The 113184-nt window shown below is 73.2% G+C and carries 105 protein-coding genes, 1 tRNA gene and 1 riboswitch (2 of these 107 running past the window's edge); of the genes, 67 read left to right on the forward strand and 39 right to left on the reverse strand.

Annotation, left to right across the window (positions count from 1 at the left end):
- Together EES41_RS29255 and EES41_RS29260 are read right to left on the reverse strand one after the other, a co-directional pair.
- Positions 1 to 556 carry the 5' portion of a 1,4-alpha-glucan branching protein gene (locus EES41_RS29255; RefSeq protein WP_123081007.1) on the reverse strand. 38 nt of this gene lie to the left of the window's left edge, so 556 of the gene's 594 nt are visible here — the first part of the coding sequence; the start codon lies at positions 554 to 556; its stop codon lies off the left edge, out of view.
- A 58-nt stretch (positions 557 to 614) separates the two neighbouring features.
- Positions 615 to 1340, reverse strand: a complete 726-nt coding sequence (locus EES41_RS29260) for a MerR family transcriptional regulator (RefSeq protein ID WP_123081008.1) — start codon at positions 1338 to 1340, stop codon at positions 615 to 617.
- Between the two features lie 134 nt (positions 1341 to 1474).
- Between EES41_RS29260 and EES41_RS29265 the strand changes: the two genes are divergently transcribed.
- Both EES41_RS29265 and EES41_RS29270 read left to right on the forward strand, forming a co-directional pair.
- The gene (locus tag EES41_RS29265) at positions 1475 to 3307 is read left to right on the forward strand and encodes a long-chain fatty acid--CoA ligase (RefSeq protein ID WP_123081009.1); all 1833 of its coding nucleotides are present in this window, start codon (positions 1475 to 1477) and stop codon (positions 3305 to 3307) included.
- Positions 3308 to 3312: 5 nt separating this feature from the next.
- A complete protein-coding gene (locus tag EES41_RS29270; protein ID WP_123081010.1) occupies positions 3313 to 4953 on the forward strand; it encodes a bifunctional aspartate transaminase/aspartate 4-decarboxylase in 1641 nt (546 codons plus the stop codon).
- Between the two features lie 8 nt (positions 4954 to 4961).
- On the opposite strand, the gene sph is transcribed toward EES41_RS29270, so the two are convergent.
- On the reverse strand, positions 4962 to 5954 hold the full coding sequence (gene sph, locus EES41_RS29275) for a sphingomyelin phosphodiesterase (protein ID WP_123081011.1): 993 nt from the start codon (positions 5952 to 5954) through the stop codon (positions 4962 to 4964).
- A 211-nt stretch (positions 5955 to 6165) separates the two neighbouring features.
- Between sph and EES41_RS29280 the strand changes: the two genes are divergently transcribed.
- Complete coding sequence (locus EES41_RS29280) at positions 6166 to 7059, forward strand: oxygenase MpaB family protein (protein WP_123081012.1); 894 nt, start codon at positions 6166 to 6168, stop codon at positions 7057 to 7059.
- 48 nt (positions 7060 to 7107) lie between these two features.
- On the opposite strand, the gene EES41_RS29285 is transcribed toward EES41_RS29280, so the two are convergent.
- Positions 7108 to 8616 (reverse strand): M1 family metallopeptidase, encoded by a 1509-nt coding sequence (locus tag EES41_RS29285; protein WP_073797026.1) that lies wholly within the window; start codon positions 8614 to 8616, stop codon positions 7108 to 7110.
- A 228-nt stretch (positions 8617 to 8844) separates the two neighbouring features.
- On the reverse strand, positions 8845 to 9933 hold the full coding sequence (locus EES41_RS29290; protein WP_123081013.1) for a hypothetical protein: 1089 nt from the start codon (positions 9931 to 9933) through the stop codon (positions 8845 to 8847).
- A gap of 228 nt (positions 9934 to 10161) precedes the next feature.
- Here EES41_RS29290 and EES41_RS29295 point away from each other — a divergent pair, with 228 nt between their 5' ends.
- Positions 10162 to 10557 carry a MarR family winged helix-turn-helix transcriptional regulator gene (locus tag EES41_RS29295; RefSeq protein ID WP_047961143.1) on the forward strand — a complete coding sequence of 132 codons (396 nt, stop codon included), beginning with the start codon at positions 10162 to 10164 and terminating at the stop codon, positions 10555 to 10557.
- Positions 10558 to 10763: 206 nt separating this feature from the next.
- Positions 10764 to 12083 carry an aldehyde dehydrogenase family protein gene (locus tag EES41_RS29300; protein ID WP_123081015.1) on the forward strand — a complete coding sequence of 440 codons (1320 nt, stop codon included), beginning with the start codon at positions 10764 to 10766 and terminating at the stop codon, positions 12081 to 12083.
- A 41-nt stretch (positions 12084 to 12124) separates the two neighbouring features.
- On the opposite strand, the gene EES41_RS29305 is transcribed toward EES41_RS29300, so the two are convergent.
- Positions 12125 to 13303 (reverse strand): hypothetical protein, encoded by a 1179-nt coding sequence (locus EES41_RS29305; protein ID WP_123081016.1) that lies wholly within the window; start codon positions 13301 to 13303, stop codon positions 12125 to 12127.
- 196 nt (positions 13304 to 13499) lie between these two features.
- Between EES41_RS29305 and EES41_RS29310 the strand changes: the two genes are divergently transcribed.
- The 4 genes from EES41_RS29310 (at position 13500) to EES41_RS29325 (ending at position 18859) form a co-directional block, all read left to right on the forward strand.
- The gene (locus tag EES41_RS29310) at positions 13500 to 16004 is read left to right on the forward strand and encodes a Tex family protein (protein ID WP_123081017.1); all 2505 of its coding nucleotides are present in this window, start codon (positions 13500 to 13502) and stop codon (positions 16002 to 16004) included.
- Between the two features lie 379 nt (positions 16005 to 16383).
- A complete protein-coding gene (locus tag EES41_RS29315; protein WP_199848577.1) occupies positions 16384 to 16827 on the forward strand; it encodes an ImmA/IrrE family metallo-endopeptidase in 444 nt (147 codons plus the stop codon).
- Positions 16817 to 17998 (forward strand): MAB_1171c family putative transporter, encoded by a 1182-nt coding sequence (locus EES41_RS29320; protein WP_123081018.1) that lies wholly within the window; start codon positions 16817 to 16819, stop codon positions 17996 to 17998. Before EES41_RS29315 ends, EES41_RS29320 begins: the two co-directional genes overlap by 11 nt.
- A 75-nt stretch (positions 17999 to 18073) precedes the next feature.
- Positions 18074 to 18859 (forward strand): SDR family oxidoreductase, encoded by a 786-nt coding sequence (locus EES41_RS29325; RefSeq protein WP_123081019.1) that lies wholly within the window; start codon positions 18074 to 18076, stop codon positions 18857 to 18859.
- On the opposite strand, the gene EES41_RS29330 is transcribed toward EES41_RS29325, so the two are convergent.
- Positions 18846 to 20483, reverse strand: a complete 1638-nt coding sequence (locus tag EES41_RS29330; RefSeq protein ID WP_123081020.1) for an ABC-F family ATP-binding cassette domain-containing protein — start codon at positions 20481 to 20483, stop codon at positions 18846 to 18848. The two genes, EES41_RS29325 and EES41_RS29330, sit on opposite strands and share 14 nt — an antisense overlap.
- A gap of 101 nt (positions 20484 to 20584) precedes the next feature.
- On the opposite strand from EES41_RS29330, the gene EES41_RS29335 reads away from it, so the two are divergent.
- Positions 20585 to 21538 (forward strand): GlxA family transcriptional regulator, encoded by a 954-nt coding sequence (locus EES41_RS29335; protein WP_123081021.1) that lies wholly within the window; start codon positions 20585 to 20587, stop codon positions 21536 to 21538.
- Positions 21539 to 21795: 257 nt separating this feature from the next.
- Positions 21796 to 22422 (forward strand): DJ-1/PfpI family protein, encoded by a 627-nt coding sequence (locus tag EES41_RS29340; RefSeq protein ID WP_123081022.1) that lies wholly within the window; start codon positions 21796 to 21798, stop codon positions 22420 to 22422.
- On the opposite strand, the gene EES41_RS29345 is transcribed toward EES41_RS29340, so the two are convergent.
- Positions 22409 to 23179 (reverse strand): enoyl-CoA hydratase/isomerase family protein, encoded by a 771-nt coding sequence (locus tag EES41_RS29345; protein WP_123081023.1) that lies wholly within the window; start codon positions 23177 to 23179, stop codon positions 22409 to 22411. The genes EES41_RS29340 and EES41_RS29345 overlap by 14 nt on opposite strands.
- A 202-nt stretch (positions 23180 to 23381) precedes the next feature.
- On the opposite strand from EES41_RS29345, the gene EES41_RS29350 reads away from it, so the two are divergent.
- Positions 23382 to 23924 (forward strand): ATP-binding protein, encoded by a 543-nt coding sequence (locus EES41_RS29350; protein WP_123081024.1) that lies wholly within the window; start codon positions 23382 to 23384, stop codon positions 23922 to 23924.
- Between the two features lie 37 nt (positions 23925 to 23961).
- On the opposite strand, the gene idi is transcribed toward EES41_RS29350, so the two are convergent.
- The 3 genes from idi to EES41_RS43200 form a co-directional block, all read right to left on the reverse strand.
- On the reverse strand, positions 23962 to 24561 hold the full coding sequence (gene idi / locus EES41_RS29355; protein WP_037798562.1) for an isopentenyl-diphosphate Delta-isomerase: 600 nt from the start codon (positions 24559 to 24561) through the stop codon (positions 23962 to 23964).
- Between the two features lie 252 nt (positions 24562 to 24813).
- Complete coding sequence (locus EES41_RS29360) at positions 24814 to 25614, reverse strand: cyclopropane-fatty-acyl-phospholipid synthase family protein (RefSeq protein ID WP_123081025.1); 801 nt, start codon at positions 25612 to 25614, stop codon at positions 24814 to 24816.
- 410 nt (positions 25615 to 26024) lie between these two features.
- Positions 26025 to 26195: a hypothetical protein gene (locus tag EES41_RS43200; protein WP_254211600.1), complete on the reverse strand. Its 171-nt coding sequence runs from the start codon at positions 26193 to 26195 to the stop codon at positions 26025 to 26027.
- Here EES41_RS43200 and EES41_RS29365 point away from each other — a divergent pair.
- The 15 genes from EES41_RS29365 (at position 26190) to EES41_RS29435 (ending at position 43419) form a co-directional block, all read left to right on the forward strand.
- Positions 26190 to 27788, forward strand: a complete 1599-nt coding sequence (locus EES41_RS29365; protein WP_254211601.1) for a CDP-alcohol phosphatidyltransferase family protein — start codon at positions 26190 to 26192, stop codon at positions 27786 to 27788. The genes EES41_RS43200 and EES41_RS29365 overlap by 6 nt on opposite strands.
- Positions 27785 to 28537: a sugar phosphate nucleotidyltransferase gene (locus tag EES41_RS29370; RefSeq protein WP_123081027.1), complete on the forward strand. Its 753-nt coding sequence runs from the start codon at positions 27785 to 27787 to the stop codon at positions 28535 to 28537. Before EES41_RS29365 ends, EES41_RS29370 begins: the two co-directional genes overlap by 4 nt.
- Entirely contained in the window at positions 28525 to 29586 is a 1062-nt protein-coding gene (locus tag EES41_RS29375; protein WP_123081028.1) for an iron-containing alcohol dehydrogenase family protein, read from the forward strand. The genes EES41_RS29370 and EES41_RS29375 overlap by 13 nt, the downstream gene beginning before the upstream one ends.
- Complete coding sequence (locus tag EES41_RS29380) at positions 29564 to 30343, forward strand: CDP-alcohol phosphatidyltransferase family protein (protein ID WP_174261761.1); 780 nt, start codon at positions 29564 to 29566, stop codon at positions 30341 to 30343. The genes EES41_RS29375 and EES41_RS29380 overlap by 23 nt, the downstream gene beginning before the upstream one ends.
- Before the next feature lie 8 nt (positions 30344 to 30351).
- On the forward strand, positions 30352 to 31224 hold the full coding sequence (locus tag EES41_RS29385; RefSeq protein ID WP_123081030.1) for a glycosyltransferase family 2 protein: 873 nt from the start codon (positions 30352 to 30354) through the stop codon (positions 31222 to 31224).
- A gap of 96 nt (positions 31225 to 31320) precedes the next feature.
- A complete protein-coding gene (locus tag EES41_RS29390; RefSeq protein WP_123081031.1) occupies positions 31321 to 32250 on the forward strand; it encodes an ABC transporter permease in 930 nt (309 codons plus the stop codon).
- Positions 32243 to 33025: an ABC transporter ATP-binding protein gene (locus EES41_RS29395; RefSeq protein WP_008742783.1), complete on the forward strand. Its 783-nt coding sequence runs from the start codon at positions 32243 to 32245 to the stop codon at positions 33023 to 33025. Before EES41_RS29390 ends, EES41_RS29395 begins: the two co-directional genes overlap by 8 nt.
- A 365-nt stretch (positions 33026 to 33390) precedes the next feature.
- Positions 33391 to 34320 carry a squalene synthase HpnC gene (hpnC, locus tag EES41_RS29400; protein ID WP_174261762.1) on the forward strand — a complete coding sequence of 310 codons (930 nt, stop codon included), beginning with the start codon at positions 33391 to 33393 and terminating at the stop codon, positions 34318 to 34320.
- A 50-nt stretch (positions 34321 to 34370) separates the two neighbouring features.
- The gene (gene hpnD, locus EES41_RS29405) at positions 34371 to 35306 is read left to right on the forward strand and encodes a presqualene diphosphate synthase HpnD (RefSeq protein ID WP_123082765.1); all 936 of its coding nucleotides are present in this window, start codon (positions 34371 to 34373) and stop codon (positions 35304 to 35306) included.
- Positions 35307 to 35472: 166 nt separating this feature from the next.
- Entirely contained in the window at positions 35473 to 36852 is a 1380-nt protein-coding gene (hpnE, locus tag EES41_RS29410; RefSeq protein ID WP_123081032.1) for a hydroxysqualene dehydroxylase HpnE, read from the forward strand.
- Positions 36849 to 38015, forward strand: coding sequence for a polyprenyl synthetase family protein (locus EES41_RS29415; protein WP_254211602.1), 1167 nt, complete (start codon positions 36849 to 36851; stop codon positions 38013 to 38015). The genes hpnE and EES41_RS29415 overlap by 4 nt, the downstream gene beginning before the upstream one ends.
- 295 nt (positions 38016 to 38310) lie before the next feature.
- Positions 38311 to 40296 (forward strand): squalene--hopene cyclase, encoded by a 1986-nt coding sequence (shc, locus tag EES41_RS29420; protein ID WP_254211801.1) that lies wholly within the window; start codon positions 38311 to 38313, stop codon positions 40294 to 40296.
- On the forward strand, positions 40296 to 40976 hold the full coding sequence (locus EES41_RS29425) for a 1-hydroxy-2-methyl-2-butenyl 4-diphosphate reductase (RefSeq protein ID WP_123081033.1): 681 nt from the start codon (positions 40296 to 40298) through the stop codon (positions 40974 to 40976). The genes shc and EES41_RS29425 overlap by 1 nt, the downstream gene beginning before the upstream one ends.
- A gap of 5 nt (positions 40977 to 40981) precedes the next feature.
- Positions 40982 to 42013 (forward strand): adenosyl-hopene transferase HpnH, encoded by a 1032-nt coding sequence (hpnH, locus tag EES41_RS29430; RefSeq protein ID WP_123081034.1) that lies wholly within the window; start codon positions 40982 to 40984, stop codon positions 42011 to 42013.
- A complete protein-coding gene (locus EES41_RS29435; RefSeq protein ID WP_123081035.1) occupies positions 42010 to 43419 on the forward strand; it encodes an aspartate aminotransferase family protein in 1410 nt (469 codons plus the stop codon). The genes hpnH and EES41_RS29435 overlap by 4 nt, the downstream gene beginning before the upstream one ends.
- Before the next feature lie 81 nt (positions 43420 to 43500).
- Here the strand turns inward: EES41_RS29435 and EES41_RS29440 are convergent, their stop codons facing one another.
- Positions 43501 to 44307, reverse strand: coding sequence for a tyrosine-protein phosphatase (locus EES41_RS29440; RefSeq protein WP_123081036.1), 807 nt, complete (start codon positions 44305 to 44307; stop codon positions 43501 to 43503).
- A gap of 278 nt (positions 44308 to 44585) precedes the next feature.
- Positions 44586 to 44792: riboswitch (cyclic di-AMP (ydaO/yuaA leader) on the forward strand.
- Positions 44793 to 44796: 4 nt separating this feature from the next.
- On the opposite strand from EES41_RS29440, the gene EES41_RS29445 reads away from it, so the two are divergent.
- The 3 genes from EES41_RS29445 to EES41_RS29455 all read left to right on the forward strand — a co-directional run bounded on the left by EES41_RS29445 (position 44797) and on the right by EES41_RS29455 (position 48148).
- Positions 44797 to 45786, forward strand: a complete 990-nt coding sequence (locus EES41_RS29445) for a M23 family metallopeptidase (RefSeq protein WP_123081037.1) — start codon at positions 44797 to 44799, stop codon at positions 45784 to 45786.
- Between the two features lie 166 nt (positions 45787 to 45952).
- The gene (locus EES41_RS29450; RefSeq protein ID WP_008742770.1) at positions 45953 to 46738 is read left to right on the forward strand and encodes an SGNH/GDSL hydrolase family protein; all 786 of its coding nucleotides are present in this window, start codon (positions 45953 to 45955) and stop codon (positions 46736 to 46738) included.
- A 207-nt stretch (positions 46739 to 46945) separates the two neighbouring features.
- The gene (locus EES41_RS29455; protein WP_123081038.1) at positions 46946 to 48148 is read left to right on the forward strand and encodes an MBL fold metallo-hydrolase; all 1203 of its coding nucleotides are present in this window, start codon (positions 46946 to 46948) and stop codon (positions 48146 to 48148) included.
- A gap of 109 nt (positions 48149 to 48257) precedes the next feature.
- On the opposite strand, the gene EES41_RS29460 is transcribed toward EES41_RS29455, so the two are convergent.
- The gene (locus EES41_RS29460) at positions 48258 to 48713 is read right to left on the reverse strand and encodes a GNAT family N-acetyltransferase (RefSeq protein ID WP_123081039.1); all 456 of its coding nucleotides are present in this window, start codon (positions 48711 to 48713) and stop codon (positions 48258 to 48260) included.
- A 354-nt stretch (positions 48714 to 49067) separates the two neighbouring features.
- Between EES41_RS29460 and EES41_RS29465 the strand changes: the two genes are divergently transcribed.
- From EES41_RS29465 to EES41_RS29490, 6 genes are all read left to right on the forward strand, one after another.
- Positions 49068 to 50837: a sensor histidine kinase KdpD gene (locus tag EES41_RS29465; protein WP_123081040.1), complete on the forward strand. Its 1770-nt coding sequence runs from the start codon at positions 49068 to 49070 to the stop codon at positions 50835 to 50837.
- Positions 50838 to 50884: 47 nt separating this feature from the next.
- Positions 50885 to 51328, forward strand: coding sequence for a roadblock/LC7 domain-containing protein (locus EES41_RS29470; RefSeq protein ID WP_123081041.1), 444 nt, complete (start codon positions 50885 to 50887; stop codon positions 51326 to 51328).
- Between the two features lie 83 nt (positions 51329 to 51411).
- Entirely contained in the window at positions 51412 to 51756 is a 345-nt protein-coding gene (locus EES41_RS29475) for a DUF742 domain-containing protein (RefSeq protein WP_250570188.1), read from the forward strand.
- Positions 51734 to 52354 carry an ATP/GTP-binding protein gene (locus EES41_RS29480; RefSeq protein WP_123081043.1) on the forward strand — a complete coding sequence of 207 codons (621 nt, stop codon included), beginning with the start codon at positions 51734 to 51736 and terminating at the stop codon, positions 52352 to 52354. Before EES41_RS29475 ends, EES41_RS29480 begins: the two co-directional genes overlap by 23 nt.
- Positions 52351 to 52896, forward strand: coding sequence for a GAF domain-containing protein (locus EES41_RS29485; protein WP_123081044.1), 546 nt, complete (start codon positions 52351 to 52353; stop codon positions 52894 to 52896). Before EES41_RS29480 ends, EES41_RS29485 begins: the two co-directional genes overlap by 4 nt.
- Positions 52897 to 52977: 81 nt before the next feature.
- Positions 52978 to 53337: an MmcQ/YjbR family DNA-binding protein gene (locus tag EES41_RS29490; RefSeq protein ID WP_123081045.1), complete on the forward strand. Its 360-nt coding sequence runs from the start codon at positions 52978 to 52980 to the stop codon at positions 53335 to 53337.
- A 46-nt stretch (positions 53338 to 53383) separates the two neighbouring features.
- On the opposite strand, the gene EES41_RS29495 is transcribed toward EES41_RS29490, so the two are convergent.
- Entirely contained in the window at positions 53384 to 54328 is a 945-nt protein-coding gene (locus tag EES41_RS29495; protein WP_123081046.1) for a transketolase family protein, read from the reverse strand.
- A 14-nt stretch (positions 54329 to 54342) separates the two neighbouring features.
- Complete coding sequence (locus tag EES41_RS29500) at positions 54343 to 55044, reverse strand: transketolase (protein WP_123081047.1); 702 nt, start codon at positions 55042 to 55044, stop codon at positions 54343 to 54345.
- A 147-nt stretch (positions 55045 to 55191) separates the two neighbouring features.
- Here EES41_RS29500 and EES41_RS29505 point away from each other — a divergent pair.
- A tRNA-Pro gene (locus tag EES41_RS29505) sits at positions 55192 to 55265 on the forward strand.
- A gap of 163 nt (positions 55266 to 55428) precedes the next feature.
- Positions 55429 to 56790: a phosphatase PAP2 family protein gene (locus tag EES41_RS29510; RefSeq protein WP_174261763.1), complete on the forward strand. Its 1362-nt coding sequence runs from the start codon at positions 55429 to 55431 to the stop codon at positions 56788 to 56790.
- 30 nt (positions 56791 to 56820) lie between these two features.
- Here EES41_RS29510 and EES41_RS29515 read toward each other — a convergent pair whose 3' ends face one another.
- The gene (locus EES41_RS29515) at positions 56821 to 57444 is read right to left on the reverse strand and encodes a LysE/ArgO family amino acid transporter (protein WP_123081049.1); all 624 of its coding nucleotides are present in this window, start codon (positions 57442 to 57444) and stop codon (positions 56821 to 56823) included.
- 69 nt (positions 57445 to 57513) lie between these two features.
- Between EES41_RS29515 and EES41_RS29520 the strand changes: the two genes are divergently transcribed.
- Complete coding sequence (locus tag EES41_RS29520; RefSeq protein ID WP_123082768.1) at positions 57514 to 58422, forward strand: LysR family transcriptional regulator ArgP; 909 nt, start codon at positions 57514 to 57516, stop codon at positions 58420 to 58422.
- A 23-nt stretch (positions 58423 to 58445) separates the two neighbouring features.
- Here the strand turns inward: EES41_RS29520 and EES41_RS29525 are convergent, their stop codons facing one another.
- Positions 58446 to 58871 carry a pyridoxamine 5'-phosphate oxidase family protein gene (locus EES41_RS29525; protein WP_123081050.1) on the reverse strand — a complete coding sequence of 142 codons (426 nt, stop codon included), beginning with the start codon at positions 58869 to 58871 and terminating at the stop codon, positions 58446 to 58448.
- Between the two features lie 144 nt (positions 58872 to 59015).
- Here EES41_RS29525 and EES41_RS29530 point away from each other — a divergent pair, with 144 nt between their 5' ends.
- From EES41_RS29530 to EES41_RS29565, 8 genes are all read left to right on the forward strand, one after another.
- On the forward strand, positions 59016 to 59630 hold the full coding sequence (locus EES41_RS29530; RefSeq protein WP_123081051.1) for a cysteine hydrolase: 615 nt from the start codon (positions 59016 to 59018) through the stop codon (positions 59628 to 59630).
- Positions 59631 to 59775: 145 nt separating this feature from the next.
- The gene (locus EES41_RS29535; protein WP_174261854.1) at positions 59776 to 60615 is read left to right on the forward strand and encodes a HipA family kinase; all 840 of its coding nucleotides are present in this window, start codon (positions 59776 to 59778) and stop codon (positions 60613 to 60615) included.
- Complete coding sequence (locus tag EES41_RS29540; protein WP_008742755.1) at positions 60612 to 60995, forward strand: DUF3037 domain-containing protein; 384 nt, start codon at positions 60612 to 60614, stop codon at positions 60993 to 60995. The genes EES41_RS29535 and EES41_RS29540 overlap by 4 nt, the downstream gene beginning before the upstream one ends.
- 144 nt (positions 60996 to 61139) lie before the next feature.
- Positions 61140 to 61901 carry a 3-oxoacyl-ACP reductase FabG gene (gene fabG / locus EES41_RS29545; protein WP_008742754.1) on the forward strand — a complete coding sequence of 254 codons (762 nt, stop codon included), beginning with the start codon at positions 61140 to 61142 and terminating at the stop codon, positions 61899 to 61901.
- Between the two features lie 21 nt (positions 61902 to 61922).
- Complete coding sequence (locus EES41_RS29550) at positions 61923 to 62711, forward strand: SDR family oxidoreductase (RefSeq protein ID WP_123081052.1); 789 nt, start codon at positions 61923 to 61925, stop codon at positions 62709 to 62711.
- 146 nt (positions 62712 to 62857) lie between these two features.
- Positions 62858 to 64447 carry an ABC transporter substrate-binding protein gene (locus EES41_RS29555; RefSeq protein ID WP_174261764.1) on the forward strand — a complete coding sequence of 530 codons (1590 nt, stop codon included), beginning with the start codon at positions 62858 to 62860 and terminating at the stop codon, positions 64445 to 64447.
- A gap of 192 nt (positions 64448 to 64639) precedes the next feature.
- Entirely contained in the window at positions 64640 to 65308 is a 669-nt protein-coding gene (locus EES41_RS29560; protein WP_123082770.1) for a uracil-DNA glycosylase, read from the forward strand.
- Between the two features lie 95 nt (positions 65309 to 65403).
- Positions 65404 to 66012 carry a hypothetical protein gene (locus EES41_RS29565; protein ID WP_123081054.1) on the forward strand — a complete coding sequence of 203 codons (609 nt, stop codon included), beginning with the start codon at positions 65404 to 65406 and terminating at the stop codon, positions 66010 to 66012.
- A 43-nt stretch (positions 66013 to 66055) separates the two neighbouring features.
- Here EES41_RS29565 and EES41_RS29570 read toward each other — a convergent pair whose 3' ends face one another.
- Entirely contained in the window at positions 66056 to 66658 is a 603-nt protein-coding gene (locus EES41_RS29570) for a hypothetical protein (RefSeq protein WP_254211603.1), read from the reverse strand.
- Between the two features lie 110 nt (positions 66659 to 66768).
- Positions 66769 to 67293 carry a DinB family protein gene (locus EES41_RS29575; RefSeq protein WP_123081056.1) on the reverse strand — a complete coding sequence of 175 codons (525 nt, stop codon included), beginning with the start codon at positions 67291 to 67293 and terminating at the stop codon, positions 66769 to 66771.
- Between the two features lie 84 nt (positions 67294 to 67377).
- On the opposite strand from EES41_RS29575, the gene EES41_RS29580 reads away from it, so the two are divergent.
- Positions 67378 to 68289, forward strand: coding sequence for a Gfo/Idh/MocA family protein (locus EES41_RS29580; RefSeq protein WP_123081057.1), 912 nt, complete (start codon positions 67378 to 67380; stop codon positions 68287 to 68289).
- On the opposite strand, the gene lnt is transcribed toward EES41_RS29580, so the two are convergent.
- From lnt to EES41_RS29605, 4 genes are all read right to left on the reverse strand, one after another.
- A complete protein-coding gene (lnt, locus tag EES41_RS29585) occupies positions 68228 to 69844 on the reverse strand; it encodes an apolipoprotein N-acyltransferase (protein ID WP_123081058.1) in 1617 nt (538 codons plus the stop codon). The genes EES41_RS29580 and lnt overlap by 62 nt on opposite strands.
- A gap of 39 nt (positions 69845 to 69883) precedes the next feature.
- Entirely contained in the window at positions 69884 to 70375 is a 492-nt protein-coding gene (locus EES41_RS29590; RefSeq protein WP_123081059.1) for a nuclear transport factor 2 family protein, read from the reverse strand.
- A gap of 361 nt (positions 70376 to 70736) precedes the next feature.
- Positions 70737 to 71615: an undecaprenyl-diphosphate phosphatase gene (locus EES41_RS29600; protein WP_073772591.1), complete on the reverse strand. Its 879-nt coding sequence runs from the start codon at positions 71613 to 71615 to the stop codon at positions 70737 to 70739.
- 48 nt (positions 71616 to 71663) lie between these two features.
- A complete protein-coding gene (locus EES41_RS29605; protein WP_123081060.1) occupies positions 71664 to 72380 on the reverse strand; it encodes a TVP38/TMEM64 family protein in 717 nt (238 codons plus the stop codon).
- 49 nt (positions 72381 to 72429) lie between these two features.
- Between EES41_RS29605 and EES41_RS29610 the strand changes: the two genes are divergently transcribed.
- The 4 genes from EES41_RS29610 (at position 72430) to EES41_RS29625 (ending at position 76397) form a co-directional block, all read left to right on the forward strand.
- On the forward strand, positions 72430 to 73146 hold the full coding sequence (locus tag EES41_RS29610; protein ID WP_123081061.1) for a DNA alkylation repair protein: 717 nt from the start codon (positions 72430 to 72432) through the stop codon (positions 73144 to 73146).
- A 255-nt stretch (positions 73147 to 73401) separates the two neighbouring features.
- Entirely contained in the window at positions 73402 to 74583 is a 1182-nt protein-coding gene (tuf, locus tag EES41_RS29615; RefSeq protein ID WP_037798572.1) for an elongation factor Tu, read from the forward strand.
- 91 nt (positions 74584 to 74674) lie between these two features.
- Positions 74675 to 75538: a patatin-like phospholipase family protein gene (locus EES41_RS29620; RefSeq protein WP_123081062.1), complete on the forward strand. Its 864-nt coding sequence runs from the start codon at positions 74675 to 74677 to the stop codon at positions 75536 to 75538.
- A gap of 67 nt (positions 75539 to 75605) precedes the next feature.
- Positions 75606 to 76397, forward strand: coding sequence for a spermidine synthase (locus tag EES41_RS29625; RefSeq protein ID WP_123082771.1), 792 nt, complete (start codon positions 75606 to 75608; stop codon positions 76395 to 76397).
- Between the two features lie 68 nt (positions 76398 to 76465).
- Here EES41_RS29625 and EES41_RS29630 read toward each other — a convergent pair whose 3' ends face one another.
- Together EES41_RS29630 and EES41_RS29635 are read right to left on the reverse strand one after the other, a co-directional pair.
- On the reverse strand, positions 76466 to 77800 hold the full coding sequence (locus EES41_RS29630) for an MFS transporter (RefSeq protein ID WP_123081063.1): 1335 nt from the start codon (positions 77798 to 77800) through the stop codon (positions 76466 to 76468).
- Between the two features lie 62 nt (positions 77801 to 77862).
- On the reverse strand, positions 77863 to 78900 hold the full coding sequence (locus EES41_RS29635) for a hypothetical protein (protein WP_123081064.1): 1038 nt from the start codon (positions 78898 to 78900) through the stop codon (positions 77863 to 77865).
- A 96-nt stretch (positions 78901 to 78996) separates the two neighbouring features.
- Here EES41_RS29635 and EES41_RS29640 point away from each other — a divergent pair, with 96 nt between their 5' ends.
- The 4 genes from EES41_RS29640 to EES41_RS29655 all read left to right on the forward strand — a co-directional run bounded on the left by EES41_RS29640 (position 78997) and on the right by EES41_RS29655 (position 83189).
- Positions 78997 to 79449 (forward strand): DUF4442 domain-containing protein, encoded by a 453-nt coding sequence (locus EES41_RS29640; RefSeq protein WP_073772598.1) that lies wholly within the window; start codon positions 78997 to 78999, stop codon positions 79447 to 79449.
- 190 nt (positions 79450 to 79639) lie between these two features.
- Positions 79640 to 79792 carry a DUF2191 domain-containing protein gene (locus EES41_RS29645; RefSeq protein WP_073797020.1) on the forward strand — a complete coding sequence of 51 codons (153 nt, stop codon included), beginning with the start codon at positions 79640 to 79642 and terminating at the stop codon, positions 79790 to 79792.
- Between the two features lie 139 nt (positions 79793 to 79931).
- Entirely contained in the window at positions 79932 to 82439 is a 2508-nt protein-coding gene (locus EES41_RS29650) for a glycoside hydrolase family 3 C-terminal domain-containing protein (RefSeq protein ID WP_123081065.1), read from the forward strand.
- A gap of 57 nt (positions 82440 to 82496) precedes the next feature.
- On the forward strand, positions 82497 to 83189 hold the full coding sequence (locus EES41_RS29655; protein WP_123081066.1) for a DedA family protein: 693 nt from the start codon (positions 82497 to 82499) through the stop codon (positions 83187 to 83189).
- Positions 83190 to 83261: 72 nt separating this feature from the next.
- Here EES41_RS29655 and EES41_RS29660 read toward each other — a convergent pair whose 3' ends face one another.
- The gene (locus EES41_RS29660) at positions 83262 to 83813 is read right to left on the reverse strand and encodes a gamma carbonic anhydrase family protein (protein ID WP_123081067.1); all 552 of its coding nucleotides are present in this window, start codon (positions 83811 to 83813) and stop codon (positions 83262 to 83264) included.
- A gap of 140 nt (positions 83814 to 83953) precedes the next feature.
- Here EES41_RS29660 and EES41_RS29665 point away from each other — a divergent pair, with 140 nt between their 5' ends.
- Positions 83954 to 84724 (forward strand): DapH/DapD/GlmU-related protein, encoded by a 771-nt coding sequence (locus EES41_RS29665; RefSeq protein ID WP_123081068.1) that lies wholly within the window; start codon positions 83954 to 83956, stop codon positions 84722 to 84724.
- A gap of 86 nt (positions 84725 to 84810) precedes the next feature.
- On the opposite strand, the gene EES41_RS29670 is transcribed toward EES41_RS29665, so the two are convergent.
- Complete coding sequence (locus tag EES41_RS29670) at positions 84811 to 85677, reverse strand: DMT family transporter (protein WP_123082772.1); 867 nt, start codon at positions 85675 to 85677, stop codon at positions 84811 to 84813.
- Between the two features lie 96 nt (positions 85678 to 85773).
- On the opposite strand from EES41_RS29670, the gene EES41_RS29675 reads away from it, so the two are divergent.
- Positions 85774 to 86370 (forward strand): helix-turn-helix domain-containing protein, encoded by a 597-nt coding sequence (locus EES41_RS29675; protein WP_123081069.1) that lies wholly within the window; start codon positions 85774 to 85776, stop codon positions 86368 to 86370.
- Between the two features lie 14 nt (positions 86371 to 86384).
- On the opposite strand, the gene EES41_RS29680 is transcribed toward EES41_RS29675, so the two are convergent.
- Positions 86385 to 86789 carry a CoA-binding protein gene (locus EES41_RS29680; RefSeq protein WP_123081070.1) on the reverse strand — a complete coding sequence of 135 codons (405 nt, stop codon included), beginning with the start codon at positions 86787 to 86789 and terminating at the stop codon, positions 86385 to 86387.
- A gap of 133 nt (positions 86790 to 86922) precedes the next feature.
- Between EES41_RS29680 and EES41_RS29685 the strand changes: the two genes are divergently transcribed.
- Positions 86923 to 87549: a YigZ family protein gene (locus tag EES41_RS29685; RefSeq protein WP_123081071.1), complete on the forward strand. Its 627-nt coding sequence runs from the start codon at positions 86923 to 86925 to the stop codon at positions 87547 to 87549.
- Positions 87550 to 87595: 46 nt separating this feature from the next.
- Here the strand turns inward: EES41_RS29685 and EES41_RS29690 are convergent, their stop codons facing one another.
- Positions 87596 to 88594, reverse strand: a complete 999-nt coding sequence (locus EES41_RS29690; RefSeq protein ID WP_123081072.1) for a LacI family DNA-binding transcriptional regulator — start codon at positions 88592 to 88594, stop codon at positions 87596 to 87598.
- Positions 88595 to 88736: 142 nt separating this feature from the next.
- On the opposite strand from EES41_RS29690, the gene EES41_RS29695 reads away from it, so the two are divergent.
- On the forward strand, positions 88737 to 89681 hold the full coding sequence (locus tag EES41_RS29695) for a carbon-nitrogen hydrolase (protein WP_123081073.1): 945 nt from the start codon (positions 88737 to 88739) through the stop codon (positions 89679 to 89681).
- A gap of 151 nt (positions 89682 to 89832) precedes the next feature.
- Positions 89833 to 90768 (forward strand): nitrilase-related carbon-nitrogen hydrolase, encoded by a 936-nt coding sequence (locus EES41_RS29700; RefSeq protein WP_254211604.1) that lies wholly within the window; start codon positions 89833 to 89835, stop codon positions 90766 to 90768.
- Here the strand turns inward: EES41_RS29700 and EES41_RS29705 are convergent.
- Together EES41_RS29705 and EES41_RS29710 are read right to left on the reverse strand one after the other, a co-directional pair.
- Positions 90738 to 91286 carry a hypothetical protein gene (locus EES41_RS29705; protein ID WP_123081074.1) on the reverse strand — a complete coding sequence of 183 codons (549 nt, stop codon included), beginning with the start codon at positions 91284 to 91286 and terminating at the stop codon, positions 90738 to 90740. The genes EES41_RS29700 and EES41_RS29705 overlap by 31 nt on opposite strands.
- Before the next feature lie 117 nt (positions 91287 to 91403).
- Positions 91404 to 92834: a short-chain fatty acyl-CoA regulator family protein gene (locus EES41_RS29710; protein WP_123081075.1), complete on the reverse strand. Its 1431-nt coding sequence runs from the start codon at positions 92832 to 92834 to the stop codon at positions 91404 to 91406.
- A 184-nt stretch (positions 92835 to 93018) separates the two neighbouring features.
- Here EES41_RS29710 and EES41_RS29715 point away from each other — a divergent pair, with 184 nt between their 5' ends.
- Genes EES41_RS29715 through EES41_RS29725 form a run of 3 tightly spaced genes read left to right on the forward strand, consistent with a single transcriptional unit; the run spans position 93019 to position 96604 of the window.
- Positions 93019 to 94539 (forward strand): MmgE/PrpD family protein, encoded by a 1521-nt coding sequence (locus EES41_RS29715; RefSeq protein ID WP_123081076.1) that lies wholly within the window; start codon positions 93019 to 93021, stop codon positions 94537 to 94539.
- On the forward strand, positions 94539 to 95444 hold the full coding sequence (prpB, locus tag EES41_RS29720; protein ID WP_123081077.1) for a methylisocitrate lyase: 906 nt from the start codon (positions 94539 to 94541) through the stop codon (positions 95442 to 95444). Before EES41_RS29715 ends, prpB begins: the two co-directional genes overlap by 1 nt.
- A gap of 26 nt (positions 95445 to 95470) precedes the next feature.
- Positions 95471 to 96604, forward strand: coding sequence for a bifunctional 2-methylcitrate synthase/citrate synthase (locus EES41_RS29725; RefSeq protein WP_123081078.1), 1134 nt, complete (start codon positions 95471 to 95473; stop codon positions 96602 to 96604).
- Between the two features lie 47 nt (positions 96605 to 96651).
- On the opposite strand, the gene EES41_RS29730 is transcribed toward EES41_RS29725, so the two are convergent.
- The 4 genes from EES41_RS29730 to EES41_RS29745 all read right to left on the reverse strand — a co-directional run bounded on the left by EES41_RS29730 (position 96652) and on the right by EES41_RS29745 (position 102921).
- The gene (locus tag EES41_RS29730) at positions 96652 to 99534 is read right to left on the reverse strand and encodes an NHLP bacteriocin export ABC transporter permease/ATPase subunit (protein WP_123081079.1); all 2883 of its coding nucleotides are present in this window, start codon (positions 99532 to 99534) and stop codon (positions 96652 to 96654) included.
- A 1-nt stretch (position 99535) separates the two neighbouring features.
- The gene (locus EES41_RS29735) at positions 99536 to 101677 is read right to left on the reverse strand and encodes an NHLP family bacteriocin export ABC transporter peptidase/permease/ATPase subunit (RefSeq protein WP_037792935.1); all 2142 of its coding nucleotides are present in this window, start codon (positions 101675 to 101677) and stop codon (positions 99536 to 99538) included.
- A 107-nt stretch (positions 101678 to 101784) separates the two neighbouring features.
- Entirely contained in the window at positions 101785 to 102591 is an 807-nt protein-coding gene (locus EES41_RS29740; protein ID WP_123081080.1) for an HlyD family efflux transporter periplasmic adaptor subunit, read from the reverse strand.
- A 99-nt stretch (positions 102592 to 102690) separates the two neighbouring features.
- Positions 102691 to 102921: a hypothetical protein gene (locus tag EES41_RS29745; RefSeq protein WP_123081081.1), complete on the reverse strand. Its 231-nt coding sequence runs from the start codon at positions 102919 to 102921 to the stop codon at positions 102691 to 102693.
- A 598-nt stretch (positions 102922 to 103519) separates the two neighbouring features.
- Between EES41_RS29745 and EES41_RS29750 the strand changes: the two genes are divergently transcribed.
- Together EES41_RS29750 and EES41_RS29755 are read left to right on the forward strand one after the other, a co-directional pair.
- Positions 103520 to 104689, forward strand: a complete 1170-nt coding sequence (locus EES41_RS29750) for an exonuclease SbcCD subunit D (protein ID WP_123081082.1) — start codon at positions 103520 to 103522, stop codon at positions 104687 to 104689.
- Positions 104686 to 107700, forward strand: a complete 3015-nt coding sequence (locus EES41_RS29755) for an AAA family ATPase (RefSeq protein WP_123081083.1) — start codon at positions 104686 to 104688, stop codon at positions 107698 to 107700. The genes EES41_RS29750 and EES41_RS29755 overlap by 4 nt, the downstream gene beginning before the upstream one ends.
- Here the strand turns inward: EES41_RS29755 and EES41_RS29760 are convergent.
- Complete coding sequence (locus EES41_RS29760; RefSeq protein ID WP_123081084.1) at positions 107690 to 108136, reverse strand: Lrp/AsnC family transcriptional regulator; 447 nt, start codon at positions 108134 to 108136, stop codon at positions 107690 to 107692. The genes EES41_RS29755 and EES41_RS29760 overlap by 11 nt on opposite strands.
- A 94-nt stretch (positions 108137 to 108230) precedes the next feature.
- Here EES41_RS29760 and EES41_RS29765 point away from each other — a divergent pair, with 94 nt between their 5' ends.
- Positions 108231 to 108800: a rhodanese-like domain-containing protein gene (locus EES41_RS29765; protein WP_254211605.1), complete on the forward strand. Its 570-nt coding sequence runs from the start codon at positions 108231 to 108233 to the stop codon at positions 108798 to 108800.
- A gap of 50 nt (positions 108801 to 108850) precedes the next feature.
- Here EES41_RS29765 and EES41_RS29770 read toward each other — a convergent pair whose 3' ends face one another.
- From EES41_RS29770 to EES41_RS29780, 3 genes are all read right to left on the reverse strand, one after another.
- Positions 108851 to 110557 carry a DUF885 domain-containing protein gene (locus tag EES41_RS29770; RefSeq protein ID WP_123081085.1) on the reverse strand — a complete coding sequence of 569 codons (1707 nt, stop codon included), beginning with the start codon at positions 110555 to 110557 and terminating at the stop codon, positions 108851 to 108853.
- Positions 110558 to 110732: 175 nt separating this feature from the next.
- On the reverse strand, positions 110733 to 112193 hold the full coding sequence (locus tag EES41_RS29775) for a GNAT family N-acetyltransferase (protein ID WP_123081086.1): 1461 nt from the start codon (positions 112191 to 112193) through the stop codon (positions 110733 to 110735).
- A 183-nt stretch (positions 112194 to 112376) separates the two neighbouring features.
- Positions 112377 to 113184: the 3' portion of an alkaline phosphatase gene (locus tag EES41_RS29780; protein ID WP_123082775.1), read on the reverse strand. Its footprint extends 779 nt past the window's final position; only the last 808 of its 1587 coding nucleotides appear in the window; its start codon lies beyond the right edge, outside the window; the stop codon is at positions 112377 to 112379.

The raw sequence follows: 113184 nt of genomic DNA on the forward strand, positions 1-113184 counted from the left end.
CGCTCCCGTCGGGGCCGGTCCAGCCCGCGGTGACCTCGCCGAGGGGCTTGGCGGCGGGAGCCGCCGCCTCCCCGAGCACGCGCGTCACGGTGAGCGCGGGAGCGTCCTCGGCGCCCGCCGGTTCCGGCCCCTCGTACCGCGCGGTGACGGACGGGTCCGGAGTGTCGCTCAGGCTCTGCGCCTGCGGCTCGGCGCGGCCCTGGAGCAGCGCGAGCAACTGCGCGGTCAGCACCGGGTCGTGCGGCCCGTCGTACACCCAGCGGCGTCCGAGGACGCCGTGCTCGGTGGTGCCGACCAGGGCCGCCTCGGCGCCGGCCAGCGGAGCGCCGCGGTAGGTGAGGGGCACGTGGTACGCGGTCGGCTCCCCGCCCGAGGCGTCGGTGACCACCATGAACTCGATGCCCACCTCGCCCTCGGGGTCGTCGAGGCGGAAACCGCCCGCCCGGGCCAGGGCCGGCGGCCGCCCGGTGGGCAGGTACCAGGGCTGGGCCGGCAGCCAGGCGGCAAGGAGCTCCAGCTTGCCGGGGCTCATCGTGGTCTTGTGAATGATCGCCATGACGGCGAACCTACCTGGTGGGGCGCCCTGTTGGGCGACCCGGTGGGGCCGCGCGGCGTCAGGCCTCCGGGACGAACGCCGCCTTCAGCTCTTCCTTCAGCGACCGCTGGAAGGCGGTGACCAGAGCCTGAACGACCATCGGCTGCATGTGTGCGGACAGCGCCTTCATCGACTCCACCCGCTCCGGATCGCTCTCGCCCCGCGTGAACGGTCCCCACACCTCGTCCCGGAACAGCGCCGTCAGCTGGTGCGCCGCCGTCCGCGCGTGCTCCAGCAGCACCTCGCGCGCCGCCAGGATCGTCTCGTGCGCGATCGGTACGTCGAGCAGCGCGACGCCGAGCCGCAGCAGGCCCACGTCCACCCGGAAGCCCTCCGCCGTCGGCGCCAGCACGTTCATCGCCGTCAGCCGCCGGAGGTCGCTCTCGGTCAGGGTCCGCCCGGCGCGCTTCTCCAGCTCCTCCCGCGAGGACTCCAGCGCCGCGTCCGGGGCCCAGGTCGCCACCAGCGCCCGGTGGATCGCCAGGTCGTGCGCGCTCAGGTCGTCGGGCAGCGCGTCCAGGTACCGCTCGATGGCGGACAGGGTCATGCCCTGGTGCTGCAACTCCTCGATGAGCGCCAGCCGGGACAGGTGTTCCGGGCCGTAGTGGCCCACCCGACGAGGGCCGATCACGGGAGGGGGCAAAAGCCCGCGCGTGCTGTAGAACCGTACGGTGCGGACGGTCACGCCCGCCCGGGAGGCCAGCTCGTCGACGGTGAGCGTCGGCTCGGGTGCCTGGGTGGTCATGGTCGGGTCTCCGCCTCGCTCTCTGATCAGCGCGTCTCAGCACTTCTCAGCACGTCCCAGTGCGTTCCGTTCCCGCACCGCGGTTCAACAGTATTGCTGTCGCACCAACGATGTGAAACGTCCAGGAGCTGCCCATGCCCACGAATCTGCGACTGCCCGGACAACCCGACGAGCTCACCCTCCCCGCCCTGCTGGCCCGCAACGCCGCCCAGTACGGGGACCTCCCCGCCCTCTCGTGGCGCGAGGGCGACGGCTGGGCCACCCTCAGCTGGGCCGAGGCCCGCCGCGAGATCGCCGTCCTCGCCTCCGGCTACGCCGCCCTCGGCATCGAGCGCGGCGAGCACGTCCTGATGATGATGGGCAACCGGCCCGAACACTGGCTCAGCGACCTCGCCCTCGTCCACCTCGGCGCCGTCCCCGTCACCGTGTACGGGACCTCCGCGCCCGAGCAGATCGCCCACATAGCCCGGCACAGCCGGGCCCGGGTCGCGATCGTCGAGGGGGCCCGCGAACTCGCCCGCTGGGAGCCCCTGCTGGCCGACGGCACGGTCGCCCTGGAACGCCTCGTCGTCGCCGAGGCGGCCGACGCCGGCCCGCACCGCGCGTACGGCTCCCTGCACGCGAGCGGCGCCCGCACGCACCGCCCCGACGCCTTCGAGAAGGCCTGGCGGGAGGCCCGCCCCGAGGATCCGCTGACGGTGGTCTACACCTCGGGCACCACCGGCGACCCCAAGGGCGTCCGGCTGACCCACCGCAACATCATGCTCCAGTCCGTCCGCCTCGACCGGCGCGTGGACCTGCCGGAGCACGCGGAGCACATCTGCTACCTGCCGTTCGCGCACATCGCCGAGCGGATCCTCGGCATCTACCTCCCGCTGCTGCGGGCCGCGCACGTCCGCCTCGTCGCCGACCCCACGGCCGTCGCGGGCGCCGTCCGCGAGCTGCACCCGGTGCAGTTCTTCGGCGTGCCCCGGGTCTGGGAGAAGCTCGCCGCGGGCGTACGGGCCGTACTGGCGCGGCTCCCCGAGGCGCAGCGGCAGGCCATCGAGGCCGCCAACGACCTGGCCCGGGCCTTCGCCGCCCACCAGGAGCGCGGCCAGGCCGTCCCCGCCGCGCTGGGCGCCTCGTACGCCCGGGCCAAGGAACAGGTGCTGGACCCGCTGCTGGGCCTGGCGGGGCTGGACCGGCTGGCCTGGACGGCCAGCGCCACCGCGCCGATGCCGATCGACGTGGTGCGCTTCTGGGCGGGCTGGGGCATCACCATCATGGACGCCTGGGGCCTCACCGAGACCTCCGGGGTGTGCACGGTCAACAGCCCGGACGGCTTCCGGCTGGGCTCGGTGGGCCGCCCGATCGACGGGGTGGAGCTGCGGCTCGCCGAGGACGGGGAGATCCTCACCCGCGGCGCGACCGTCTTCGGCGGCTACCTGCGGCCCGACGGTTCGGTGGAGAGCGCCGCCGACGCCGAGGGCTGGTTCCCGACCGGGGACATCGGCCGGCTCGACGAGGACGGCTTCCTGTGGCTGACCGACCGCAAGAAGGAGCTGATCATCACCTCGAACGGCAAGAACGTCTCGCCGGCGCTGGTGGAGAACACGGTCAAGGAACACCCCCTGATCGGCCAGGCCCTGGTGCACGGCGACGGCCGCTCCTACCTGGTCGCCCTCCTGGTCCTGGACGCGGAACTGGCCCCCGCCTGGGCCGCCGCCCGGGGAATCGAGGCCGACTCGCCCGCCGAGCTCGCCGCGCACCCGGAGGTACGGCAGGAGATCGCCCGCGCCGTCGAGGCCGCCAACGCCCGCCTCAACCGCACCGAGCAGATCAAGCGGTACCGGCTGCTCACCGAGGAGTGGGGCCCCGATTCGGGGGAGCTCACCCCGTCGCTGAAGCTGCGCCGCCGGGTGGTCCGGGAGAAGTACGGGCCGCTGATCGAGGCCCTGTACGAGGAGGCGCCGCCCGCCGGCTGACCCGGATGGCCCCGTCCGGTGAGCGCCCGGCCGCTCACCGGACCAGGGTGGGGGCATGTGGCGGAAGGACTTCAGCCGTGTCTGAGAGCAGCTTCAGCCTCTACGCGGGCCGGGGCAACCCGAACTGGACCGCGACCGGGCCCCGCGAGGCCTTCCACGCCCTCGGCTACTTCGCGCTCGACGAGTCCCGGCGGGTGTGGACGGCCGACAACCTCGGCGGAACGCCCGAGAGGCGGGGCATCGGGGAGCGCTTCGACTCGTGGGTGCGCCGCCATCCGCAGCTGCCGGGGGTCGAACTCCTGGCCGCCTGCGTCCAGTACGCCCTGGCCCGGTGGGCCTTCGACAAGGACGAGTTCGTCCACGAACTGGCCGACGCCGTCACCGGCGGCACCTACCCGGTGCCGGGCCGGATGCTGACGCACGCCGAGCACATCGTGCGCGGCTACCTCGGCTTCGAGATGTTCGGCACCCGGCCGCCGAAGGGCGACATGTCGCTGTTCGCCACCGAGGGCGCCGCCGCGGCCATGTGCTACGTCTTCGACTCCCTGGTGAAGAACGGGATCCTGGCCAAGGGCGACAAGGTCGCCCTGATGGCCCCGGTGTTCACCCCGTACGTGGAGGTCCCCGAGCTCGACGCGTACGGGTTCGAGGTCGTCGAGGTCCGTGCGAGCCGCTCCGCCGGGACCGGGGTGCGGCAGTGGCACTACCCGCGGGAGGAGGTCGCCAAGCTGGCCGACCCGGCCGTCCGGCTCGTCTGCGCGGTCAACCCCGGCAACCCGCCCTCGCCGGTGCTGGGCGACCGGGTGGCGGAGCAGATCAAGGAGATCGTCGCGACCGCCAACCCGCGGCTGCTGATCGTCACCGACGACGTGTACGGCACCTTCGTGCCGGGCTTCCACTCGCTGGCCGCCGACGTCCCGCGCAACACGCTGCTCGTGTACTCGTACTCCAAGCACTTCGGGTGCACGGGCTGGCGGCTCGGCGTCATCGGCCTGCACGACGACAACGTCATCGACGAGATGATCGCTGACCTCCCGCAGGAGCGGAAGGACCGCCTCGCACGCCGCTACCGCTCGCTCACCCCGGAGCCGGAGAAGCTCCGCTTCATCGACCGGCTGGTCACCGATTCGCGCCCGGTGGCCCCGCGGCACACGGCCGGCCTCTCGCTGCCGCAGCAGGCGATGATGGTGCTGTTCTCCCTCTTCGACCTGCTGGAGGAGGGCCAGGCGTACAAGGAGCGGGTCCGGCAGATCGTCCGGCAGCGCCTGGAGCTCCTGCTGGAGGGCGCCCGGATGAAGACCGCCGACGACGACCGGCGGGCCGGCCACTACGTCGAGCTCGACCTGCTCGCCGAGGCCGAACGGGTCCACGGCAAGGAGTTCGCCGACTTCCTGGAGAAGACCTACGAGCCGTCCGACCCGGTCTTCCGGCTCGCCGCACGGACCTCGGTGGCGGCGCCGCCCGGCGGCTTCGACGGCCCCGAATGGTCGGTCCGGATCTCCCTGGCCGACCTCGACGACATGGACTGCCTGAAGATCGGCCACCACCTGGGGGAGGTCTTCCGGGAGTACGTGGCCGAATGGACCCGTTCACCGTCCCCGCGGGGCCCCGCCGGTGAGGCGGGGCACCCGGGGGCGGCGCGCTGAGGCGGCGGTCAGCGGCCGATCAGCGGGTAGTGGTCGGAGAGGTTCGTGTACGTGTAGGAGGTGCCCCAGCTGGAGACCGTCCAGGGCGCCGACTGCTCCTTCACCACGGTGTTCTCCCAGTTCGCCGGGCGGGCGTTGCCCTTGCGGTACAGGACGTAGTCCAGGTCCTCGCGCGGGTCCGTCGGGTAGCGGTAGTTCGCGATCGAGTTCAGCGCGGTGTCGAAGGAGTACGGGTGGCCCGTACGGGTGTCGGAGCCGGCCAGGTCCGCGTTCGCGAGCATGGAGGCGTACTCTGGCGTGCGGGAGTCGACGTTCATGTCGCCCGCGACGATGACCTGTTCGCTCGCCGGGATGTTCTTGCCGTCCAGGAAGGCGTCTATCGCCTTGAACTGGCGCGCCCGCATCTGCGCGGCCTCGCCCGCGCCGCAGCCCGGGTCGGTGGACTGCGCGTGGGTTCCCACCACGTGCACCTTGGCGCCGTTCACGTCCAGCACGGCGTACGCGAAGCCCTTGTTGGACCACCAGTCCGCGCCGCAGGCGTCCTTGTAGACCACCTGCTCCTTGCGGACGATGGGCCACTTGCTGAGGATCGTGACGCCGCCGTCCTCCGGCGTGGTGGCGGAGTACGAGCCGCCCGTGGCGTCCCAGCCGCTCTTGCTCCGGCCGACCACCGGGGTCTGGTAGGGGTACTGCGCGGCCGAGTTGGCCTTCAGCGCGTCCGAGGCGCCGTTGTCGAAGGCCTCCTGGAGCACGACCACGTCGTGGCCCTGGTAGAAGGAGGCCTTGGGGATCTCCGTCGCGCGGTGGTCCTGGCCCCAGTTCGGGTACAGGTTCTTACTCATGATGAACACGTTGTACGACAGGACGCTGAGCCGCGGGGTCGCGGCGGCGCTCTCGGCGGCCGTGGCGGCGGGCGCCGTGGTGACGGCCAGCGCGCCGGCGGCGATGGCCGCGACGGCCGTGGCGGCGGCCCGGTGGCGGCGGTGCGGGGTGAGCGGCATGAGGTCTCCATCGTTGCTGCGGGGGGAGGCGGGGGGAGATCGACTCCGTCATCCAAGCAGCCGCGGTTACCTCTGGGTAACACCCGTGACAAGACTTTCTGTCGGGAGTGCGGACGTCTGGCGCGCGGGGCCGGACGGCGGCCGGGAAGGGCCGGGAAGGGCCCCGGGAGGGCCCGGCGGGGTCCGTGCAGGTCCGCGCATACTTGAATCCATGAGGAAGACGCGGGTATCCGCCCCCGGACCGGCCGCCGCGCGGCGCCCCGACCCCGAGCCGCCCGCCCCCGGCGGCGTGCTCTGGACCATCTCCGGGGACGTCCGGGCCCTGCTGATGCTGCCCGCCGCCTTCACCATGCAGGTCGCGCACCCCGCCATCGCCGCCGGAGTCGACGAGCACTCCGTGTTCCGCACCGACCCCTGGGGCCGCGGCGAGCGCTCGCTGCGCTCCGTCCAGCTCTGGGTGTACGGCGGCGAGGAGGCCGCCGAGGAAGGCCGCCGGGTGCGCCGGCTCCACAAGGAGATCCAGGGCGTCGACACCCGCGGCCGGCGCTACCACTCCCTCGACCCCGCCTGCTACTCCTGGGTGCACGCCACCGGCTTCCCCGTCTACCTCCACGCGGGGCGGTACCTGCTGCGCCCCTTCACCCCCGCCCAGGAACGGCAGCTGTACCGCGAGTGGCTCCAGGTCGGCCGGATCCTCGGCATCCACGACCGGGACATGCCGCAGACCATCGAGGAGTACTGGCCCTACTACCGCCGGATGCTGGCCGAGGAGATCGAGCCGACGCAGGTCGCCCGCGAGCTCGTCGCCACCGACGTGCCGCTGCCCCGGCCCGAGGGCGGCCCGCTCGCCGTACGGCTGCTGCTCCGGGTGGCGTGGCCGGCGCTGCGGGTGGCGTTCCTGCGCCTGCGGGCCTTCGCCACCGTCGGGTACATGCCGCCCGACGCCCGCGCCGCCATCGGGCTGGAGTGGAGCCCGGCCCAGGAGCGCAGGCTCCGGCGGTTCAGCGCGGTCGTACGGATCCTCGTACCGCTGCTGCCCGAGCGGCTGCGGTACCTGCCCATCGCCCGCGAGGCGCGGGCGCGGTGGCGCGCCGCCGCCCGCTGAGGAGCGGGCGCCGGCGCGCCGGACCGGCCGCCGCCGCGACCGGGGAAATCAGTGCTCGTGGATCGAGTCCGTCGCCGCGATCTTCTTCCAGGACTTCGGCTCCACCGGCTGCGCCGCCGGGGCCTTCAGGGCGCGGCCCGTCTTGGACGGGGCGGCGGCCGGCGGGGCGAACGACGGCTTGCCCGGGGTGTAGAGCCAGGTCTCGAACAGCTGGGCCAGCGGCTTGTTCGAGATCTTCTCCGCGTACCGGACGAAGTCGCCGACCTTGGCGTTGCCGTACGCCCGCTCCGTCGGCCAGCCCTTCAGGATCTGGAAGAACTTCTCGTCACCGACCTCGTTCCGCAGCGCCTGGATGGCGATGGCGCCGCGGTCGTAGACGGCCCCGTGGAACTGGTTGTCCGGGCCCGGGTCACCCGGCTTGACCTGCCAGAACGGGTCATCGGCGGCACGCTGGCCGTACGCCCAGGCGGCGAGCTCCTGCGCCGTGCCCTCGCCCTCCTTCTCCGACCACAGCCACTGGCTGTAGCGGGCGAAGCCCTCGTTGATCCAGATGTCCTTCCAGCCTTCGACGGAGACGCTGTCCCCGTACCACTGGTGGGCCAGCTCGTGCACGACCACCGAGATGTTGGAGCCGCTCTGGAACTGGCGCGGGCTGTAGAAGGGCCGCGTCTGGGTCTCCAGTGCGAAGCCGGTCGGCACGTTCGGGACGTACCCGCCCACCGCGTTGAAGGGGTACGGCCCGAAGACCCCCTCCAGCCATTCGGCGACCTCGCCCGTCCGCTCGACGCTCGCGCGCGCCGCGCCCGCGTTCTCGCCGAGGTCCGTGCTGTACGCGTTGAGGATCGGCAGCCCGCTCGACGTCTTGTCGGTGGTGATGTCGAACTTCCCGATGGCCAGGGTGGTGAGGTACGTGGCCTGCGGCTTGTTCGAGCGCCAGTTGTAGCGGGTCCAGCCCAGCCGGGAACTCTGGGACTGGAGCACGCCGTTGCTGATGGCCTGCGTACCGTCCGGGACGTTGACCGAGACGTCGAACGTGGCCTTGTCGAGGGGGTGGTCGTTGCTCGGGAACCACCAGCTCGCCGAGTCCGGCTCCTGCGCGGCCACGCCGCCGTCCGGGGTGCGCTGCCAGGCGCTCCAGCCGTCGACCTTGAACTCGGAGGGCTTGCCCGCGTACTTGACGACGACGCTCGCCTGCTTGTTCCGCTGGAGCGGCTGCGCCGGGGTCACCTCAAGCTCGTGCTCACCGGAGGTGGCGAACCGGGCCTTCACGCCGTTGACCCGGATCTCGCTGACCTTGAGGCCGAAGTCGAGGTTGAAGCGGGAGAGGTCCTGCTTGGCGGTGGCGAGGAGGGTGGCGGTGCCCTCCAGCAGGTCCGTCTTCGGCTGGTACTGGAGGCGCAGGTCGTAGTGGGACACGTCGTACCCGCCGTTTCCGCTGGCCGGGTAGTAGGGGTCGCCGATACCCGGGGCACCCGGCACGGAACTGGCCGCCGACGCCGGGATCACCAGCAGGAGGGAGGCGGCGAGCACGCTCGGGGCGATGACTTTGCGGTGCACGAAGAGCTCCAATGGGTAGGGGAGACAGTTCTGTTCAGGCGCTTGTCGTCCGACCGTATTCACGCCCGGAGCCCCACGTCATGTCCATGGCCACCCCTGTCACACGATCGCCATTCGGCCGTCACAGCGCGCCCCCCGGAAGGCGGTACCGGGCCCCCGGACAGCCCGCCCGGGGGCGGACGGGCCGCGGAAGAAAGGCCGGAAAGGGCGGCACGCACCGGGCGTGGCTCAGACGGCGACCGCCTCCTCCATCTCCTCCTCGTTCTCCTCCTCCCGGGTCGGCCGCTGCGGGGCGCCCCGGTCCGCGGGGGTCGGCGCCGCGACCGCGGCGGCCGTGCGGCGGCGGCGTTCGGTGAGGGCGGCGGCGCCGGTGAGCAGCAGGCCCAGGAGCAGCCACAGGGCGAGGGTGGTCAGCTGGCGGGAGAGGCCGTCGTGGCCGAAGTAGACGAGGCCGCGCAGGCCTTCGACGTACCCGGCGCCGTTCCAGAAGGCGTTCAGGGAGCCGAAGAAGCCGTTCTGCAGCTCGGGCCGGAACAGCCCGCCGGAGCTGGTGAAGTTGAGCATCACGAAGAGCACCATCATGGCGAGCGTCGTCCAGCGCTTCAGGAAGGCGTGGAGGCCGACGCCGATGAAGAGGATGCCGGCGGAGTAGAGCCAGCTCAGGCCCCAGACGCCGGCCAGGCCGTGGTGGGCGAGGTGGAAGACCGGTCCGGCGAGCAGGGCGCCGATCACGCTGACCGCGCCGGAGACGGCGACCACGAGCAGGGCGCGGCCGCGCATGCGCAGTGCGGCGCCCGCACCGCCGAGGACCGCCACCGAGGCGTAGGAGCCGATGCTGATCGCGACGAGCAGGAAGAAGAGCCCCTGGCCGGTCGGGTCGTCGGCGGTGGTGGGGACGACGTCGGTGACCTTGAGCGGGGCGTCCTGCCGGGCGGCGACCGGGGTGAAGATCTTCTGCGCCACGGTGGCGCCGGTGTCGGAGGCGGCGGTGGCGACGATGAGTTCGGGCCGGGTGTCGCTCAGGACGTAGGCGGCGGTGACGCGGCGGTCCTTGACCTCGTCGATCGCGGCGGTGCGGTCGGTGAGGGTGCGTACGTCGAGGGCGTCACCGGCGTCGTTCTTGACCGTCTGGGCGAAGACCATGGCCTTGGGGCCCTCGCCGACGACGGCGACCGGCAGGTGGTGGGGCTCCGGCTGGACGAAGGCGCCCATGTAGGCGAGCCCCATGCCCAGGCACATCAGCAGCGGGGTCAGCAGGTGGGTCAGTACGTGGCGCAGCTCGGGCGCGGCTGCGGGGGCGGGAGTGGAGCCGGACATGGGGGACCTCCGGTGTCGGCGCGGGCCCGGCAGCGGCCCGCGCCGTTACATGTCCGGCAGGGCGGGTGCCATGCGGACATGGTTGGCGTATACAACTACATTTAAGTTGTACCATACAACTACCCGCTGGAGGAGGTCGACGCCGTGAGCACGGACCCACCGGAAACAGCCACCCCCCACCCGGGCGACGGGCGCAGGGAGGCCGCAGTCGAGACGATCCAGCGGGAGATGACCGCGTTCGCCCGGCGGGCCCGCTCCGCGGCCGCGCGGATGCACCCGGAACTCTCGCTGGTGTCCTTCACCCTGCTCGGCCACCTGGAGGAGCACCCGGGCTGCCGGGCCCGCGACCTCGCCGCCCACTACGCGCTCGACAAGTCCACGGTCAGCCGCCAGGTCGCCGCTTTGGAGCGGGCGGGCCTGGTCGGGCGGCGCGCCGACCCGGCCGACCACCGGGTCCAGGTACTGGAGCTCACCTCGGCGGGCGCGGCCGCACTGGACCAGGCGGCCGAGATCCGCACCGCCATGTTCCGCGAGCGGCTCGCGGACTGGGCAGGTGAGGACCTGGACCGCTTCGCCGCCTATCTGCTGCGCTACAACGAGCGCGGCGGGTACGGCGAGCGCTGACTCGCGGGGTGCGTGCGCCGCCCGCCGGCCCCGTACGCGCCCATCGGGCGGCGCCGCACATGCCTCGCCGTGCGGCGGGCAGGCGCAGGGGGCAGGGCGCCGGTCGTCGCGGGGCGCCAGGGAATGCCCTCGGCCTTTTAGTTGCTATATACATCGAATGGTGTGGGTGCTGCTGCCCGCGCCGCGCGACCCTCAGGAGACATCGCATGCCGCACCACCCCTCGGAATCGCCCGCGGACGTCGTCGCACGGCTGCGCGCCACCTTCGCCACCGGCCGTACGAAGCCGCTGGCCTGGCGTCGCGAGCAGCTCGAAGCCCTGCGCGGGCTGCTGACCGAGCGCGGTGACGAGCTGGCCGCCGCGCTCCACGCCGACCTCGGCAAGGGGGCGAAGGAGGCCTACCGCACCGAGATCGACTTCACCGTGCGCGAGATCGACCACACCCTGCAGCACCTGGCGCAGTGGCTGCGGCCGCAGCCCGTGCCCGTACCTGAGCGGCTGAGCCCGGCGAGTGCCCACACGGTGCAGGACCCGCTCGGCGTGGTCCTCGTCATCGCCCCCTGGAACTACCCGGTCCAGCTGCTGCTGGCCCCGGTCGTCGGGGCGCTGGCGGCCGGCAACTGCGTGGTGGCCAAGCCCAGCGAGCTGGCACCGGCCACCTCGCGCGCCATCGCCGGCCTCCTGCCGCGCTACCTCGACCGCGACGCGGTCGCCGTGGTGGAGGGGGCGGTGCCCGAGACCACCGACCTGCTCGCGCAGCGGTTCGACCACATCTTCTACACCGGCAACGGCCAGGTCGGGCGGATCGTCATGCGGGCCGCCGCCGAGAACCTCACCCCCGTCACGCTCGAACTGGGCGGCAAGTCGCCGGTGTTCGTCGACCGCGGCACCGACCTGGGCACGGTCGCCGCCCGGCTGGCGGCCGCCAAGTTCATGAACGCCGGTCAGACGTGCGTGGCCCCCGACTACGTACTGACCGATCCGCAGACCGCCAGGGAGCTGGAGAAGGCCCTCGCCGAGGTACTGCGCGACCTGTACGGGCAGGACCCGGCGGAGTCCCCGGACTACGGCCGGATCGTCAACGAGCGCCATTTCGACCGGCTCTCGGGCCTGCTCGACTCCGGTCGTACCGTTACCGGCGGGACCCGCGATCGCGCGCGGCGCTACATCGCGCCGACCGTGCTGGCCGAGGTGGCGCCCGACTCGCCCGTCATGGGCGAGGAGATCTTCGGCCCGATCCTGCCGCTGGTCGAGGTGGCCGATCTGGACGAGGCCATCGCCTTCATCCGCGACCGCGACAAGCCCCTGGCGCTGTACGCGTTCACCGAATCCCAGACCACCCGTGACCGCCTGACCCGGGAGACCTCCTCGGGCGGCCTGGCGTTCGGGCTGCCCGTGGCCCACCTGACGGTGTCCGACCTGCCCTTCGGCGGTGTGGGGGAGAGCGGCATGGGCAGCTACCACGGCCGCTACTCCCTGGACACCTTCAGCCACCGCAAGGCCGTCCTGGACAAGCCCCTGCGCTGACGGCGGACCGCGCCGGTCAGGCCGCCCCCCGGGCCGTGTGCCTAGTTGCCGCCCGGCCCCTCGGGGCTCTCGGGCCGCGGGGGCGCGGCGGGCGCCGCCGGGGCCGTGGGGGCGGCGGCGGGCGCGGGGGCGCCGACCTCGGCGAGGATCGCGTCGGCGAGGCCCTCGCGGCGGATCCGCTGGTCCACGTACAGCATCCCGGCGGCCAGTTGGGTGAACGCGATCTGGAACGTCTGGCTGGCGACGCCGCCGACGGCCATGGCGACCACGGCGAACCCCAGGGCGGCGATCAGGCCGGCCGGGGTGGCGTCCGAGCCGTTCTCGACGCCCGCCATGGCGGGAATCATCCCGATCATGCCGACGGTCTGGAACGGCAGCTGGATCACCCAGGAGACCGCCCCCGCGACCATCCCGGCGACCAGGGTGACGCCGAAGATCCGCCACCAGTCGCCCCGGACCAGGGCGGCCGAGCGGCGCAGTGCGGTGACCGGGCTCGCGCCCTCCATGACCACGGCGGCCGGGGCCAGGCTGAACCGGATGCCGAGCCACACGGCCAGGGGCGCCGCGACCAGCAGGAACATCGGCAGGAGGCCGACGAGCAGCGGCGCGTTGTGCTCGGAGGCGGTGGCGATCAGCAGCGGCACCCACACCGCCAGGACGGCGAACACCGGCGCACCGGCGATCAGGATGCTCAGCAGGGTCGCACCGGCCACGGCGGGCGCCCGCCGGAAGGCGGCGCGCCACATCGTGCGGAAGGTGGTGGGCCTGCCCATCACCGCCTCCCTGAGGACCGCCGGGCAGAGCGAGGCCATGACCGCGGTCGCCAGCACGCCGATGACGCAGAGGACCACGAACAGCACGGCGCCCGCCACGAGCAGCGGCACGACGTGCTCGGGCGTCGGGTCCTCACCGAAGGGCGGGTCGAAGACGGGCTCGAAGTGGCTGAACACCGAGGCCACGGCGATGGCCACCGCGAGGGCCATCACCGGCAGGGTGATGGCCTGCACGGCCAGCATCACGCCGACCAGCTGCTTCCAGTGGCGGCGCATGGTCGCGAAGGTCCCGCTCAATATCTCGGCCAGGTTCAGCGGCCGCAGGGGGATCACCCCCGGCTGCGGGGACTGGGGCTGCCACGCCCCCCACTGCGGGGCGCCGCCCCAGCCGGCGCCGGGGCCTCCCGGCCCCTGGCCCGCCGGTCCCCACCCTGTGTTCTGCGTCATGCACATGCTCCGTACGTCGTCCCCCGAATGGACGCACAACCTATCCCACCACGTCAGGTACATGGCAGCCGTGCCGGGTTGGCGGGCCCGGGGCGGCAAGCCCGGCGGCGCCGAGGCCCCGGATCCCGGCGTCCGCCGGTGGCACCTGCCACAATTGGCACCCTTCCATGCAAACGAAGGCAGGCGGGACCGCACAGTGACGATGTCCATCGAAGGCAGGATCGCCGAGGAGCTCGGCGTACGGGAGCGGCAGGTCAAGGCGGCCGTCGAGCTGCTCGACGGCGGTTCCACGGTGCCGTTCATCGCGCGCTACCGCAAGGAAGCGACCGAGATGCTCGACGACGCCCAGCTGCGCACCCTGGAGGAGCGGCTGCGGTACCTGCGCGAACTGGAGGACCGGCGCGCGGCGATCCTCGACTCCGTCCGCGAGCAGGGCAAGCTCGACGCCGAGCTGGAGGCGCGGATCAACGCGGCCGACACCAAGGCCCGTCTGGAGGACATCTACCTCCCGTTCAAGCCCAAGCGCCGCACCAAGGCGCAGATCGCCCGCGAGGCCGGTCTGGAACCCCTCGCCGAAAGCCTGCTCACCGACCCGTCCGTGGACCCGGCCGCCGCCGCGGCCGCGTTCGTCGACGCCGGCAAGGGCGTCGCCGACCCGGCGGCCGCCCTGGACGGCGCCCGCGCCATCCTCACCGAGCGGTTCGCGGAGGACGCCGACCTGATCGGCGAGCTCCGCGAACGCATGTGGGGCCGCGGCCGGCTCGCCGCGAAGGTCCGCGAGGGCAAGGAAGAGGCGGGCGCCAAGTTCGCCGACTACTTCGACTTCGCCGAGCCCTTCACCGCGCTGCCCTCGCACCGCGTCCTCGCCATGCTGCGCGGCGAGAAGGAGGACGTGCTCGACCTCAACCTGGAGCCCGAGGAACCGAGCGAGATCCCCGGCCCGTCCACGTACGAGGGCATGATCGCCCGTCGCTTCGGCGTAGGCGATCGCGGCCGCCCCGGCGACAAGTGGCTCGGAGACACCGTCCGCTGGGCGTGGCGCACGAAGATCCAGGTGCACCTCGGCCTCGACCTGCGGACGCGGCTGCGCCAGGCCGCCGAGGACGAGGCGGTCCGCGTCTTCGCCGCCAACCTGCGGGACCTGCTGCTCGCCGCCCCCGCCGGGACCCGCGCCACGCTCGGCCTGGACCCGGGCTTCCGTACCGGCGTGAAGGTCGCCGTCGTGGACGCCACCGGCAAGGTCGTGGCCACCGACGTGATCTACCCGCACGTCCCGGCGAACAAGTGGGACGAGTCCCTCGCCAAGCTGGCCCGCCTCGCCAAGGAGCACGCGGTCGAGCTGATCTCCATCGGCAACGGCACCGCCTCCCGCGAGACCGACAAGCTCGCGGGCGACCTCATCACCCGTCACCCCGAGCTGAAGCTCACCAAGGTGATGGTGTCCGAGGCCGGCGCCTCCGTGTACTCGGCCTCCGCCTTCGCCTCGCAGGAACTCCCGGACATGGACGTGTCGCTGCGCGGCGCCGTCTCCATCGCCCGCCGCCTCCAGGACCCGCTCGCCGAGCTCGTCAAGATCGACCCGAAGTCGATCGGCGTCGGCCAGTACCAGCACGACCTGTCCGAGGTGAAGCTGTCGCGTTCGCTCGACGCCGTGGTCGAGGACTGTGTGAACGGCGTCGGCGTGGACGTCAACACCGCCTCCGCACCGCTGCTCTCGCGGGTGTCGGGGATCAGCGGCGGCCTCGCGGAGAACATCGTCGCCCACCGCGACGCCAACGGCCCCTTCCGCAGCCGCAAGGGGCTCAAGGACGTGGCCCGGCTCGGCCCGAAGGCGTACGAGCAGTGCGCGGGCTTCCTCCGGATCCGCGGCGGGGACGACCCGCTGGACTTCTCCAGCGTGCACCCCGAGGCCTATCCGGTGGTCCGGGGCATGGCCAAGACGGCGGGCAGCGAGGTGGCGGCGCTGATCGGCAACGGCGGCGTGCTGCGTTCGCTGCGGCCGGAGCAGTTCGTCACCGAGGCCTTCGGTCTGCCGACGGTCACCGACATCCTGCGCGAGCTGGAGAAGCCGGGCCGCGACCCGCGTCCCGCGTTCAAGACGGCCACCTTCAAGGAGGGCGTGGAGAAGATCGGAGACCTGGCGCCCGGGATGATCCTGGAGGGCGTGGTCACCAACGTGGCCGCGTTCGGCGCGTTCATCGACATCGGCGTCCACCAGGACGGCCTGGCGCACGTGTCGGCGCTGTCGAAGACGTTCGTCAAGGACCCCCGGGACGTGGTCAAGCCGGGCGACATCGTCCGCGTGAAGGTCATGGAGGTGGACATCCCGCGCAAGCGGATCTCGCTGACCCTGCGGCTGGAGGACGAGGCCGGGGCGGAGCGCTCCGCCGGGGCGCCCCGGCAGCGCGAGGAGAGGCGCGGCGGTGGCCGGCCCCCGCAGCAGCGCGGTACGGGCGGCGGCCGCGAGGGCGGCCAGGGCCAGAGCCAGGGCCAAGGTCAGGGCCGTGGGCAGGGCCAGGACCGGGGCCAGAACCGGGGCCAGCGCCAAGGCGGTCAGGGTGGCCAGGGCGGTCAGGGCGGTCAGCGCCAGGGCGGTCAGCGCCAGGGCGGCGGAGCCGCGGCGCCGGCGAACAGCGCGATGGCCGACGCCCTGCGCCGCGCCGGCCTCACCGGCGGCTCCGAGGAGCGCCGGGGGCGCTGACACCGGCGGGTGCCGGCGGCGCCGGGCGGTGGCCCGGAGGCAGGAGCCCCCTCAGGGGGCCGGCCTTCGGCCACCGCCGCGCCCGCGCGGTCGGGTCAGCATGGCCGAATAGGCGTGCCGCGAGGGGACATTCCTTGCCAACCCCCGTACAAGATCTGTAGGCATGGTGGAACACCCGTTCGTCGCCCGGCGGACGGGCTTTCCGTTTCCTCCCTCCAGGACCGCACTCCCCGAGGCCGCCTTGAAGGCACAGGTCACCATGCCCATGCCCACGCACGCCTACCGACGCTGCCCGAGAAAGGGTCCGAAGAGGGATCACATGCCCCACCGGCAACTCAACTTGCGTAAACGCTGCGAGATGATTCTCAGCCATCTGGATTTGTCTCATCCGTTTTGCCTCGAAGGCCTCTGCGAGCGCATAGCCGAACAGCGCGGCCGCCCCATCCGGATCCACCCGCTCCCCAAGGAAGCGGCCGAGTCCGGCGTCTGCGGACTGTGGGTCGGCACCGACACCGTCGACTACGTCTTCTACGAGGCCCAGACCACCCCGCTGCACCGGGAGCACATCGTGCTCCACGAGCTGGGCCACATCCTCTTCGGCCACCACTCCCTGGAGGGCCAGGACACCGAGGGCGACGGCGTCCCCACCGTCCTCGGCCGCACCAACTACACCACCCGCCAGGAGCAGGAGGCCGAGATGCTCGCCAGCATGATCCGCATCCGCGCCTCCGGCACGGGCCTCCTCCCGTCCACCGCCCGTGGCACCCTGGCCCGGCTGGAGTCCGCCATGGGCTACGAGCGAGGGCCGCACGATGGCAGCTGACCTCACCGACTTCGGCAACTGGCTGGCCGTCCCCAGCGTCGTATGCCTCTGGATCGCGGTCCTGCTGCGCGCTCCCGGGGCCCTGCGCTCCCCGCAGCAGCGCGGACTCTGGCTCGCCGTCGCCACCGCCGCCGCCGCGATGACCCTGAACCTGCCCGACGTCGTCGCGTACGCCATGCGCCGCGACCCGGGCTACGCGCACACCATCGGCCTGGTCCGCAACCTCATCGGGGTGCTGTCCGCCGGCGCCGTCCTCTACTTCGTCGCCGCCGCCACCCGCGGCCGCCGGCTCCAACTCGCCGCCTGGGTCGGCACGCTGGGCTGGCTCACCGCCCTGGTCGCCCTCGACGCGGCCGCGCCGGCCCACGGCACGCACACCATGCCGCCCGTCGGCGAACCGGTGCCCTCCCTCGCGTACTGGCTGGTGCTGATCTCCGCGCACCTGGCCGCCAACACCATCTGCGTCTTCGTCTGCTGGCGCTACGGCAGCCGCACCGAGAGCCGCGGCCTGGCCCTCGGGCTGCGGCTGTTCGGCCTCGGCACCGCGCTGGCCGGCCTGTTCTGGTTCGCGTACCTGCTCAAGGCCCTCTTCGACAGCACCTGGGCGATGCCGGCGCTGCCGCTGATGATGAACCTGCACGGGCTGCTGCGGGCCGCCGCGATCCTGGTGCCGACCCTGTTCACCCTGCGCCGCAGCGCCGCCGACATCGCCACCGCATGGCGGCTGTGGCCGCTGTGGCGCGACCTGGTGCAGGTCGTCCCGCACGTCGCGCTCAACAAACCCCGGGCCGGGCGGCTGCTGGAGCTGCTGTGGCCGCCGGTCCCGCGCGACATGCTCGTGTACCGCAAGGTCATCGAGACCCGCGACGCGATCCTGATCCTGGGGGAATACGTCGCCCCGGGCGTCCCGGAGCTCGCGCGCAGCCACGTCGCCGGGACGGGGATCCCCGAGCAGCGGCGGACGGCGGCCGCGCTGGCCTGCGTACTGAAGGAGGCGCGGCGGGCGAAACTCGCCGGGCTGCCGCAGCAGGCGGGGGAGACGGTCGCGCTGGAACTGCCCGCCGCGATCCAGCCCCCGGCGGAGGGCGGCGACCTGGCGGACGAGGCCCGGTTCCTGGTGCACGTGGCCGAGGCCTACGGATCGCCCGAGACCACGGCCTTCACCCCGTGACCACCCGAACCTCCCGACGCGCCCGTAGCGCGTGAACCACCCGAACCACCCGAACCGCCCGGAAGCGAGCCCGCCTTGACCACCGTACTGATCACCGGGGCCAGCGCCGGTCTCGGCGCCGCCTTCGCCCGCGGCTTCGCGGCCAAGGGCTGCGACCTGGTCCTCGTGGCCCGCGACAAGGACCGCCTCGAAGCCCTCGCCGCCTCCCTCGGCCGGGAGTTCGGGGTGGCCGCCGAGGTACTGCCCGCCGACCTGCTGGATGCGGCCCAGTGCGCCGGCGTCAGCGAACGGCTCGCCGACACCGGCAGGCCGGTCGACATCCTGCTCAACAACGCCGGCTTCGGGCTGCCCGCGCCCTTCCCGTACAGCCCGGTCGAGGACGAGGAGCGGATGCTCGACCTGCTCGTCAAGGTCCCGCTGAAGCTCACCCACGCGATCCTGCCGGGCCTGCGCGAGCGCCGCCGGGGCGCCGTGCTGAACGTCTCCTCCGTGGCCGGACTGCTCCCGACAGGGACGTACGGGGCCGCCAAGGCCTGGATCACCGCCTTCAGCGAATCGCTGCGGGTGGACATGGAGCCGTACGGCGTCCGCGTCCTGGCGGTGGTTCCCGGCTTCACCCGAACCGAGTTCCAGGAGCGCGCCGGGATGGACGTCAGCGCCCTGCGCGACGCGGTGTGGCTGGAGCCCGAGGCGGTGGTCGCCCAGGCCCTCAAGGACCTGGGCCGGCGCCGGCCGGTCAGCATCACCGGCTGGCGCTACAAGGCGTACGCGACCGCCGTCCGCCACCTCCCGCGCGCCTTCGTGGCACGGAAGATGGCCCGCGGCCGGCGGCCGCCCGCGGACGCGACTACAGCTCGCTGACCTTGCCGTCCGCGACCACCAGACGGCGGGTCACCTGGACGGCGTCCAGCATCCGGCGGTCGTGGGTGACCAGCAGCAAGGTGCCCTCGTACGCCTCCAGGGCGGACTCCAGCTGCTCGATCGCCGGGAGGTCGAGGTGGTTGGTCGGCTCGTCCAGCACCAGCAGGTTCACCCCGCGGCCCTGGAGCAGCGCCAGCGCGGCGCGGGTGCGCTCGCCGGGGGAGAGGGTCCCCGCGGGGCGCAGGACGTGCACCGCCTTGAGGCCGAACTTCGCCAGCAGGGTGCGGACCTCGGCCGGCTCGGTGTCCGGGACGGCCGCGCAGAAGGCCTCCAGCAGCGGCTCGTCGCCCAGGAACAGGCCGCGGGCCTGGTCGACTTCGCCGACGAGCACGCCGGAGCCCAGGGTGGCCGCGCCGGAGTCCGGTGCCAGCCGGCCGAGCAGGACGGCGAGCAGGGTGGACTTGCCGGCGCCGTTGGCCCCGGTGATCGCGACCCGGTCCGCCCAGTCGATCTGGAGGCTGGCCGGGCCGAACAGGAAGTCCCCGCGCTTGACGGAGGCCTCGCGCAGGGTGGCCACCACCGAGCCGGAGCGCGGGGCGGCCGCGATCTCCATGCGCAGCTCCCACTCCTTGCGGGGCTCGTCGACGACTTCGAGGCGCTCGATCGCGCGCTGCGTCTGGCGGGCCTTGGAGGCCTGCTTCTCGCTCGCCTCGCTCCGGAACTTCTTGCCGATCTTGTCGTTGTCGGGGGCCTTGCGGCGGGCGTTCTTGACGCCCTTGTCCATCCAGCCGCGCTGCATCGCGGCCCGGCCCTCCAGGGAGGCGCGCTTGTCGGCGTACTCGTCGAACTCCTCGCGGGCATGCGTACGGGCGCGCTCGCGCTCCTCCAGGTAGGCGTCGTAGCCGCCGCCGTAGAGGTTGATCTGCTGCTGGGCCAGGTCGAGTTCGAGGACCTTGGTGACGGTGCGCGTGAGGAACTCGCGGTCGTGGCTGATCACGACGGTGCCGGCGCGCAGCCCCTTGACGAACTGCTCCAGCCGCTCCAGACCGTCGAGGTCCAGGTCGTTGGTGGGCTCGTCGAGCAGGAACACGTCGTAGCGGGACAGCAGCAGCGAGGCGAGCCCGGCGCGGGCCGCCTGGCCGCCGGACAGCGCGGTCATCGGGAGGTCCAGGCCGACGGCCAGCCCGAGGTCGTCGGCGACCTCCTGGGCGCGCTCGTCGAGGTCGGCGCCGCCGAGGTTCAGCCACCGGTCGAGGGCCTCCGCGTACGCGTCGTCCGCGCCCGGGGTGCCGTCGACGAGGCCCTGCGTGGCGGCGTCCAGCTCCGCCTGCGCGGCGGCGACGCCGGTCCGGCGGGCGAGGAACTCCCGGACGGACTCCTCGGGCCGGCGGTCGGGCTCCTGCGGCAGGTGCCCGACGGCCGCCCCGGGCGGGGAGAGCCGCAGCTCACCGGTCTCGGGGGCGTCCAGCCCGGCGAGCAGGCGCAGCAGGGTGGACTTCCCGGCGCCGTTGACGCCGACGAGGCCGATGACATCGCCGGGGGCGACGACGAGGTCGAGATCGGCGAACAGCGTGCGCTCACCGTGCGCGGCGGTGAGCTTCTTGGCGACGAGGGTTGCAGTCATGATGTCCCGATCCTATCCGCCGGCCCGTCGCGCCCGGCATGGCCGGATAGGTGGGATACCCGTCATTGCGGCCACCGCCGCTCCCGTCACACCATGAGGCCATGTCGTTGCGAAACGTACTCGTCGTCCTCTACGACGGGGTGCAGAGCCTGGACGTCACCGGCCCGGTGGAGGTGTTCGCCGCCCTCGACCACATCAGTGGCCGGAGCGGCTACCGGATCCGGACCGTCTCCCCGGGCGGGACGCCGGTCCGTACGCACAGCGGGCTGACCCTGGTCCCGGACGGGGACCTGGAGGGTGCCCGCCCGGGCCCCGGCACCACGCTGCTGGTGCCCGGGGGCCGGCGAACGGCCGACTTCGAGCCCCGGCTCACCGGCTGGCTGCGGGCCCACGGGGGTGGCGCGGAGCGGCTGGTGGCCGTGTGCACCGGAGCGCTCCTGCTCGCCGAGGCCGGGCTGCTGGACGGCCGCCGGGCCACCACCCACTGGAACGCGTGCGCGCTGATGGCCCGGGACTACCCGGCCGTGTCCGTCGAGCCGGACCCGATCTACGTACGGGACGGCCGGGTCGCGACCTCGGCCGGGGTCACGGCCGGGATCGACCTCGCGCTCGCGCTCGTGGAGGAGGACCACGGACGGGACGTGGCGCTGCTGATCGCCCGGCACCTGGTGGTCTTCCTGCGCAGACCGGGCAACCAGGCCCAGTTCAGCGCCCAGCTGGCCGCCCAGACGGCCCGGCGGGAGCCGCTGCGGGACGTCCAGCAGTGGATCACGGAGCATCCGGGCGGGGACCTGAGCGTGGCGGCGCTGGCCGCCCGGGCGCGGCTGTCGCCGCGGCACTTCGCGCGGGCGTTCCAGGCGGAGACGGGGGTGACGCCGGGGCGGTACGTGGAGCGGGTCCGGGTGGAACACGCAAGGCGGCTCCTGGAGGACAGCGCGGACGGCATCACGGAGATCGCCCGCACCTGCGGCTACGGCACCCCGGAGGCCATGCGGCGCGCCTTCGTGAAGACCCTGGGCCAGCCCCCGGCGGAATACCGCCGCCGCTTCGGCTGACGCCGCCCGGCCCGCTCCGGGGCGGGGCCGGTGACGGGGGTGGGGTGGGGTGTCGTCCGGGACGTAGAACGTGATTTGTGGCGCGCGGTACCGCCGCACGGCGACAGCGCCCGACCAGGCGCCATAAAACATGCAGTCCCGGACGACACCCCACCCCACCTCCGGCGCCGGCCCCCCGACACCGGCCCGGCCGCCGCGACCGTACGACCCCCACGGGATCCCGGTCAGGGCTCCCCGATCACTCCTCCGGAGGAACCATGCAGATCGCCGTACTGCTCTACGACCGTTTCACCGCGCTCGACGCGATCGGGCCCTACGACACCCTCGGCAGGCTGCCCGGGGCCGAGGTCGCGTTCGTGGCCGAGCGGCCCGGGCCGGTGCGCAACGACTCCGGGTCGCTCGCGCTCGTCGCCGACAAGGGGCTGCACGAGGTGACGCGGCCCGACATCGTCATCGTGCCCGGCGGCCCCGCGCCGGAGGTGGAGATGGAGAACCCGGCCGTCCTCGACTGGCTGCGGGCGGTCGACGCCACCAGCACCTGGACCACCTCCGTCTGCACCGGCTCGCTGCTGCTCGCCGCCGCCGGGCTCCTCGACGGCCGCCTCGCCTCCTCGCACTGGATGTTCCTCGACCGGCTCCCCGCCTTCGGCGCCCGGCCCACCGGCGAGCGGGTGGTGTTCGACGGCAAGTACGTCACCGCCGCCGGGGTGTCCTCCGGCATCGACATGGGCCTCGCCCTCCTCGGCCGGATCGCCGGGGACGAGGTCGCGCAGACCGTGCAGCTGATGACCGAGTACGACCCCCAGCCGCCCTACGACGCCGGCTCGCCGGACAAGGCTCCGGCCGATCTCGTCGCCCGGCTGCGCGCGGTCAGCCCGCTGTAGTCCCGGCGGCGGACCCTGCCGTCGTCCACGTGAACGACGGGGTCCGCCGTTCCAGGAAGGCGGCGACGCCCTCCGCGGTGTCGCCGCTCCCGGCCGCCTGCGCCGTCCAGTACGCGTCCCGGTCGGTGCGGCCGTCCGCGAACTCCTTCGCCGCCGCCTGCGTCAGCCGGGAACGGCCGGCGAGCACGCGGGAGAAGTCCGCCACCCGCTTGACCAGCTGCCCGGCCGGCAGCAGCTCGTTCAGGAACCCGGCCCGCAGCGCGTGCTCCGCGTCGATCAACTCCGCCGAGAACAGCAGGTACTTGGCCATCGCCGGGCCGACCAGCCCCGCCAGCCGCCGCGTCGAGGAGGCCGGGTAGACGATCCCGAGCCGCGCCGGGGTCACCCCGAAGGAGGCGCCCTCCTCCGCGAACCGCAGGTCGCACGCCGCCGCCAGCTGGCCGCCGCCGCCCACGCAGAACCCGCGGATCGCTGCGATCGTGGGCTTCGGGAACGCGGCGAGGGCCTCCTCCGCGGCCACCGCCAGCGCCTGCGGGTCCTCGTCCCCGGCCAGCGAGGAGATGTCCGCCCCCGCGCAGAACGTGGGACCGGCCCCCGTCAGCACGAGCACCCGTACGGCCGGATCGGCGGCGAGCCCCGGCAGCAGTTCCGGGAGTGCGCGCCACATCGCCGCCGTCATGGCGTTCCGCTTGGCGGGGTGGGAGATGACGACGGTGGCGACCCCGTCGGCCACCGTGTGGAGGAGGGATGCGTCCATGCGCCGGATGGTATCCCGGCCGGTAAAACCATGATCAAGGGAGTCCGGCCGAGCCGCCATCGGGCCGACGAGAGCCCCCCGAAAGATCAGGAACGGTCGAACAACTGACGCTGTCATACGCCAACGGTCAGAAAGCGTCCGATTGACGCTGAATTCTGGTCAGCGGACCGGTCCGGACCAGGCTGTTCCCCAGTCTTGACGCGTGGAGACGATCGAGCGTGAAGACGGGGGCCGGAAGATGGAAGACAGCGGGAACGTCCCGCCAGCCGAGGGGGGTGAGCCGGAGGCTCCGGCGGACCCCCTCGCGTACGAGGGAGTGTGGCGCTTCACCGCGCCAGCGGTAGAAGAATCCGTTCCGCAGGCCCGCCGCGCGGTCCGGGACCTGCTCGGGCGGCAGGGGGTGCCCGCCAACCAGGACCTCGTGTACTCCCTGCTGCTGATCGTCTCCGAACTGGTGACGAACTCGGTCCGGCACGCCGCCCTGCTCTCGCCGGAGGTCGCGGTCGAGGTCGCGATCGGCCGGGAGTGGGTACGGGTGGCCGTCGAGGACAACCACCCGTACCGTCCCAAGGCCCTGGAGGCGGATTTCGCCCAGACCGGCGGCCGGGGCCTGCTGCTGGTCCGCGAGATCACGCTGGAGGCCGGCGGGGTCTGCGACGTCGAGCACACCTCGACGGGCGGCAAGGTCATCTGGGCGGCCCTGCCGCTCACTGCCCCCGCCGCCGCCCCGACACCCGCCGTCTGACGCCGCCCGGCACTGCCCGGCACCGCCCGAGGACCCGCTACCAGCCCGCGGCGTCCCCGGTCAGCTCGCGGATCGCGGGCCGGGCCGCGTCCAGCACCGTCATGAACCAGGCCGAGAACGGCACCTCGGCGTGCCGCTTCGCCAGCTCCTCGGCGGTGACGAACGCGGTGTCGCCGACCTCCTCCGGATCCGGCCGCAGGTCCGCCTGCGCCAGTCCCACGAACAGGTGGTTGAACTCCTGCTCCACCAGCCCCGACGCCGGGTCCGGGTGGTTGTAGCGCACCGTCCCCGCCTCCGCGAGCAGCGAGGGCGACAGCCCCAGCTCCTCGTGGGTGCGCCGGGCCGCGGCCGCGAACGGCGACTCCCCCGGATAGGGGTGACCGCAGCACGTGTTCGACCAGACGCCGGGGGAGTGGTACTTCCCGAGGGCCCGCTGCTGGAGCAGCAGCCGCCCCTGCTCGTCGAAGAGGAACACGGAGAACGCCCGGTGCAGCAGGCCGGGCGCCTGATGGGCGGAGAGCTTCTCCGCCGTGCCGATGGTGTTGCCGGACTCGTCGACCAGTTCGAGCATGATCGGTTCTTGAGTGCCGGTGCCGGTGGACGCGCGGTTCGCGGCGGTGGCTGGTGTGGTCGGCATACCCATCCTTCGCTTCGGACTTCGGCCTTCAGTCTGCCGTACAAAAGAGGCTTGTCCCCACTTCGGTGATCCGCGCATGTCTGCCCCCCGCCGCGTGATAGGTGACGGGGGACAGACCGACTCTCGCGGGGTCGGACACCGAACGGGGCCGGATACCGGATCGTGCCCACCGGGACCGGTACGGAACCGTCCGGCACGAGCGCCGCCACCGAACCGTCCGGGCCCTCGGCCACGTCAGGACGGCCCGGGAAGTCAGGAGCCGTCCGCCCGCAGCACGTACCCGGTGTACCCGTACTCGTGCCCGTGCCGCGACCGTACGTCGAGCTCCTCGCGGGTCGCGGCCAGCGCGGCCGCCATCGCGGGAGCCCCGGCCCCGGCCCCGGACAGTGCGCGGACCCGCTCGGCGAGCGGGCCGTAGTACTCGTCCCAGTCGGAACCGGGCAGGCGGAAGACGCCCAGCACCCGGTATCCGGCGGCCTGGGCGGCCGCCAGGTTGCCGGCGGTGGAGCGCAGCGCGTACGGGGGGTCCCAGAAGGCGCGCGCCCCGGCGGACGGCTCCGGCACGGTCCACTCGCACTCGGTCAGCACCAGGGTGGCGCCGGGGGCGAGCAGCGGCTTCCAGCGCGCGAGCGCGGTGTCGAAGCCGATCGTGTAGGCGGAACCCTCCGCCCACACGAGGTCGAAGGAACCGCCCCGACAGGGGAGTGCGCCCATGTCCGCCTTGACGGGGTGGACGCGGTCGGCGAGCCCGCGGGCCGCGGCGGCGGTGCGGAGCTCGTCGAGGAACGGGCCGTACAGATCGACGGCGGTCACCTCGGCGCCGTCGCCCGCCTCCTCGGCGAGCAGCAGCGCGCTGCGGCCCGGGCCGCAGCCCAGGTCGAGGACGCGCGGCCGCTCGGGCAGCGGTCCGCACAGGGACAGCAGGTGCCGGGTGGTCGCGTCGGAGCCGGGGGCCTGCCGGGGCAGCCCGCGGTGGAGTGTGAAGAACGCCTCAGTGAAGGCCTCGGTGTACGCGGCGGTGGAGGCGTCGGTGGAACGGGTGGTGTCGGTCAACGTGAACCCTTGGGAAAAGGGGCACCGGCCGACGGGGCCGATCGGTGTGATCAGGCCCGGCCGGACGCCCGGAAGACGGTGGGGACGTACCGGAGTGCGCCGTGCGTGACAGCGACCACTGCGACGGTCATCAACCCACCTCTTCTCTTGACGTCGCCCACCGTAACACCCAGGCGGTTTGTGGTCCCTCGCCGTGATCGTCAATGATGATCACGGCATGCGGGCCGCCCGCCCGGAGCCCGGGAATCTTCGGCTTATCGGGGCGTAAACAGGTGGTGAACCCCCGCTTCCAATCATCCGATAGCCTCTGCCGACGTGCTGCCGCCCCGCCGGGCACGCGTTCCGCGTTCGTTGCCAAGGAGTGAGTTCGTCTGCCGACCGTCATCCTCACCGGCCTGCCGGTCCCCGGATCACCCCTGGCGGACGGGCTGCGCTCGCTCGGCTTCGACGTCCGCTCCGTCGCCGGGCAGGGGAACACCGAGAACACCGCGAACACCGATGAGATCGCCGCCGCACTGGCCGACGTACCCGCCGACCAGCGGGTCGCCGTCGTCGACAGCGAGTTCGTCGGGCACGTGCACGCGCTGCGCCTCGCGCTGACCGATCCCCGCTTCGACGCCTGCGCCGTCCCCGGCGCCCTCGCCGTCCAGCCGGCCGCCCGCGCGGCCCTGGACAAGGCCGCGGCGCTCGCGCCCGGCGGCGCGGGCCCGTACGCCGACCGGCTCGCCGCCGCCGTCGAGGCGGCCGGGACCACCGTCCAGCGCCCCGAGCTCGGCACGCTCGTCGCCACCGTCCCCGCCACCACCGCGGAGCGCGACGCGGCGGTCGCCGCCGTCGCCGCCGTGGACGACGAGGCCGTCCGGCTGCGGACCGCCGTGAAGTCCCGAGACGGGTTCTTCACCACCTTCTTCATCAGCCCGTACTCGCGCTACATCGCCCGCTGGTGCGCGCGCCGCGGCCTGACCCCGAACCAGGTCACCACCGCCTCGCTGATCACCGCGCTGATCGCGGCCGGCTGCGCCGCGACGGGCGACCGCTGGGGTTACGTCGCGGCCGGTGTGCTCCTCCTCGTCTCCTTCGTGCTGGACTGCACCGACGGGCAGCTCGCCCGTTACTCGCTCCAGTACTCGACGCTGGGCGCCTGGCTCGACGCGACCTTCGACCGCGCGAAGGAGTACTCCTTCTACGCGGGCCTCGCGCTCGGCGCCGCCAGGAACGGGGACGACGTCTGGGCCCTCGCGCTCGGCTCGATGATCCTCATGACCTGCCGGCACATCGTCGACTTCGCCTTCAACGAGGCCAACCACGACGCCACCGCGAACACCAGCCCCACGGCCGCCCTGTCCGGCCGGCTCGACAGCGTCGGCTGGACGGTCTGGGTCCGGCGGATGATCATCCTCCCGATCGGTGAGCGCTGGGCGATGATCGCGGTCCTGACCGCCTTCACCACCCCGCGGATCGTCTTCTACGCCCTGCTCGTCGGCTGCGCCTTCGGCGCGCTCTACACCACCGCCGGCCGGGTGCTGCGCTCCCTGACCCGCAGGGCCACCCGGACCGACCGGGCCGCCCAGGCCCTCGCCGACCTCGCCGACTCCGCGGTGCTCGCCTGGACCGGCGGCCCGCGCCCCGGCAAGCGGCCCTCCCGCGCCGCGCTGTGGCTGGCCGCCGCCGGCGCCGTGATCGTCATCGGCGAGGCCCTCAGGTCGGACTTCGGGTCCCCCTGGGTGATCGCCGCGGCGATCGGGTACGCGGGGTTCTCGGCCGCGGCGGTCGCCGCGCCCCTGAAGGGGCCCCTGGACTGGCTGGTCCCGCCCGTCTTCCGGGTCGCCGAATACGTGACCGTCCTCGTGCTCGCCGCCAAGGCGGACGTGCCGGGGGCCCTCCCCGCCGCATTCGGACTGGTCGCGGCGGTCGCCTACCATCACTACGACACGGTCTACCGCATTCGGGGTGGTTCGAGCGCACCCCCGCACTGGCTGGTGCGGACGACCGGCGGCCACGAGGGCCGGGTCCTGCTGACCGTGGTCCTGGCCGCCGTCCTCGCCCGTGACGCGTTCCCCGTCGCTCTCACGGCCCTGGCCGTGTTCGTGGCACTCGTGGTGCTCGTGGAGAGCATCCGCTTCTGGGTCTCCTCCGGAGCACCCGCCGTACATGACGAAGGAGAACCAGCATGATCGGCCTTGTCCTCGCTGCCGGTGCCGGACGCCGCCTGCGTCCCTACACCGACACCCTGCCCAAGGCCCTCGTGCCCGTCGGCCCCGAGGGCCGGGAGGACAGCCTCACCGTCCTCGACCTGACCCTGGGCAACTTCGCCGAGGTCGGCCTCACCGAGGTCGCGATCGTCGTCGGCTACCGCAAGGAAGCCGTCTACGCGCGCCGGGAGGCCCTGGAGGCCAAGTACGGCGTCAAGATCACGCTGATCGACAACGACAAGGCCGAGGAGTGGAACAACGCCTACTCCCTGTGGTGCGCGCGTGACGTCCTGAAGCAGGGCGTGATCCTCGCCAACGGCGACACCGTCCACCCGGTCTCCGTCGAGCGGACCCTGCTCGACGCCCGCGGCAACGGCCGGAAGATCATCCTCGCCCTCGACACGGTCAAGCACCTGGCCGACGAGGAGATGAAGGTCATCACCGCCGACGGCCAGGGTGTCCGCAAGATCACCAAGCTGATGGACCCGGCCACCGCGACCGGCGAGTACATCGGCGTCACCCTCATCGAGCCGGAGGCCGCCGAGCAGCTGGCCGAGGCGCTGAAGACCACCTTCGAGCGCGACCCCGACCTCTACTACGAGGACGGCTACCAGCAGCTCGTCAACGACGGCTTTGCGATCGACGTGGCCCCCATCGGCGACGTCAAGTGGGTCGAGATCGACAACCACGACGACCTCGCCAAGGGCCGGACGATCGCATGCCAGTACTGACGCGGCTGATCCCCTCGCCGGTCGTCGTCGACATCAGCCGCGGGGCGATGGACGACCTGGCCGGCCTCCTGGCCGACCAGCGGATCTCCGCGTCCGGCAAGCTCGCGATCGCGATCAGCGGCGGCTCCGGCGTGGCGCTGCGCGCCAAGCTGGAGCCCGTCCTGCCGCACGCCGACTGGTACGCCGTCGTCGACGGCACGATCGACTCCGCCGTCAAGCTGGCCGACGACATAAAGGGCCGCCGCTACGACGCCGTCGTGGGCCTGGGCGGCGGCAAGATCATCGACGTCGCGAAGTACGCCGCGGCGCGGGTCGGACTGCCCATGGTGGCCGTCGCCACCAACCTCTCCCACGACGGCATCTGCTCGCCGGTGTCCATCCTGGACAACGACAACGGCCGGGGCTCCTACGGTGTCCCCACCCCGATCGCCATGGTGATCGACCTCGACGTGATCAAGGAAGCCCCGGTGCGGTTCATCCGGGCCGGCGTCGGCGACGTGATCTCCAACATCTCCGCCATCGCCGACTGGGAGCTCTCGCACCGGCTCACCGGGGAGGCCGTGGACGGCCTGGCCGCCGCCATGGCCCGTACCGCCGGCGAGTCCGTACTGCGCCACCCCGGAGGGTGCGGGGACGACGAGTTCCTCACCGTGCTCTCCGAGGCGCTCGTCCTCTCCGGCATCGCCATGTCGATCAGCGGGGACTCCCGCCCGTCGTCCGGCGCCTGCCACGAGATCAGTCACGCCTTCGACCTGCTCTACCCGGGACGCTCCGCGCTCCACGGCGAGCAGGTCGGCATCGGCGCCGCCTTCGCCATGCACCTGCGCGGGGCCACGGACCAGTCCGAGCTCTTCACCCAGGTGCTGCGCGGCCACGGACTGCCCGTGCTGCCCGAGGAGATCGGGTTCAGCGTGGACGAGTTCGTCGCGGCCGTCGAGTACGCCCCCCAGACCCGCCCGGGACGCTTCACGATCCTGGAGCACCTCAACCTGTCAGCCGCCGAGATCAGGGACGCTTACTCCGACTATGCCAAGACCATCCGTAGCTGAACTCCGGCCCGTCGTTCACCCGCCGGGCGTCAAGGACCGGCGCAGTGGCGAGCACTGGGGCGGACGCCTCTACATGCGCGAGATCTCCCTGCGCATCACCCGCGTCCTGGTGACCACCAAGGTCACGCCCAACCAGCTGACCTACGTGATGACCCTCGCCGGCGTCCTGGCCGCCCCCGCCCTGCTGATCCCGGGCATCTGGGGCGCCGTCCTCGGCGTGGTGATGGTCCAGCTGTACCTGCTGCTGGACTGCGTGGACGGCGAGGTCGCCCGCTGGAAGAAGCAGTACTCGCTCTCCGGCGTCTACCTGGACCGGGTCGGCGCCTACCTGTGCGACGCCGCGGTCCTGGTCGGCTTCGGCCTGCGCGCCTCCGACCTGTGGGGCAGCGGCCGGATCGACTGGCTGTGGGCCTTCCTCGGCACCCTCGCGGCGCTCGGCGCGATCCTGATCAAGGCCGAGACCGACCTGGTCGGCGTCGCCCGGCACCAGACCGGCAAGGAGCCCGTCGCGGAATCCGCCGCGGAGCCCCGCTCCTCCGGCATGGCGCTCGCCCGCCGGGCCGCCGCCGCGCTCAAGTTCCACCGGCTCGTCCTCGGCATCGAGGCCTCGCTGCTGATCCTGCTGCTGGCCGTCCTGGACCAGATGCGGGGCGACCTGTTCTACTCCCGGGTCGGTGTCGCCGTCCTGGCGGGCATCGCGATGCTGCAGACGGTGCTGCACCTGGTGTCGATCCTGGCGTCGAGCAGGCTCAAGTGACGACGGCGATGCGGCTGGGCGCCGTGATCATCACCATGGGCAACCGCCCCGACGAGCTCAAGGCGCTCCTCGACTCGGTGGCCCGCCAGCAGGGCGACCCCGTCGACGTGGTCGTCGTGGGCCAGGGCGTGAAGGTCACCGGCCTGCCCGAGGGCGTGCGCAGCGTCGAGCTGCCCGAGAACCTGGGCATCCCCGGCGGCCGCAACGTCGGCATCGAGGCCTTCGGCCCCGGTGGCGCCGATGTGGACGCCCTGCTCTTCCTGGACGACGACGGGCTGCTGGAGCGCACCGACACCGCCGAGCTGTGCCGGCAGGCCTTCGCGGAGGATGCCCGGCTCGGGATCGTCAGCTTCCGGATCGCCGATCCGGACACGGGTGAGACCCAGCGCCGGCACGTGCCCCGGCTGCGCGCCGCCGACCCGATGCGCTCCTCCCGCGTGACCACCTTCCTGGGCGGCGCGAACGCCGTCCGCACGAAGGTGTTCGAGCAGGTCGGGGACCTGCCCGGGGAGTTCTTCTACGCCCACGAGGAGACCGACCTGGCCTGGCGGGCGCTCGACGCCGGGTGGCTGATCGACTACCGCGCGGACATGGTGCTGCTGCACCCGACCACCGCCCCGTCCCGGCACGCGGTCTATCACCGTATGGTGGCAAGGAACCGGGTGTGGCTGGCCCGCCGGAACCTGCCGGCCGCGCTGGTCCCGGTCTACCTGGGCGTCTGGCTGCTGCTGACGCTCGTACGCAGACCCTCGCTGCCCGCGCTCAAGGCCTGGTTCGGCGGGTTCAAGGAGGGATGGACGACCCCCTGTGGTCCCCGGCGCCCCATGAAGTGGCGTACGGTCTGGCGGCTGACCCGGCTCGGCCGCCCGCCTGTCATCTGACAAGCTCTCGTCTGGGAGCATGGCCCCGATCGCGGGTCCCGTGCTCTCAGGCCCGTTCCACTTCTGCCGCATCTTGAAGACGGAAAGTTTCAACTTGTGAGTGACACAACCCACGACGGCGCCCTCGCCACGAGCAGGCCGCTGTCCGAAGACGCGGGACTGAGCCCGGCGGAACTCGCCGGGAAGTACGGCCTGTCCGTCAGCGGCGCCCGGCCGCGCCTGGGCGAGTACGTGCGGCAGCTCTGGGGCCGGCGCCACTTCATCATGGCCTTCTCCCGGGCCAAGCTGGTCGCTCAGTACAGCCAGGCGAAGCTCGGCCAGATCTGGCAGGTCGCGACCCCGCTGCTGAACGCGCTGGTCTACTACCTGATCTTCGGGCTCATCCTGAACGCGGGCCGCGGCATGGAGAAGGGGGTGTACATCCCCTTCCTGGTGATGGGCATCTTCGTCTTCACCTTCACCCAGAACTCGCTGATGGCGGGCGTGCGGGCGATCCCGGGCAACCTCGGCCTGGTGCGGGCCCTGCACTTCCCCCGGGCCTCGCTGCCGATCTCGTTCTCGATGCAGCAGCTCCAGCAGCTGCTGTACTCGATGATCGTGGTCTTCGCCGTCGCGATCGCCTTCGGGAACTACCCGAGCCCGTCCTGGCTGCTGGTGGTCCCGACGCTGGTGCTCCAGTTCGTCTTCAACACCGGCCTCGCGCTGGCCTTCGCGCGGGCGGGCGCCAAGACGCCCGACCTCGCGCAGCTGATGCCCTTCCTCACGCGCACGTGGATGTACGCCTCGGGCGTCATGTTCTCGATCAGCGAGATGCTGAAGGGCAAGCCGGCATGGATCGCGGACGTGCTCCAGTGGAACCCGGCGGCGATCTACATGGACCTGGTCCGCTTCGCGCTGATCGACGACTACGGCGCGAAGAACCTCCCGCCGCACGTCTGGGGATTCGCCGTCGGCTGGGCCGTGGTGATCGGCATCGGCGGATTCGTGTACTTCTGGAAGGCTGAGGAGCGTTACGGCCGTGGCTGAGATCGCACAGAGCAAGGTCCCCACCGTCATCGCCGACGACGTCCACATCGTCTACCGCGTCAACACGGGCAGCTCCGGCAAGGGCAGCGCCACCGCGGCGCTGAGCAAGATAATGCGCCGCGGCAAGGGCGACGCCCCGGGCGTGCGCAAGGTGCACGCCGTGCGCGGTGTCAGCTTCACTGCGTACCGGGGCGAGGCCATCGGCCTCATCGGCTCCAACGGCTCCGGCAAGTCCACCCTGCTCCGCGCCATCGCGGGCCTGCTGCCCTGCGAGTCCGGCAAGGTGTACACCGACGGCCAGCCCTCGCTGCTGGGCGTCAACGCGGCGCTGATGAACGATCTGACCGGTGAGCGAAACGTCGTCCTCGGTGGTCTCGCGATGGGCATGACCCGCGAGCAGATCAAGGAGCGCTATCAGGACATCGTCGATTTCTCGGGCATCAACGAGAAGGGGGACTTCATCTCCCTTCCGATGCGCACGTACTCCTCGGGCATGGCCGCGCGGCTCCGTTTCTCCATCGCGGCCGCCAAGGACCATGACGTCCTCATGATCGACGAGGCGTTGGCCACCGGTGACCGGAAGTTCCAGGTCCGCTCCGAGGCCCGTATTCGCGAGCTGCGCGAGAAGGCCGGCAGCGTCTTCCTGGTGAGCCACAACAACAAGTCCATCCGCGACACCTGCGACCGGGTGCTGTGGCTGGAACGCGGCGAGCTCGTGATGGACGGTCCGACCGACGAGGTCGTGCGCGCCTACGAGAAGCACACCAGCGCCTGACCGGCGGCTTCCGGCCACGGCCCGCAGAGGCCCCCGCCGCACCCGTGCGGCGGGGGCCTCCGCATGCCGGGGGCCGGGACGAACGCGTATTCGGCGGGGTCGCGCACGACATTCAGTAGCGGAGCGAATACCCCTTGGGGCCCGGCGACGTTGTACAGCGTAAGCTGGAGCGATCCTGTATCGCGGCAAGAGTGGACGATTCACCGCAGGTGAAATGGCCTGAAGTACCCCGGGGAAAGTCGGGCGGCGTGTCCGAAATAGGATGACTTGGGTCGGCAGTGTAGAACGGGAGATGTGACGGCAATGGCTACGGGAATTCTCCGGCCCCCAGGCTTTATGGCCGTCCCCGCCCCGGGCGGCGGGCGGTGACCCCGGAGCACGGCATCCGGCCCGCGTCGCACGCGACCCATACCCGCCTCACCCTCGACAAGGCCGCCGCGGAGAATTTCCCGGTCGCCCCCTTCTTCCTTCCCCGCGCCTGGCGCGAGGGCCTCACGGCGGTCTACGGATACGCCCGACTGGTCGATGACATCGGCGACGGCGACCTCGCCCCGGGCGGCCGCGACGCCGTCCTCCTCGGCCTCGACCCCGCCGCCGTGGACGACCGGCTCGCCATGCTCGACGCCTTCGAGGCCGACCTGCTGCGCGTCTTCGGCGGCGCCGACGGCCCGCCCCGCCACCCCCTGCTGCTGGCCCTCCAGCCCGTCGTCCGCGACCACGGGCTCACCCCCGAGCCCTTCCTCGGGCTGATCGAGGCCAACCGCCAGGACCAGCGGGTGACCCGCTACGAGACGTACGAGGACCTCCTCGCGTACTGCGAGCTGTCCGCGAACCCCGTGGGCCGCCTCGTGCTCTCCCTCACCGGGACCAGCACCCCCGAGCGGATCCGCCGCTCCGACGCCGTCTGCACCGCCCTGCAGATCGCCGAGCACCTCCAGGACGTCGCCGAAGACCTCGCACGGGACCGGATCTACCTCCCCGGCCAGGACATGCGACGCTTCCACGTGACCGAAACCGATCTGCTGGCCCCGACCGCCGGCGCGTCCGTACGCGCCCTGGTCGCCTTCGAGGCGGAGCGCGCACGCGAGCTCCTCGACGAAGGCACCCCGCTCGTGGGCAGCGTGCACGGCAGGCTCCGGCTGCTGCTCGCGGGCTTCGTGGGAGGAGGCCGCGCCGCGCTGCGCGCCGTCGGCGCCGCCGGGTTCGACGTGCTTCCCGGCCCGCCCAAGCCCACCAAGACCGGCCTGCTCCGCGAGGTGGCCACCGTCCTGCGCACAGCGCCGAGAAAGGGGTGAGCCCGACCGTGGAGGGCCCCACACACGCGTCCGTACCGTCCGCACCGGCGGTGCTGTCCGCACCGATTTCCGCGGCCTACAGCTACTGCGAGGCCGTCACCGGCGCCCAGGCGCGCAACTTCGCGTACGGCATCCGGCTGCTGCCCACGGACAAGCGGCACGCCATGTCCGCGCTGTACGCCTTCTCCCGGCGGGTCGACGACATCGGCGACGGCACGCTGGCGCCCGAGGCCAAACTGACCCGGCTGGAGGAGACCCGCGCGCTGCTCGGCCGGATCCGCGCCGAGGACGTCGACGAGGACGACACCGACCCGGTCGCCGTCGCCCTCGCGCACGCCGCGCGCCGCTTCCCGATCCCCCTCGAAGGACTCGACGAGCTCATCGACGGGGTCCTCATGGACGTCCGCGGCGAGACCTACGAGACCTGGGACGACCTCAAGGAATACTGCCGCTGCGTCGCCGGGGCCATCGGCCGGCTCTCCCTCGGCGTGTTCGGGACGGTGAACTCCGGGAGCCTGGCCCCCGCCGACGCCGCGCGCGCCGACGAGTACGCCGACACCCTCGGCCTCGCCCTGCAACTCACCAACATCCTGCGCGACGTCCGCGAGGACGCGGCCAACGGGCGCACCTACCTGCCCGCCGAGGACCTCGCCAAATTCGGCTGCTCCGAAGGCTTCCACAGCGACCGCGCCCCGGCCGGCGCCGACTTCGCCGGGCTCGTCCACCACGAAGTCCGGCGCGCCCGGGCCCTGTTCGTCGAGGGCTACCGGCTGCTGCCCATGCTCGACCGCCGCAGCGGTGCCTGCGTCGCCGCCATGGCCGGGATCTACCGGCGCCTCCTGGACCGCATCGAGCGGGAGCCCGAGGCCGTGCTGCGCGGCCGCGTCTCGCTGCCGACGCACGAGAAGGCGTACGTCGCCGTCCGAGGCCTCTCCGGCCTCGACGCGCGCACCATCTCGCGCCAGAGCGCCCGGAGGCGTGCCTGATGCCCCAGCCCCCCCAGCCTGCCCCGTCCGCCGCGCCCGCGACGGCGCCGCGGACCCCAGGACGCGCCGCGCACCGCGGGGGCGCAACCACCACCGGCGCCCTCGCGTCCCACCCGGAGGGCGCCGGACCCGGCGCGGCCGGCCGCCACACCACCGGGGAGGGCGCATGAGCGGCAGCGACCAGCGCGCCGTGGTCGTCGGCGGCGGACTCGCCGGGGTCACCGCCGCGCTCGAACTCGCCGACGCCGGGCTCCGGGTCACCCTCCTCGAAAGCCGACCGCGCCTCGGCGGCCTCGCCTTCTCCTTCAAGCGCGGCGACCTCACCGTGGACAACGGCCAGCACGTCTACCTGCGCTGCTGCACCGCCTACCGGTGGTTCCTCGACCGCGTCGGGGGCGCCGCCCTCGCCCCCCTCCAGGACCGCCTCGACGTCCCCGTGCTCGACGTCGCCCACCCCGCCGGGCCCCGGCTGGGCCGGCTGCGCCGCAGCGCCCTGCCCGTACCGCTGCACCTGGCCGCCTCCCTGGCCCGCTACCCGCACCTCTCGCTCGCCGAGCGGGCGAGCGTCGGGCGCGCCGCCCTCGCGCTGCGCCGCCTCGACCCCGCCGACCCGGCCCTCGACGGCCTGGACTTCGCCACCTGGCTCGGCCGCCACGGCCAGAGCCCGCGCACCATCGAGGCCCTGTGGGACCTCGTCGGCATCGCCACCCTCAACGCCACCGCCGGCCAGTCCTCGCTGGGCCTGGCCGCCATGGTCTTCAAGACCGGCCTGCTCTCCGAGAACGGCGCCGCCGACATCGGCTGGGCCACCGTCCCCCTCGGCGATCTGCACGACACATTGGCGCGCGAGCAGCTCGACGCCGCCTGCGTCCGCACCGAACTGCGCACCAAGGTCACCGGCATCTCCCGCACGGACGAAGGCGGCTGGCGCGTCGACACCGAGGACGAGTCCCTCGACGCGGGCACCGTCGTCCTGGCCGTCCCGCAGCGCGAGGCCCACGGACTGCTCCCGGCCGGCGCACTCGCCGACCCCGACAAGCTCCTCGACATCGACACCGCGCCCATCCTCAACGTCCACGTCGTCTACGACCGCAAGGTGCTGGGGCGGCCCTTCTTCGCCGCGCTCGGCTCCCCGGTCCAGTGGGTCTTCGACCGCACCGACGCCTCCGGACTCACCGACGGCGGCCAGTACCTGGCCCTGTCCCAGTCCGCCGCCCAGGACGACATCGACGAGCCCGTCTCCGTCCTGCGGACCAAGTACCTGCCCGAACTGGAGCGGCTGCTGCCGGCCGCGCGCGGCGCGAAGGTACGGGACTTCTTCGTCACCCGGGAGCGGACCGCCACCTTCGCCCCCACCCCCGGCGTCGGCCGGCTGCGCCCCGGCGCCCGGACCGACACGCCGGGGCTCTATCTGGCCGGTGCGTGGACCGCCACCGGTTGGCCCGCGACCATGGAGGGCGCCGTCCGGAGCGGTGTGAACGCGGCCCACGCCGCGCTCGCCGCTCTCGGCCGCCACCGCGACCACCCCCTGCAGGAGGCGGCATGACGAACGTCAGCACCACCACCGCCACCGGCACAGCACGCTCAGCACGTACAGGAACCAGAGGAGAGCCAGTGAACCCGGGGAATCCGGCTGTCGAGAACACGGCTGCCAGTGTGGGCACGGCCGGCGGGGAGAAGGCGGACACGCTCGCCCTCCTGGAGCGCGGCCGCACGCTGTCGACGCCCGTGCTCCGCGCCGCCGTAGACCGGCTCGCGGCGCCCATGGACACCGTCGCCGCCTACCACTTCGGCTGGATCGACGCCCAGGGCAACCCGGCGGACGGCGACGGCGGCAAGGCCGTGCGCCCCGCCCTCGCACTGCTCTCCGCCGAGGCGGCGGGCGCCGCGGCCGAGGTGGGCATTCCGGGAGCCGTCGCGGTCGAGCTCGTGCACAACTTCTCGCTGCTGCACGACGACCTGATGGACGGCGACGAGCAGCGCCGCCACCGCGACACGGTGTGGAAGGTGCACGGCCCCGCCCAGGCGATCCTCGTCGGCGACGCCCTGTTCGCCCTCGCCAACGAGGTGCTGCTGGAGCTCGGCACCGTCGAGGCCGGCCGCGCGGCCCGCCGCCTGACCACCGCCACCCGCAAGCTGATCGACGGCCAGGCGCAGGACATCTCCTACGAGCACCGCGAGCGCGTCAGCGTCGAGGAGTGCCTGGAGATGGAGGGCAACAAGACCGGCGCGCTGCTCGCCTGCGCGGTCTCCATCGGCGCCGTCCTCGGCGGCGCCGACGACCGTACGGCCGACAAGCTGGAGGAGTACGGCTACCACCTCGGCCTCGCCTTCCAGGCCGTCGACGACCTGCTCGGCATCTGGGGCGACCCGGAGGCCACCGGCAAGCAGACCTGGAGCGACCTGCGCCAGCGCAAGAAGTCCCTCCCCGTCGTCGCCGCGCTCGCCGCCGGCGGCCCCGCCTGCGAGGAGCTCGGCCGGCTCCTCGCCGCCGACGCCAAGAGCAACGACTTCGAGAACTTCTCCGAGGAGGAGTTCGCGGCCCGCGCCGCCCTCATCGAGGCGGCCGGCGGCCGGGAGTGGACCGCCGAGGAGGCGCGCCGCCAGCACGCGATCGCCATCCGCGCGCTGGACGACGTCGACATGCCCCAGCGGGTGCGCGAGCAGCTCGTCGCCCTCGCCGACTTCGTCGTCGTGCGCAAGAGGTGATCGCCACCCGAGCCCGGATATGACTCGCGAGTCGCCGGCCGGCGCCACCTGACCGTGGCGCCGGCCGACGGCGGACCCCAGGACAGCAGAAGCCACTGCACACATAGGGGAAGCCATGACAGCGACGACCGACGGCGCCGGAGCCCCCGGCGCCGAACCGGATGAGGGCGCGGCCGCCGGGACCGCCGCCCCGCCGGGTACCCGCGAGGCCGTGCGACGGCGCCGGTCGCCAAGGGGCCCGGGCGCCGGGCCGGAGGCCGACTACGGCCCCGCGCGCGGGGGCGCGCCCGACCGGATGCGGGGTGATGCGGCGCGGGGTGATACGGCGCGAGGTGATGCGGCGCGGCGCGTCCAGGACGCCACCGCGCGGGCGATCCGCAACCTGCTGGGGCGCCAGGACCCCGCGGGCTGGTGGAAGGGCGACCTGGAGACCAACGTCACCATGGACGCCGAGGACCTGCTGCTGCGGCAGTTCCTCGGGATCCGGGACGAGGCCGTCACCCAGGCCGCCGCCCTGTTCATCCGGCGCGAGCAGCGCGACGACGGCACCTGGGCCACCTTCCACGGCGGCCCGCCCGAACTCTCCGCCACCATCGAGGCGTACGTCGCCCTGCGCCTCGCCGGAGACGCCCCCGACGCCCCGCACATGGCCACCGCCTCGGCCTGGATCCGGGCCCACGGCGGGCTCGCCGCCGCCCGGGTGTTCACCCGGATCTGGCTGGCCCTGTTCGGCTGGTGGGACTGGGAGAACCTGCCCGAACTCCCGCCCGAGCTGGTCCTGTTGCCGCCCTGGGTGCCGCTGAACATCTACGACTTCGGCTGCTGGGCCCGCCAGACCATCGTCCCGCTGACGGTCGTCTCCGCGATGCGGCCCGTCCGCCCGGCCCCCTTCGCGCTCGACGAGCTGCACACCGACGCGCGGGTCCCGGTCCCGCCCCGCCGGATGGCCCCGCCGACCACCTGGAACGGCGCCTTCCAGTGGATGGACAGGGCCCTGCACGTCTACCGGCGGTTCGCCCCGCGCCGGCTGCGCGAGGCGGCGATGGCCAGCGCCGGCCGCTGGATCATCGAGCGGCAGGAGAACGACGGCTGCTGGGGCGGGATCCAGCCGCCCGCCGTGTACTCGGTCATCGCCCTCCACCTGCTCGGCTACGACCTCGGGCACCCGGTGATGCGGGCCGGTCTGGAGTCCCTCGACCGGTTCGCCGTCTGGCGCGAGGACGGCTCCCGGATGATCGAGGCCTGCCAGTCCCCGGTCTGGGACACCTGCCTGGCCGCCATCGCCCTGGCCGACGCCGGGGTCCGCCCCGACCACCCGGCCCTGGTGAAGGCCGCCGACTGGATGCTCGGCGAGGAGATCGTCCGGACCGGCGACTGGGCCGTGCGCCGGCCCGGACTCGCCCCGGGCGGCTGGGCGTTCGAGTTCCACAACGACACCTACCCCGACATCGACGACACCGCCGAAGTGGTCCTCGCGCTGCGCCGGATCCGCCACCCCGACCCGGCGAGGGTCGAGGGGGCCATCGCCCGCGGGGTGTCCTGGAACCTCGGGATGCAGTCGCGGGGCGGAGCCTGGGGAGCCTTCGACGCCGACAACACCAGCCCCTTCCCCAACCGGCTGCCGTTCTGCGACTTCGGGGAGGTCATCGACCCGCCGTCGGCGGACGTCACGGCGCACGTCGTGGAGATGCTCGCGGTCGAGGGCCGGGCGGCGGACCCCCGCACCCGGCGGGGCGTCGCCTGGCTGCTCGCCGAACAGGAGCCGGAAGGGCCCTGGTTCGGCCGCTGGGGCACCAACTACGTGTACGGGACCGGATCGGTGGTCCCGGCCCTGACGGCCGCCGGCCTGTCCCCGGGGCATCCCGCCATCCGGCGGGCGGTGCTCTGGCTGGAATCCGTACAGAACCCGGACGGGGGATGGGGCGAGGACCAGCGCTCCTACCAGGACCGGGCGTGGGCCGGGAAGGGGGAGTCCACGCCCTCGCAGACCGCGTGGGCGCTGATGGCCCTGCTGTCGGCGGGCGAGCGGGACGCCAAGACCGTCGAGCGCGGCATCGCGTACCTGGTGGAGACCCAGCTGGCCGACGGCGGCTGGGACGAACCGCACTTCACCGGCACCGGCTTCCCCTGGGACTTCTCCATCAACTACCACCTCTACCGGCACGTGTTCCCGCTCACCGCGCTCGGCCGCTACCTGTACGGGGAGCCGTTCGGCCCCGACGGCCGGTACATCGGCGCCCGCCCGGGCGACCGCACCGGGGTCCCGGCCGAGGGGGTCTGATGGAGCGCCGAGCCGAGCCCGCCGCCTCCCTGCTGGTCGCCTGCGCCCTGCGCATCGAGCGGGCGGCCCTGCGCAGCGGCGGGGAGCGCGGCGCCCCCGACGGGTACGCCGTGCTGCGCACCGGCATGGGTCCGCGCGCCGCCGACCTGGCCGTCGCCCGGGCACTGGCCGGGCCGGGCGGGGACCGGACCGCGGTCCTCGCCACCGGGTTCTGCGCCGGGCTGGTCCCCGGCATGAACCCCGGCGACCTGATCGTCGCCGAGGAGACCCGGGACCCGCGCGGGACCGTCACCTGTGACGGGACCGCCCTGCTCGCCGAGGCGCTGGCCCGGGCGGTCCCGGGCGCGGCCGTGCACCTCGGCGCCCTGACCGGCTCCGACCACGTCGTGCGGGGCCAGGAGCGCGCGCAGCTGCGCGCCACCGGCGCCATCGCGGTCGACATGGAGTCGGCGGCCACCCTCTGGACCGCCACCCGGGACACCCGGGACACCCGGGACACCCGGGACACCCGGAACCGGCGCGGTCCGGTTGCGGCCGTCCGGGTGATCGTGGACGCTCCGGAGCACGAGCTCGTCCGTATCGGCACGGTTCGCGGTGGAATATCTGCCTTCCGTGTTCTCCGTGCCGTGCTGCCCGCGTTCTTTGACTGGCACCGTTCTTCGCTGCTCCCCAGGAGGTGAGCCAGATGGCCATGCCACTGCGACAGTCCATCAGGGTCGGGACCTATCTTCTCGAACAGAAGCTCCGCAAGCGTGAGAAGTTCCCGCTGATCGTCGAGCTCGAACCGCTCTACGCGTGCAACCTGGCCTGCGAGGGGTGCGGCAAGATCCAGCACCCCGCCGGGGTCCTCAAGCAGCGCATGCCGGTCGCCCAGGCGGTCGGCGCCGTCCTGGAGTCCGGCGCCCCGATGGTTTCCATCGCGGGCGGGGAGCCCTTGATGCACCCCCAGATCGACGAGATCGTGCGCCAGTTGGTCGCCAAGCGGAAGTACGTCTTCCTGTGCACCAACGCGATGCTGCTGCGCAAGAAGATCGAGAAGTTCACCCCCTCCCCGTACTTCGCCTTCGCCGTGCACATCGACGGCCTGCGCGAGCGGCACGACGAGTCCGTGGCCAAGGAAGGCGTCTTCGACGAGGCGGTCGCCGCCATCAAGGACGCGAAGGAGCGCGGGTTCCGCGTCACCACGAACTCCACCTTCTTCAACACCGACACCCCCCAGACCATCATCGAGGTGCTCAACTACCTCAACGACGACCTGAAGGTCGACGAGATGATGATCTCGCCCGCCTACGCCTACGAAAAGGCTCCTGACCAGGAACACTTCCTGGGCGTCGAACAGACCCGCGAACTGTTCAGGAAGGCCTTCGCTGGCGGCAACCGGCGCCGCTGGCGGCTCAACCACTCGCCGCTCTTCCTCGACTTCCTGGAAGGAAAGGCGGATTTCCCCTGCACCGCCTGGGCCATTCCGAATTACTCCCTCTTCGGCTGGCAGCGCCCCTGCTACCTGATGAGCGACGGCTACGTGCCCACGTACAAGGAGCTCATCGAGGACACCGACTGGAGCAAGTACGGCCGCGGCAAGGACCCGCGCTGCGCGAACTGCATGGCGCACTGCGGCTACGAGCCGACCGCCGTCCTGGCCACCATGGGCTCGCTCAAGGAATCCCTGCGCGCGGCCAGGGAGACGATCGCGAGCAACCGGGGCGACTCGGCATGACCCCGGCACCGGGAGCGTCCGGGCGCGGCGGTTTCGACCTCGGCGCCCTGCTGGCCGAGCGCGGCGGGGAGCGGTACGAGCTGCACGCCCGGCACCTCAACCACCAGCTGCCCCGCATGCTGCACACGATCGGCTTCGACAAGGTCTACGAGCGGGCCGAGGGCGCCCACTTCTGGGACGCCGAGGGCAACGACTACCTCGACATGCTGGCGGGGTTCGGCGTGATGGGCCTCGGCCGGCACCACCCCGTGGTCCGCCGGGCCCTGCACGACGTCCTCGATGCCCAGCTCGCCGACCTCACCCGCTTCGACTGCCAGCCGCTGCCCGGACTGCTGGCCGAGAAGCTGCTCTCGTACAGCCCCCACCTGGACCGGGTCTTCTTCGGCAACAGCGGCACCGAGGCGGTGGAGACCGCCCTGAAGTTCGCCCGGTACGCCACCGGGCGCCCCAGGATCCTCTACTGCGACCACGCCTTCCACGGGCTCACCACCGGCTCCCTCTCGGTCAACGGGGAGGGCGGGTTCCGCGACGGCTTCGCGCCGCTGCTGCCCGACACCCGGATCGCCCTCGGCGACCTGGCGGCCCTGGAGCGGGAGCTCGGCCGGGGCGATGTCGCCGCCCTGATCGTCGAGCCGGTCCAGGGCAAGGGCGTGCTCGCGGCCCCGCCCGGTTTCCTGCCCGCCGCGCAGGAACTGCTCCGCCGCCACAAGGCGCTGCTCATCGCCGACGAGGTGCAGACCGGGCTCGGACGTACCGGTGACTTCTACGCGTACCAGCACGAGCCGGGCGTGGAACCGGACCTGGTGTGCGTGGCCAAGGCCCTCTCGGGCGGGTACGTGCCGGTCGGGGCGACCCTGGGCAAGGACTGGATCTTCAAGAAGGTCTACTCCTCCATGGACCGCGTGCTGGTGCACTCCGCGAGCTTCGGCTCCAACGCCCAGGCGATGGCGGCCGGCCTTGCGGTCCTCTCGGTCATGGAGGACGAGGGGGTGGTGGCGAACGCCCGAGCCATGGGCGACCTGCTGCGCGGGCGGCTCGCGGCGATGGTGGCCGAGTACGAGCTGCTGCACGAGGTGCGCGGACGCGGGCTGATGATCGGCATCGAGTTCGGCCGGCCGTCCTCGCTCGGGCTGCGCAGCCGCTGGACGATGCTCCAGGCGGCCCGCAAGGGGCTGTTCGCGCAGATGGTGGTGGTGCCGCTGCTGCAGAAGCACCGCATCCTCACCCAGGTCTCCGGCGACCACCTGGAAGTCATCAAGCTCATCCCGCCGCTCATCGTGGACGAGGGCGACGTGGACCGGTTCGTGACCGCCTTCCGGGCGGTCATGGACGAGGCCCACGGCGGCGGCGCACTGATGTGGGACTTCGGCAGGACGCTGGTGAAGCAGGCCGTCGGCAACGGCTGACGGCGCCCGTCGTCAGCGGCGCCGGCGGCCCGCTCCGGGCGGTCCAGGGCCTGTCTTCCGGATCGGGCCGGAAGGCAGGCCCTAGTCGAGGAGCCGGTCCCGCAGCCGGGCGAGGGTCTCGGGCGTCAGCCCGAGGCCCTCCGCCAGATAGCGGTCCACCCCGCCCCAGGTCGCCTCGATGGCCTCGAAGGCCGCCGTCAGGTACTCCGCGCGGGCGTCGAAGAGGGGCGCGAGCAGCTCCGCCACCTCGGGGGAGCGGGTTCCCTCCGGCTCCCCGCCGCGGCGCATCCGGTAGCGGCGGTGCGGGGCGTTGGACTCCAGGTAGTCCGCCACGATCGCCGCGCGCTCGACTCCGAGCGCGAGCAGGGTGACCGCGATCGACAGGCCGGCCCGGTCCTTGCCGGCCGCGCAGTGCATCAGCGCCGGGACGCTGTCCTCGGCGAGGGCGTGCAGGACCCGGGCGTGCTCGGCGGTGCGCTCGGTGATGATGGCGCGGTACGCGTTCGCCATCCGGGCCGCGGCCCTGCCCTCGCCCAGGATGCCGCGGAGCTGGTCGAGATCGCCCTCCCGGACCATCGTCCAGAACTCCCCGCCGTCCGCCGGATCCGACAGCGGGAGGTTGACGTTGCGGACTCCGGGCAGCTCCACGTCGTGGCCGTCGAGGGCCTGGTCGGCGGCGTTGCGGAAGTCGAAGACGGTGTGCAGGCCGAGCGACGCGAGGAACTCCGCGTCGGTTTCGGTGGCATGTGCGAGATGTCCGCTTCGGAACAGTCGTCCCGACCTGACCTTCCGCCCGTCCGTGGTCGGCAGGCCGCCGACATCACGGAAATTGCGCACTCCGGACAGTTCCGGCTCCATGGCCGGGGCGTCGGGTATCTGCTGGGTCACGGGAACTCCTCCGCGTCGTCGTGCGGTGTCCGAATTACACTACTTGGCGCCAACTTGCCATATCCGGAGGCCAGATCGGATCCGTCCCCGTGAGCCAGATCATACGGTGACCGTGAGTGCCTGATCGCCCAGGCCGAATTCCCTTGCCAGGGCGGTTGTTGAGGGTCCGGAATGGACAGAGGGTGACCGGAATTCCGCTGATCCCTCATACCTGCGATTGCGTCAGGGAATTCGTGGCTTGTTCCCCGTGGCGCGGCTGGATTACCTTCGCGATCGATCCGGGTGGACCGCCGAATCCTGCCGCCGCCCGGGAACCGCACCCGACTACCATCGCGCGCGGCAGGAGCGGGGGAACCAGGTAAGCCGCTGTTCCGGATCCACGTCCGGGACGGCTCGGGGTGAAGCCGTACATGCGCTGTTCATGTACGGCCGGACATCTCCAGTCCGAATCCGACAGCTCACCTCGCAGGCGACGGAGAGGAAATCGCCATGCCCGGAAAGGGTAAGCACCGCCGCCCCAAGTCCAGTTCGATATCGCGCGGGTTCGCCGCCGCGGGTACCGGCGGCGCCGCCCTCGCCCTGCCGCTGCTGGGCGCCACCGGCGCCTCCGCGGCCGGTGCCCCGGCCGCCGCGCCCGCCGCGGCTCCGGTACAGGCGCCCGTCACCACCGCCGCCGCGCCGCAGGTCCGGGCCGCGGCCCCGCAGGCCGCCGAGACCGCGCCGGCCGTCTACACCGTCGCGTCGGGCGACTACCTCTCGAAGATCGCCGCCGAGCGTCAGCTGGACGGCGGCTGGGAGCGGCTCTACGAGGACAACCGCGAGGCCGTCGGCGCCAACCCCTCCCTGATCCACCCGGGTCTGAAGCTGACCCTGGGCGCGAAGGGCGCCGCTGCGGAGTCGGCCCCGGCCCCGCAGCGCGCGCAGAAGCCGGCCGGGCAGTCCGCCGCCGGGCAGTCCGCGGAGCAGCCGGCCCAGCGGTCGGCGCCGGCCCCGAAGGCCAAGCCGAAGACCGCGCCCGCCGCGCCCGCCGAGAAGCAGCAGAGCGCGGGCGCCTCCACCACCGCCGGCAAGACGGCCGCCTTCGTGGCCCCCGTCGGCGGCGGCATCTCCACCCAGTACAAGACCCCCGGCGCCATGTGGTCCTCCGGCTACCACACCGGTGCCGACTTCATCGCGAGCTCCGGCACCACCGTCCGCGCCGTCGGCGCCGGCACCGTGGTCTCCGCCGGCTGGGCCGGCTCGTACGGCAACGAGGTCGTCATCCGGCACGCGGACGGCAAGTACTCCCAGTACGGCCACCTCTCGCAGCTGTCCGTCTCGGTCGGCCAGAGCGTCACCCCCGGCCAGACCATCGGGCTCTCCGGCTCCACCGGCAACTCGACCGGCCCGCACCTGCACTTCGAGATCCGCACCGGCCCGTCCTACGGCTCGGACATCGACCCGATCGCCTACCTCCGCTCCAAGGGCGTGAGCATCTGACGGCGGCCGCCGTCGGGAGAGGTACGACAGGCACGTGAGGCCGGGGCCCGAGGGGGGTCCCGGCCTCGCGCCGTTATTCCGACCTGACCGGGTGGTATAAATCACGGACCGTCAACCCCTGCCTACGGTGGCGTAGGTCACGCACCGGGGTGAAAGATGTGCTCTCGTGGCAGCGACGACGACGACACTCAAGACCATCGGCTCGTACGCGGCGATCGGGGACAGCTTCACCGAGGGCGTGGGGGACCCGGGACCCGGGGACAGTTTTCTCGGCTGGGCGGACCGGCTGGCCGTACTCCTGGCCGACCAGCGGGAGGAGCACACCTTCGGCTACGCGAACCTGGCCGTACGCGGGCGGCTCCTGGACCAGATCGTGGAGGAGCAGGTGCCGCGGGCCAAGGAGCTCGCGCCCGACCTGGTGACCTTCTGCGCGGGCGGCAACGACATCATCCGGCCCGGCAGCGACCCCGACGACGTCGCGGAACGCTTCGAGGCGGCGGTCGCCGACCTCGCAGGCGCCGTCGGACAGGTCATGATCACCACCGGCTTCGACACCCGGGGCGTGCCGGTCCTCAAGCACATCCGGGGCAAGGTGGCCACCTACAGCGCGCACGTCCGCGCCATCGCCGACCGGTACGACTGCCCGGTGCTCGACCTCTGGTCGCTGAAGTCCGTACAGGACCGGCGGGCCTGGGACGCCGACCGGCTGCACCTGTCGCCCGAGGGGCACACCCGGGTGGCGCTGCGCGCCGCGCAGGTGCTCGGCCTGGAGGTGCCCGCCGATCCCGACCAGCCGTGGCCGCCGCTGCGGCCGCGCGGGTCGGTGGACGTGACCCGGGACAACATCCAGTGGGCGCGCGAGTACCTGGTGCCGTGGATCGGCCGGCGGCTGCGCGGGGAGTCCTCCGGGGACCACGTCGAGGCGAAGCGGCCGGACCTGCTGCCGCTGTAGGGCGCGGGGGGCCGCCGGTCGCGAGGCCGGGGGGCGGGGCGCGCGGGCGGGCGGCCGCAGCGGGGGAGCGGGCGGGGCGAAGCGGGGCTGAGGCGGGGCTGAGGTGGGGCCAGGCCGGGGCCGGGGGGCGGAATCCTTCGGGGCCGGTGCGCGTTGGAACGTCGTAGCCTGTGTGACCGTCCTGCCCCGAACCACCCTGGAGGCGCCTTGACCGGCTCCCGTCCCCTGCGTCCGCGACTGCGCGCCCTGCGGCCCGAAGCCTTCGGCGCGGACCCGTCCGGCGCGCGGATGGAGCGGATCCGCCGCTCGCCGAACTTCGCCGACGGCGTCTTCCAGAACCCCATCGGCGCCCGCACCCGGCCGTCCGGCTCCATGGCGGAGTTCGCCAAGATCTACTTCCACAAGGAGCAGCGGGTCCGGCGCAACCCGGGCGCGCCGGTCCCGGTCTATCCGACGACCCTCGCCGAACTGGCGAAGCCGCCGGTCAGCGGGCTGCGCCTGACCTGGATGGGGCACTCCAGCGTGCTCGCGGAGATCGACGGGCGCCGGGTGCTGTTCGACCCGGTGTGGGGCGAGCGGTGCTCCCCCTTCCCCTTCGCCGGTCCCAAGCGGCTGCACCCCGTGCCGGTGCCGCTGGCCTCGCTGGGCGACGTGGACGTCGTGGTGATCTCGCACGACCACTACGACCACCTCGACCTCCCGACGATCAAGGCCCTGGCCGGTACGGACACCGTCTTCGCGGTCCCGCTGGGCGTCGGCGCGCACCTGGAGCGCTGGGGGGTCCCGCCGGACCGGCTGCGCGAGCTGGACTGGAACGAGAGCACCGAGGTCGCCGGGCTGTCCCTGACGGCGACCCCGGCCCGGCACTTCTGCGGGCGGGGCCTGCGCAACCAGCAGTTCACCCTGTGGGCCTCCTGGGTGGTCGCGGGCGACTCGCACCGGATCTTCCACAGCGGAGACACCGGCTACTTCCCCGGCTTCAAGGAGATCGGCGCGGCGCACGGCCCCTTCGACGCCACGATGATCCAGATCGGCGCGTACTCGGAGTACTGGCCCGACATCCACATGACGCCGGAGGAGGGCATGCGCGCCCACCTCGACCTCCAGGGCGACATGCCGCACGGCACGATGCTGCCGATCCACTGGGGCACCTTCAACCTGGCCCCGCACCCGTGGGACGAGCCCGGCGAGGGCACCTTCGCCGCGGCCGAGAGCGCGGGGGCGGCCATCGCGCTGCCGCTGCCGGGCCAGCCCTTCGAGCCGGGCTCGGCCGACGCGCCCGCCGAGCCGTGGTGGCGGCCCTTCGTGGCGGGCGCCGTGGCCGAACCGGCTGCCGCGCGTCCCCGGCCGGTCACCGCCGAGCGCCCGCCGGCCGCGGCGCACGAGGAACCCGAGGCCGTGGGCTCGTAGCCCCGCCCTGAGGCCCCGCCGGTCCGGGCCCGGGCTCCGGCCGAGTCCGGGGCCCGGGCCCCGTGCTGCCCGGGCCCCGGACGGCGTACCGGCGCGTGCGGTGGGTGGATCAGCGGCCGGGCGCCATGTCGTAGGTGACCCACATCGTGCGCGTGGCGACCTGGTCGTACTTCGAGCGCGCGCGGTGGTTGTCGTCGGCGGTGATCCACCGCACGACGCTCCAGCCGCGCTCGGCGGCGATCTCGCGCAGCCGGGCCAGCAGCAGCTCGGCGGCGCCGGAGCCACGGCTCTCGGGGGCCACGAACAGGTCGTCGAGGTAGCAGCCGACCGCCGCGAACAGGGGACGGGCGTACGGACGGTAGTGCGCGAGGCCGATGAGCGTGCCGTCGGCGTCCTCGGCGACCAGTGCGCCCTCCTCGTGGCCGGGGTCGGTCAGCCAGGACCACACCGTCCGCGCGGCCTCCTCGCTCTGCTCCACCTCGTAGAAATCGGCGTAGCCGCGGAACAGCACGCGCCACTGGTCGAAGTCTTCCGGCCGTACCGCGCGGACCTGGATCTGGGACATGGGCGACTCCCGTGCTCGGAGAACGAAGCGTGTGCAGGAACCCGATCATGCTCGGTGCGGGCGCTCGGGCCGAGTGCCGCGGTGTCGAAACGAGGGCTTCCGGAACGCCGCGACGGACACTTGCACGGCGCCGCCGAGCGGGGGGGCGTACGCGCTCCCGGCGCATTCGGGCTGCCGTACGAGCGCTCCACCGGGAGCGGGAAGCACCCCCGCCAAGTTCCCCAACTGGCAGTCCGGGGCGGGAGTATGCGGTCTAGCGTGGGTATCCGGTGATCAACACCTGACCCCGGGGACGTGCCCCCAGCCACCGCTGGGAGGACCCCGGGATCCGGCACCCACGTACCGAGGACCCAGATGTCCGGACTCCGCACCCCCCGCCACTTCCCGTCGAAGCACGCCGCCGTAGGCCCCGGCCGGCAGATACGCCCCCAACTGGTCCGCTCCGCCGTACTGCCCACGCTCGCCGCCGGGCTCAGCGGCGCCGCCGCCGTGATCTTCACCCTCCAGCTCGGCGGCGGCGCGGGGGACCGGGACGCCCGGCTGTGGCCCGTCCTCACCGGCTGCGCCCTGCTCGTCCTCGGCGCGCTCGCCGCCGCCCTGTTCGGTGCCCAGCGCGCGGCCAAGGCCGTCCGCGACCGCTGCGAGGCGCTGCGCCGCTCCAGCGCGCGCGGGCGCCAAGAGCTGCGGACGGCCGCCGAGCGGCTGGGGCGCGGGGAGAACGTGGCCCGTCCGCTCCGCGGCGGCCCGAACCCGCCCGGGCCGGTCGGCGACCCCTCGGCGGTCGACGAGTTCTGGCTGCTCGCCCAGGAGCTGCGCGGCGCCCGCGAACAGGCGCACACCACCCTCGTGCGGCTCGCCGCGCCGCCCGCGCCGTCCGACAGCGACCGCAAGGTCGAGGTCTTCGTCAACCTCGCCCGACGCCTTCAGTCCCTCGTGCACCGCGAGATCTCGCTGCTCGACGACCTGGAGGACGTGGTCGAGGATCCGGACCTGCTCAAGGAGCTCTTCCACGTCGATCACCTCGCCACCCGGATCCGCCGTCACGCCGAGAACCTCGCCGTGCTCGGCGGCGCCGCCTCCCGGCGCCAGTGGACCAGGCCCATCGACCTCAGCGAGGTGCTCCGCTCCTCGGTCGCGGAGGTCGAGCAGTACACACGGGTCAAGGTGGTGCCCCCGGCGGGCGGCACCGTCCGCGGCCACGCCGTCGCCGACGTGGTGCACCTGCTGGCCGAACTCGTCGAGAACGCCACGGTGTTCTCCGCCCCCGACACCGATGTCGTGGTGCGCGCCGAGCGGGTCACCGCCGGGATCGCGGTCGAGGTGGAGGACCGGGGGCTCGGCATGCCGCCCGAGGAACAGCACCGGATGAACGCCCTGCTCGGCGACCCCGACCAGTGCGACGTGCGCCGGCTGCTGGCCGACGGGCGGATCGGCCTCTTCGTCGTCTCGGCGCTGGCCCGGCGGCACGGGATCGCCGTCGAGCTGAAGTCCAACATCTACGGCGGGGTGCTCGCCGTACTGGTGCTGCCGCAGGACCTGCTGGGCGCGGAGGCGCCGGGCGCCTCCGACACCCTGGGGGGTTCGCGCACGACTTCCTTGGCCGACGGTGAGGCGGACGCGGGGCCGCCGCTGGAGCCGGTACGGGTGACACCGCCACGGCAGGAGCCCGCCGGGCCGGCGTACCCGCCGGGCGGCCCGGGGGTACCGGCCTGGGCGCGGTCCGTGCCGCGCCCGGGGGTCCTTGCCGACGGCCCCGGGGACACCACCACCGGGCCGGACCCCGGCGCCGCCACCGTGACGCGCGCGGCCGCGCCCGAGTACGCGCCCGAGTACGCGCCCGAGTACGCGCCCGAGTACGCGCCCGAGTACGCGCCCGAGTACGCGGCGGAGTACGACTACGCCCGCGACTACGCGTCCGAGCACCCGCGCGTACCGGCCTCCCGCACGGAGAGCGACCGCCCGCCGCTGCCCAAGCGGCGGGCCCAGGAGCACCTCGCGCCACAGCTGCGCGAGGCTCCCGCCCCGCGCCGGCCGGCGGAAGCCGAGCCGCCCGTGCACGACCCCGGCCTCATGGCCGCCTTCCGGCGGGGCTTCGGCCTCGCCCAGCCGGAGAACCAGCCATGACCCCGGGCAGGACACCGACCCCCCACCTCGGCAAGGAGCGCACCCCCATGGGCGGCGAAGCGGCGACCACCACCACCCGGCTCTCGGATCTCGACTGGCTGCTCAGCGGCCTGGTCCAACGGGTGCCGCACGCGCGCAGCGCCGTGCTGCTCACCGCCGACGGACTCGCCACCTGCGTGCACGGTCTGGACCCCGACAGTGCGGACCACCTCGCGGCCCTCGCCTCCGGGCTCTACTCGCTGGGCCGGAGCGCCGGATCCCGCTTCGGCGACGGCTCGGAGGTCCGGCAGGTCGTCGTCGAACTCGACACGGCGCTCGTCTTCGTGTCGGCCGCCGGAGCCGGTACCTGTCTGGCGGTCCTCGCCGACCGGGAGGCGGACGCGGGCGTCCTCGGCTACGAGATGGCGATGCTGGTCAAGAGCGTACGGCCGTACCTGACGGCCCCGCCGCGCCGGCCCGTCGCCGACGCCGACGCCGACGCCGGGCGATGAGGGCCCGGGCGGCGGCGGGGGCGCGCGGATCCGGGGCGACGGGGTGGGACACGCCGTGGCTGGACGGCACGGCGGGCCGCGTCATGCGCCCGTACACGGCGAGCGGCGGGCGGACCCGGCCGGCGATCGCCCTCGACCTGCTCTCCCTGGTGTCGGCGACGGGCGTGCGCCCGAGCACACCGCTCGGCGCGGAACACGTCCTCGCGCTCCGGCTGTGCGCCGGCGCACCGGCGGTCACCGTCGCCGAAGTGGCCGGGCAACTGCGGCTCCCGGCGGGGGTGGTGAAGGTACTGCTCTCCGACCTGATGGAACACGGGGCCGTCATGGCCCAGGCGCCGCGGTTCCCGGGCGGCGCCGCGGGCTCCTTCGCCGCCGATGACCAGACCCTGCTGCGGGCGGTGCTCGATGGTCTGCGCAAGCGGCTCTGACAGTCGTCCCGCAGCCCTGCCCGCGACCTTGAAGATCCTGGTCGCGGGCGGGTTCGGGGCGGGCAAGACCACCTTCGTGGGCGCGGTCAGCGAGATCGATCCGCTGTGCACGGAGGAGCTCCTCAGCGGCCTGGGCGAGGCCGCCGACCCGGTCGACGGGGTGGAGACGAAGAAGACGACGACCGTGGCGCTGGACTTCGGCCGGATCACCCTCGACGAGCGGCACGTCCTCTACCTCTTCGGCACGCCCGGGCAGGAACGCTTCTGGTTCCTGTGGGAGGAGCTGTGCGCCGGCGCGCTCGGGGCGGTCGTGCTCGCCGACACGCGCCGCCTCGCCGACTGCTTCCCGGCCGTCGACTTCTTCGAGCGGCGCGGGATCGGCTTCGTCGTCGCCGTCAACGAGTTCGACGGCGCGCACCGCTACACGGCCGAGGAGGTCCGCGCGGCGGTGGGGCTGGGCCCGCGGGTGCCGGTCGTACGGTGCGACGCGCGGCTGACGAGTTCCGGTACGGGGACGCTGGCCGCCCTCGTCCACCACCTGCTGACCACGAGGTCGGCGCACCCAGCGAAGACATCGGACCCGGGGGAACCGCCATGACGTACTACGAATCGACCGGACACCTGCTGCTCACCCCCGTGGACCGGGAGGCGCCCGCGCGCGTCGTGCGGCTGCGCGAACTGGGCCTGGGACAGCGCCCGGACCCGGAACTCGACCTGTTCGCCCGGCGGGCCGCGCAGACGCTGGCCGCCCCCTACGCGGGGGTCAACTTCATCGGCGAGGAACGGCAGTTCTTCGCCGGGCTCCACCACGGCCCGGACGCCCCGGCGAGCGGCTACCCCGCCCGGACGCTGGCCCGGGACCACGGGTACTGCCCGCACGTGGTGGTACGGCGGCGGGCGCTGGTGCTGGAGGACGTACGGGACTTCGCGCGCTTCGCGGGCAACGCGGTGGTCGACGAGAGCGGGGTGCGGTCCTACCTCGGGGCGCCCCTGACGGACCGGCGGGGGATCGTCCTGGGAACCGTGTGCGTGGTGGACGGGGTGCCGAGGAAGTGGGGGACGGAGGGGCTGGCGACGGCGAAGGAGCTCGCCGCGGAGCTGGTGGCGTTGCTCCACGAGCGGGAGGACCGGCAGGGCTGAGGCGCCTTCCGGGGCCGTTGTCGGTGCGGGGGGCTACCGTCGCGGACGAGGGTTACCGGTGGCTGGAGAGGAGTCGCGGGGATGGCCACAACAGCGGAGGACGTCCGGACGATCGCGCTGTCGCTCCCGGACGGCAGTGAGAAGCTCGCCTGGGGCATGCCGACGTTCCGGGTGGGCGGGAAGATCTTCGCGGCGCTCGGGGACGACGACACCACCATCGGCGTGAAGTGCCCCAAGGAGGACCGCGCGGAGCTGATCGCGGCGGAGCCGCAGAAGTTCTTCCTGCGGGAGGGGCACGACGAGAACTACGCCTGGATCCGGGTCCGGCTGGCGGCCGTGGCGGACGCGGGGGAGCTGCGCTCGATCCTGACGGACTCCTGGCTCCAGGCGGCCCCGAAGCGGCTGGCCGCCGCCCACCCCGAGCTGGTGGGCGGCGACTGAGCGCGGGCGCGGGCGCGGGGCCGGAGGCGGCCGGGTGCGGGTGCGGTCACCCCAGGAACGCGGTGATCCGCCGGCGCAGCGAGCCGGCGTCCAGGCCGTGCGCCGCGGTGTGCTCGTCGACCGTGCCGTAGCGGCGCAGCTCGGCGCGGCCGACACCCAGGCCCAGGACCCGGTGGGGCACCTGCTGGAGGGCGTCGTTCGCGGCGGCCGTGGAGGTCCCGGCGAGGTACGGCTCCACGAGGACGACATCGGCGCCGCCACCCGCGCTCCGCCCGGCGGCGGCGCGCAGCGCCGCGTCGTCGAAGGGGCGCACGGTCGTCGCGTACAGCACGGTGACGTCCATGCCCTCGGTCGCGGCGAGGACGTTGTCCAGCAGCGGGCCGACGGCGACCACGACGCCCGCCCTGCCCTCCCGTACGGTCCGGAACCGCAGGCCGTCCACGGGGCGCGGGGCGGCGTTCTCCTGGGCGGAGAGCCGGACGTACACCTTGTCGTCCCCGGCCGCGTAGGCGTGCCGCAGCAGCGCCTCGGCCTCGTCGGGGTGGCCCGGTACGTGGACGGTCCAGCCGTCCAGGGTGTCCAGCAGGGCCACGTCGCCGGGGGCCATGTGGGTGTAGCCGCCGCTCGGCCAGTCGTAGCTGGCGCTCGCGCTCACCAGGACCCCACCCGTGCCCTGGTGCCCGAAGTCCAGCTTGACCTGCTCGAACGGCCGCTCCACGAGGAAGCTGGCGAAGGTGTGGACCACCGGCCGCAGCCCCGTCAGGGCGAGCCCGCCGCCGACGCCGACCAGCAGCTGTTCCCTGATCCCGACGTTGATCACCCGGTCCGGGTGGACCTCCTGGGCGGGCCGGAACCCGTCCATGGTGACCTCCGCGAGGACCAGCGCCAGCCTGGGGTCCTCGTCGAGCAGCCGCGAGGTCACCGAGACGAACCGCTCCCGCATGGTGTCGGCGGTGGTCTTGGCCGCCCCGGGGGCCTTGGTGGTGTTCATGATCGGTCGTCCCTTCAGCGCTTCTTCTCGACACGGGCGACCACGGCGTGCGGCCGGCCCGGATGCGGTGTGGTGAACGCGGCGTACAGCGCCGCGTGGTCCCGGCCGTCCACGGTGACGGCCGACCAGCCGGCCGCTTCGAACCGGGAGGCGATCCCGCCCCGCCAGCCGTGGGTGGCGGAGTCGTTGTCGATCACCACGGTGTGCAGCCGCTCCAGCCCGGCGGAACCGGCGTACGCGATCGCCTCGTGGTTGCTGCCCTCGTCCAGCTCGGCGTCCCCGATCAGCACCCACACGGCGGGATCGTCCAGCCCCTGGGCGCGCAGCCCGAGCGCGCTGCCGACGGCGAGGGGCAGACCGTGCCCGAGGGAGCCGCTGCCGATCTCCACGCCCGGGATCAGGGTGCGGTCGGGGTGGTGCCCGAGCGGCGAGTCGTACGCGGCGAAGCCGCTCAGCCAGTCGGCGGGGAAGAACCCCTTCGCGGCGAGCACGGCGTAGTACGCCATCGGCCCGTGCCCCTTGGAGAGCAGGAACCGGTCCCGCCCGGGAGCCCCGGCGTTCGCGGGACCCACCCGCAACACCCGGTCGTACAGCACCCACAGCACGTCGAGCGTGGAGGCGGCGGCGGGCGCGTGCTTCTCGGCCCCGCTCATGAGCCCCATGAGGGCGCCCAGATCCTGGTAGCGGACCTCGGGGTCCGCGGCTGTCTGCGTCATGGGCCCAGCCTGTGACCTTAAGCAAGCTTGAGGTCAAGTCGGGCCGGTGGAGACCGCCATCGCGAAAGGTGCGCGCGACCACCCAGTGAAGTGCGGTATTGTTCTCCTGCGCGTTCAACCAAGGGGAAACCCCAGGTCAGCGGGCATCGGGACGTGGCGCAGCTTGGTAGCGCACTTGACTGGGGGTCAAGGGGTCGCAGGTTCAAATCCTGTCGTCCCGACTGTGCTTTGAGCACGTCGGAGGCCGTTCTCTCATCCGTGAGAGAGCGGCCTTTTTCGTGCGCCCGGACCTGATCGGGGTATCCGGGGCCGGGGAGCCGACCCGCTCCGCTAACATGTTCGAGCTAACGGCGATCGTGTTGAAATATGTACATCGGCTGAAAATTGATATCTGAGTCATCGCGAGTTCCTTCGCGAACGGGCGGCGGAGCCGCGTTCGCTGCGTGGCGTCAACCACGCGCCGTGCTGTGGGCTGCGGTGACCGTGGTGGCCCTCGGGTTCCTCGTCGCGCTGGAGATCGCCGCGCGCCACTACGGCGAGCGCGGTCCGATCACCGACCAGGCGCGCGAGGTGATCTTCGCCCCCAAGTCGGGAACCGTGCTGTACGCCAGCATGGCCCTGATGCTGGTGGTGCTCAGCTGGCGGCAGCGGTTCATCGCGGTCGGCGCCGCGATCGGCCTCGACCTCGTCTTCTGGCTGGTGCGGTGGGTCGTCGGCGCCGAGATGATGTTCGGCAACGGCGCGCTGCTGGTGACCCTGTCCTGCGCCGTCATCGCCGTCACGCGCCGCACCGGCCGCGAACGCGCCCTGCTGCTCAAGGGCGTCGCGCTGGCCCTGCTGCTGGTGACCGGCCGCAAGACCGGCTACACCTGGCTGCTGATCACCTCGGAAACCCGCCCGATGGTGCTCGACCAGTACGTCGCGGCCGCCGATCACGCGCTCGGCAACCCGTCGTGGGTGGCGGGCCGGATCGTCGAGGCCACCGGCACGGTCGGCGCCCACGTCCTCGAATTCGTCTACATCCAGCTCGCGGTGGCCGCGGTCGCCGTCGCGCTCTACCAGCTGCGCAACGTCGCGGCCGAGCGCCGCTTCCCGCGCCACCACGTGGTGCGCACCTTCCTGGCCGTCGGCCTCCTCGGGCCGGGCATCTACATGATCTTCCCGGTCGTCGGGCCGATCTTCGCCTACGGCGCCGACGGCGGGAGCTGGGCGCTGGCCGACCTCTGGCCGAACGTCCCGCCGCCGGTCGACGTCCCGCAGCCGATGCCCTTCGACGGGTTCACCCCGCGCAACTGCATGCCCAGCCTGCACACGGCGTGGGCCACCACGATCTTCATCCACTCCCGCAAGGGCCCGCGGGCCCTGCGCTTCGCGGGCACGTTCTGGCTGATCGCCACGCTCGGCGCGACCCTGGGCTTCGGCTACCACTACGGCGCGGACATCGTCGCCGGCGTGGTGTTCACGCTCTCGATCGAGACGGCACTGCGCTCGCAGGCCCGCGGCTGGGACCGCCGCGGCATCCTGCTGGCCGCCTACGGCGCCGTGGTCTTCGGCGCCCTCCTCGTCTCGTACCGCTTCCTGTCGACGGAGATGGCCGCGTACCCGTGGGTGTTCGGCCCGCTGGTCGTCCTGGCGCTGTGCTCGATGATCTACGGCTACGTACGCACCACCCGCCAGTGGGACCGCGAACCCACCCCGGCACACCTCCCCGCACCACGCCGCGAACCGCAGCCCGAACTCGTCTGATCCGCCTCGGGCGCGGGCTCAGGCGCTCGCTCAAGTGCGGGCGAGGAGCATGCCGCCCATCGTGACCATGGTCGCGGCGACGAGGCCGTCCAGCACGCGCCAGGCCGAGGGGCGGGCGAGCAGGCCGCTCAGCAGGCGGGCGCCGTAGCCGAGCGAGCCGAACCAGGTCAGGCTGGCCAGCGCCGCGCCCGCGCCGAAGGCCCAGCGCAGGTCGCCGCGGTCGGCGGCGAGGGAGCCGAGCAGCAGCACGGTGTCCAGGTACACGTGCGGGTTGAGCCAGGTCATGGCCAGGCAGGTCAGCACCGCGCGCCGGCCGGAGCCGGGGGAGGCGTCCCCGGGGGTGAGCGCGGCGCCGGGGACGGGGCGCAGGACCCGGCGGGCCGCGAGCACTCCGTAGCCGATCAGGAAGGTGCCGCCCGCGATGCCGACGACGGTCAGGGCGGCCGGCCACGCGGTGACGACGGCGCCGACCCCCGCCACGCCGAGCACGATCAGCAGCGCGTCCGACACGGCGCAGATGGCGACCACGGCGAGGACCGCGTGCCGGCGCGCGCCCTGCCGGAGGACGAACGCGTTCTGCGCGCCGATGGCGACGATGAGGGAGAGGCCGGTGCCGAAACCGGCGAGTGCCGCCGCGATGATGCCGTGTGTCATGGGAATGACCGTAGGCAGCGGCGTGGCGACAGTACAGCTAAAGATTTTTACGTAGCATTAGCGTTCATGATGGATGAGCTGCCGCTGGACCAGGTACGGACCCTGCTCGCGGTCGTGGACGAAGGCACCTTCGACGCGGCCGCCGCCGCCCTGCACGTCACGCCCTCCGCCATCAGCCAGCGGGTCAAGGCGCTGGAGCAGCGCACCGGGCGGGTGCTGCTGATGCGGAGCAAGCCGGTACGGGCGACCGAGTCGGGCCAGGTGGTGATCCGGTTCGCGCGCCAGCTGGCCCGGCTGGAGCGCGACGCGCGGGCCGAGCTGGGCATGGGCGCGGCGCAGGGGCTGGGGCCGGTACGGCTGCCGATCGCGGTGAACGCGGACTCGCTCGCCACCTGGTTCCTGCCCGCGCTGGCCCGGGTCCCGCAGGACCCGCCGGTCTGCTTCGAGCTGCGCCGCGAGGACGAGTCCCATACGACGGCGCTGCTGCGGGAGGGGCAGGTGATGGCGGCGGTCACCTCCTCGCCGGACCCGGTGGCGGGGTGCACCGCACGCGCGCTGGGGCTCGCGCGGTACCTGCCGGTCGCGAGCCCGGCCTTCGCCGCCCGGCACCTCACCGGTGCCCTGGCGCGGGACCTGCGGAAGGCGCCGGTGATCGTGTTCGACCGGCGGGACGACCTCCAGGACGCGTTCCTGCGCTCCCTGGTGGGGCCGGACGCCGCGGCCTCGCCGGCCCGCCACCACATGCCCACCTCCGAGGGGTACCGCGACGCGGTCGCCGCCGGGCTGGGGTGGGGGCTGGTCCCGGAGTCGCAGGCGGAGCCGCTGGTGCGGTCGGGGGAACTGCTGCTGCTGGCGCCGCGGCGGCCGATGGACGTACCGCTGTACTGGCAGCAGTGGAAGCTGGACTCCCCGGCGCTGTCGCTGGTGGCCGCCGTGGTCGCGGGGGCGGCGGCCGAGGCCCTGCTGCCCGTCGGTTGACGGCTTGCGGCTACAGCTTGCGGCTACAGCTTGCGGAAGTCCCAGGACACGACCGACTCCGGGGTGAGGCGGATCCAGGCGTGCCGCCCGTCGTGGGGCATCTCCTCGATGCCGAAGTTCTTCGCCGGGAAGATCCGCTCGGCCTCCGCCAGCTCCGGGCACGGCTCGCCCGTCCGCGGGGCCTCGCCCACGAACACGGCGGTGCCCGACAGTTCGACCCCGCGCAGTTCGTCGTACGCCTCGCCCGCGTCCACGACGACCGAGATCCGGGGGTCCTCGCGCAGATCGGCCCAGCGGCGGCTGCGCGTGATCGAGTACAGCCACAGCGAGCGGCCGTCCCAGGCGAACCACAGTGCGCCCACGTGCGGGCGGCCGTCCGGGGAAACCGTTGCCACCCGGCAGGTGCGCTGCTCGCGCAGGAAGGCGTCCACCTCGGCGTCGGTCATCATGATGCGGCGTCCGCGCCGCTGGGCCCTCCCGGTCGGCTGAGCCCCGGCCGTCCGCTCCGCACCGTCCACGATTCCGCTCCCCTTCACATCTGACTGTGTGTCAGGAATCATGAGGGTTCTTCGGCCACCACGCCAGGGGGAGACATGCCGCGACTCGATCCCGCCACCACCGCGCTGCTCACCGTCGAGTGCCAGAACGGCGTCGTCGGCGACGAGAGCGCCCTCCCCGAGCTGGCCAAGGAGGCCAGGGACTCCGGGATGCTGGGCCGGGTCGCCGCCCTGGTCGACGCCGCGCACGTGGCCGGCGTACAGGTGCTGCACGCGGTCGCCGAGCGGCGGCCGGACGGGCGCGGCGCCAACACCAACGCGCGGCTGTTCCGGGCCGCCGGGAGACTCCCGGTGCGCCAGCTCACCGGGAGCCGGGCGGTCGAGGTCGCCGCACCCATCGAGGTGGCCGCCGACGACCTGGTGGTACGGCGGCTGCACGGGCTGTCCCCGATGGCCGGAACCGACCTGGACCCGCTGCTGCGCAACCTCGGCATCCGCACCCTGGTCGTGACCGGGGTCTCCTCGAACATCGCGATCCCGAACACGGTCTTCGACGCCGTCAACCTCGGCTATCAGGTGGTGGTCCCCTCGGACGCCATCACCGGGGTGCCCGCCTCCTACACCGCCGAGGTGATCCGCAACTCCCTCGCGCTGGTCGCGGCCATCACCACCACCGAAGCCCTGACGGCGGAGTGGGCACCGCCGCGCTGACCGATGCCGCCCGGCGCCGGCGTTCCCGTGGTCCGCACAACTCCGTGGCCGCGATCACTCTCGGGCAGTATGTTCACTCCATGCCGGAGGCCGGTGGTGGGGGCGTCCGTGGATTGCAAGGTTGAAGAGATAGGTGGCCTGGGAAGTGCTGGAAGAGGTCGCAGCGACCCGCTACGTCACGCCCTTGCGTGAGGGCGGCTCGCTCCCGGGGATCGTCGAGGCCGACGATCTGGGGACGTACGTCATGAAATTCACCGGAGCCGGCCAGGGCCGCAAGACCCTCGTCGCGGAGGTCATCTGCGGCCGCCTGGCCCAGCGCCTGGGCCTGCGGGTGCCGCGGCTGGTCCAGATGCAGCTCGACCCCGTCATCGGGCTCGGCGAGCCCGACCAGGAGGTCCAGGAGCTGCTCAAGGCCAGCGGCGGGCTGAACCTCGGGATGGACTACCTGCCGGGCTCGATCGGCTTCGACCCGCTCGCGTACCGGGTGGACCCCGTCGAGGCGGGGCGCGTCGTCTGGTTCGACGCGCTGATCAACAACGTCGACCGGTCCTGGCGCAATCCCAACATGCTGGTGTGGCACGGCGACCTCTGGCTCATCGACCACGGCGCCACCATGATCTGGCACCACAACTGGCCCACCGCCGAGGCCGCCGCCGCCAAGCCCTACAACGCCTCCGACCACGTCCTCGCCCCGGTCGGCCCCGACATCGCGCGGGCCGCCGCCGAGCTGGCGCCGCGCGTGACGAGGGAACTGCTCACCGAGGTCGCGGCCGAGGTCCCGGACGAGTGGCTGGTCGACGAGCCCGGCTTCGACTCGACGGACGCGCTGCGCCGGGCCTATGTGGAGGTCCTGCTGCCGCGCGCCGCTACGATCCACGAGCGGATCACGATGGAGGCCGAGGTGAAGGCCCGGTCCGGTCCGCCGGGCTGGCTCGCCGAGCGCCTCGCCCCCCAGCCCCACCGGAAGAAGAGCGACAGCGAGTGACCAAGCGGGACGTGTTCGAGTACGCGCTGGTGCGTGTGGTGCCCCGGATGGAGCGCGGCGAGTGTTTCAACGCCGGCGTGATCGTCTACTGCCGGGCGAAGTCCTACGTCGCCGCGCGCACCCACCTGGACGAGGCCAAGCTCCTCGCCCTGGACCCCAAGGCCGACGTGGCCGGGGTACGGGCCGCGCTGCGCGCGGTCGAGGGGCTGTGCGCGGGCGGTGAGAGCGCCGGCCAGGCCGCGGGCGACGAGCCGGGACGCCGGTTCCGCTGGCTGATCGCCCCGCGCAGCACGGTGGTCCAGCCGGGCCCGGTGCACACCGGTCTGACGGCGGATCCGGAGGCGGAAGTGGAACGGCTGCTCGATCTGTTGGTGCGCTGATCGCCGTACCGCCCGGAGCCCTGGGACCCGATGCCGTTGACACCGGGTGCCAGGGCTCCTAGCGTCTCCTCAGCTGAGGCTACTAAGCGGTTGCTCACCCATCGGGCGCCGCTGTCGAGGATTCCAAGGGCGAGGAGATCCAGCATGTCCACCACCGAGCAGCGCATCGCGATCGTGACCGGGGCGGCCCGGGGCATCGGCGCGGCCACCGCCGTACGCCTGGCCGCCGAAGGCCGCGCCGTCGCCGTACTCGACCTCGACGAAGCGGCCTGCAAGGACACCGTGGAGGCGATCACGGCGGCGGGCGGCACGGCCCTGGCGGTCGGCTGCGACGTCTCCGACGCAGCCCAGGTGGAGGCCGCCGTCGAGCGCGTCGCGAGCACCCTGGGCGCCCCGACCATCCTGGTGAACAACGCGGGAGTGCTGCGCGACAACCTGCTGTTCAAGATGAGCGAGACCGACTGGGACACCGTCATGAACGTGCACCTGCGCGGCGCGTTCCTGATGTCGAGGGCCTGTCAGAAGCACATGGTGGAGGCCAAGTTCGGCCGTATCGTCAACCTGTCCAGCAGCTCCGCGCTGGGCAACCGCGGCCAGCTCAACTACTCCGCGGCCAAGGCGGGTCTGCAGGGCTTCACCAAGACCCTGGCCATCGAGCTCGGCAAGTTCGGCGTCACCGCCAATGCCGTGGCCCCCGGCTTCATCGTCACCGAGATGACCGCCCAGACGGCCGCCCGCGTCGGCATGGGCTTCGAGGACTTCCAGGCCGCCGCCGCCACCCAGATCCCGGTGCAGCGCGTCGGACGTCCGGACGACATCGCCAACGCCATCGCGTTCTTCACGGGCGAGGCCGCCGGCTTCGTCTCCGGCCAGGTCATGTACGTGGCCGGCGGCCCGCTCAACTGACGAGAGGCAGGGTCCACCGTCATGACGGACGGCAACAGCAACAACAGCAGCACGGGCGCCGGCGCGGACAGCGGGAAGGTCGCGCTGATCACCGGGGCCAGCCGGGGGATCGGCTACGGCATCGCCGAGTCTCTCGTCGCGCGCGGCGACCGGCTCTGCATCACCGGCCGCAACGAGGACGCCCTCAAGGCGGCCGTGGAGCGGCTCGGGGCGGACCGGGTGATCGGGGTGGCCGGGAAGGCGCACGACGAGGCCCACCAGGCCCACGCCGTGGAGCGGGCGATGGAGGCCTTCGGCCGCGTCGACTTCCTGATCAACAACGCGGGAACCAATCCCGTCTTCGGACCGATCGCCGACCTGGACCTCGGCGTCGCCCGCAAGGTCTTCGAGACCAACGTGATCTCGGCGCTCGGCTTCGCCCAGCGGACCTGGCACGCCTGGCAGAAGGACAACGGCGGGGCGATCGTGAACATCGCCTCCATCGCCGGCGTCTCCGCGTCGCCCTTCATCGGCGCGTACGGGATGAGCAAGGCCGCCATGGTCAACCTCACCCTCCAGCTCGCCCACGAGATGGCTCCGGGGGTGCGGGTCAACGCGATCGCCCCCGCGGTGGTCAAGACCAAGTTCGCGCAGGCGCTCTACGAGGGCCGCGAGGAGGAGGCCGCCGCGGCCTATCCGCTCGGCCGGCTGGGGGTTCCGGAGGACATCGGCGGGGCTGCCGCATTTCTTACATCTGCACAAGCGGAATGGATCACGGGTCAAACTCTCGTCGTCGACGGCGGAATGTTCCTCAATGCCGGAGTCCACTGACCGATAGTCGGACGCATTTGCCTCTTGAGAGGAGGCAAATGCGTACCTAATATGCACGAATTCGGTCAAGTGCCTCACGAAACCTGCCCATTGGATTTGGAGAGCACTGCGGTAGGGTCTGCCGCACCCCTGGCTGATCGAGGAGCGTGCACGTGTTCATCCGGACCAGATGCCTGCAGATCACTGCGGCCCTTGCGTCCATATCCCTGCTCGCCGGATGCGGCCTGCTGTCGGATGACAAGGGCGAAACCGCCCAGAAGATCGTCGTCGGCACGACGAGCGCCCCGAGCACCCTCGATCCCGCGGCCGCCTGGGACGGTTCCTGGGAGCTGTACCGGAACGTCTACCAGACCCTGCTGGCGTTCCCCACGGGTGCCGCCAAGCCCCAGCCGGACGCCGCCCAGAACTGCGAGTTCACGGACTCCGCGAGCGAGTCCTACCGCTGCACCCTGAAGAAGGGCCTGAAGTTCTCCAACGGGGAACCGCTCGACGCCAAGGCGGTCAAGTACTCCCTGGACCGGATCCGGACCATCGCCCACAAGAACGGTCCCAAGGACCTCTTCGGCAGCCTGGACAAGATCGAGACCGTCGACGCGCTCACGGTCGTCTTCCACCTGAAGGCCCCGGACGCCACGTTCCCGTTCGTCCTCGGCTCGCCCGCCGCCTCCCTGGTCGCGCCCAAGGAGTACCCGGCCGACAAGGCGCGGGAGGGCGACAAGATCGTCGGCTCCGGCCCGTACGTCCTCCAGTCGTACAAGGAGGGCAGCGAGGCGGTCCTCACCAAGAACGAGAGCTACACCGGCTTCGCGAACCGCAAGAACGACGCCGTCACCATCCGGTACTTCGCGGAATCCAAGAAGATGGTCGAGGCGCTCAAGAACAAGGAGATCGACGCGACCTACCGAGGCCTGTCCGCCTCGGAGATCACGGACCTCCAGAGCCCCGAATCCCACAACGCGGGCGTCCAGGTCGTCGAGAACACCGGCGCCGAGATCCGCTACCTGGTCTTCAACCCGCAGGACCCGCAGGTCAACAAGCTGCCGGTGCGCAAGGCGATCGCCCAGATCATCGACCGCGGCGCGCTCGTCGCCAAGGTCTACCAGGGCACGGCCGAGCCGCTGTACTCCATGGTCCCCAAGGGCGTCGTGGGCCACAAGACGCCCTTCTACGACGTGTACGGCCACGCCGACGTCGCCAAGGCCAAGAAGATCCTCAAGGACGCCGGCATCACCCAGCCGGTGGAGCTGACCTTCTGGTACACCACCGACCGCTACGGCGCCTCCACGGCGGACGAGTTCACCGAGATCAAGCGCCAGCTCGACGAGAGCGGCCTCTTCAAGATCACCCTGCGCGGGCAGCCCTGGAAGACCTTCCAGGAGGGCTACAAGAGCGGCCAGTACCCGGTCTTCGGCCGCGGCTGGTTCCCCGACTTCCCGGACCCGGACAACTTCATCGCGCCGTTCGTCGGCAAGGAGAACGCGGTCGGCACCCCGTACGAGCCCAACGAGATCCTCACCGACCTGCTGCCCAACTCCCGCCGCGAGAGCGACCGCTCGGCCGGCGCCAAGCAGTTCGAGCAGGCCCAGGCGATCTTCGCCCAGGACGTCCGCCTGCTGCCGCTGTGGCAGGGCAAGCTGTACGTCGCCGCCCGCGAGGACATCGCCGGCGCCGAGCGGTCCCTGGACCCGCAGACCGCCATGCAGATGTGGGAGATGTACCGCAAGACCAGCTGGTAGCGGCGCCCCGCCCGCCCCGGCTCCGGCCCGAGCCCGGCTCAGGCTCCGGCCCGAGCCCGGCCCGCCCCACCTGCCCGCGACGGGCGGGTGGGGCGTTGTCAGTGGCCCCCGGTAAGTTCGGATCAGTTGCCCGACGCGGTCGGGCGAAGCAGTGTGAAAGAACCTGTACCGGAGGTTGTAGACGTGACCCAGATGCTGCCCGAGTCCTGGCTCCCCGTCCTCGGCGGAGAGCTGGAGCAGCCCTACTTCAAAGAGCTCACCGAGTTCGTAGAGAAGGAGCGGGCGAACGGGCCGGTCTACCCGCCCCGAGAGCAGGTCTTCGCCGCCCTGGACGCCACGCCGTTCGACAAGGTCAAGGTCCTGGTCCTCGGCCAGGACCCGTACCACGGCGCCGGCCAGGGCCACGGCCTGTGCTTCTCCGTGCGGCCGGGGGTCAAGACCCCGCCCTCGCTGCGCAACATCTACAAGGAGATGAAGGAGGAGCTCGGCCTCCCGGTCCCGGACAACGGGTACCTGATGCCGTGGGCCGAGCAGGGCGTCCTGCTGCTCAACGCGGTCCTCACCGTCCGCGAGGCCGAGCCCAACTCGCACAAGGGCAAGGGCTGGGAGAAGTTCACCGACGCGGTGATCCGCGCCGTGTCCGAGCGCCCCGACCCGGTCGTCTTCGTGCTCTGGGGCGCCTACGCCCAGAAGAAGATCCCGCTGATCGACGAGGAGCGGCACGTCATCGTCAAGGGGGCCCACCCCTCGCCGCTGTCGGCGAAGAAGTTCTTCGGCTCCCGGCCCTTCACGCAGATCAACGAGGCCGTCGCGGCCCAGGGCCATGAGCCGATCGACTGGCGGATCCCGGACCTGGGCTGACGCCCCACCGCGCCTCGGCTCCATTGCCGGTGCCTCCGGCTAGCGTTTCGACGAGCAGACCGGAGCAGGTCTGGCGGATCGAGCCGGAGGCCGCGGTGACGGAGCAGCAGGAGGCGTCGGAGGACGCCGTCATGACCAGGATCGGCCAGGCGGTCATCCTGCTGCACGCCGGGGACCGCGAGGAGGCCCGCAACCGGCTCGGTGAGATCTGGGCCGAGATCGGCGCCGAAGGAGACTCCCTCCACCGGTGCACGCTCGCGCACTACATGGCCGACGCCCAGGACGATCCCGCCGACGAGCTGGCCTGGGACCTGCGGGCCCTCACCGCCGCCGACGGGCTCCGCCCGGGGGAGGAGCCGGGGCCGCCACCGGGCCGGCGGCCGGGCCGGGGGGCGGGTCAGACGCCCGGCGAGGGGCCGGGTCAGATGCCCGGCGAGGGGCCGGGCCAGGCCGTGCGCCCCGGGCCCCAGCAGGCCGTCCGGGTGTTCTACCCCTCGCTGCACCTCAGCCTCGCCGCCGACTACGTGAAACTCCGCCGGCCCGAGGCCGCCCGGGTCCACCTGGCCCGGGCCCGGGCCGCCGCCGGCGCCCTCGCCGACGACGGCTACGGGAACGGGGTCCGGGCCGCCATCGCCCGTCTGGAGCGGCGGCTCGCGGCGGAACCCGGCGAGGGGTCCCGCCCGTTCCCCGAGCAGTATTCGTAGCCGCCCCGCGCGCGCGGATTCCCGTACGGGCGCGGGGCGGCGGTCAGTCGTCGTGGACCCCCGCGCAGATACGGGCCTCCGGGCTGTCCGGGTTCCAGCGGCCGTGCCGGCGCCCCAGGGCGCAGACGTCCGCCGGGCGGACCGGGAGCTCCTTCACCAGCTCGCGCGGCACCCGCTGCCCCGGCTCCCTCCCGTGGTGCGGGCGGCCCCCACGGCCCTCGCCGCCGGAACCTCCGCGTCCGTCGGGCCCCTCGTGCCCGCCGGACCCCTCTGGACGCCCCTGCTCGCCCCCGGCGTGCCGCCGGGGCTCCGGGATGTCGGGGACCGGCGGTACGGCCGCCTCCGCCCCCGTGGCGGCTTCCGCGGCGGGGGCGGAGGCGGGCACGGGCGCGACCCCGGACGCCGTCGGCCCCCCAGGCCGCCCGGACGCGGTGTCCGAGGCCTTCAGCGCCTCCAGGGCGGGCGCCTGGACGACCACCGGCAGGGCCCCGGGCCCGCCGCGCGCCCCGTGACGCGGCGCCGCGCCCGGCGCGGGGGCCCCGGCCGGCCGCATCGGGGCGGCGGGCACGTGCACACAGCCGGAGACGGCCGAGACGGCACAGGCGACTCCGAGCAGCAGCGTTGTCGTGGTTCGGATTGGATGCACCCGCGCAACTCTGCTGTGCGAGGAGCCGGTTGCGAACACCCGCGGCCGATATTGACTCCGCACGGGTGACGGCCTCCCGCAGGTGGACCCGCGGCGCCGCCCCCGCGCCGTCATTCGCCGGTGGAACCGTCCAACTGCTCGCGCAGCAGGTCCGCGTGGCCGTTGTGGCGCGCGTACTCCTCGATCATGTGCGTGTAGACCCAGCGCAGGCTGAACACCTCGCCGCGGCGGTGGCTCTCGGCCCGCGACTCCAGGTCCAGCGAGCGGCCCGCCGCGGCCTGCCGGGCCGCCTCGACCTCGGTCCGCCAGATCCGCTCGGCATCCGCCCAGGTGGCGTCGTCGCCGAAGTGGAAGTCCCCGTCCGGGTCTTCCGGCGTGCAGTACAGCTCGGGCAGCTGCGCGCCCAGCATGATGTCCCGGAACCAGTACCGTTCCACCTCGGCCATGTGCCGTACGAGCCCCAACAGGCTGAGTTCGGACGGCGGGAGGGCGGCCCGCCGCAGCTGTTCGTCACCGAGCCCCTCGCACTTCCAGAGCAGGGTGGCGCGGTGGTAGTCGAGCCAGCCGTCCAGCATCTCCCGCTCGGCGGCGGTGGTCGGGGGCTCGGTGCGGGGGTGTTCCGCGGAGGTGGTCATGCGGCCCATCCTCGGCGACCGGGCCCGCCACCACCAGGGATTAAGCTGCGGAGGTCCCCTACGGAACAGACCTGGAGGTTCCCGGTGAAGGTTGGCGTCATCGGACTCGGCGACATCGCCCAGAAGGCGTACCTGCCCGTCCTCACCACCCGACCGGGCATCGAGCCGCACCTGCAGACCCGCACCCCCGCCACGCTGGAGCGCGTCGCCGGGATCCACCACGTCCCCGCCGGGCAGCGGCACACCGACCTCGACGGGCTGCTCGCCGCGGGCCTGGACGCCGCGTTCGTGCACGCGCCGACCGACGCCCACCCCGAGATCGTGGCCCGGCTGCTGGAGGCCGGCGTACCGACGTACGTGGACAAGCCGCTCGCCTACGGGCTCGCGGACTCGCGGCGGCTGGTCGAACTGGCCGAGGAGCGCGGGGTGTCCCTGTGCGTGGGCTTCAACCGCCGCCACGCGCCGGGCTACGCGCAGTGCGCCGACCACCCGCGCGAGCTGATCGTGATGCAGAAGAACCGGGTGGGCCTGCCCGAGGACCCGCGCACCCTCGTCCTGGACGACTTCATCCACGTCGTCGACACCCTGCGCTTCCTGCTGCCCGGCCAAGCCGACCACATCGATGTCCGGGCCGTGGTGCGCGAGGGGCTGATGCACCAGGTGGTGCTCCAGATGTCCGGCGAGGGATTCACCGCGCTCGGCATCATGAACCGGCTGTCCGGCTCCACCGAGGAGGTCCTGGAGGTGTCCGGCCAGGACAGCAAGCGGCAGGTCGTCAACCTCGCCGAGATCATCGACCACAAGGGACAGCCGACCGTCCGCCGCCGCGGGGACTGGGTGCCGGTCGCCCGCCAGCGCGGGATCGAGCAGGTCGTCGACGCCTTCCTGGAGGCCGTGGAGGCCGGCGAGACGCTCAGCGCCCGGGACGCGCTGCTCACCCACGAGCTGTGCGAGCGCGTGGTGCTGTCGGCTCTGGAGCAGGCGTCCCGGCCCTGAACGACCGCACCCCCGCCGCCGCGCAGTACACCGCCAGTACGGCGAGGGCCGCGCCCACCGGCCAGTCCCCGAAGCGGACGTAGAGGGTCGTGCCCCGGGCGATCGGCACCTCGTACAGCGCCGCCGTGCTCGCCGAGGTGGGCAGCGCGGAGCCGAGCCGCTCGCCGGACGGGCCGTAGACCGCGCTGATGCCGGTGAGGGTGGCGTGCACCATGGGGCGGCCGCTCTCGGCCGCGCGCAGTGCGGCGAGCGAGGCGTGCTGGGCCGGCGCCCAGCTGTGCTGGAAGGAAGAGGTCGCCGACTGGGCGATGAGCAGGCCGGCGCCCTCGCGGGCGAGGTGCCGGCTCATGTCGGGGAAGGCGGACTCGAAGCAGACGAGCGGGCCGAGCCGGACGTCCGGGCGCCCCGGCAGGTCCATGACCACCGGGGAGTCACCGGGCACCCGGTCCTCGCCGGCCGCCTTGCCGACCGAGGTGGCCCAGCCGAGCAGTGCGCGCGCCGGTATGTACTCGCCGAAGGGGACCAGGCGCATCTTGTCGTACCGGGCGCCGGTGGGGCCCTGGGGGCCGACCATCACGGCCGATTTGTAGATGCCGGGATCACCCGACCCGCCCGTCCCGCCCGCCGCAGCAGTCCTGCCCGCCCCGCCCGCCGTGCCCGTCTCGGCCGGGGGCCGCCGGGCGTCCACGTTGACCAGCAGCGGAGCACCCACCTCCGCCGACAGCGCGGCCAGCCGCCGGGCCAGGTCCGGGCGGGCCGTCAGATCCGCGCCGACGCTGCTCTCGCCCCACACCACCAGATCCGGGTGCTGTCCCGCGAGCCCCCGGGTCAGCCGCTCCCCGGCGGCGAACCGCCGGTCCGCGCTGTCCGGGCCGTCCGCGACGAGACCCGGCTGTACGACGGCCACCCGCAGCCCGCCCGACACCTCCGGGCGCGGCACCCACAGCCACACCACCCCCGTCAGCACCGCGCACCCCGTCAGCCCCGCCACCGCCGGGACCCGCGCCGCCGGCGCCACGATCAGCAGCACCACCGCGCAGTTCACCGCCGCCACCAACAGGCTCACCAGCCACACCCCGCCCACCGAGGCCAGCCTCAGCACCGGCGGCACCTGCCACTGGCTCGCCCCGAGCAGCCCCCACGGCCCGCCCAGCCCCTGCCACGACCGGGCCAGCTCCGACAGCAGCCACGCCGCCGGTACGAGGGCCAGCGCGGCCCCCGCCCGCCCCCCGGCGCCGTCCCCGCCGAGCAATTCCCGGACCAGCAGGGCCCACGGGATCCACAGCAGCCCCAGTAGCGCGGCCAGGGGCACCAGGAACACGTGCAGGCTGGGCAGCAGCCAGTGGTGGACGGCCAGGATGAACCCGGCGCCGCCGAGCCAGCCCTCCAGCGCCGCACGCCGCCCGGTCGGCGCCGACCTCAGCAGCAGCATCCAGGGCACGAGGGCCACGTACGCGAACCACCAGAGCGCGGGCGCCGGGAACGCGAGGCAGGGCAACCCCCCGGCGGCCACCGCGGCCGCCGCACGCCACCACCGGGCCGGCTTCGAGAGCATCACGCGCCTCCGCTTCCAGTGTGGGACGACCGGGCCGGATCAGCTCGACAGGTGGCGCCACTTCTCGTGCACGGTGACGCGGCTGAGCCGCCAGCCCTCGCGGGTGCGGGCCAGCGCGAAGGTGTAGCGCCCGGCGGCGACGAAGTTGGGCGCACCGCCCGCACCGCCCGCACCGCCCGCGTCGTCGGGCCCGGTGCCGGTGCCCGTCAGCCGCATCGGGTTCACGAAATCGGCCCGTACCTCGGCCGTGTCCCCGGGCGAGCCGCCCAGGTCCTCCACCCGGATCAGCCGGTTGACGATCAGGTGCTGCCGCACGGGGAACATCCGCATGGTCTCCGCGAGCCAGTCCGCGACCTGCCGGGCGGAGCCCTCGACCCCGCCCGCCGAGCTGTAGTCGGCCCGGCCGTCCGGGGTGAACAGGGCGCGGTAGGCCGCCCAGTCCCCGTCGTCCACGGCCACCGCGTACCCCGAGACCACCTCGTCGATGGCGAGGCGGTCCATTACTGTCGCGAGGTCCACACGCTGCGTCATCGGGACAGTCTGGAGGCGCGGGCGGCCCAGGCCAAGGGGCGTGCGCCCACGGGATCTCCGCCGGCCCCGTCAGTGACCGGAATGCGCCTCCCGCTGCCGCACCACGACGAGGAACGCGTCGGTGGCCAGGTCCATCACCACCTCGGCCGGCACACCCTGTCGCATCCGCTCCGCGGCGTACTCCTCGGCCGGCCAGCTTCCCCTCGGACTACCGGCCGGAAATCGCTCCAACACCACTCGACCCATGGGACACCCCCTGTCGCTTGCCTTCAGGTCTCTTCAGGCACAACGACGCGGAGGCCGCCCGGGAACGTTCCCGAACGGCCTCCGGTTCACGCGTCCTGGTGACGCGAGGGGGTGACTAGGAGCCGGACTCGCCGGCGTGCGGGCTCAGCACGCCCGCGGCGATCAGCGCGAACAGGGCGATGCCCAGCAGGATCCGGTAGATCACGAACGGCATGAAGCTCTTGGTGGAAATGAATTTCATGAACCATGCGATGACGGCATAGCCGACGAAGAAGGCGATCACCGTCGCGAAGACCGTCGGGCCCCAGGAGATGTGCCCCGGCGTCTCGATCACGTCCTTGATCTCGAACGCGCCCGAGGCCAGGACGGCCGGGATGGCGAGGAGGAAGGAGTAGCGGGCCGCCGCCTCGCGGGTGAAGCCCAGCAGCAGACCGCCGGAGATCGTCGCACCGGACCGGGAGACGCCCGGGATCAGCGCCATCGCCTGGCAGACACCGAAGATCAGACCGTCCTTGACGCCCAGTTCCTTCAGCGTCTTGCGGCTGCGGATGGCGCGGTGGCGGCCGCCCTCCTCGTCACGCGCGGCCAGCCGGTCGGCGATGCCGAGCACGATGCCCATCACGATGAGGGTGGTGGCGGTCAGCCGCAGGTCGCGGGCCGGGCCCACGATCGCGTCCTTGAACACGAGGCCGAGGACACCGATCGGGATCGATCCGACGATCACCAGCCAGCCCATCTTCGCGTCCTGCTCCGAGCGCAGCGCCTTCGTGTACAGCGAGCGGAACCAGGTGGAGATGATCCGCGCGATGTCCTTGCGGAAGTAGATCAGCACGGCGGCCTCGGTGCCGATCTGGGTGATGGCGGTGAAGGCAGCTCCGGGATCGTGCCAGCCGGCGAACGCCGCGGTCAGCCGCAGGTGGGCGCTGGAGGAGATCGGGAGGAACTCCGTAAGCCCCTGGACGAGACCGAGGATTAGGGATTCGAACCAGCTCATGTCGGGGTGCGCTCGTCCTTGTGATCGTCGGGCAGTTCGGGTCCGATGCTAGGGCCCGTGGGAAGCGGCCGTGACCACAGGGGGGTGTTGGGGCGCCCGCTCATGCGGGGCGGGCGGTGCGAAGCGGTGCCGCTCGCGCCAGGCGACCGCCGCGGCGACCGCCCCGGAGACCGCGATGAAGCCGAACGACGCCAGGAACGCCGGGGAACCCGGCGAGGAGGCGCTGGCCCCCGCGATCACGTACGCGGCGGTGTTCGGGACCGTGCCGAGCGCGGTGGCCAGCAGGAACGGGACCCAGCCGCAACGCGAGACCGCCGCGCAGTAGTTGGCGGCCGCGAAGGGGACGCCGGGGAAGATCCGGACCGCGAGCATCGAGCGGAAGCCGTGCCGGCTGAGCTGGCCGTCGGCCGCCTTCAGCCAGCGCCCGCGAAGGTACGGACGCAACGCCTCCTGGCCCAGGACCCGGCCGAGACCGAAGGCGATCCCGGCGCCCAGCACCGTCCCGCCGACCGCCGCCACCAGCCCGTACTGGGTCCCGAAGACGGCCCCCGCCGCCAGGTTGAGCAGCGGGCGCGGGACGAACGCCGCCGTGCAGAGCCCGTACGCGGCCGCGAACAGCAGCACCGCCGCGCCGACGGGCAGTCCCGGCGGCCAGCCCTCCGACAGGATGCGCTGCGGCTCGTACAGCAGCACGCACGCCCCGGCCGCCGCGAGCAGCAGGACGAGCAGCGACAGCCTGGTCCGCGGCGCGAGGAGGAGGGACATCCCGGGAGAGTAACCGACGTATGCGGCGCCGCGCCGTAATCTGGGCCGCATGCGGCCGAACGACCAGCGACCCCCGGGTGTTCCGCGCAGCGACCTCGCCGAGCTGCTGACGCGGCGGCTCGCCGAGACGTACGGGGCGGCCGCCGATCCGGAGCAGGCCGGACACATGGCCGCGTACATGAAGGGCGTCGCGCCCTTCCTCGGGATCCGCACCCCGCTGCGCCGCGAACTGTCCCGGGCCGTGACCAAGGACACCCCGGCGCCGACCGAGGCGGACTGCGCGGCGCTCGCGCTGCGCTGCTGGGGCCTCGCGGAGCGTGAGTACCACTACTTCGCGGCGGACTACCTGCGGCGGCACGTGTCCCGCTGCTCCTCCGGGTTCCTGCCCGTGGTCCGGCACCTGATCGTCACCGTCTCCTGGTGGGACACCGTGGACACGCTGGCCGCCCACACGGTCGGCCCGCTGGTGGCCGCCGATCCGCGGCTCGCGGCCGTGATGGACGAGTGGATCGGGGACGACGACCTCTGGATCGCCCGCACCGCCCTCCTGCACCAGCTGCGCTACAAGGGGGCGACGGACGCCGACCGGCTCTTCGCCCACTGCCGCCGCCAGGCGGGCCACCCGGACTTCTTCATCCGCAAGGCGATCGGCTGGGCCCTGCGCGAATACGCCAAGACCGACCCGCGAGCCGTCCGCGCCTTCGTCGAGGCCGAACGGACCACCCTGTCGCCCCTGTCGACCCGCGAGGCCCTCAAGAACCTCTGACCGGGGCGAAATTCATTCGACGCCGTCGTGGGGCTGGGGCAGGATCGGCGGCATGTCCCGGTACGCCTTCCTCGCAGCGCCGTCCGCAGTCGCGGACGCGCCGAAGGCTGCCGTGCCCGCGGTGGTGCTCGCACCCGCCGCACTCGACGGCGCACGAAGCTGACCCTTCCCGGATCGTCCGGCGGACCCCGCAGGGGGAGGGTCGGTTCGCCCTCGGGGTCCCGTCTCCAGTTTCGGAAGCATCGGGAAGACATCATGGCCAAGACGGCCTTCGTGCGGACCAAGCCGCACCTCAACATCGGCACCATGGGTCACGTCGACCACGGCAAGACCACGCTCACCGCCGCCATCACCAAGGTCCTCGCCGCGCGCGGCGGCGCCGCCTACGTGCCGTTCGACCGGATCGACCGGGCCCCGGAGGAGTCCCGGCGCGGGATCACCATCAACCTCACGCACGTCGAGTACGAGACCGACACCCGCCACTACGCCCACGTGGACATGCCGGGCCACGCCGACTACATCAAGAACATGGTCACCGGCGCCGCCCAGCTCGACGGCGCGATCCTGGTCGTCTCCGCGCTCGACGGCGTCATGCCGCAGACCGCCGAGCACGTCCTGCTCGCCCGCCAAGTCGGCGTCAACCACATCGTGGTGGCGCTCAACAAGGCCGACGCCGGGGACCCCGAGCTCACCGACCTCGTCGAGCTGGAGGTCCGCGACCTGCTCACCGAGCACGGCTACGGCGGCGACGCCGCCCCCGTCGTACGGGTCTCCGGGCTCGGGGCGCTGGAGGGCGACCCGCGGTGGACGGCGGCGATCGAGGCGCTGCTCGACGCGGTGGACACGTACGTCCCGATGCCCGTGCGGTACACGGACGCGCCGTTCCTGATGCCGGTGGAGAACGTGCTGACCATCACCGGCCGCGGGACGGTCGTGACCGGCGCCGTCGAGCGCGGCGGCGTACGCACCGGCGACCGGGTCAGCGTGCTCGGCGGCGACGGCGAGCCCGTGGAGACCGTGGTCACCGGCCTGGAGACCTTCGGGAAGCCGATGGAGTCCGCCGAGGCCGGCGACAACGTCGCGCTCCTGCTGCGCGGGGTCCCGCGCGACGGCGTGCGCCGCGGGCACGTGGTGGCCGCGCCCGGCAGCGTGCGGCCGCGCCGGCGCTTCACCGCGCGGGTGTACGTGCTCTCCGGGCGGGAGGGCGGCCGTACGACCCCGGTCACCAGCGGGTACCGGCCGCAGTTCTACATCCGGACCGCCGACGTGGTCGGGGACGTGGACCTGGGCGAGGCCGCGGTGGCCCGGCCCGGGGAGACGGTCACGATGACCGTCGAGCTGGGGCGGGACGTTCCGCTGGAGGCGGGCCTGGGCTTCGCGATCCGCGAGGGCGGCCGGACGGTCGGCGCGGGCTCGGTGACCACCGTGCTCGACTGAGCCGCCCGCGAGGGCGACCCCGTGGTGGTGACGGCGGACGGCGTGCGCCAGACTGCCGTCACCACTGACGCGTCAAGAGGGGCGGACGGACATGGGCGGCGGCCGGGACACGGCACTGGTGCTCGGCGGCGGGGGACTCACCGGCGTCGGCTGGGAGTCCGGGATCCTCTGCGGGCTCGCCCGCGCGGGCGTGGACCTGAGCCGCGCGGACCTCGTCGTCGGCACCTCGGCGGGCTCTCTCGTCGGCGCCCAGCTCACCTCCGGGCTCCTCACCCCCGAGGAGCTCTACGAGCGCCAGCTCGGCGACGGCTCCGGGGAAGCGGTGGCCAGGTTCGGGGCCGGGCTCGTCGCCAGGTACGCCCTCGCGATGGCCCGCTCCCGGAACGCCACCGCCTACCGCCGGCGGGTCGGTGCCATGGCCCTGGCCGCCGCCGGGGGCGCCGACGAGAGCGAGCGGCGCGAGGTGCTGGCGGCCCGGCTCGTCTCGCACGAGTGGCCCGAGCGGCGCCTCGTCGTCACCGCCGTCGACGCGCTGAGCGGGGAGCTGGCCGCCTTCGACCGGGAGAGCGGGGCCGCCCTGGTGGACGCCGTCTCGGCGAGCTGCGCCGTGCCCGGGGTGTGGCCGCCCGTGACGGTGGGGCAGCGGCGGTTCATCGACGGCGGGATCCGCTCCGCGACCAACGCCGACCTGGCCGCCGGATACGCCCGCGTCGTGATCATCGCTCCCATGACGCTCGGCTCCGGGCTGGTCCCCTCGCCCGCCGCCCAGGCGGCGCGGCTGCGGGCCGCGGGGGCGCTGGTTCTGCTGATCACGCCGTCCCCGGCGGCCCGCAAGACCTTCGGGCGCAACGTGCTGGACCCGGCCCGGCGGGCCCCCGCGGCGCGGGCCGGGCTCGCGCAGGCCGCGGAGCACGCCGCCGGTGCCGCCGCGGTCTGGTCCGGCCCGGCGGCCTGACAATGGAGGGGTGAGCGACGAACAGATCCCGGTGATCCGGGAAGTGGGCCAGGGCACCGCCAAGCTGATGCCGGACGTGGACCGGGAGCGGGCCTGGCTGCTGACCGTCGACGGGGCCCCGCAGTCGTACGTGGACCTGGACGAGCCGGAGCACCTGGAGTTCGAGTACGTACGCCGGCTCGCGCACGTGCTCGACTGCGCGGCCGAACCGGGCGCCGGGCTGGACCTGCTGCACCTGGGCGGCGGCGCGCTGACCCTGCCCCGCTACGCGGCGGCGACCCGGCCCGGATCCCGCCAGACGGTGGTCGAGTTCGACGCGGGGCTGGTGGAACTGGTCGCGGAGCACCTCCCGCTGCCGGCCGGGGCGCGGGTCACGGTGCACGCCGCCGATGCCCGCGGCTGGCTGGAGGGCGCGGCCGCCGACAGCGCGGACGTCATCGTGGCCGACGTGTTCGGCGGCTCGCGGGTCCCGGCGCAGCTCACCTCCGCCGAGTACGCGCGGGAGGCGGCGCGGGTGCTGCGCCCGGGCGGGGTGTACGCGGCGAACCTGGCCGACGGGGCGCCGTTCGGCTTCCTGAAGGCCCAGCTGGCGAACTTCGGGGCCGTGTTCGGGGAGCTCGCGCTGATCGCCGAGCCGTCCGTACTGCGGGGGCGGCGGTTCGGGAACGCGGTGCTGGTCGCCTCGGATCGGGAGCTGCCGCTGGCGGCCCTGTCCCGGCGGTGCGCGGCGGACGCGTTTCCCGCGCGGGTGGAGGCGGGGGCGGCGCTGGCCCGGTTCGCGCGCGGCGCGCTGCCGGTGCCGGACGCGGCCGCGGTGCCCTCCCCGGTGCCGCCGGAGGGCGCGTTCAGCCTGGGCTGAAGCCCCGGCCGACCGCACCCGCCGCGTTCCGGGCCCGCCGTGCCCGGGCGCCCGCCGTCCGCGGCGGTTCAGACCGTGGTGTCGTAGGCCTCGGCGGGGGCGGTGGCGGTCGGTCCCGGGGGGACGGCAGCGGTGGGCTTCGGGGGTTTGCGGGTCATCCGACGGACGTCCGGGACGAGCAGGACGACCGCGGTGCCAAGGACGACCAGGGCGGCGCAGCCCCACAGCGCCGGGGTCCGTCCGAAGGCGGTCTCGGCCGGACCGGCCAGCGCGGTGGCCAGCGGCAGCATCGACACCGAGCCGAACCAGTCGTAGGCCGAGACGCGGGAGAACTTCTCCTCGGGGATCTCCTGGTGCATCGTCGTCATCCAGTTCACGCCGAACACCTCGATGGCCAGTCCGCTGACCAGCATCACGGCGCACAGGCCCCACACCGGCAGGGGTACCGCCAGCCCGGCCGACGGCAGCGCCAGCGGGAACACGCACAGGGTGCCGACCAGCAGCAGCCGGCGGGGCTTCCAGAACATCATCAGGACGGCCCCGGCGATCGTGCCGGCGCCGAAGCAGGCCAGCGCCAGACCCCAGGGGGCGGGGCCGCCCAGTTGGTCCCGGGCGACGAGCGGACCGTAGACCGCCTCCGCGGCGCCCACGACGGCGACGACGACGGAGAACTGGAGCACGATGCTCCACAGCCAGGGGCGGGTCTTGAACTCGACCCAGCCCTCGCGCAGGTCGGCCAGCAGTCCGCCGCCGGGAGCCCGGCCGGGGACGTGGCTCACGTCCAGGAAGGCCCGCAGCGCTCCGGCGACCGCGAACGCGGCCGCGTCCACCGCCAGCACCCAGCCGGGGCCGATCGCGGCGATCATGGCTCCGCCGAGGGCGGCGCCGCCGATGCCGGCGCCGTTCATCGCCATCCGGAAGAGGGCGAAGGCGCGGTTGGAGTGCTCGCCGGAGACGCTGGAGAGCAGCATCCCCTCGGCGGCCGGGTTGAAGAACGCCGTACCGGTGCCGCAGAGCGCGGTGAGCAGCATCATCTGCCACAGCTGAGGGTCGCCGGTCAGGACCAGGGCGGCGAAGGCGGCCTGCGAGACGCAGTTCAGCGCGTTGGCCGCGACCATCACGCGGTGCCGGGGCAGCCGGTCGGCGAGGGCGCCGCCGATGAGGAGGAAGAGGACGAGCGGCAGCGTACGGGCGGCGGCCACGAGGCCGACGTCACCGCCGGAGCCGCCGGCTTCCAGGACCGCGAACGAGGCCGCGATGAGCGCTCCGTGGCTGCCGAGGTTCGTCACGACGGCCGCACCGGTCAGCAGGGTGTAGTTGCGGCCGGCCCACTCGGGTCTGCGGCGGCGGGGTGCGGACGTGCGGAAGGTGTCGCGAGGGGTGTCGGCGGGGGGAGAGCTCACCCGTGGACTATCCCCGCCCCGGGCCGGGAATCCAAACGGATAACCGGCCCGGAGCCTTGGAGTCAGCTGGTGCTGAGGCGGACCGAGCTGAGGATCTTCTCGTAGGTCTCCTGCTTGACCTCACCCTCGACGCCGGCGGCGCCGTACAGCACCCAGGTGGCGAAGTCGCCCTTGGTGTTCTTGAAGCTGAAGGCGATGCTCTTGCCGTCGGAGGAGCACTTGTTCTCCTTCGGCACCGGGCTCGCCGTCGCGGTGACGACGTGGCCCTTGAGGCCGGAGGCGGTGGTGTACTCCTTGGCCGGCGTGGACTTGACGACCTCCCGCGGGTTCTTCACCGTCTGCGCGTACGCGGCGAACGCCCAGCTCTCGGCGGCGTTCACCGAGGCCTCGGCGGTGTCCTTGGCGCCCTGGGCGCCCTTGGTGCCGGTGCCGGCCAGCGAGGTCGTCTCCTCACTGCCGTTCTTGTCGGAGTCGACCTTGCACCAGTCCTCCTTGAGGAAGGCGGGCGCCGACATCATGACGAAGGCCGAGCCGTCGTTCTTCTTCTCGTCCTCGAAGCCCGTGGACATGCCGGAGCTCGCGACGTTCCACTCCGGCGGAACGTCGAAGACGGTCCCGTACTTCGGGTTGACGACCACCTTCCAGCCGGGGATGACCGGCTTGATCTCGTCCTCGGAGCGGGGGTTGCCGCTCGGGGCGGCCGGCGCGGCCGAGCTCGGGGGCGCGGAAGAGGCCGCGGCGGGCTTGTCGTTCGCCTCGGTGTTCTTCTTGTCGTCCCGGGTCAGGACGAACGCGCCCGTGGCGGCCGCCGCCACGACGACCGCGGAGGCCGCGACGATGGCGACCGTCTTGGTGGCGTACGGGCTGGTGCCGCCGCCCCGCGGGGCGGGCGGCTGCTGCGGGGCCTGGCCCCAGGGCTGAGTGGGAGGCGGCGTCTGGTAGCCCGCCTGCGGGTATCCGTAACCGGGCTGCTGCTCGCCGAACCCCGGCTGCTGCTGGTTGTACGGGTTCGGCTGTCCCGGCTGCTGCTGGTACGGGTTCTGTTGCGCGTCCTGGGGGTTCTGTTCGCCCCCGGGCGGCTGCTGCTGTCCTGGCCACATGGCCGGTAACGATAGTGGGACCGGGGGCGGAGGGTAACGGCCGCCCCCGTAACAGGTCTGGTCAAGGACGTCTACTCGTGGGTAACATCGCGTCCCATGAGCGCAGACCAGATGAACGTGGGCGAACTGCTCGCCGCGACCGTGCCGATGGCCCGGACCCTGAACCTCCAGTTCCTGGAGACCACCCCGGAGCGCGCCGTCGTCCGCCTTCCGGACCAGCCCGACTTCCACAACCACGTCGGCGGTCCGCACGCGGGGGCCATGTTCACCCTGGCCGAGTCCGCGAGCGGCGCCATCGTGCTGGCCGCCTTCGGTGACCAGCTCTCGCGCGCCGTGCCGCTGGCCGTGAGCGCCGAGATCGGCTACAAGAAGCTCGCCAAGGGCGTCGTGACGGCCACCGCCACCCTGGGCCGTCCCGTCGCCGAGGTCGTCGCCGAGCTCGACGCCGGCGGCCGCCCCGAGTTCCCCGTCACCATCGCGATCCAGCGTGAGGACGAGGCCGTGACGGGCGAGATGACGGTCGTCTGGACCCTCCGCCCGAACGCGTAGCGGGCCGACGGTGGAGGAGTGCGGGGCCGCGTCCGACAGGGCGCGGCCCCGCACTTGTTCCCCCGCCGAATCCCCGGCGGGCGCGATCCGGCGCCGCTAGAGTCCCTCGCACGACGAATGGGGAGGGGTTCTCGTGAACAAGGCGGCCAAGGTCAGTGTCAGCCTCGACGCCGAGCTGGTGGTGGAGGTGATGGTGCTCGCCGGGATCGGCTCGCCCCAGGACGCGGTGGAAGCCGTCGTACGGGACTACATCGCCCGCGGCCACCGCACCGAGGCGCGGGTCCAGACCCAGGACGAACCCCGCCGGGAACCCGACGCCGCGCGGCGGCCGCCGCAGGGCTGAACCTCGGCGGCCGGGTGGCGCGTCAGGGGCGGGCCCGCGGGGCGAGCGGCGCACAGTGGTCGGCGGGAGCGGTCCGGCGCGGGCCGCTCCCGCCGACTGACGCCGGTCGACTCCGATGCCGACTCCGCGGGGAGCGCCCATGAGCGAGGCCTTGTCCAGACGATCCGCGATCCGGCTGCTCGGGGCGGCGGGCGCCGCGCTCGGGGCGGGTGGCTGCTCCGCCGCCCTCCCGGCGGACGCGGCGCTGCGGCGGCCCCCCTCACCCGCCGCGGCCGGGGGCGCCGCCCGCCCCGGGAGCGCGGCCCGCGTCGACGCCCTGCTCGGCCGGCTCACCCTGGAGGAGAAGACCGCCCTGCTGCACGGCGCGCAGGACCCGGCCCCGCTCGGCCAGGCCGGCTACGTACCCGGCGTACCGCGCCTCGGCATCCCGGAGCTGCGCTTCGCCGACGGGCCCGCGGGGGTGCGGGTCGCCCGGCCCGCCACCGCACTGCCCGCGCCGGTCCTGCTCGCCTCCGCCTTCGACCCCGGCCTCGCCCGCGAGTACGGCCGGGTCCTCGGCCGCGAGGGCCGCGCGCTCGGCCAGGACGTCCTGCTCTCGCCCATGGTCAACCTGATCCGCACCCCCTTCGCCGGGCGGAACTTCGAGACCCTCTCCGAGGACCCGCGGCTGACGGCCGACCTGGTCGGCGAACTCGTGCGCGGCATCCAGGACGAGGGGCTCATCGCCGGCGTCAAGCACTTCGCCCTCAACAACCAGGAGCAGGGCCGCGACACCATCGACGTCGTCGCCGCGGAACAGACGCTGCACGAGACCGAACTGCGGGGCTTCGAGGCCGCCGTGGCCGCCGGCGCCGGAGCGGTGATGGGCGCGTACAACAAGGTCAACGGCACCTACGCCTGCGAGAGCAAGCCGCTGCTCGACGAACTGCTGCGCGGCGGCTGGGGGTTCGACGGCTGGGTGATGTCCGACCGGGACGCCACCCACAGCACCGTCGCCTCCATCAACGCCGGCCTCGACATGGAGATGCCCGACGGCACCCACTTCGGCGCCCCGCTGCGCGAGGCCGTGCGGGCCGGCTCCGTGCCCGAGGAGGCCGTGGACCTCGCGGTACGCCGGGTGCTGACCACCATGGACCGGTTCGGACTGCTGACGGACCGCCCCGCCGCCCGCCCCGCGCGCGACGCCGTCGCCGGAGCCCGGACCGCCCGCCGGGTCGCCGTCGCCGGGGCGGTGCTGCTGCGCAACGAGCACGCCACCCTGCCGCTGACCGGGGCCGGAGCCCGTTCCATCGCGGTGATCGGACCGACCGGCCAGGTCCCCTTCGTCGGCGGCGGCGGCAGTGCGCACGTGGTCCCCGACCGGGCGGCCGCACCGCTCGCCGCCATCCGGCAGCGCGCCGGGAACGGCGCCACCGTCCGCCACGCGCTCGGCGAGGACGTCTACGGGCGCCCCCTCCCCGCCGGCCTGCTGACGCCCGCCGCCGCCCTCGACGACCGGGCCGTCGCTCCCGGGGGCCGCTGGAGCCACGAGGGCGGGTTCAGCCTCGCCGCCGACGACGAATGGACCCTCACCGTCCACTACACCGGGAAGCGGCCGATCGTCCGCCTCGACGGCGAGGAACTGTTCCCCGTCCGGGAGGGCGTCGCCGAGGACTTCGCGGGCGGTCTCCTCGCCGCCGCGCCCGACGGCCGGGCCGTCCGCCGCCGCACCCTCACGCTCAAGGAGGGCCCCCACCGGCTCGCCGTCAGCGCCGAGGGCGGCGAGCGGGGCCAGCGCTTCCGGCTCCGGCACACCACCGGGGCGACCCGGGCCGCCGATCTCGCCGAGGCCGTGAAGACCGCCAGGGCGGCCCGCAGCGTGGTGCTGTTCGCCTACGAGGACGCCACCGAGGGCAGGGACCGTACCTCCCTGGGGCTACCGGGGGGACAGGACCGGCTGATCGAGGCGGTCACCGCCGCGAACCCGCGCACCACGGTCGTGCTCAACACCCCCTCCAGTACGACCATGCCGTGGCTCTCCCGTACCGGAGCGGTCCTCCAGATGTACTACCCGGGCCAGGAGGGCGCGGGCGCCACCGCCGACCTCCTCTTCGGGGACGTGGACCCGGGCGGCCGCCTCACCCAGACCTTCCCGGCCGACGAACTGGCCACCCCCGTCGGCGGCGACCTGCTGCGCTACCCCGGGGTGGGCGGCCGCCAGGAGTACACGGAGGGCGTGTACGTCGGCCACCGCTGGTACGACGAGCGCAAGGTGGCCCCGCTGTTCCCGTTCGGGCACGGGCTCTCGTACACGACCTGGGAGTACGAGAAACCGGTCGTCCGGGCGGAGCGGGGCGGGCTGCGCGTGGAGTTCACCCTGCGCAACACCGGCCGCCGCAAGGGGACGGAGGTGGCACAGGTCTACGTCGGCCCCTCCCCGCACCTGAAGCTGGACCAGCCGGTGCGCGCCCTGGCCGGCTACCGGCGGCTGACCCTGGCGCCGGGGGAGGCGCGGCGGGTGGTGATCGACGTCGATGCCCGGGCGCTGTCGTCCTGGGACCCGCAGGCGCGCGGCTGGGTGCTGGGTTCCGGCCGTCGGGAGGTGTTCGTGGGCCGTTCCTCCAGGGAACTCCCACTGCGGGCAAAGGCTGTGGTGAGGAGCGGATAGGCTGCCCGTTCGGCGTGCCACAGGGGACGCGCCGCCGCGATACGGGAGGACGTACCGGTGCACATCCAGGAATGGCTGGAGACGATTCCGGCGGTCAGCATCTATCTCCTGGTGGGCCTGGTCATCGGCCTGGAGAGCCTCGGCATACCGCTGCCGGGCGAGATCGTCCTCGTCAGCTCCGCGCTGCTGGCCTCCCAGCACGGGGAGATCGACCCCGTGGTGCTGGGCGTCTGCGCGAGCGTCGGGGCGATCGTGGGCGACTCCATCGGCTACGCGATCGGACGACGGGGCGGCAAGCCGCTGCTGGAGAAGCTCGGCCGGCGCTTCCCGAAGCACTTCGGCCCGGAGCACGTCGCGCTGGCGGAACGCTCCTTCGACCGGTGGGGCATGTGGGCCGTCTTCTTCGGGCGGTTCGTGGCGCTGCTGCGGATCTTCGCGGGGCCGCTGGCCGGTGTGCTGCGCATGCCGTACTGGCGGTTCCTGATCGCCAACGTCCTCGGCGGGATCCTGTGGGCGGGCGGTACGACGGCCGTCATCTACTCGGTCGGAGTCGTCGCGGAGCCGTGGCTGAAGCGGTTCTCCTGGGCGGCGCTGGCGGCGGCCGTGCTGTTCGGCCTGGTGGTGACGCTGGTGATGCGGAGCCGGATGAAGAAGGCGGCGAAGTCCCTCCCGGTCCCGCCCCCGGCGGCCTCCACCGAGGACGCCCCGGCAGAAGACGCCCAGGCCACCCGGGCGGCCGTCTCCGACTGAGGCCGGCCCCCCGCCGGCGCGCGGGTGCCCCGGGCCGGCCCCGCGGCCGAGGCCGGCCCCGCCGGGCGGGCGCTACGGGTTCGGGGTGACCGAGGCGGCGTGCTGCTTCGCCAGCTCCCCGTACATCAGGGCGTTGACCTTGATGCCCTCGCGCTCCTCGTCCGTCAGCTCGCGCCGCACCTTCGCCGGCACGCCCGCGACCAGTGAGCCGGGCGGGACCACCATGCCCTGCGGGACCAGCGCCTGCGCGGCCACCAGCGAGCCGGCGCCGATCACCGCGCCGTTCAGCACGGTCGCGCCCATCCCGATCAGGCAGTCGTCCTCCACCGTGCAGCCGTGCACCACCGCGTTGTGGCCGATGGAGACGCGCTCGCCGATCGAGACCGGGAAACCGGGGTCGACGTGGATCGTGCAGTTGTCCTGCACGTTGCTGTCGGCGCCGAGCACGATCGGACCGCAGTCGGCGCGCAGCACCGCCGAGTACCAGATGCTCGTGCCGGAGGCCATGGTGACGTCTCCGACCACGACGGAGGTGGGCGCGGCGAAGGCCGTGGGGTCGATCCGGGGGCTCTTGCCGTTCACGCCCGCCACGAGTGCCCGGCCCTGATCCGTCTGATGCGTCATCTTCTCTTCCTCAGTCCTTCGTGTCCGGGGTGCCTGGGGTGCTGCCGCGCTACCGGCACGGTAGGCCACCCCTCCCGCCCGGCCCGCGATGGGGTGAAGATCACGGCGCGGTCCGGGTGCGGGGGCGTTACGGTGGCCCGGTGCCGAAGAACCAGAACACGTTCTCATCCCTGAAGGTCCTGCGCCGCCGTCTCGCGAGCCGGGCCGCCCACGCCGGCTGGCGCTGGATGCAGCAGGCCGGCGCGGTCACCGCGCAGACCCCCGGCCGGCTGCGGTTCGGCGCGATCGGGCCGCACACCCGCCTCGCCTTCCCCCAGGGCACGATCTTCGGCGAGCCGTGGATCCGCCTCGGCGACCACTGCATCATCGGCGAGCAGGTCACCCTCACCGCCGGGATGATGCCGGACCTCGACCTCGGCCCGGACCCCGTGCTGGTGCTCGGCAACGGCGTGGTGATCGGCCGGGACAGCCATGTCATAGCCGACACCCGGATCACCATCGGCGACGACACCTTCTGTGGGCCGGGGGTCTACATCACCTCCACCAACCACAGCTACGACGACCCGCACGAGCCCGTCGGCAAGCAGTGGCCGCGCAGCGCCCCGGTCGAGATCGGCCCGGGCTGCTGGCTCGGCACGGGAGCGGTGATCCTGCCCGGGGCGCGCCTGGGCCGCAACGTCGTGGTGGCCGCGGGCGCCGTCGTACGGGGCGAGGTGCCCGACCACGCCGTCGTGGCGGGCGCGCCCGCGCGGATCGTACGGCGCTGGGAGCCGGAGACGGGCTGGACGCCGCCGCTGCGCACCCCGGCGCCGGTGCCGATACCGGACGGGGTCACGCCGGAGCAGCTGCGGGCGCTGGCGGCGCTGACGGAATCCGAGCAGAGGGCGGCGGAGGCCCAGGAGACGGTTTAGGGCCTGTCCTTCGGATCAGGCCCTAGCCGGGTCCGGCCGTCGGTGGCCGGGGTCCAGCCGTCGGTCTCACCGGGGAGCCGGCCGCTCTAGCCGGCGGCCAGTAGTACCGTGCCGGCCAGGGCCAGGCCGGCGCCGGCCGCCTGGACCGCGCGCAGCCGCTCCTTGAGGACCGCGAAGGCGGCGAGCGCGGTGATCACGGGGTAGAGCGAGGAGAGCACCGCGGCGATGGTGACGGGGCCGTTCTGGGCGGCGATGGAGTACGTCCCGTTGGCGGCGACGTCCGCGAGGCCGACGAAGGCCAGCGCGGGCAGCAGCGCCCAGAGGATCCGCGGGCCCGCGCCCTCGGGCAGGGCCGGGGTGCCGCGCCGGGTCCGGAGCCACAGGGCGCCGCCGCCCGCGGCCACATTGGTGACGCGCTGCACGAACAGCGCCAGGAACAGCCCGGTGACGCTGCTGGAGGCGTGCGCGATCAGGGCCATCACCGCGCCGAACCCGAAGGCCGCGACCAGGGTGAGCACGACCGCCCGCCGCTGTACGGGCGCGCCGCGCAGCTCCGGACCGCCGGCGAGGACGATGCCCACGACGGCCACCGCGATGCCGGCGAACTGGCCGGCCCCGGGGCGCTCGCCCAGCGCGAGTCCGGCCGCGACGGGGACGACCACCCCGAGCGAGCCCAGCGGCGAGACCACGCCCATGGGACCGAGGGCCAGCGCCTTGTAGAAGCTGAACATCGCGACCGGCCCGACCAGGCCCGCGGCGACCGCGAACCACAGCTGCGGTCCGGCCTCCCGCCAGGCGCCGGTGGCGAGGACCACCGCGCCGAGGACGATCACGGCGACGATCTGCGAGACCACGACCACGGTGAGGGCCGGGAGCCGACGGGTCAGCAGCCCGCCGCCGAAGTCGGCGAGACCCCAGAGCACGGCAGTGGCCAGGGCGAAGAGGGCGGTCATGACGGGGGCCTCGCAGTACAGTGCGGTGAACGGTCCGGTGCACTGCACGGTAGTTCACTGTATTGGACTCTGCCAACCAGGATATTGGACGGAACTGTGTCGGACCTCGAAGACCTCACCCAGGCGCTCGCCCGGAACCTCAAGCACTGGCGCGGCGAGCGAGGGTTCACCCTGGACTCCCTGGCGGCCCGGGCCGGAGTCAGCCGGGGGATGATCATCCAGATCGAGCAGGCCCGTACGAACCCCAGCGTCGGCACCACGGTCAAGCTGGCCGACGCCCTGGGAGTCAGCATCACGACCCTGCTGGACCGCGACCGCGGCCCGCGGTTGCAGCTGGTGCTGCCGGGGGAGGGGGTGCGGATGTGGTCCACCGAGGCGGGCAGCGGCGCGACCATGCTGCTCGGCGACGACCGGCGCGGACCGCTGGAGGTGTGGACGTACCGCCTGGAACCGGGCGACGGCACCGCCTCGGACCCGCACCCCGCCGGGACGCTGGAGATGCTGCACGTCACGGCGGGGCGGCTCACCCTTGTCGTCGACGGGGAACCGTACGAGGTGCCCGCGGGCGGGGCCGTCTCCTTCGAGGCGAACCAGCCCCACGCGTACCGCAACGACACCGCCGAGCCGATGGAGATGACCATGGCGATCTCGATCCCGCCGGTCAGCGGCCCCGAGGTGCCGGTACAGCGCTGAGGCCCGTCACGCCGTCACAGGGCGGGGATCTCGATGGCCGGGCAGCGGTCCATGACCATGTCCAGCCCGGCCCCGCGGGTACGGGCGAAGGCCTCCTCGTCGACCACGCCCAGCTGGAACCAGACGGCCCCCGCGCCGACCGCCACGGCCTCGTCGGCGACCGCGCCGGCGAGGGCGCTGTTCACGAAGACGTCCACCACGTCCACCTTGAAGGGGATCGCCTCCAGCGAGGCGTACCCCTTCTCGCCGTGCACCGTCTCCGCCTTGGGATGGACGGGGACCACGCGCTTGCCAAACCTCTGGAGGACCCGGGCCACGCCGTACGCGGCGCGGTCCTCGTTGTTCGACAGGCCCACCACCGCCCAGGTGTCGCCGAGTTCGGTGAGGATCCTGCGGATGGTCGCCGGGTCGCCGTACACGTGTGCCGCCTCCTGCTGCTCGCGCTCTCGTCCGCGGGCCGGTCAAGCCGCCGGCCCGCACACCGCGACAACCGCGGACCCGCCCGTTCGATTCCCCGCCGAACGGGGCCGGGGCACCGCTTAGGGTGGGGAGGTGAAGGCAGACCAGTACGTGACGGTGGCCCGTGAGGGCGTGCACGAGTCGGAGATCAACCGCTCGCGCTTCCTGTGCTCGCTCGCGCCCGCCGCGACCGAGGCGGAGGCGCAGGAGTTCATCGCGCGCGTCCGCAAGGAGCACCCCACCGCCACGCACAACTGCTTCGCCTACGTCATCGGCGCCGACGCCTCCGTCCAGAAGGCCAGCGACGACGGCGAGCCCGGCGGCACCGCCGGAGTGCCCATGCTCCAGATGCTGACGCGCCGCGACATCCGGTACGCGGTCGCCGTCGTCACCCGCTACTACGGCGGTGTGAAACTCGGCGCCGGCGGCCTGATCCGGGCCTACGGGGGAGTCGTCGGCGAGGCGCTCGACGCGCTCGGCACCGTCACCCGCCGCCGCTACCGGCTGGCCACCGTCACCGTCGACCACCAGCGGGCCGGCAAGACCCAGAACGACCTGCGCTCCACCGGCCGGACCGTCGTCGACCTGCGCTACGGGGCCGAGGTCGAGATCGAGGTGGCCCTCCCCGAGGCCGACCTGCCGGCCTTCGAGGCCTGGCTCGCCGACAGTACGGCGGGCAGCGCCACCCTCACCCTCGGCGGCGAGACGTACGCGGCCTGAGCGCCGCCCGCCGCCCGCCGCGGCGGCGGGTGGTCTGCCGGGCTCCTCAGCCGGTGGTGGACGGCCGGGTTTCGAGGGCCCAGGCGTGCCGCCGGACCGTGTCCGGCGGGGTGCGGGCGGCGAGGATGTCGCAGAGGAGTTCCGCGCAGGCCCGCCCGTACGCGGCCGGACGGAGGTCGACCGCCGTGACGGGCGGGTTCGCGCCGCGGTTCGCGGCGCCGTCCACGCAGGACGCGACCAGCAGATCGGTGCCGACCGTGCGGCCGAGGGCGGCCGCGGCGCGCAGGACTCCGGGCGCGGCCCCGTCGGGGGCGCAGATCACGGCGTCGATCGCCGGGTCCGACGCGAGCAGCCGGCGGGTGGCGGCTTCCGCATCGGCCGCCGTCGCCGCGAAGGGCACCGTGCGCAGGGCGACTTGGGGGCCGTGCGAGCCGCCCCACGCGGCCGCCGTCCCGCGCAGGGCCTCGGCCCAGGCCGAGGCGCCCTCGGGGGCGAGGAGGGCGGGGCGGCGGGCGCCGCGGCCCTGCACGTGGTCCAGGAGGGCGGTCAGTGAGGCGGCGTTGTCGCAGACGACCGCGCCGGCGGGGGTGGGGGAGGGGCCGAGGTAGCGCTCGCCGGTGACCACCGGGACACCCGCGTCGAGCAGTCCGGGCACCGCGCTGTCGCCGACCTCGGGGTCGATCACGAGCAGCCCGTCGACCCGGGAGGCGAGCGGGCCGGAAGCGGCGCCGGCGGGGGCGGCCAGCAGGACCACGTCCAGGCCGCCCTCCTGGGCGCGCTGGACGGCTCCGAAGGCCAGGTTCATGTAGTAGTCCAGCCGGGTCGCGGTCTGCGGCAGGTGCAGGCCGATGGCCCCGGTGCTGGAGCGCCGCAGTCGGCGGGCAGCGCTGTTGGGGCGGTATCCGAGCTGTTCCGCGACCTCGCGGACCCGGTCCCGGGTGGTTTCCGCGACCCGCCCGGAGCCCTGGAGCGCGTCGGAGACGGTGCTCTTGGAGACGCCGGCGGCGCGGGCGACATCGAGCAGGGTCACGGCAGGTGGGGTCACGTCCCGAATTCTAGACGTTCGGATCCGGCCTTGCCGGAACGTTCCGGCAGGCTCTACATTCCTGTGATGCCGGAACGTTCCGGCATCGGCGAGTCCGGCCCGTCCGCCACGCCGCGCCCTCCCTCCGCCCCTGGAGCAGGTCATGCGTCTGATCACCGCGTACAACCCGCCCGAGTCCCCGACCCGGACCCGCCCGGCCGACCGCGCACCGCTACGGGTCGCCGCCGTCCAGCAGCGCTGGCACCGCGACCCGGCCGAGCACCTCGCGGCCCTCCGCGAGGGCATCCGGCTCGCCGCCGCCGAGGGTGCCCGCGTGGTGTGCCTCCAGGAGCTGACCCTGTCGCCGTACTTCGCCGTGGCGCGCAAGGCCGACCACCCGGCACCGGCCGAGCCCGAGGACCTGCTGACCGGCCCGACCTTCGCCTTCGCGGCCGGGGCCGCCCGGGAGTACGGCGTGTACGTGCACGCCTCCCTGTACGAGCGGGCCCCCGCGCCGGACGGTGCGGACGACGGCCTCGGCTACAACACGGCGATCTTGGTCGCCCCCGACGGCACGCTCGCCCAGCGGACCCGCAAGACCCACATTCCGGTCACCGAGGGCTACTACGAAGACCAGTGGTTCCGTCAGGGCCCCGCCGGCGACGACGCCTTCCCTCTGGTGAAGGTCGACGGGGCCAGCCTCGGGCTGCCGACCTGCTGGGACCAGTGGTTCCCCGAGCTGGCGCGCGCCTACTCCCTCGCGGGCGCCGACATCCTCGTCTACCCGACCGCCATCGGCTCGGAGCCGGGCCACCCCGGCTTCGACACCCAGCCGATCTGGCAGAAGGTGATCACCGGCAACGCCATCGCGAACGCCACCTTCATGGTCGTCCCGAACCGCATCGGCGCCGAGAGCGGCCTCACCTTCTACGGCGGCTCCTTCATCGTCGACCCCTACGGCCGTGTCCTGGTCCAGGCGCCGCGCGACGAGCCGGCCGTGCTCGTGGCCGACCTCGACCTCGACGCCCGCCGCGACTGGCTGGAGCTCTTCCCGTTCCTGGCCACCCGCCGCCCCGACGCCTACGCGCCGCTCACCGCCACGAGCTGAGCCGGCGGTTGCCGCCTGCCCCAGGCGGCAGGCGCTCATCGGATCGCCCAACGCCCCTGATCGGGGCTTTTCTTCGCCCGTACGAACTGACCGAAAATTCAGTTCGTACGTACCCTCCCGTCCAGCACCGACTTCGGAAAGCAGTCCGCCCGTGACTTCGTACGCGCTCCTCACCTCCTTCGGCTCCCCGCTCGGCTCCCCGGGCCGCACCCGGCCCGCCGAACGCGAACCGCTGCGCGTCGGCCTCGTCCAGATGCGCTGGTACGCCGACGCGGCCGAGCACGACAACCGGCTCCGCGAGGGCGTGGCGCTCGCCGCCGGGCAGGGCGCCACGGTCGTCTGCCTGCCCGAACTCACCCGCAGCCCCTACTTCTGCAACACCGACGACCCGATGGCCGACGGCGCCGCCCGCTACCTGGAGGACGTCGAGACCGGCCCGACCGTCGCCCTCGCCACGGAGCTGGCCACCGGGCTCGGCATCACCGTGCACGCCTCGCTCTACGAGCGCGCCGAGGACGGCGGCCTCGGCTACAACACCGCCGTCTGCGTGGACGCGGACGGCGAACTGATCGCCCGGACCCGCAAGAACCACATCCCGGCCTTCCCCGGCTACCGCGAGGACCTCTGCTTCCGTCCCGGTGACAGCGGTTTCCCCGTCATCGCCCACGAGGGGGCCCGGTTCGGCTTCCCCACCTGCTGGGACGAGTGGTTCCCCGAGCTCGCCCGCGCCTACTCCCTGGCCGGCGCCGAGATCCTCGTCCACCCCACCGCCATCGGCTCCGAGGTCGGCCTGCCGGACTTCGACACCCGGCCCATGTGGGAGCACGCCATCAGTGCCAACGGCCTCGCCAACGCCCTGTTCATGATCGTGCCCAACCGGGTCGGCACCGAGGGCCGCTCCACCTTCTACGGCTCCTCCTTCCTCTCCGACCCCTACGGCCGGACCATGCTGCGCGCCCCGCGCGACCGCGAGGCCGTCCTCGTCGCCGACCTCGACCTCGACCAGCGCCGCGACTGGCTGGAGTTCGGCCTCCTGCGCACCCGCCGCCCCGAGCTCTACGGCAGCCTCACCGAACGCCGCGCGTAGTAGGCGTAGGTCAGCAGCAGTACGAGCGGCCCCCACAGCATCCCGGGGGTGATGCAGAGGCGGGCCAGCGTCTCCCAGCCGCCACTGCTGAACCCGGCGGCGTCACCCGCACCGAACCAGCTCAGCAGCACCGGTGCCCAGAACGCGGTCGCGCCCAGGCCGCCGAGGGTGGCGGGGATGATCGCCGCGAAGGGAGCGATCCGCTTCCCGCCGATGAACGGCAGCCATGCGGGGGCGACCTCGCCCCATCCCCGCACCAGTCCGAAGGACAGCAGCGCCAACCCCTCCGTGATCAAGCTGAGCCCGAAGACGTAGGGGACGGACACCCACAACGACGACGGCATCGCCCCTTCCGCGTCCAGCCCCATCTCGAAGCCGAAGGCGAACGGCAACCGCCACAGGCACTGGGGCAGCAGCAGCAAAGGGATCGCGCGGGCGGTGATGGAAGCCCATGGCGGCACCGGCCGTTCGGTGCCGTGCGCAGTCGTGGTGGGGCGAAGTCCGTCGATGGCTGTCATGCCATCAGCCTCTTCGGTCCTCGGTGGCCGGTCGTCATCCACGAGTGGGTACCGGCGTCCGCACGGGGGAGCCTTGAGTCAGCCTCCGGGATGACGTCCCGGCCACCCGGCAGGCTCTCAGTGTTCCCTGACCACCGGGTACGGCACGTAGGTGCGCAGATCGGGGTCGACGGCGAGGCTGCCGCCCGCCGGGGGGCGCGCCCGCTGGGCGCAGTCCTGCCGTTCGCAGATCCGGCAGCCCAGTCCGATCGGGGTGGTGGCGCGCGGGTCGTGCAGGGCGATGCCCTCCGCGTAGACCAGGCGCGGTGCGTGGCGCAGCTCGCAGCCCAGGGCGACGGCGAAGTCGGCCCGGGGCGCGTGGTGGCCGAAGCCGCCGCGGGTGACCGTCCGGGCGATCCAGAAGTACCGCTTGCCGTCCGGCATTTCGGCGACCTGGGTCAGGATCCGGCCGGGGGAGGAGAAGGCCTCGTAGACGGTCCAGAGCGGGCAGGTGCCGCCCAGGCGGGAGAAGTGGAAGTCGGTGGCGGACTGCCGCTTGGAGATGTTGCCCGCGCGGTCGGCCCGCAGGAAGGAGAAGGGCACCCCGCGGTGACCGGTGCGCTGGAGGGTGGATAGCCGGTGGCAGACGGTCTCGAAACCGACACCGAAGCGGGCCTGCAACAGCTCGATGTCGTAGCGGAGTTCCTCGGCCGCCGCATGGAAGGCGGTGTACGGCATGAGGAGCGCTCCCGCGAAGTAGTTGGCCAGTCCGATCCGGGCCAGTCCCTCCGCTTGGGGGGAGGCCAGGTCGGCGGCCTCCACCAGGGCGTCCAGCAGGGCCGGGTGTTCGAGGAGTGCGAGCTGCGTGGCCATCTGGAAGGCGCGCTGTCCCTCGCTGAGCCAGGGGGAGAGGAACAGCAGCCCGCTCCCGGCGTCGAAACGCCGCGCGTCCGCGGACCGTTCCGGCGCCGCCTGGATGACCTTGACGTGATGACGTTCCGTCAGCCGCTCGGCGAGTGAGTCCGCGGCCCGGCCCACTCGGCCGAGCCCCATGGCCCCGGCGGTTCGCTCGGCCTCCGCCTCCAGGGCGGTGAAGTGGTTGTGGTGGGCGTAGAAGAAGTCCCTGACCTCGTCGTGGGGTTCAGCGGGCAGCAGGGCCGAGGTGTCCTCGGGAGCGGCCAGGGCCACGACCCGCTCGGAGGCTTCCCGGTAGCGTTGGTGCAGGGCGACCAGCGCCCGGGCCACGTCGGGGTGGTCGCGGGCGATGTCGGCGATCTCGTCGTGCGGTACCGAGGTGCCGCACGCCTCGTCGCCGAGGGCCGTGCGCAGGTCGGTGGCCAGCCTCTCCTCTGCGGCCTCCGAGAAGAATTCGGGGTCGATGCCGAAGACCTCCGCGATCCGCAGCAGTACCGGGGCGGTCAGCGGGCGCCGGCTGTGTTCGATCTGGTTGAGGTAGCTGGTGGACAGCCCCAGGGCGCGGGCGAGTTCGACCTGGTTCATGCCCCGCTCGCGGCGCAGCCTGCGCAGTTTCGCGTGTGCGTAGATCTTCCGTCCGGCAGGCCGTCCCACGTGGATCCCGGTCCCCTCTCGCGTCCCCTGCCGGTGAAGGTAGCATCCGCAGAATTTGCAGAATTGGCAGATTCGCCGATCTGACGGGTACGGATTACGCAGTGTGGAGCGATCGCCGTGCACCGGTCGCGGGGGAAGACTCGAAGGCGTACGCCGCACCCGCCGCACGCCGCGAGGAGTTCCCGTGATCAACCATCAGGTACGCGTCCACCCCAGCGCGGAGCACCTGCCCCGCGAGGATCAGCTCGCCTGGAAACTGGCCGTGGTGGCCACCGGAACCCAGGAGGCGCAGGACCTCGACCCCGCGGCCGCGGAGATGGCCGCCAACCGGATCATCGACAACGCCGCCGTCGCCGTCGCCGCCCTGCGCCGCCGCCCGGTCGCCGTCGCCCGGGCCCAGGCGCTGAGCCACCGGACGAGCTCCGGCGCATCGGTCTTCGGAGTGGCCGCCGGGACCGGGGTGTCGCCGGAATGGGCGGCCTGGGCCAACGGCACGGCCGTGCGCGAGCTGGACTTCCACGACACCTACCTCGCCGCCGACTACTCCCACCCCGGGGACAACATCCCGCCCCTGCTGGCCGTCGCCCAGCGCACCGGCCGCTCCGGCGCGGACCTGCTGCGGGGGATCATCGCCGCCTACGAGATCCACGTGGCCCTGGTCAAGGGCATCTGCCTGCACGCGCACCGCATCGACCACGTCGCCCACCTCAGTGCCGCGACGGCGTGCGGCATCGGGGCGATGCTGCGGCTGGACACCGGGACGGTCTACCAGGCGGTGCAGCAGGCGGTGCACACCACCACGGCGACCCGGCAGTCACGCAAGGGCGAGATCTCCAGCTGGAAGGCGTTCGCCCCGGCCTTCGCCGGCAAGGCCGCCGTCGAGGCGGTGGACCGGGCCATGCGCGGCGAGGGATCCCCCTCGCCGGTCTACGAGGGCGAGGACGGCTTCCTCGCCTGGATGCTGGACGGACCGGACGCCTCGTACACGGTGTCGCTGCCGGGGCCCGGTGAGGCGCGCCGGGCGATCCTCGACACCTACACCAAGGAGTACTCCGCCGAGTACCAGGCGCAGGCGGTCATCGACCTGGCCCGCGCGCTGCGCGAGAAGGCCCGCCCGCTGGGGAAGGTCCGCTCGGTCGTCCTGCACACGAGCCACCACACCCACCAAGTGATCGGTTCCGGTTCCGGCGACCCGCAGAAGTACGACCCGGCGGCGAGTCGCGAGACCCTGGACCATTCGGTGCCGTACATCTTCGCCGTGGCCCTTGAGGACGGCGGCTGGCACCACGAGCGCTCCTACGCCCCCGAGCGCGCGGGCAGGCCCGCCACGGTCGAGCTGTGGAAGAAGATCTCCACCGTCGAGGACCCCGAGTGGACCCGGCGCTACCACGAGGCGGACCCCTCCCGCCGGGCCTTCGGCGGCCGCGCCGTGATCACCTTCGAGGACGGCTCCGTCGTCGAGGACCAGCTCGCCGTCGCCGACGCGCACCCCGCCGGAGCCCGCCCGTTCGACCGGGCGGGCTACGCCCACAAGTTCCGCGCGCTGACCGAGGGGATCGTCACCGGCGCGGCGCAGGAGGGCTTCCTGCGGACCGCGGACCGGCTGGCGGAACTCGGCGCCGCCGACCTGACGGCCCTCTTCCCCGCCGTCGACACGAACGCCGTCGCCGCCCATGACGCCCGGCTCCCGAAGGGCCTGTTCTGATGCTCCACACCCGCACCACTCCCGCCGGCCGCCGCCGCACCCTTCGCGAACGACTCGCCTCGGGGCGGCTGCTCAGGATGCCCGGTGCGATCAACCCGTACTCGGCCAGGCTCATCCAGGAGGCGGGGTTCGAGGCCGTCTACCTCTCGGGGGCCGTGCTCGCCGCAGACCTGGCCCTGCCCGACATCGGCCTGACCACCTCCGCCGAGGTGGCGGCGCGCGCCCAGCAGGTCACCCGGGTCACCGACCTGCCCGTACTCGTCGACGCCGACACCGGATTCGGCGAGCCGATGAACGCCGCCCGCACCCTCCAGCTCATGGAGGACGCCGGTCTGGCGGGCCTCCACCTGGAGGACCAGGTCAACCCGAAGCGGTGCGGCCACCTCGACGGCAAGGGCGTCGTACCGCGCGAGGAGATGGTCCGCCGGCTGCGCGCCGCCGTCGACGCCCGCCGCGACCCCGACTTCCTGCTCATGGCCCGCACCGACGCCCGCGCGGTCGAGGGCCTGGCCGCCGCCATCGACCGGGCCAAGGCGTACGTGGACGCGGGCGCCGAGGCGATCTTCCCCGAAGCCCTGGCCGACGAGGCCGAGTTCGAGGCGTTCCGCCAGGCCGTTGACGTCCCCCTCCTCGCCAACATGACCGAATTCGGCAAGGGCCGCCTCCTCGACGCGCGCACCCTGGAGAACCTCGGCTACAACATCGCGCTCTACCCCGTCACCCTCTTCCGTCTCGCCATGGGCGCGATCGAGGACGGCCTGCGCACCCTCGCGGCCGAAGGCACCCAGGAGTCCCTGCTGCCCCGCATGCAGACCCGCTCCCGGCTCTACGAGGTACTCGGTTACGAGGACTACGACACCTTCGACTCCACCGTCTTCGACTTCACTCTCCCGCCCGGCAACTGACCGACCCGCACCGGAGGCCCTCAGCCATGACCGCCACCACGCCCGAGATCCACCGAGGTCTCAGCGGTGTCGTCGTCGACACCACCGCCATATCCACCGTCATCCAGGAGACCAACTCCCTCACCTACCGCGGCTACCCGGTCCAGGAACTCGCCGCCCGCCGCACCTTCGAGGAAGTCGCCTACCTCCTTTGGCACGGGGAGCTCCCCGGCCCCGCCGAACTGGGCGCCTTCCAGGCCGCCGAGCGCGCCCTGCGGCCCCTGGACCGCACCACCGCCGAATTCCTCGCCCGGCTCCCCGAGACCTGCCACCCCATGGACGTCCTGCGCACCGCCGTCAGTCTCCTGGGCGCCGAGGACCCCGCCGAGGACGACGGCAGCGCCGCCGCCAACCGGGCGAAATCCCTGGCCCTGTTCGCCCGGCTTCCCGTCGTCGTGGCCGCCGACCACCGCCGCAGGCACGGCCGGGCGCCGATCCGGCCCGACGCCTCGCTCGGATACGCCGAGAACTTCTTCCACATGTGCTTCGGCTCCCTGCCCGCCCCGGAAGTCGTACGCTGCTTCGAGATCTCCCTCATCCTCTACGCCGAACACAGCTTCAACGCCTCGACCTTCACCGCCCGGGTCGTCACCTCCACCCTCTCCGACCTCTACAGCGCCGTCACCGCCGCCATCGGAGCCCTCAAGGGCTCGCTCCACGGCGGCGCCAACGAGGCGGTGATGCACATGCTGGAGGAGATCGGCGAACCCGGACGGGCGGCGCGGTGGCTGGACGACGCCCTCGCCGCGAAGCGGAAGATCATGGGCTTCGGCCACCGGGTCTACAAGAACGGCGACTCCCGCGTCCCCCTCATGCAGGAGGCCACCGACCGCCTCGTCGCCCGCGCCGCCGACCCCGGCGTGACCCGACTCGCCACGCTGCACGCCGCGCTCCGACGCGCCATGGCCACCCGCAGGGGCATCCACCCGAACCTCGACTACCCCGCAGGTCTCGCGGACCACCTCATGGGTTTCGACACCCCCACCTTCACCCCGCTCTTCGTGATGAGCCGCATCACGGGGTGGACCGCCCACATCACCGAACAGCTCGAACACAACGCCCTCATCCGGCCTCTGGGCGTCTACATCGGCCCCGGGCAGCGCGCCCTCCCCGGCCCCTGACCAGCCGCCCCCGGAGCACACCGACGCCGGAGCGGGGCCTCGGCCGGTCAGCGGAGCTGGCGGCGGACCAGGTCGTGGAAGAGGCCCGACGGGTCGGCGAGCAGTTCGGCGGGCGGGCCCTGCTGGACGATCCTGCCGTCCTCCATGGCGATCACCCGGTCGGCCTCCATGATCGTGGAGAGCCGGTGGGCGATCACCACGCGGGTGGCGCGCAGGGCCCGGGTGGATTCGGTGACCACGCGCTGGGCCTCGTTGTCCAGCGCGCTGGTGGCCTCGTCGAAGAACAGGATCCGCGGCTTGCGCACGAGGGCCTGGGCGATCATCAGGCGTTGGCGCTGGCCGCCGGAGACGGTGGTGCCGCCGTCGGACAGCATGGTGTGCATGCCCATCGGCATGGCCTTGATGTCCTCCGCCAGGCCCGCCATCGTGGCGGCCTCCCAGACCTCTTCGACCGAGAAGGTCCCGGCGCCGCGGATGCAGTCGAGGATCGAGCCCGTGAAGGGCTGGGCGTGCTGGAGGACGACGCCGCACTGGCGGCGCACGGCCGCCCGGTCGAGCGCCGCCAGGTCCTGGCCGTCGTACAGCACGCTGCCCGAGAGGGGTTCGTCGAAGCCGATGAGCAGCCGCAGCAGGGTGGACTTGCCGCAGCCGCTGGCCCCGACGACGGCGACGAACTCGCCCCGCCCGACGCGGAAGCTGACGCCGTCCAGTACGAGGGGGCCGTCGTCGCCGTAGCGGTAGGAGAGGTCCTTGGCCTCGACGGCGCCGGTCAGCTCGCCCGGCCGGGTGCTGGCGCGGACCGCCTCGGGGATCCCGTCCAGGACCGGCCTGATCTGCTCGAACATCGGCAGCACGGCGGCGGCCGACAGGACCGCGCCGGTCAGCTGTGTCACCGAGGACAGCAGCATCGTCAGCGCGGTGCTGAAGGTGAGGAACTCGCCGGCGGACATGGCGCCGCGGGCCGGTCCGGCCAGCAGCACGAACATCACCAGCGTGCACAGCGGCAGGTGGACCGCTCCCAGCACCGTGCTGAGGTTCTGGATCCGGCCGATGCGCTGCTGCAGGTCGCGGGTACGGGCGAACTCCCGCGCCCAGGCGGCGTACGCGAAGCTCTCGGCCGCGGCGACGCGGAGCTTGGGCAGTCCGCGCAGGGTCTGGAAGGCCTGGTTGCCGAGCCGGAGACCGAGTTCGACCAGCCTTCGCTGGTGGCGCAGCTGCCACAGCCCCAGGCCCAGGAAGACCCCCGCGACGACGACCAGCATGGCGAGCGCCGCCATCGCGAGCGGCACGCTGTAGACGAGCAGCAGGACGAGGCTCATCGCGCCGGCCGCGCCCGCCTGGACGCAGACCGGGGCGATGCCGGACAGCACGCGGCGCATCGCGCTGACGCCCATGGCCGCGCCGGCGAGTTCGCCGGTGGAGCGGCCCGTGAAGAACGTCGTCGGCAGCCGCAGCAGCCGGTCCCACACGGCCGGCTGCAAGGTGGCCTCGATGCGGCCTTCCATGCGCAGCAGGGCGGTGTTCTGCAGCAGCATGAAGGCGGCCGAGACGATACCGGTCGCGATCAGTGCCAGGCCGGTCTGCACGATGAGGCCGTTCTCCGCCTGCGGGACGTAGCGGCCGAGGACCCGGCCGGTGGCGATCGGCACCAGTGCTCCCAGGAGCACCGCGACGGCCGCACCCAGCAGGAGGCCGCGCAGTTCCGGGAGGGTGCCGCGCAGGCTGAAGCGGATCAGGGCGGGCAGGCCCACCCGCCCGTCGGGCAGCGGGCGGTACAGCATGACGGCGCGCGGTTCGAAGGCGCTCGCGCCGTCCTTCCCGATGCGCTCGCGCCGGCCGGTGGCGGGGTCGACCGCCTCGTAGCCGCCGCGCCGCCACAGCAGGGCGACCGGCGTGCCGTCCTTCTCGCGCCGGCCCACCAGCGGCCCGCTGTTCTCCCGCCACCAGCGCCCGCCGAGCGCGACCGTACGGGTGCGGATCCGCGAGGCGAGGGCGATGCGTTCGACGGGGTCGGTCCGTTCCGGCGCGCCGTCGGCGGCGGCCGGTTCGGACAGGGTGATGCGGGACGCCTCGGCGACCAGACGGCACGCGGCGAAGGTCGCGTCGGCGCCCGCGCCCGGGCGGGAGGCCCGGCCGGAGCCGGCGATCGATGCCAGCAGGGTCCGGTCGGCCTGGGTGCGGGCCGCCCGGCCCGCCGCGATCCCGGCGGCCGTGCGGTCCTCGTGGGCGCGCTCAAGCTCCTCGATCCGGTCGTCCAGGGCGTACAACAGCCGGTGCTGCTGGTCGACCATGCCCTGCCACATCGCCGCGTCGACGAGGAGGGTGCCCACCGCCTCCGCCTCGTACACGGCGCCGTACCGCACGCTGCCCGGAGCGATCTGCATCCACAGGATGTCGTCGTCGGCCCCGCCGTGCGCGTCGGGAGCGCCGCCGTCCAGCGGCGCCTGGTAGAGCACGCGCAGGCCGCGGCCGATGCCACGGGCGAAGGCGTCCTCCAGGGGACTCGGCGGGCCGGGCCGTCCGGGGGCGCCGTAGTGGTCGCCCTGGTCGGCGTACCAGGCCGCTTCGGGGAACTGGTCGCCGTACTGCGGCCGGTACAGCTCGCGCAGGGTGATGCGCCGCAGCAGGCATCCCTGCAGGGGGCGTCCGACCAGGGTGTGGTCCGGGCCCTCGGCCGGGCCCAGCAGGAGCGTGCCCGGCTCCAGCCGGCCCAGGAAGTGCCAGTGTCCGGCGTGCGCGGCGTCGACGGCGAACAGGTCCAGCTCGCCCCGTACGACGAGCCACAGTACGAGCGGGCCCTCCAGGGACAGGCTGCGCAGGCCCGTGCAGTCGACCGGTGAGCCCAGTGCGCCCAGGGCCGCGACGACCGGGTCCGGGGCCGCGCCCCACGCTCCGGCGGTGGCCGTGGCTCCGGCATCGTGCTGCGTCACCTCAGTGCTCCCCGACCAGTGCGGCGTACGGGCCCCGCGCGGCGACCAGCTGCTCGTGCCGCCCGCGTTCCACGATCCTGCCCCGGTCGAGCACGACGATCTCGTCGCTGTCGCGCACCGTGCTCAGCCGGTGGGCGATGACGACGCAGGCGCAGCCGCGGCGGCGCAGGTTGTCGATGACGAGCTGCTCGGTCACCGCGTCCAGGGCGCTGGTCACTTCGTCGAGCACCATGACGCTGGGGCGGCGCACCAGCGCCCGCGCGATCTCCAGGCGCTGGCGCTGGCCGCCGGAGAAGTTGCGGCCGTCCTGCTCGACGCGGCTGTGGATGCCGCCGGGGCGGCGGGCGACGACGTCGTGCACGGCGGCGTCCTCCAGCGCGGCGACGACGGCCTCGTCGGGGACGGAGGGGTCCCACAGGGTGACGTTGTCGCGGACGGTGCCCTCGAAGAGGAAGACGTCCTGGTCGACGAAGGAGACGGAGGCGGCCAGCGCGCCGCGCGGGATGTCCTCCAGCCGCATCCCGTCGATGCGGACGGCCCCCTGCCAGGGCGTGTGGAGGCCGGAGACCAGTCTGGAGACGGTGGACTTGCCGCTGCCGGAGCCGCCGACGAGCGCGATCTGCCGGCCGGGGCCGACGGAGAGCGAGAAGTCCTCCAGCAGCGGGGCGTCCAGCGGGCTGTAGCCGAAGGTGATCCCTTCCAGCTCCACGTGGCCCTTGAGGCGGCGGGTGCCCGCGGCGGCCTCGCGTCGCGAGTGGACCGGGTCGACGGGGAAGTTCTCGACGTCCTTGAGGCGGGCGACATCGGCCGCGAAGTCCTGGATCCGCCCGGCGACCCCGCCCAGCCTGGCGATCGGCGCGGTGAAGCTGGTCACCAGGGCCTGGAAGGCGACGAGCAGACCCACGGTGAGGCTGCCGTCCACCGCGCGCAGACCGCCGATCATCAGGATCAGCGCGCTGTTGAACGCGGCGAGGGCGGGCGCGACGATCGCGAGCCACGCGCCGGGCACGCCGAGCCGCTGCTGTACGTCGAGGGTGACGGCGTGCTGTCCGGCCCAGCGGCGGAAGAAGCCGTTCTCGCCGCCCGTGGCCTTCATCGTCTCGATGAGCTGGAGGCCGCCGTAGGAGGTGTTCGTCAGCCGGGCGCTCTCGGCGCGCAGCTTCTGGGTGCCGGTGGCCCTCAGCCCGACCACGATCCGCAGGGCCACCACGTTGAGCAGCGCCACGCCCACGCCGACGGCGGTGAGCTGCGGATCGTACGTCCACAGCAGCACCGCGTAGATCACGACCACCACGGCGTCCACGCCCGCGGCGGCCAGGTCCCGGGAGACGGTCTCGGCGACGGTGTCGTTGGACTGAAGGCGCTGGACCAGGTCGGCCGGGCTGCGCTGGGAGTAGAAGGTGACCGGCAGCCTGAGCAGGTGCCGGAAGAAGCGGGCGCCGCCCAGGGTGGAGGAGATGACGCGGCCGCGCAGCAGGTTGGCCTGCTGCACCGCGGTGAGGGCCGCGGTGAGGACGAGGGCGACGGCCAGCGAGGCGAACAGCACGCCCAGCAGGGAGGTCTGCTCCCCGATGAGGAACATGTCGATGTACGTGCGGCTCAGGGCCGGTACGCAGGCGCCGACGGCCACCAGGAGGAGGCTGGAGAGCACGGCGGCCGCCATGGTGGCGGAAGTGCCCCGCAGGCGGGCCGGTACGGAGCGCAGGACGCCGGGCTTGCGGCCGCCGCGGCGGAAGCCGTCGCCGGGCTCGAAGGTGAGCACGACGCCGGTGAAACTGTGGTCGAACTCGTCCATGGGGACGAACCGGCGTCCCTTGCCGGGATCGTTGACGTACACGCCCCTGCGGCCGAACCGGCGGCCCGTGCCGTCGTAGACGACGTAGTGGTTGAACTCCCAGAAGAGCACGGCCGGGGCGCTCACCTCGGCGAGAGCGGCCAGGTCCATCTGCATGCCCTTGGCCGTCAGGCCGTAACCGCGGGCGGCCTTGAGGAGGTTGCTGGCGCGGGAACCGTCGCGGGAGACGCCGCAGGCGACGCGCAGCTCTTCGAGGGCGACGAAGCGGCCGTGGTGGCCGAGCACCATGGCCAGGGCGGCGGCGCCGCACTCCACCGCCTCCATCTGCAGCACGGTGGGGGTGCGCACGGGGCGGGGCGTCCTGCCCCTGGATGGGGGGGCGGGCCTGCGGCGGGCGCCGCCCTTCGGGCCGGGGCGGTGGCGGCGGCGGCCGGCCTCGGCTGTCCGCTGCGCGGTCACGGCAGCAGCCAGTCGACGGGGCGCTGCGCGGAGAGGTGGACGGAGCCGGTGACCGGCGTCCTGGATTCGACGGCGTACGGGGGCCCGTCCGCGGAGGTCCACCGGTAGCCGGAGGGGGTGGAGGAGGAGGGTTCGAGCTGTACGAGCACGGCGACCGGGCTGCCGTGGCGGGAGAACTGTTCGGCGAGGCCGCCGTCGGCCAGGAAGCCGCTGATCTGCGCCTGGGTCTGGGGGGCGCGGCCGACCGCCTTGACGCGGCCGCGCAGCATGCCGAAGCGCTGCTGGGGGACGGACTGGACGCCGAGGTCGACCGGGGCTCCCACGGGGATCGCCGGTCCGCTGTCGCCCGGCACGTACAGCACGGCCACCAGGGGGTCCTGCGGGGCCTTCACGCGTTCGACGGTCGCCACGTCCGCGCCGGTGGCGACGACCGAGCCCACCTTGGCCACCAGGGTGGTCAGCCGGCCTGCGGTGACCACGCGCACGGGGCGCTCGCCCTGCTCCGTACGGACGTTGAGCAGCGGTGCTCCGGCGGACAGCTGCTGGCCCTCCGCGGCGAGGACCGCGGTCACCTGCCCGGAGAGCGGGGTCTGCAGCACGTAGCTGCCCTCGGGCCGGGTGAGGATGCCGGGGACGCTCAGCTTGGAGGACACGGTGCCGGTGACCACCCAGAAGCACGCGGCGGCCATCACGACGACCGTGACGGCCAGGACGAGCCGTCCCTGCGGGTGCGCGAAGCGGACGGGCAGGTCGAGTTCTTCGGGCGATTGCAGCTTGGAAAGAGCCTTTTGGCGGAACTGCACGGACCATTCCTTCAACTGCATTCGAGTCGTTCGGTAATTCAGGCAACCAGGAACCCCGGAGCCGTGGGGGACGCTCCGGGGTTCCTGGCGTTATTCCGATCAGAGACCGGCGATACCGGTGTTCAGCGAAACGCCGGTGACGCCGGTGACGAGGCCGGGGACCTGGGACACGATGCCCGTGGCCGCCTGGACGGTGCCGAGGGAGCCCACGATGTTGGTGACATCGCTGGTCGCGGCGCCGACCAGGCCGCCGGAAACGTTGAGGATGCCACCGGAGACGGCGTCCAGCTCGGTGTCGGCGATCTCACGGGTCTCAAGGTCGTTACGCATGGCGCGCACCTTTCATTGGGGGGAGTAATACGTTTCTGCGGCGGCCCTGGGCCCAGAATTCAGCCCGTCATTCCTGACTGCCGCGGTGGGCAAGATGAAAGCACGCGAACGGGTGCCCGGACGAATCCCGTTGACGCTCCGTCGGGGTCGGACGGACATCTCCGAACATGGAAGTGCAGCTTGATTCACCGAATGGTGACGACTTCTTCACAGGATCGAGTAACAGATACGGGCCGCCCGGTGCTTACACGGAACCAAACGGGACAGACCTGCATTTAATGGGCCGGGCAAATGCCGCATACCGCATGGCGGCGGCAGCGGGCCGTCCCCGACGCGCACACGATGTGCAGGTTTCCGGAAGGCGTGCGGGGTGACCGCGCCGCGACGCCCGGTGCGGGCGGGTACGGGCGGGTGCGGGCGGGCACGGGCGGAACATCCGTGGTCGCCCGACCCCGGACGCCGGTGGCAGACTTAGGCCCGTGATGGACCGGGTACCGACCGGCGACAGCGCGGTGGGCACCGACCGCGGCGCCCGCGGTCGGTTCCGCGCTGGTCTCGGAGGTGAAGGAGCGGTAAACGTGCAGGTCGGAGCGATATCTTGAGGATCCTGCACACCTCCGACTGGCACCTCGGCCGGGCCTTCCACCGCGTGAACCTGCTCGGCGCCCAGGCCGCCTTCGTCGACCACCTCGTCGAGACCGTCCGCGCGCACGAGGTCGACGCCGTCCTCGTCGCCGGTGACATCTACGACCGCGCCGTCCCCCCGCTGCCCGCCGTCGAGCTGTACGACCGGGCCCTGCACCGGCTCGCCGACCTCGGCGTGCCCACCGTGATGATCTCGGGGAACCACGACTCCGCCCGCCGCCTCGGGGTCGGGGCCGGGCTGATCGGCCGGGCCGGGATCCACCTCAGGACCGACCCGGACGGCTGCGCCGACCCCGTGGTGCTGGCCGACGTACACGGCGAGGTTGCCTTCTACGGGCTGCCGTACCTGGAACCGGCCCTGGTCAAGGACCGGTTCGGCGCCGGGCAGGTCAGCCACGAGGCCGTACTGGGCGCGGCCATGGACCGGATCCGGGCCGACCTGGCCACCCGCCCGCCCGGCACCCGCTCCGTCGTCCTCGCCCACGCCTTCGTCACCGGCGGGCAGGCCAGCGACAGCGAGCGCGACATCACCGTCGGCGGGGTCGAGGCCGTGCCCGCCTCCGTCTTCGACGGGGTGGACTACGCCGCCCTCGGCCACCTCCACGGCTGCCAGACGATCAACGAACGGGTCCGCTACTCCGGTTCCCCGCTCGCCTACTCCTTCTCCGAGGCCGACCACCGCAAGACGATGTGGCTGGTCGAGCTCGGCGCGCGGGGCGAGATCGCCGGCGCCGACCGGATCGACACCCCCGTGCCGAGGGCACTCGCCCGGCTGCGGGGTCCGCTGGAGGACCTCCTCGACGACCCCGCGCTCGCCGGGTACGAGGACCGCTGGGTCGAGGCCACCCTCACCGACCCCGTCCGGCCCGAGGACCCCATGGCCCGCCTCGCCGCCCGCTTCCCGCACGTCCTCAGCCTCGCCTTCGACCCCGAGGGCCGCGAGGAGGACAGCGGAGCCTCCTACGCCCAGCGCCTCAAGGGACGCAGCGACCAGGAGATCGCCGAGGACTTCGTCGCCCACGTCCGGGGCGGGGGCGCCCCGAACGAGGCCGAACGGGCCGTGCTCCAGGGCGCCTTCGACGACGTACGCGCCGACGCCACGCGCCAGGAGACCCTCCGATGAGGCTGCACCGGCTGCGGGTCACCGCCTTCGGCCCCTTCGCCGAGCCCCAGGAGATCGACTTCGACGCCTTGTCCGGTGCCGGGATCTTCCTGCTGCACGGCCCCACCGGCGCGGGCAAGACCTCCGTCCTCGACGCCGTCTGCTACGCCCTGTACGGGTCCGTGCCCGGCTCCCGCCAGGCCCCCGGCACCAGCCTGCGCAGCGATCACTCCGCCCCCGACACCCCGACCGAGGTCACCCTCGACCTCACCGCGGGCGGCCGCCGCCTGGAGATCACCCGGCGCCCCGAGCAGGACCGGCCCAAGAAGCGCGGCACCGGCACGACCAAGGACAAGGCGCAGAGCTGGCTGCGCGAGCGCACCGGCGAGGGCTGGGAGGCGCTCAGCCGCTCCCACCAGGAGATCGGTGAGGAGATCGAGCAGCTGCTCGGCATGAGCCGCGAGCAGTTCTGCCAGGTGGTGCTCCTCCCGCAGGGCGAGTTCGCGCGCTTCCTGCGGGCCGACGAGGGGGCGCGCGGCCGGCTGCTGGGGCGGCTCTTCGACACCCGCCGCTTCGCCGCCGTCGAGGCCCTGCTCGCCGAGCGCCGCCGGGCCGCCGAGGCCAAGGTCCGGGCCGGTGACGAGAAGGTGCTCGGCACCGCCCAGCGGCTCGCCCAGGCCGCCGGACACGGCGTCGACCTGCGGGACTGGCCGATGCCCCGGCACCAGCCCGGCGACCCCGGCCTGGCCGAGGCGGTCCGTGCCTGGGCGGCCGTCGCCCGCTGCTCCGCCCGGGAGCGGCGGACCGTCGCGGAGTACGCGCTGGCCGCCGTCGAGGGGCGCGACGCCGCAGCCCGGCGCGCCGCCGAGGAGGCGCGGGAGCTCGACCGCCTGCAACGCCGGCACGCCGAGACGGCCCGCCGGGCCGCCCTGTTCGCCGAAGCCGCGCCCGACCGGGACCGGGTGCGCGACCTGCTCGACCGGGCCCGGCGCGGCGCCCTGGTCGCCCCCGCCCTGGAGATGCGCGGAGCCGCCTACGCCGCGCACCTCACCGCCGCCCACGCGGAGACGGCCGCCCGGGCGCAGCTCCCGCCCGCCCTCGCCGAGGCCGGAACCGAGCAGCTCGGCTCCGTAGAGCAGCGGCTGCGGGAGGAACTCGGAGCGGTCGGCGCCGCCCACCGCGCCGAGCAGCGCAGCGCCGAGATCGGCCGCGAGCGCGCCACCCTGGAGCGGGAGGCCCGCGCCGCGGAGGAGCAGCACCAGGAGTCCGCCGAGTGGCTCGCCCGCTGGGAGGACACCCGGGCCGAGCTGGCCGAGCGGGTGGAGGCCGCCCAGCAGGCCGCGACCCTGGGCGAGCAACTCGCCGGGAAGCTGGAACCCGCCCGGATGCACCTCACGGCCGCCCGGCGGCGCGACGGACTGGACGCCGAGGCGGAGGTGACCTCCGGCGAGCTGCTGCGCGTACGGGAGGAGTCCGCCGCCGCCCGGGAAGGCTGGCTGGAGCTGAAGGAGGCCCGGCTGCGCGGGATCGCCGCCGAGCTGGCCGAGGCGCTGGAGGCGGGCGTGCCGTGCACCGTGTGCGGTTCGGAGCGGCACCCGGATCCGGCGCGGCCCGCCCCCGGGCACGTGGACCGGGCCGCCGAGGACGCCGCCCACGCCCGGTTCGAGGAGGCCGAGGAGCGCAGGGCCGCCGTCGAGCGGAAACTCGCCGCCGTCCAGGAGGCCCGCGCCGAGGCCGCGGCCGCCGCGGGCGAGGCCACCACCGCCGAACTGCTCGAACTCACCGCCGACCTCAGCTCCCGGCACGCCGCCGCCCACGCGGCGGCCGCCGGGCTGCACGCCGCCCGGGAGCGGCTCGCCCGCGCCGAGCGGGAGCACGCCGCGCGCAGCTCCGACCGGCTCGACGCCGAACGCCGGGCCGCCGCCCGGACCTCGCGGCGGGAGGCGCTGGACCGCGAGCGGGCCTCGCTGGAGGCCGAGCTGGCCCTCGTCCGGGGGGACGCGCCCACCGTCGCCGCCCGCGCCCGGATCCTGGAGGACCGGATCCGCATGGTCACCGGCGCCGCCCACGCGCTACGCCGGGCGGAGACCACCGCCGCCCGCCTGAAGGAGGCCGACGACCAGCTGGCCGACGCCGCGTTCAAGGCGGGCTTCGACACCATCGACGCCGCCGCCGACGCCGTGCTCCCCGAGTACGAACGCACCGCGCTCCAGCACCGGACGGACGCCTGGCAGGCCGAGGAGGCGATGCTCGCCGACCGGCACGCCGAGACCGACACCGCGGCGGCCGCCGCCCTGCCCCCGGCCGACCCGGAGACCGCCCAGGCACACGCCGACCGGGCCGCCGCCACGCTCCGTACGGCCGGCTCGGCGTACGACGCGGCCCGGGTCCGCTGCGCCGAGCTCGACCGGCTCTCCCGGCAGGCCGAGCAGGAACTGCGCGCGATGGGGCCGCTGCGCGAGGAGTACGACCGGGTGGCCCGGCTCGCCGGACTCACCGCGGGCACCTCCGCCGACAACGAGCGCAAGATGCGGCTGGAGGCGTACGTCCTGGCCGCCCGGCTGGAGCAGGTCGCCGCCGCGGCGACGGTACGGCTGCTGCGCATGTCCGGCGGCCGCTACACCCTGGTCCACTCGGACGCGAAAGCGAGCGGACGCGGCCGTTCCGGTCTTGGCCTGCACGTGGTGGACGCCTGGACCGGCAGCGAGCGGGACACCGCCACCCTCTCGGGCGGCGAGACCTTCTTCGCCTCGCTCGCCCTGGCCCTGGGCCTCGCGGACGTGGTCACCGACGAGGCGGGCGGGATGCGGCTCGACACCCTGTTCATCGACGAGGGCTTCGGCAGCCTCGACGACCAGGCGCTGGACGAGGTGCTCGACGTACTGGACTCGCTGCGCGAACGGGACCGCAGCGTCGGCATCGTGAGCCACGTCGCCGATCTGCGCACCCGGGTGCAGGCACAGCTGGAGATCGTCAAGCAGCGCGGCGGTTCGTTGGTGCGCCACCGCACCGCGGCCGCCCTCACGGACTGAAGGGCCTGCGGGGGAGCGGCGAGGAGTACACCACGCTGGTGGTGACGGAGCCCAGGCCGGCGATCCGGCCGGTGACCTCCTCCAGGTGCGCCATCGAACGGACGGCGACCTTGAGGACGAAACAGTCGTCGCCGGTGACGTGATGGGCCTCCAGGATCTCCGGGGTGGACTCCAGCAGGTCGTGGAACGGCTTGTAGTTCCCGTGCGGATAGCGCAGCCGGACCAGCGCCAGGATCGACTTGCCCAGCTTCTCGGGGTCCACCACGGCCGTGTATCCGGTGATCACGCCGGACTCCTCCAGGCGGCGCACCCGCTCGGTGACGGCGCTCGGCGACATCGAGACGACGCGCGCGAGCTCGGCGAAACTGGCCCGGCCGTCCGCCTGGAGGGCCGTCAGGATGCGCCAGTCGGTGGCGTCGGGGGAATCATCGGTCATGCCGGAGATCTAGCAGGGGAATCCCCGGCCGGGCAAGCCGAAGGCCGGGGAAGTCCGCTTCCCGGGATGATCAGGGGCTCATAGATTTTCAGCCATGACGACGACACGCACTCCTGCCGCCGATGCCACTGCTGATGCCGGTACCGCAGCCGCAGCCGCTGCCGCCCATGAGGGCGTCACCACCACCGTCAACCCGGTCCTGCGGGTGCCCCCGGCCGCACCGGCCGCGGCGGCCGCCTACTTCCGCGCGAGCCTCGCCTTCCACGCGGACGTCTCGGACGTCGCCGCCGCCTTCACGGCCCACCGCGAGCAGGGCGCCGGCCTCGGCTTCCAGCTCGTCGACTCCCGCTCCACCCCGTCCTGGGACCAGGCCCGCGTACCCGGCGCGATCCACCTGCCCACCGCGCTGATCCCCGAGCAGGCCGAGCGGCTCCTCGACAAGGGCCTCCCGGTGGTCACGTACTGCTGGGGCCCCGGCTGCAACGGCGGCGCCCGCTCCGCGCTCGCCCTCGCCGAACTCGGATTCCAGGTCAAGGAGATGCTCGGCGGCATCGAGTACTGGATCCGCGAGGGCTTCGAGGTCGAGACCTGGCAGGGCAGCGAGCGGCGCGCCGGGGCCGACCCGCTGACCGCGCCCACGGACTCCGACGACTGCGGCTGCTGACACCCCGCGCCGCGCGGCCGTACCGGGGTCGGCCGCGCGGATCGTGGGGATCAGAGCTTCGAGAGCTCCTCCACCAGGGCGTCCAGCCCCAGCGAACCCTGCGACAGCGCCGCCATGTGCCAGGCCTTCAGGTCGAAGGACTCGCCGCGCGCGGCACGGGCGTTGTCCCGGCCCAGCAGCCAGGCCCGCTCTCCCAGCTTGTAGCCGATCGCCTGCCCGGGCATCGACAGGTAGCGGGTCAGCTCGCTCTCGATGAAGTCCGCCGGCCGGCCGCTGTGCAGCCCGAAGAACTCCTGCGCCAGGTCCACCGTCCAGCGCTCACCCGGGTGGAACGGCGAATCCGCCGGGATCTCCAGACCCAGGTGCATGCCGATGTCCACGATGACCCGCGCGGCGCGCATCATCTGGCAGTCCAGGTAGCCCAGCCGCTGCTCGGGGTCCTTCAGGTACCCCAGCTCGTCCATCAGGCGCTCCGCGTACAGCGCCCAGCCCTCGGCGTTCGCGCTCACGAGACCGACGCCGGCCTGGTAGCGGGAGAGCTGGTCCGCCACGTGCGTCCACTGCGCGAGCTGGAGGTGATGGCCCGGAACGCCCTCGTGGTACCAGGTGGAGACCAGGTCGTAGACGGGGAAACGGGTCTGGCCCATCGTCGGCAGCCAGGTCCGCCCCGGACGGGAGAAGTCCTCCGAGGGGTTCGTGTAGTACGGGGCCGCCGCGCCGCCGGGCGGGGCGATCTTCGACTCCACCTTCTTGACGCGCTCGGCGAGTTCGAAGTGGGTGCCGTCGAGGTTCTCGATGGCCTCGTCCATCAGGCCCTGCAGCCAGGCCCGCACCTCGTCGACGCCCTCGATGTGGGTGCCGTGCTCGTCCAGGTGCTTCAGCGCCTCCCAGGGACCGGCGCCGGGCAGGATCTTCGCCGCCTCGGCCTTCATCTCCGCGAGCAGCCGGTGGTACTCCGACCAGCCGTAGGCGTACGCCTCGTCCAGGTCCAGGTCGGTGCCGTTGAAGTACCGCGACCAGCGGGCGTAGCGCTCGCGCCCCACCGGGTCCGGTGCGCCCGCGACGGCCGGGGCGTACACGTCCCGCATCCAGTCGCGGAGTTCGGCCACCGCCGCCGTCGCTCCGGCGGCCGCCTCGTTCAGCTCGGCGCGCAGCGACTGCGGGCCGTCGGCGGCGAATTCGCCGAAGAAGTCGCGGGAGCCGTCGCCGTCCTGGCCGGCCCAGGTGGTGAGCTGCTCGATGAAGGTGGCGGTGGGGCGCGGGCCGCCGAGCAGGCCGCGGTCGAGGCCGAGCGCGAGGCTCTCGCGGTAGCCGGCGAAGGAGGCCGGGACGGCGCGCAGCCGCTCGGCGATCGCGGCCCAGTCCGCCTCGGTGTCCGCCGGGGTCAGGGGGAAGATCTCACGGACCGAGTGCGCGGGGGAGTGGATGTTGCTGACCACGCGCAGGTCCTCGTCGGCCTCGTGGACCGCGAGGGCGGCGGTCAGGCGCTCGCGCAGCAGCCGGGCGCAGCGGCGCTCGGCGTCGCTGTCCGCTCCCGGCAGCCGTTCGGCGGCGTCGAGGCGGGCGAGAGTGGTACGGGCGAGCTCGGCCTCGGCCGCGCGGCCCGCCGGCGAGAAGTCGGGGAGCTTGCCGGAACTCTCGGCGACACCGAGGTAGGTGCCCGTGAGGGGATCGATGGCGATGAGGTCGTCGACATAGGCGTCGGCGACCTGGCGGGGCAGCCGGGTGCCGTTGTCACTGTGGAGGGTCTCTGACATGCGGACATCTTCGTCTGTGGGACGGGTCCGCGTCATCACCGTTCGCTCTCGGCCTGCCGACTTGGCCGGGAACCAACGGCTCGGGGTCCGATATCCGGACGCCTGTGCCTGCGGCCCGTGCCCGCGGTCGCCCTCGGCCGGTTCGTGGCCGGGGCGACCGCGGGCGGCGGCGCGTCTACGCCGGGTGTCGCTGCGTGCCCGGCACCTCGCGCCGGGCCTCGTGCGAGACCTCGTACGGCACCCGCGCGGGCGCCGGGGCGGGCGCCGGGGTGGCGTCCAGCCGGGCCGTGATCACCAGGGTGCCCTCCTCGATCTGGTAGTCGAGGGGCAGGCCGAGGCCGCGCATGGCCGCGACCATCCCGGTGTTGGAGGCCTGGGTGACGGCGTACACGCTGTCGCACCGGGCTTCCACGGCCATCGCGATGAGCCGGCGCAGCAGTTCGGAGCCGATGCCCCGGCGCTGCCAGTCGTCCTCGATGAGCAGCGCGACCTCGGTCTCGTCCCCGTCCCACAGCAGGTGCCCGAGGGCGACCAGCTTGCCGGAGGCGGTGGTGGCGGCGAGGGTACGGCCGAACCGGGGGCTCAGCAGGTGGCCGAGGTAGCGGTCCGCGTCGGAGACGGGGCCGTGGTAGCGCAGGCCGAGGGTGCGCTCCGAGCAGCGGTCGTGCATCGCGCGGGCGGCCGCCAGGTCGGAGCCGTCGGCGCGGCGCACGGTGATCTCGTTGCCCTCGGGCAGCGTCAGCACGTCGTGGCTGCGCGGCACGCGCGGGCCGAGCCGGGCGTCCAGCTCGACGAGCGCGCGGGCCCGGGCGAACTCGGTCGGGGTGAAGGGGAGGTACGGGCGCTCCACGGTGATCGCGCCGCCGGACGGGTCGCGCAGCCGCATCACCGTGGCCTCCAGGACCCCTTCGACCGGCGCGTCGGCGCCCGCGTTGGGGCGGCCGGACAGGGTGGTGGCCGGGATCGAGTGGATGGTGCAGCGGCCGAGCAGCTGGCGCAGCGCGAGGGGCAGTTCGGCGGCGTCCAGGGCGGTGCGGGTGGCGAGGCCCAGGACACGGGTGGGGGTGTCGACCAGGTCGTGCGCGTCGGCGCGCTCGATCCAGGTGCTGTGGCCACCGGCCCGGGCGATGGCCCGGGTCAGGTCTCCGGACGGCAGGGCCTGCGGGGCGCGCAGCAGGAACTCGTCCACCGTGCCCCCCTCGGGGAGCGGGTGGGTCTGCAGGGTCAGGATGTCGACGCCGTTGTGGGCGAGCGCGATGCAGAGCGAGGCCAGGCTGCCGGGCTCGTCACGGACGGTGGTCCGCATCCGCCACAGGGCGGCGTTGGTCCTGGTCCCGGCGGGGGAGTCGGGGCCGGGCTCCGGGAGCCCGGCCCGGCCCGGATCGGAGGGCGCTGTGCTCCCCGGCGGCGGGGCATGGCTGTGGCGGCGGGCCCACCAGGTGTGGAACGCCGCCGTGATCAGGAGCGCGACGGCCGAGGCGACCAGCAGGATCGGGCCCCTGGGGCCGTGCGCGACGAGATTGGCGATGCCGTCGGCCACCGCGACGGCGCAGAACAGGGCGGCGAGTTCGACGAGGTCACGGCGCCAGTGGTGGCGGTGGGTACCGTGGGCGGAGGCAGGGTTACGTTCAGTCATGCACATCACTGTGGCCCAGGGGTGTTGCGTGATCACGAACGATCTGTGACCGCTGGGTTAAGTGTCCATCTGGTCGATTTCGCCCGGCTTTCCGGCCGATGTCCGCAATCCCGGACGAGCGCGGGACGGTGCGCTCGCGGCGGACCGGCGGACCGGCCGACGGGCTGACCGGCCGGTGTAGGCCTACTGGCCCACGCGCCCGGGCCGCAGGGTCTTGGTGAAGAGTACGCCGCCGCCCTGACGGCGCAGCCGTACGGTGAGGTCACCGCCGGCCGCGTCGATCTCCACCTCGCCGTAGTACGGGGGGTTCTCCGCCGGCGACATGTTGGCGACCGGCGCCGACTGGACGTACGCCGTCTCCGGGCCGAAGGTGGCGTCCAGCCGCCCGGCGGGGAATCCGCCCGCGCCGATGGGGCCCGAGACGAACTCCCAGAAGGGTGCGAAGTCCGTGAACGCCGCCCGCTCCGGCGCGTAGTGGTTCGCCGCCGTGTAGTGGACGTCGGCCGTGAGCCAGAGGGTGCCGGTGATGCGCTGGTGCTTGATGTGGCGCAGGAGTTCGGCGATCTGGAGCTCCCGGCCCAGTGGGGCTCCCGGGTCGCCCTGGGCGACGGCCTCGAAGTTCGCGGCCCCGTCGGGGACCACGATCCCGAGCGGCATGTCCGCGGCGATGACCTTCCACGTGGCGCGGGAGCGGGACAGCTCGCGCTTGAGCCAGGCCAGTTGCTCCGTGCCGAGGATCCCGACCGGGTCGTCGGTCTGGCGGCCGGGGGAGTTGGGGTCGCGGTAGGTGCGCATGTCGAGCACGAACACGTCGAGCAGCGGGCCGTAGCGCATCACGCGGTACATCCGGCCCTCGGTCCGGCCGCCCCGGAGGTCGGTGACCGGGAAGTACTCGCCGAAGGCCTGGCGGGCCCGGGCGGCGAGGGTGTCGGCGTCCTTCACGGTGTAGCGGGGATCGTCGATCACCTGACCCGGGTACCAGTTGTTGCGC

It is taken from the genome of Streptomyces sp. ADI95-16 (assembly GCF_003721495.1).
Classification (GTDB): Bacteria; Actinomycetota; Actinomycetes; order Streptomycetales; family Streptomycetaceae; genus Streptomyces; species Streptomyces goshikiensis.

Bases quoted from the DNA above. Each gene is read 5' to 3' on its own strand.
- EES41_RS29260 (WP_123081008.1), bottom strand. From the start codon at position 1,340: ATGACCACCCAGGCACCCGAGCCGACGCTCACCGTCGACGAGCTGGCC.
- EES41_RS29265 (WP_123081009.1), top strand. From the start codon at position 1,475: ATGCCCACGAATCTGCGACTGCCCGGACAACCCGACGAGCTCACCCTC.
- EES41_RS29270 (WP_123081010.1), top strand. From the start codon at position 3,313: ATGGCCCCGTCCGGTGAGCGCCCGGCCGCTCACCGGACCAGGGTGGGG.
- sph (WP_123081011.1), bottom strand. From the start codon at position 5,954: ATGCCGCTCACCCCGCACCGCCGCCACCGGGCCGCCGCCACGGCCGTC.
- EES41_RS29280 (WP_123081012.1), top strand. From the start codon at position 6,166: ATGAGGAAGACGCGGGTATCCGCCCCCGGACCGGCCGCCGCGCGGCGC.
- EES41_RS29290 (WP_123081013.1), bottom strand. From the start codon at position 9,933: ATGTCCGGCTCCACTCCCGCCCCCGCAGCCGCGCCCGAGCTGCGCCAC.
- EES41_RS29295 (WP_047961143.1), top strand. From the start codon at position 10,162: ATGACCGCGTTCGCCCGGCGGGCCCGCTCCGCGGCCGCGCGGATGCAC.
- EES41_RS29300 (WP_123081015.1), top strand. From the start codon at position 10,764: ATGCCGCACCACCCCTCGGAATCGCCCGCGGACGTCGTCGCACGGCTG.
- EES41_RS29305 (WP_123081016.1), bottom strand. From the start codon at position 13,303: ATGACGCAGAACACAGGGTGGGGACCGGCGGGCCAGGGGCCGGGAGGC.
- EES41_RS29320 (WP_123081018.1), top strand. From the start codon at position 16,817: ATGGCAGCTGACCTCACCGACTTCGGCAACTGGCTGGCCGTCCCCAGC.
- EES41_RS29330 (WP_123081020.1), bottom strand. From the start codon at position 20,483: ATGACTGCAACCCTCGTCGCCAAGAAGCTCACCGCCGCGCACGGTGAG.
- EES41_RS29335 (WP_123081021.1), top strand. From the start codon at position 20,585: ATGTCGTTGCGAAACGTACTCGTCGTCCTCTACGACGGGGTGCAGAGC.
- EES41_RS29340 (WP_123081022.1), top strand. From the start codon at position 21,796: ATGCAGATCGCCGTACTGCTCTACGACCGTTTCACCGCGCTCGACGCG.
- EES41_RS29345 (WP_123081023.1), bottom strand. From the start codon at position 23,179: ATGGACGCATCCCTCCTCCACACGGTGGCCGACGGGGTCGCCACCGTC.
- idi (WP_037798562.1), bottom strand. From the start codon at position 24,561: ATGCCGACCACACCAGCCACCGCCGCGAACCGCGCGTCCACCGGCACC.
- EES41_RS29370 (WP_123081027.1), top strand. From the start codon at position 27,785: ATGATCGGCCTTGTCCTCGCTGCCGGTGCCGGACGCCGCCTGCGTCCC.
- EES41_RS29375 (WP_123081028.1), top strand. From the start codon at position 28,525: ATGCCAGTACTGACGCGGCTGATCCCCTCGCCGGTCGTCGTCGACATC.
- EES41_RS29380 (WP_174261761.1), top strand. From the start codon at position 29,564: ATGCCAAGACCATCCGTAGCTGAACTCCGGCCCGTCGTTCACCCGCCG.
- EES41_RS29385 (WP_123081030.1), top strand. From the start codon at position 30,352: ATGCGGCTGGGCGCCGTGATCATCACCATGGGCAACCGCCCCGACGAG.
- hpnE (WP_123081032.1), top strand. From the start codon at position 35,473: ATGAGCGGCAGCGACCAGCGCGCCGTGGTCGTCGGCGGCGGACTCGCC.
- EES41_RS29415 (WP_254211602.1), top strand. From the start codon at position 36,849: ATGACGAACGTCAGCACCACCACCGCCACCGGCACAGCACGCTCAGCA.
- shc (WP_254211801.1), top strand. From the start codon at position 38,311: ATGCGGGGTGATGCGGCGCGGGGTGATACGGCGCGAGGTGATGCGGCG.
- EES41_RS29425 (WP_123081033.1), top strand. From the start codon at position 40,296: ATGGAGCGCCGAGCCGAGCCCGCCGCCTCCCTGCTGGTCGCCTGCGCC.
- hpnH (WP_123081034.1), top strand. From the start codon at position 40,982: ATGGCCATGCCACTGCGACAGTCCATCAGGGTCGGGACCTATCTTCTC.
- EES41_RS29435 (WP_123081035.1), top strand. From the start codon at position 42,010: ATGACCCCGGCACCGGGAGCGTCCGGGCGCGGCGGTTTCGACCTCGGC.
- EES41_RS29445 (WP_123081037.1), top strand. From the start codon at position 44,797: ATGCCCGGAAAGGGTAAGCACCGCCGCCCCAAGTCCAGTTCGATATCG.
- EES41_RS29460 (WP_123081039.1), bottom strand. From the start codon at position 48,713: ATGTCCCAGATCCAGGTCCGCGCGGTACGGCCGGAAGACTTCGACCAG.
- EES41_RS29465 (WP_123081040.1), top strand. From the start codon at position 49,068: ATGTCCGGACTCCGCACCCCCCGCCACTTCCCGTCGAAGCACGCCGCC.
- EES41_RS29470 (WP_123081041.1), top strand. From the start codon at position 50,885: ATGGGCGGCGAAGCGGCGACCACCACCACCCGGCTCTCGGATCTCGAC.
- EES41_RS29475 (WP_250570188.1), top strand. From the start codon at position 51,412: ATGCGCCCGTACACGGCGAGCGGCGGGCGGACCCGGCCGGCGATCGCC.
- EES41_RS29480 (WP_123081043.1), top strand. From the start codon at position 51,734: ATGGTCTGCGCAAGCGGCTCTGACAGTCGTCCCGCAGCCCTGCCCGCG.
- EES41_RS29485 (WP_123081044.1), top strand. From the start codon at position 52,351: ATGACGTACTACGAATCGACCGGACACCTGCTGCTCACCCCCGTGGAC.
- EES41_RS29490 (WP_123081045.1), top strand. From the start codon at position 52,978: ATGGCCACAACAGCGGAGGACGTCCGGACGATCGCGCTGTCGCTCCCG.
- EES41_RS29495 (WP_123081046.1), bottom strand. From the start codon at position 54,328: ATGAACACCACCAAGGCCCCCGGGGCGGCCAAGACCACCGCCGACACC.
- EES41_RS29500 (WP_123081047.1), bottom strand. From the start codon at position 55,044: ATGACGCAGACAGCCGCGGACCCCGAGGTCCGCTACCAGGATCTGGGC.
- EES41_RS29515 (WP_123081049.1), bottom strand. From the start codon at position 57,444: ATGACACACGGCATCATCGCGGCGGCACTCGCCGGTTTCGGCACCGGC.
- EES41_RS29520 (WP_123082768.1), top strand. From the start codon at position 57,514: ATGGATGAGCTGCCGCTGGACCAGGTACGGACCCTGCTCGCGGTCGTG.
- EES41_RS29525 (WP_123081050.1), bottom strand. From the start codon at position 58,871: ATGATGACCGACGCCGAGGTGGACGCCTTCCTGCGCGAGCAGCGCACC.
- EES41_RS29530 (WP_123081051.1), top strand. From the start codon at position 59,016: ATGCCGCGACTCGATCCCGCCACCACCGCGCTGCTCACCGTCGAGTGC.
- fabG (WP_008742754.1), top strand. From the start codon at position 61,140: ATGTCCACCACCGAGCAGCGCATCGCGATCGTGACCGGGGCGGCCCGG.
- EES41_RS29550 (WP_123081052.1), top strand. From the start codon at position 61,923: ATGACGGACGGCAACAGCAACAACAGCAGCACGGGCGCCGGCGCGGAC.
- EES41_RS29560 (WP_123082770.1), top strand. From the start codon at position 64,640: ATGCTGCCCGAGTCCTGGCTCCCCGTCCTCGGCGGAGAGCTGGAGCAG.
- EES41_RS29575 (WP_123081056.1), bottom strand. From the start codon at position 67,293: ATGACCACCTCCGCGGAACACCCCCGCACCGAGCCCCCGACCACCGCC.
- lnt (WP_123081058.1), bottom strand. From the start codon at position 69,844: ATGCTCTCGAAGCCGGCCCGGTGGTGGCGTGCGGCGGCCGCGGTGGCC.
- EES41_RS29590 (WP_123081059.1), bottom strand. From the start codon at position 70,375: ATGACGCAGCGTGTGGACCTCGCGACAGTAATGGACCGCCTCGCCATC.
- EES41_RS29600 (WP_073772591.1), bottom strand. From the start codon at position 71,615: ATGAGCTGGTTCGAATCCCTAATCCTCGGTCTCGTCCAGGGGCTTACG.
- EES41_RS29605 (WP_123081060.1), bottom strand. From the start codon at position 72,380: ATGTCCCTCCTCCTCGCGCCGCGGACCAGGCTGTCGCTGCTCGTCCTG.
- EES41_RS29610 (WP_123081061.1), top strand. From the start codon at position 72,430: ATGCGGCCGAACGACCAGCGACCCCCGGGTGTTCCGCGCAGCGACCTC.
- tuf (WP_037798572.1), top strand. From the start codon at position 73,402: ATGGCCAAGACGGCCTTCGTGCGGACCAAGCCGCACCTCAACATCGGC.
- EES41_RS29620 (WP_123081062.1), top strand. From the start codon at position 74,675: ATGGGCGGCGGCCGGGACACGGCACTGGTGCTCGGCGGCGGGGGACTC.
- EES41_RS29625 (WP_123082771.1), top strand. From the start codon at position 75,606: ATGCCGGACGTGGACCGGGAGCGGGCCTGGCTGCTGACCGTCGACGGG.
- EES41_RS29635 (WP_123081064.1), bottom strand. From the start codon at position 78,900: ATGTGGCCAGGACAGCAGCAGCCGCCCGGGGGCGAACAGAACCCCCAG.
- EES41_RS29640 (WP_073772598.1), top strand. From the start codon at position 78,997: ATGAGCGCAGACCAGATGAACGTGGGCGAACTGCTCGCCGCGACCGTG.
- EES41_RS29645 (WP_073797020.1), top strand. From the start codon at position 79,640: ATGGTGCTCGCCGGGATCGGCTCGCCCCAGGACGCGGTGGAAGCCGTC.
- EES41_RS29650 (WP_123081065.1), top strand. From the start codon at position 79,932: ATGAGCGAGGCCTTGTCCAGACGATCCGCGATCCGGCTGCTCGGGGCG.
- EES41_RS29660 (WP_123081067.1), bottom strand. From the start codon at position 83,813: ATGACGCATCAGACGGATCAGGGCCGGGCACTCGTGGCGGGCGTGAAC.
- EES41_RS29670 (WP_123082772.1), bottom strand. From the start codon at position 85,677: ATGACCGCCCTCTTCGCCCTGGCCACTGCCGTGCTCTGGGGTCTCGCC.
- EES41_RS29695 (WP_123081073.1), top strand. From the start codon at position 88,737: ATGCGTCTGATCACCGCGTACAACCCGCCCGAGTCCCCGACCCGGACC.
- EES41_RS29705 (WP_123081074.1), bottom strand. From the start codon at position 91,286: ATGACAGCCATCGACGGACTTCGCCCCACCACGACTGCGCACGGCACC.
- prpB (WP_123081077.1), top strand. From the start codon at position 94,539: ATGCTCCACACCCGCACCACTCCCGCCGGCCGCCGCCGCACCCTTCGC.
- EES41_RS29725 (WP_123081078.1), top strand. From the start codon at position 95,471: ATGACCGCCACCACGCCCGAGATCCACCGAGGTCTCAGCGGTGTCGTC.
- EES41_RS29745 (WP_123081081.1), bottom strand. From the start codon at position 102,921: ATGCGTAACGACCTTGAGACCCGTGAGATCGCCGACACCGAGCTGGAC.
- EES41_RS29755 (WP_123081083.1), top strand. From the start codon at position 104,686: ATGAGGCTGCACCGGCTGCGGGTCACCGCCTTCGGCCCCTTCGCCGAG.
- EES41_RS29760 (WP_123081084.1), bottom strand. From the start codon at position 108,136: ATGACCGATGATTCCCCCGACGCCACCGACTGGCGCATCCTGACGGCC.
- EES41_RS29765 (WP_254211605.1), top strand. From the start codon at position 108,231: ATGACGACGACACGCACTCCTGCCGCCGATGCCACTGCTGATGCCGGT.
- EES41_RS29770 (WP_123081085.1), bottom strand. From the start codon at position 110,557: ATGTCAGAGACCCTCCACAGTGACAACGGCACCCGGCTGCCCCGCCAG.
- EES41_RS29775 (WP_123081086.1), bottom strand. From the start codon at position 112,193: ATGACTGAACGTAACCCTGCCTCCGCCCACGGTACCCACCGCCACCAC.